We start from the raw sequence: 112,519 nt of genomic DNA, 5'->3' as shown, positions 1-112,519 counted from the left end.
TGCAGAATATCGTGTCGAACTTCGTGTCGGGCCTGATCCTGCTGGTCGAACGACCGTTCAAGGTTGGCGACTGGATCGTTTCGGGTACATCGGAAGGCATCGTCAAGCGCATCTCAGTGCGTGCGACCGAGATCGAGACCTTCCGCAAGCAGTCGATTATCGTGCCAAACTCCGAGCTTATCAACGCATCCCTCGGCAACTGGACGCATCGCAACAGGCTTGGCCGCTCCGAAATCCCTGTATCCGTCAGCTATGATGCCGATCCGCGCAAGGTGATGGATATTTTGCTGGAGCTGGTACGCTCGATCCCGAAGGTGCTTAGGAATCCGGAGCCGCATGTGGAGTTCCTGCGTTTCGGGCCGTCATCGCTCGATTTCGAGATGCGCTTTTATCTGTCCGATCTCTCCGACGGCATGGAGATCCGCAACAATCTGCGCATCGAAATCCTGAAGCGCTTCAACGAGGAGGGGATTTCAATTCCCTATCCGCATCAGGAACTGCATATCGTTCGCGACGGTAGGAGAGGCAGGCAGCTGGATGCTACAGCCGAAGCACTGACGGATTCTGCCGACGGACCGGAGGCCGGGGACGCCATTCAGGAAGGCTCTGCTTCGTCCCGCGAAGATAAAGTGCCGGAGGCAAAGGGGGCGAGCCGGCGTCGCGGCCGGACCGCAGCGGAGTAAGTTGCACGCAGGCAGGCCGCCGCCTGTGTGCTCCGTCTGGAAGACTTAACCCTGACTTCTCGACATGGACAACGTGCTGCCAGCAAGGCCCGCGCCTCGAACGGCGCCGGCCGACCAGCGTAATTTTCTTCATTTCCGGGAAACCAATCGACTTAACAAATACGCAAAAGCTTTGTCTTAAAACAATACAGAGGGGATCATTTTCAAAAACAGGTTTTCATTATGCCATTTCTGGGTATTTCGGGGATGCAATATTCCGGCGCGTCTCTTGCCGGCTCTCGCATTCTTCTTGTCGAGGATTCCAATCTCTTTACATCGATGGTCAGGGCGAAGCTGAAGGGGCTTCTGGACATCGACGTCGAGATTTGCCGCAATTTCGAAGAACTGCAGCTTGCCTACGACAAGTCGTCGGAGCCGATCAAGCTGGCGATCTCGAACATGAACCTGCCGGGCGCCGAGAAGGGAGAGGCCTTGGCTTATCTTCTCGATCTCAGCATTCCAACGATCGCCTTCACGGGCACTTTTCTCGAAGGCACACGCGACGAGCTGATCGCCAAGGATGTGGTGGATTATATTCTCAAGGATAATATCTTTGCGGTGGATATGCTGGCGGAATCGATCTGCCGTTTTCTGACGAACCATCGTCACCACGTTCTCATCGTCGACGACAGCGCAACGGCCCGCGCTTTGCTGTCCAGCCGGCTTAAACGCTACAATTTCCGCGTCAGCGTTGCGGAGAATGGTGCAAAAGCGCTCGAAATCCTGAAGGCCAGCTCGGATATCGGCCTTATGGTCACGGACTACAATATGCCCGACATGGACGGATTCGAGCTGACGCGGCGCATCCGCGCCACCACCGGCTCTCATGAGCTGCGCATTATCGGCGTTTCGTCATCCAGCAACCGGCTGCTTTCTGCCCGTTTCCTCAAAGCGGGCGGCAATGATTTCATCCTGCGGCCATTCATTGACGAGGAATTCTACTGCCGCGTGAATCAGAATCTCGACACGCTGTTGCAGATTCAGTCGGCGCAGCCGCCTGCGAAGGAGGTACAGGCCCGATAAAATCGGCTTGAGCAATCCAGAAAAAGTGAGGAAAAATCACTTTTATGTAAATCTCCGCAATCGGCGGTTCCAATTTTTTCACGAATCCTGTCCAGGATACGGGACAAGACGGTTTGGCAGACCTGCAATTGACTGAATATTCATACACCTGAGGGTGTGGGAGGAATTGACGGGAAATGGTACTGCATGCGGGAAACCTCAGCGGCGGCCTCGGTCACCGCGACGGCAGCCAGAAAATACTTCTGGTTGAGGATTCGCGCATGTTTTCGGCGGTACTATCGCATCGGTTCGAAACCGAACTCGGTCTTGCGGTAACCCATTGCTCTTCATTGAAAGTGCTGAACGAGGTGTTGGCAGAGGCGGATCGCAGCTTCACGATGGCGGTGATCGACCTTAACCTCCCCGACGCTGCCCATGGAGAAGCCCTGGATGTCGCCGTCGCCCATGACATTCCCACCATCGTTTTTACGGCATCTTTCGACTTAGCGACGCGCAATCGCATCATGGAGCGCAATGTCGTCGACTATGTGCTCAAGGATGGCGAGTTCGCCCTCGACAATCTTGTCTCCTCCGTCCGCCGCGCCATTGCCAATCGGTCTGTCCGGGTGATGGTCGTCGATGATGTGCCTTCGGCGCGGAAAATGCTGACGGACTTGCTGCACGCCCAGCAATTCAAGGTCGCTGAAGCCGGCACGGGTGTCGAGGCCTTGGCAATGCTCGAAACATTCGACGACATCGAAATCGTCGTCACCGACTATAATATGCCTGACATGAACGGGCATGAACTGACCCGCCGCATCCGCCACCGCTATGGTTCGGATCGGATGCGGATCATCGGCATTTCGTCTTCGAACGATCGTTTGCTGTCTGCGACATTCCTGAAGGCGGGCGCCAGCGATTTCATCTATCGGCCCTTCGTTCAGGAAGAGCTGCAATGCCGCATCGCATTGAATGTGGAGACGCTGTCGCAGCTGAAGCAATTGCGGGCGGCGGCGGCGAGCGACTATCTGACCGGGCTCTATAACAGGCGCTATTTCTATGATCATGGCCCGCGCCTGGTCAATGAATGCCTGCGTCGCCAGCGTCCGAGCTCCGTTGCCATTCTCGACATCGATCACTTCAAGCATCTGAACGACACTTATGGGCACGAGATCGGAGACCAAGTGCTGAAGGCCGTTGCCGGCAGGCTTCACACGCTTCTGGAAGGCACGAATAATCTGCTCTCCCGCCTTGGGGGCGAAGAGTTTGCCATTCTTTTTGCGGAAATGAATTCGCGTGCGGCAACCGAGCTGTGCGACGAAGTCCGACTTAGCCTTGCGAGTCTGAAGGTTCATGCCGACGACGAAGAGCTTTCGGTGACTGTTTCCATCGGGGTTGCGGAAATTGCCGGCTACGAGGCCTTCGACAACTATCTCAATGCTGCCGACCAGTTTCTCTATATGGCGAAGCACAGTGGCCGAAACCAGGTCTATTCCGATTTCAAGATGGCTCAACAGGCGGCCCAGTAAGCCGCCTGCAATAATCCGATTGCCTTGATTTCCATCGCTCTCAGACGACAATGCCGGTGCGGTTGGTCGACATGGTCAGCTTGCGTTCTGCGCGTTCCTGCTGCGGCGAGCGATTATAGAGTTCGCGATAACACTTGGAGAAGTGCGAGGCCGATACGAAGCCGCATGCGACCGCCACTTCAACGACCGGCATCGAGGACTGCACCAGTAGATGCCGGGCGCGATCCAGGCGGATTTCAAGATAGTAACGGGCCGGCGAGCGGCCCATTTCCTGCCGGAACAAGCGCTCGATCTGCCGACGCGACAGGCCGGCATCGTCAGCGATTTCCAACAGCGACAGCGGTTCGGCAAGGTTGCTTTCCATCAGCTCGATGATCGATAGGACCTTGGAGTTCTGCACGCCGAGACGCGCGCGCAGCGGCAGGCGCTGGCGGTCATGCGGGCTGCGGACACGATCGGTCAGCTGCTGCTCGCAGACGCGGTTGACGAGGTTTTCGCCAAAGTCCTGACCGATGAGATTGAGCATCATGTCAAGCGAGGCGGTGCCGCCGGCGCATGTATAGAGGTTGCTGTCGACCTCATAGAGATCGGCATAGACTTCCGCCTGCGGGAAGGTTTCCGAAAAGCCCGGCAGGTTCTCCCAGTGGATCGCACAGCGCTTGCCATTAAGCAATCCTGCTTGGGCAAGCACATGCGCGCCCGTACAGAGGCTGCCGACGGCGACGCCGCGATTGTATGTCTCGCGCAGCCAGGCATTGACCGACTTGTTGTGGAATTCTTCGACATAGATGCCGGAACAGACCAGCACCATGTTCGGGCGGTTCTCGCCGCCGAGATAACGGCGCTCGTCGGTAAGGGAGGAATTGACCTCCAGCCCGATGCCGCTGGAGGAATAGACTTTCTGACCGTCCGTCGAGGCGAGCCGCCATGTGTAGGCGGGGTAGCCGAGCATGCGATTGGCAATCCGCAGCGTCTCGATCGCGGCGGAAAACGGCAGCATAGTGAAATGCGGAACAAGGAAGAAAACCAGGGAGCGCGTCTTGATCGGGGTCTTGCTCATGTCGTGAAAATCCATGTTCCAGGGCCGTTACGTATTCCTTGCGTCAAATACGTCGGCCCGATGGTCTATAAGCGACATTGGCATGGATAATCGCGGCCGCAAAGGGATATTTGCGTCTACTTTGAAAAATATGGCTATGAAGGAGAGAAACAAAGGGGAGGCGAGCAATATGCTCAAGCGACGAAATATATTTGTGGGTAATTCTCAGGATTAAAATGCGCTTCGCATCCTGATGCGTAAATGTTCAAAAGGCGACGCTCGCTTGGGTTGAACGCCGCCTTCAGCCGTTATGCTTGCTGATTATCATCGGGTAGCTTTCGGCTTCTTGATTTCGTTTGCGGCCGGCCAGCCCAGATCCTTGCGCATGTCATCGGACAGAGATTCGAGCTCACGAAGGGAGCGCCACTGCTGCCAGCGATTAGCGAGGCGAGAAAAGAAGGGCATGTAACTTCCGCCTGACGGAAACGGGTTCCGCGTGCCGGTCTGTCTATAGCTGATGGTCGTCATTTTCAGGGTCCTTTCAGTGTCAACCGCTCAAAATGTCACGGGTTTAATATGGGCCTGCCAGATCCATCAATCAAACGAATAGATCTTATAGCTGCCATTAGTATTATTGAACGAACGCAATTTGCCGGGTTTCCGCTCCAGCGCCGACAATGTGCGATCCGGCGGGAGGCCGCGTGCATTGACGTCATCGATCAGATGAGCGGGAAAGCGGGTGGCAATCTCGTCGAGGGTGTGCTGTGCCATCCGCTGAATCTTGCGGAGGCGTAAAAGAGAGAAAAGCCGTGAGGCTTCGTCTGATACCATGCCAGCCATGATTTTACTCCTTTGAGGCTGTCTGAATTTCCATTACGTCTAATATGGTGCTTCGTTGACATTCAGACAAATGAAATGATATGGTGCTTAGGATCAGAAAAATTGAAAGGTAACCGATATGACCGTACCGTTCCGCCGGCCCATACCGTTGCTTGACAATGAAGTTCTGCGTACCTTTGTCGCGATTGCCGAAACGGGGAATTTTTCGACCGCGGCCGATGCTGTTTTTCGCACGCCATCCGCCGTTTCGATGCAGATCAAGAAGCTGGAGGAGCAGCTCGGCGTCACGCTGTTCCTGCGCGACGCGCGCTCGGTGAGCCTGACGCAGCATGGGGAGATGCTGCTTTCCTATGCGCGCAATATTCTGGCGCTCTCCAATGAGGCGGTGTCGCGCTTCATCATGCCAGAACTCAGCGGGGTGGTACGGCTTGGCGCGCCTGACGATATAGGCGAGCGCCTGCTGCCGACCATCCTGAAGAGTTTTTCGGAAACTTATCCAGGCATCATGGTCGATGTCGTCGTCGATATGAGCATCCAGCTCAAGAAGCGCATCGAGGAACAGCGGCTGGACCTCGCGCTGATCAATTGCGCGACGCGTCCTTTCCCGACCGAGGGTGAGGTCATCTACACGGAGCGTCTCGTCTGGGCCGGCGCCAAGTGCGGTACCGCCTATCGCCGCGATCCGCTGCCGATCTCGATCTGGGAAGAGGGCTGCATCTGGCGGTCGGAAGCGATGTCGCAGCTGGAGCGGCAGAAGCGTGCTTATCGCGTTTCCTATCTCAGCGCGCATACGATGGCGCAGCGCGCCGCGATCGTCTCCGATCTTGCCGTCGCGCCATTCCCGCGCTCCTACATCACCGATGATATGGAAATCCTCGGGCCGAACGAGGGGCTACCGGAACTGACGTCCTTCGACATTCGTCTGCTGACGGCATCGCAGATGACCGGACCGATGAAAGCGGTGGCAGACAGCATTCGCCAGGCCTTCGTCGAGATCGGGCGCAAAATGGCCGCGTGAATCGCGGCCAACCATCTCCTGGACAAATTGCCTTCTTACTCGCGGCTGCGGCGACGCCTGCGGCCGCCGCCGTCTCCGCCATCGTCGGAGATCTGCTTACGCTCCGGCAATGTCACGACCTTGGACAGTTCCGGGAAGCTGTCGACCTTGTTCGGCAAGGCCATGGCGTAGACGAAATGCTCTTGAAACTTCGATTCAAGCGCCGTCTCTATCTTCTCGATTTTCCTGACGGTTTCCTCGATCTCGCGGCGATGGCCGCGGTTGAGCAGCGCCATGCGCGCGCCGGTGCCGGCGGCATTGCCGACGGCCTTGACCTTGTCGAGTTCGCAGTCGGGAATGAGCCCCAGCACCATCGCATATTTGGGATCGATGAAAGTGCCGAAGGCGCCGGCGAGGCCGATGCGGTCGACATGATCGATGCCCTGCTTGTCCATCAGCAGCTTGACTCCGGCATAGAGTGCGGCCTTGGCAAGCTGGATGGCGCGAATATCGTTCTGGGTGACCGTGATACGCGGTTCGCCGTCTCGCAGCAGATAGGAATAGGTTCGGCCATTCTGAAGGATGCGCGGCGAGCGTGCAGCCATCGAGCCATCGACGACGCCATCTTCCGAGATGATGCCGGTCAGGAACATTTCGGCGACGACCTCGATGATGGCCGAGCCGCAGATGCCGGTGACACCGACCTTGGCTGCGGCTTCCTCGAAGCCCGGCTCGTCCGACCTCTGTTCGATGCCGATGACGCGGTAGCGTGGCTCCAGCGTGACAGGATCAATCCGCACGCGTTCGATCGCGCCGGGGGCGGCACGCTGACCGCTGGAAATCTCAGCACCTTCGAAGGCGGGGCCGGTCGGCGAGGAAGCGGCGACGACGCGATGGCGGTTGCCGAGTACGATTTCCGCATTGGTGCCGATATCGACCAGCAGCATCATCTCATCCTGGCGATGCGGCCCTTCGGCAAGTGTCGCAGCAGCCGCATCGGCGCCGACATGACCGGCGATGCAGGGCAGCATATAGATGCGGGTGCCTGTGTTCATCGGCAGGCCGATTTCAGCCGATTTCAGATGCACCGCCCCTGATACGGCGAGCGCGAAGGGGGCGCCGCCGAGTTCGGTCGGGTCGATGCCGAGGAAGAGGTGGTGCATGATCGGATTGCCGACGAAGACGGCGTTCAGAATATCCTGGCGCGACACGCCGCCATCGGCGCAAACCTTGTCGATCAAGCCGTTCAAGGCTTCGCGGACGGCGTTGGTCATCGCCGCGCGGCCGTCCGGGTTCATCATCACATAGGAAACACGGCTCATCAGATCCTCGCCGAAGCGGATCTGCGGGTTGGAGGCGCCGGCCGAAGCAACCGTTCTGCCCGACAGCAGCGACGATAGATGCATGGCAATCGTCGTCGAACCGATATCGCAGGCAATGCCGTAAGCTTCGTTCTTCAAGCCGGGGTAGAGCGCGATGAGGCGAGGGCGCTCGCTGTCCTGATCACGATGGATGGCGGCCGTCACCTTCCATTCGCCTTTGCGCAGGATCGACTGCACCTGCGGGATGAGGTGGAAATCCACCTCGAGATTGTCGTATTTCCAGTCGGCTGCGATTGCCGCCTTCAGGCGATCCAAATCGCCAAGCGGCTTGTGCATGTCGGGCTCCTCGACCTCGACGTAGCACATGTGCACAGCCGGATCGCGGGCAATCACGCGCTCGTCGGCTGCCTTGCGCACGACTTGTGCGTTGATGACCGTATCCTGCGGTACGTCGATGACGAGATCGCCCTGGATCAAGGCGGAGCAAGAGAGCCGGCGGCCTTCAGGCAGGTCGCGCACCTCGGCATAGCGCTTTTCCTTCGGCCCGATCGGTGAAAGATGATCATTGGCCGAGACGATCTTGTGCTTGGCGAAATTGCCTTCCTGCACCGACACCTGGCAACGCCCGCAGGTCGCGCGGCCGCCACAGACGCTTTCGACATAGACACCGAGCTGGCGAGCGGCCTCTAGCACAGGTGTTCCCACGGGAAAGTGGCCGCGCTTGCCGGACGGCATGAAAAGGACGAGAGGTTTGGCGCTGTCGCTGGCTTCGGCCACGGATCAGCCTTTCTATTTGCTAAGGCGGCGCACGTTCGAGCGAACACGCCTGCTATAGGGTTTTATCGCGGCGTGAGCGACCGCATCGGCCATGTTGCGCTGGCTTGCCGCGCCTGCGGCCGTCAGAGCCGCGAGACCCTGTTGCACCATTGCTGTGTTGACGGCAACGGCGCTTTCCGCCGCAGCCATCATCTTTTCGGAAACCATCCGGTTCATTTCGGCGGCATTCACATTGCCGGTCAGCGCGTCCATCCACATCTGCTGCAGTCTGATCGCGATCACGACAGGTGCCTGTAGCCAGAGCGTGGCAAGATCATTGGAAAGGCCGCGACCGGATGACATCTTATTCCCTCGCTGCTCCTGCACCGGCGCGCGCTGCACGACCGCCGCGGCGTCCGCCGCCGGCGGCAGGTGCCGCTGTTGCTGCGGCGGCTGCGACGCCGCCTTCGGCAGGCTTATAATCACGATAGGTCATGATCCAGTTGGTGCAATTGGCGTCCGTGCCGTTCAGCACGTTGGCGGCGCGTACGGCTTCCATCTCCTGCGGACGGCAAGGGTTCATGATTGCCGAGGTCATGCCCGCGCCGATGACCATCGGGATGAAACCGGCATTGATGCCGTGGCGATGCGGCAGGCCGAACGAAATGTTGGAAAGCCCGCAGGTGGTGTTGACCTTCAGTTCGTTGCGCAGGCGATGCAGCAGCGCGAAGACCTGACGGCCGGCGTCACCGAGCGCCCCGATCGGCATGACGAGCGGATCGACGACGATATCATGCGGCTTGATGCCGTGATCCATGGCGCGCTCGACGATCTTCTTGGCGACGGCGAAGCGTACATCCGGATCCATGGAAATGCCTGTCTCATCGTTCGAGATGGCGACGACGGGCACGTCGTATTTCTTGACCAGCGGCAGGATGGCTTCGAGCTTTTCCTCTTCGCCCGTCACCGAGTTGACCAGCGGCCGGCCCTTGGCAACCTTGAGTGCGGCTTCGATCGCTGCCGTGACCGAGCTGTCGATCGAAAGGGGTACGTCGACCAGACCCTGCACGATCTCCAGCGTCTGCACCAGGAGACCCGGTTCGGTCTCGTTCGGGTTGACCGACGTGACGCCCGCATTGACGTCGAGCATGGTGGCGCCGGCGGCGACCTGCTCCAGAGCGTCCTTGATGACAGTGTCGAAATTGCCTTCGATCATCTCGGCAGCGAGCTTCTTGCGCCCCGTCGGGTTGATGCGCTCGCCGATCACGCAGAAAGGCTGGTCGAAGCCTATGATGATCTCGCGGGTGGCGGAGGCAACGATGGTACGCGTCATGTCGGATCCTCTGGTCAGTTGGCCCGATAGCTGGTCTATCGTGCGGTGATCTGGGTTACAAGCCGGCCGGTTCCTCTTCTGGCCCGCCTCTATCTATCGAACTCAATGCGTCTGTGGCGGCGTATGGTGGGCTGCAATTTCCGCCATCGCCTGCTGGTTTTCTTCCCGGCCTTCGCTGATCTGGTGCAGGCGCTCGGCAACGAGGGCGTCGCTGCGGCTTGCCTCGCGCTTCCACGGCTGACGGCCCTTCAGAACGCCTGAATCATGCACCATTTCGGCGACATATTCTTCCTGGCGGTAGGCCATGACGTGGATGCCGGAAACGCCCTCGATCTCCTTCACCTCGTTGATGATGTCGATGCAGAGCTGCTTGCCTTCCTTTTTCTGATCCTGCGCACCTTCAATGCGTTTGATGATTTCATCGGGAATGTGGACACCCGGTACGTTGGAGCGCATCCAGCGCGCCGTCTTTGCCGAGGCAAGCGGACCGACGCCGACGAGAATGAAGCACTTTTCGGTGAGGCCGAGGTCGCGCACCTTCTTCATGTATTCGCGGAACATCGGCACGTCGTAGCAATACTGGCTCTGGACGAACTGCGCCCCGGCCTCGATCTTCTTCGCCAGCCGGTAGGGCCGGAAATCGTAAGGCGGTGCGAAGGGATTGATGGCGGCGCCCAGAAAGACCTTCGGCGGCGAGGTCAGCTTGCGGCCGGAGAGGAATTTCGCGTTGTCGCGCATGATGCGCACGGTTTCGAGCAGCGACATGCAATCGAGATCAAAGACCGGCTTGGCGCCCGGCTGGTCGCCCGCCTGCACGCCGTCACCGGTCAGGCACATGATGTTGCAAACGCCCATGGCGGCAGCGCCCAGCACGTCGCCCTGGATGGCGATGCGGTTCTTGTCGCGGCAGGCGATCTGCATGATGGGCGCATAGCCCATGCGTGTCAGAAGCGCGCAGATGCCAACTGAAGACATATGGCAGTTCGCACCTGAGGCATCGACGGCATTGATACCATCGACCCAGCCCTCGAAGATGGCTGCGCGTTCATAAACGTCTTCGGCATTGGCGCTGTCGGGCGGATTCAATTCGGCTGTCACGGCGAACTCGCCGCGGCGAAGCACGCGTTCCAGCCGCCCGAGCGAAGAGTGGCCGGGCAGGGGATCGAGCGGCAGATGGACGCCAAGCGGGTTTTCATCGATATGCGACATCGCTCAGGCTTCCTTTTTCGCCGTTTCACGGGCTGCCGCGGCCTCAGCCGTGACGCGAAGCCACGAAGATGTTTCGCGCAGCGACTGGTTCACGGGCTTCTGCACGTTGAGGATCGCGTCGCCGTGCGTCATGTTCCTCGAGCCGTTCCAGGCCTGCACCCAGACGCAGGGCATGTCGGGCTCCACTTCGCAATTGCCGTTGGCGCGCACGCCGCCACAGGGGCCATTGCGCAGCTGCTTGGGACAGTTCATCGGACAGGACATGCCTGTCGATGATAGCGCGCATTGGCCGCACATGCGGCAATCGAACAGGAAGCCCTTCACATTGCGTTCGATGAAGGTGATCGGGCGCTCCACGCGGTCATAGCCGAATGCCTTCCACAGCGGATGAAGCAGGAGGAAGGCGTCGGCGAAGCGACGATAGAACCATTCCAAGAAACGTGAGTGACGCACCGCCCAGAGACGGACCGTGTATTTGCGCCGGGCGCGGCGGTTGGGCGAAACTCCCGCAGGCGTATAGGCACCGCTGGCCGCTTTTGCGCCCGCGGCGGCATTGCCGGGCTTCTGAACGGCGTCAGCCATTATCGCGGCCTCCGGATTTTACCAGAGCCACCAGCCGCTCGCGATCATAAGCTGCCTCAAGCTCGCTCGCCGCCTTGTCCGCCTCGGCTTCGAGTTCGTCGGATACCGGCACGGGATCCGCCTTACGCCATTCGGCGAGATAGTCGTCGGTTTCGGCTGCACCCGTGCGCATGGCGCACATGTCTATTGCTTCGGTAAAGCGCAACGAAAGCTCGCGTTTTGCCGTCTGCCTGCCCTTTTTGATGATCACCTGGGCCGGAATGTCCCGCCAGTAGACGACAATGCGATCTGCCATGCACAAATCTCCTCTTCACGCCAGAATGCACGCCGGCCGACCTCGGGACTGCGCTCGCCACGACGCGGCACATGCCGAAAAGCGACGCGACATGAAAACCTCGTCTGGAAGTATCGCCAAGGCGCTTTATCCTTTGAAACGGCCGGGTTCGAACTGTGATTGAATGTTTTTCCGTCGTCCAGCATGTCGGCCCAGGCAAAGAGGAGGAAGACAGAAAAGCGACGTAGGTGTCGTAATCAGACGGTCAGTAATTCGCGGGCAAGATCGCCGTACCCGGTGTAGCGATATTCGTAGTCCAGCCCGAGATAGGCGGCGGCTTCCTTCGCCTTTGCCTGCAGTGCGGGATCCTCTTCCTGCGAGAGATAGACCACCTTGCGGTAGTTGCCGAAATACATATCGCGCAATTCGGGATGACGGTCCAAACCCAGCGGGACGATGACGAAGGCTTCGAACTGGCGGGCCAGGAAGTCGGTGAGGAAGAACGAGGTGATATCATCGTCACGCGCCGCGAAGGCCTCGTTGCCGGTAAAGAAGGAATAACAATGCGGTCCGGACAGGCGCTCTATTCCCTCGCGCTCGCAAATCCTGTCGATATCGCCGCCGGTGCCGCAATCGGCATAGCCGATGAAGATCTTTTCGAAGCCGCCAGAGCGGGCATCGGCAATCGCTTCTTCCAGGGCAGGTGCGATCTTCTGCGGATAGGAGTGATAGATTGCGGGAAGACAGTGGAGATCGATGTGATCGAGCCCGTTTATTCGGGTAAGCGCCAGTATTTCGCGCGCGATTGCGCCGCACGCGATCACATGAACCTTTTGCTTTGTTATACGTTTATCGCCCGGAGGGTTCTTCTCCGCATTTTTTTGATCGATATCCACTCAGAGGGGGTTCCCAATCATGACTGCATCGACACTCACGAAAATTGCAGCGGCCTGCGCCGTTCTCATGGTACTTGCTTCCTGCGCCAATACCATACGCGGCGTGGGCAGAGATACTGCAAACGCGGTCCACGCGACGGAGGACGCTGGTCATACCGTCAAGAAGGCTGCTCAGTAACTCATTTGGGATGCCCGCGGGCCGGCGACAACCTTTTCGTCGCCGGCTCGGAGAAATAAAGGCTCAGGCGCCGGCAGCCAGGCTGTTGTGCTTGCGCTTCATGAATTCCTTAGCGGTTTCGACCGCCACGGCGGCGTCGCGGCAATAGGCATCGGCGCCTACGGCCTTGCCGAATTCCTCATTCAGCGGCGCACCGCCAACCAGCACGACGTAGTCATCGCGCAGGCCCTTTTCCTTCAGAGTATCGATGACAACCTTCATGTAGGGCATTGTCGTGGTCAGCAGGGCCGACATGCCGAGAATGTCGGGCTGTTCGCGCTCGATGGCGTCGAGATAGTTTTCGACCGGGTTGTTGATACCGAGGTCGATGACGTCGAAGCCTGCGCCTTCCATCATCATGCCGACAAGGTTCTTGCCGATGTCGTGAATGTCGCCTTTGACGGTGCCGATCACCATTTTGCCGAGCTTCGGCGCGCCGGTCTGCGCCAGAAGCGGACGCAGGATAAACATGCCGGCCTTCATCGCATTGGCGGACAGCAGAACTTCCGGAACGAAGAGAATGCCGTCGCGGAAGTCGATGCCGACGATGCGCATGCCTTCGACAAGTGCCTGGGTCAGAATATCATAAGGCGCCCAGCCACGCTCGAGGAGGATATTGGTGGCTTCCTCGATTTCTTCCTTCAAGCCGTCATACAGGTCGTCATGCATCTGCTGCACGAGCTCTTCGTCAGAAAGTTCCGAGAGAATGATTTCGTCGTCAGACATGCGCTCCATCCCGTTTTCGTGCAATGCATCAGAGACTTGTATAAAACACTGCCGCCATTACGGATAGACCGGAAGGCCGCCAAAACTCTTTTTGAATGCGACGTCGCACGGAACAATCGCGACGGACGAAGAACAGTTGATATTAGCAGCCCATGTCTGTCCTATGCTAATTGCTGGCGCATTAAGGAACGTCCGCTTGGCGGAATCGGGTAGCATGGGGCCTGATAGACGCATTCATGCGCAGGAGTGAGGAAACATCATGGACGATATGATTGAGCAATCGGCTGCAGGCAATGATGGCGGTGGACGGCGTTCGCGCAGCGAGGGCCGGGGCGCGGCAGCGCGGCGCGCTTCGCGCAGCGGCGGCGGGCCGGGTCCTTCGCTCCCCTATATCACCCGTAAGATCGGCGTCTACGAAGTGCTTGACGAAGAGGGCCTGCAGCTCATCGAACGTAACGCCGACACGGTTCTGGAAGAAATCGGCATCGAATTTCGCGATGACGCGGAAGCGCTGGCGCTCTGGAAGGAGGCCGGTGCCGACGTGCGCGGGCAGCGTGTGCATTTTCCGAAGGGCCTTTGCCGCGAGCTTTTGAAGACCGCGCCGAAGGAATTTACCTGGCATGCGCGCAACAGCGCCCGCAACGCCCATGTCGGTGGCAAGGCGACGATTTTCGCGCCGGTCTATGGCCCGCCCTTCGTCCGCGATCTCGAGGGCAACCGCCGCTATGCGACGATCGAGGATTTCCGCAATTTCGTGAAGCTCGCCTATATGGCGCCGTCGATGCATTCGTCAGGCGGCACGGTCTGCGAGCCTGTCGATATCCCGGTCAACAAGCGCCATCTGGATATGGTCTACAGCCATATCAAATATTCCGACAAGCCGTTCATGGGATCGGTGACCGCACCGGAGCGTGCTGAAGATACGATCGCCATGGCGAAGATCGTATTCGGAGACGATTTTGTTGAAAACAATTGCGTGACGCTGAACCTCATCAATGCCAACTCGCCGATGGTGTTCGACGAGACCATGCTCGGCGCTCTGAAAGTCTATGCGCGGCACAACCAGGCTTCGGTCGTTTCGCCCTTCATTCTCTCGGGCGCAATGAGCCCTGTCACTGTTGCAGGCACGCTGACGCAGATTCTCGCCGAAGTGCTGGCCGGAGCGTCCTTCACGCAGCTGATCCGCAAGGGTTCGCCGGTGCTTTACGGCACCTTTGCCGCCTCGATCTCGATGCAGTCGGGTGCGCCGACCTTCGGCACGCCGGAGCCGTCGCTCGTGTCCTACGGCGCGGCACAGCTTGCCCGACGTCTCGGTCTGCCGTTCCGCACCGGCGGTTCGCTCTGCGGATCGAAGGTGCCGGATGCACAGGCGGCGCATGAATCCGCGAACACACTGAACATGACGCTGCTGGCTGGCACGAATTTCGTGCTGCATGCGGCCGGCTGGCTCGAAGGCGGTCTCGTTTCCTCCTACGAGAAGTTCATGATCGACCAGGATCAGCTCGGCATGATGCAGAAGATGGCCGAGGGCGTCGATCTGTCGGAGAATGGCCAGGCGCTCGATGCTATTCGCGAAGTCGGCCCAGGAAGCCATTATCTCGGCTGTGCCCATACGCAGGCCAACTTCCAGTCCGCCTTTTATCGCTCGGCGCTCGCAGACAACAATTCCTTCGAGCAGTGGGAGATCGAGGGCCAGAAGCGCATCGAGCAGCGCGCCAATGCCCTTTGCCGCTCCTGGCTCGATCACTACGAAGCGCCGCCGCTCGATCCGGCCATCGACGAGGCCCTGCTCGCCTATATCCAGAAGCGCAAGGATTCCATGCCCGACGCCTTCACCTGAAGAGAGCCCGAGGCCGCCAGGGAGCAAGGCGGTGCGACGCGCGTTGCCGACCTCATCCAGAAGGAAGTCTGGCGGCCGCACTATGAATATAAGGGGCCACGGTGAGCCGCGGCCCTCTCATGCTCGAACAGCTCCGTGCGGCGCTCGGCGTCGACGGAGTTTTCGTTCGAGGTATAGCGTCCTTCGGCGACGGCGAGGGGCCGCTATTGGCCGATGGCACGGCGGCGCGAAGCGTGATCCTACTTGGCAATATCGGCGGCTCGATCTGGACACCGTTCTCGCAGTGGCGGCACTTGCCTGAGAACGCTGGGCGGTCCGACCCGCTCGACGACTGGTCGAAGACAGTCATCCGACCAGTCGCAAGCAGCTTAGGGGCTACGGCCTATTTTCCTTCAGATCCGCCTTGGCAGCCGTTTCAGCGATGGGCCATGCAGGCCGAAGGCTTGAAAGCATCGCCGCTCGGTATTCTGATCCATCCTGTTTATGGCGTGTGGCACGGCTATCGTGGCGCATTGGGATTTGCAGATGCCATTGAAAATGACTTCACACCGGCATTTCCTCAGCATCCATGCGATGTATGCGTCGACAAGCCCTGTATCACTGCCTGCCCGGTAGCGGCCGTAACGACAGCGGGCTTTGATGTTCCAAGCTGTCGCTCGCATTTGCGCACGCCGGAAGGGCGGGCCGACTGCATGGTTGGCGGTTGTCTCGCACGCAATGCCTGCCCGATCGGGGCCGGCTATCGTTATCCCGCCGAACAGCTTGCATTCCATATGGCGGCACTCCAGCTTTAGTTCCCGCGTACTCCTTGTTTCGCCGCATTGCGATGCGTTCTAGCGCTTGTGCTATTGATGCGGAGCTATGCGCTTGATTCGATTGATGCTCATCCTTGCCGTTCTTGCCTTTGCCGCGACCGCCTCGGCCGGTGAGGCCTGCCGCAAGGTTCAGCATCTCGGCGACGGCTACACAGTTTGCACCTTCGATCCCGCCCATTACGACGTCCAGATTTTCCAGAATGATCACAACGGTAAGCCTTACGGCTCGTTCCGGGCGCTGGAAATGGATCTGCGTCAAGAGCACGTCTATGTGCGCTTTGCAATGAACGGCGGCATGTATCTCGACGATCAATCTCCTGTCGGTCTCTTCATCGAAAACGGACGCGAGGTGAAGGCGATCAACACCAACAAGGGCTGGGGCAATTTCCATCTCTTGCCGAACGGGGTTTTCTATGTCGATAGAGGCAGGGCCGGGATCGTGGAAAGCAAGGCCTTCGCTGCTTCCGGCGCCAGGCCATTCTATGCGACACAGTCCGGGCCGATGCTTGTCATCGATGGAAAGCTGCATCCGTCGTTTCTGGCCGATAGCACCAGCCTCAAGACCAGAAACGGTGTCGGAGTCACTATCGACGGGCTCGTCGTGTTCGCGATTTCAGACGGCCCTGTGCGCTTCCACGATTTTGCGACACTGTTTCGCGACGATCTGAACTGTCCGAATGCATTATTTCTCGACGGCAGCATTTCCAGCGTCGACATACCGGAATGGCAAAGGCGCGACAGCCTGTTTCCGCTCGGGCCGATCATCGCGGTGACGGAGATGCTGCCGGGCTAGGGCAGCTCCATATATAGACAAGAACGCCTTCACGAAGCTCTTCACCTGCTCTCGGTCTCGCAAGGTTTGAGCAAGGCCCATCGCGCAGTTTTCAGGCGAGGGGTTCCAGCGAGTCTTCGAGAAGGATCAACATGCACGCGCAAGCGGAGAAACAGACTGTCGCATCGCATGGCGCGGAACACGCCCTGCCAGCCTTTCCTTTCGGTTGGGAGCATCACAAGGATCGGCACTGCATTTGGATCGTCAGCCCAGAGGGCTACGTTCACAGCCGCGCTTTCGAGGATGTTGCCCTCGGTCTGCACTACGCCTTTGCCGAACTCGGCGGCAGTGCGCCTCTGGTAACCAATCCGCGAGATTGGAACGGACGGGTGCCGATCGTTTACGGCGCAAATTTGCTGCCGTCGGTCGCAGCGCAATGGCTGCCACCCGAGAGCATCATCGTGAATATGGAGCAGGTCTCGGCTGAAAGCAGCTGGATCAATCATCGATATCTCGGACTGCTCAAGAAATTCGCCGTGCTCGATTACAGCGAGCGCAATCGCCAGGGACTGGCCAGGTTCGGCGTTCCCGCCGAAATTCTCGATGTGGGATACAACAGGCACCTGACGCGTGTGCCCCAGGCGCCGGTGAAGGATATCGACGTTCTCTTTTACGGCTCGGTCAACGAGCGCCGCAAGAATGTGCTGGTGGCGCTGCAAACAAACGGGCTGAACCTCGTTCACCTGTTCGGTGTCTACGGCACCGAGCGCGACGCCTACATTGGGCGCTCTAAAATCGTCCTCAACGTGCATCATTTCGACGCCGCGATCTTCGAGATTTGCCGTGTTTCCTTCCTGCTTGCCAATGGCGCTTGCGTCGTCAGCGAGGGCAATATCCATGACCCGGAAGTGGCCGCTTTTGCTGAGGGAATGGCGTTTTGCAATTATGATCGGCTTGTCGAAACCTGCATCGAGCTCGTTCGCGACGATGAGAGACGGTCGGCAATTGCGAGTCGCGGCTTCAGCCTCATGTGCGAGCGCCAGCAGGCGACTATTCTTTCCGCTTTGATGGCGAGGCGCGGCTAGGTTTTTTAGAGCATTTTGGCGGCGAACCGGGCGCCTGTGGCGGGTGGATCGGCAAACGACATGTGAAGGTGGACTGCGACTATGACTGGAAATGAAACGATCTACATCCTCTGCCCACCGAATCATATGACGGGAGGCCCGGAAGCCCTTCACCAACTTTGCGCAAGGCTGACCAAAATCGGGCGCAGTGCCAGGATGGTCTATACCAATGGTTCCGATCACTCCCTGATGCCGTCCCCTGAGGGGGAAACCACGATGGTATTTCGGGAATACGAGAATGCCGTTCATCCGCAATATCGGGCCTACGCGACCGAAAGCTCGGACTATATCATCGACAACGAAAACGCGATCGTGGTGTTTCCGGAGATATGGCCGCATCTGATTCCACTCTTCAAGAAGGCGACTAAAGCCTATTGGTGGCTCAGTTTCGATTACGGCATGCGGCATCTGATGCCGCTGGGCGGCGTACCGTTCCTTCTGGAGAACGACTGCAAGATGCTGTCGCAATCCTCCTATGCCACGGCACAGCTCAGTATTTTGGGCTTCAGCGATGTCTTGCGGATCTCGGATTTTACGACACTGGCAAACAACGTGGCGCCACAGCCGATTCAGCAGCGGCGCGATCTGGTTCTGTTCAACAACAAGGCCGAGGCTTTCGGGCGCCAACTGGCGACCATGTCTCCGCAATATGAATTCAAGATCCTGAGCGGCATGTCGCCGACGGAAGTCCATCAAAACATGGCGCAGGCCAAGGTTTACGTCGACTTCGGTCCGCATGCCGGCAAGGACCGCATGCCGCGCGAAGCGGCGCTGCTCGGATGCTGTGTGATCACCGGTCGGAACGGCTCGGCCAACAATTTCGAGGATTTGCCCATTCCGGCCAAATACAAGTTTGGCAATCATCCCCAACGAACGCACGAGATTTCAAGAGCGATCGATGACGTGATCCAGAATTTCCCGGAGAGGTTCGAGGATTTCGGCATCTATCGGCGCTCTATTGCCGTCGAAGAGACAAAGTTCGAATTGGAGGTCTTCAGTGTATTCGGGCAGGTCTGATCGAAAGTTGGCGGCAAGAAGGTTGGTCTCGCGATCATGATCAATTTCGCCGATGTTGACTTGCTTGTGGTTGGCGCCGGTTTCTATGGCGCGACGATCGCGGAGCGAGTGGCCAACGAGCTGCAGAAGAATGTGCTTCTGATCGACCGCCGGAGCCATATCGGCGGCAACGCCTATAGCGAGTTCGACAGCGAGACCGGCATCGAGGTTCACCGCTACGGCGCGCATCTCTTTCACACGCCCAACGAACTGATCTGGGCCTACCTTAACAGGTTTACGGCGTTCACCGACTACAAGCATCGTGTCTATTCGACCTATCGCGATCAGGTCTATTCGATGCCGATCAACCTCGGCACGATCTCACAATTCTTCAACCGGCGCCTTTCGCCCGACCAGGCGAGGGCGCTGATTGCCGATCAGGCCGCAGAAATGGCCGGGCGTCATCCGGCCAACCTCGAAGAGAAGGCGATTTCGCTGATTGGCCGGCCCTTGTATGAGGCCTTCATCCGCGGCTATACGGCCAAGCAGTGGCAAACGGATCCGCGTGATCTGCCCGAACACATCATTACGCGCCTGCCGGTCCGCTACACCTTCGACAATCGCTATTTCAACGACAAGTATGAGGGCCTGCCGGTCGACGGGTATACGGCGATTTTCGAGAGGATGCTGAAGCATCCGAAGATCCGTATTGCCCTGGGCGTTGATTTCTTCTCGCTGAAATCAACGCTGCCGGCCGGGCTTCCGATCGTCTATACCGGCCCGATCGACCGCTATTTCGATTATTCCGAAGGCGAGTTGGGCTGGCGCACCATCGACTTTGAGAAGGAGACGCTGAACACCGGCGACTTCCAGGGGATGGCGGTCATGAATTATGCCGATAAAACAATCCCCTATACGCGTATCCTCGAGTTTCGGCATTTCAATCCCGAGCGAAGCTACCAGACCGAAAAGACGGTCGTTGTGCGGGAATATTCACGATCGGCGAAGCGCGTCGATGAACCCTATTATCCAATCGACACGCGTCAGGACAAGGAGATCTTCCTGCGCTATCGCGAGCGGGCCGAGGCGGAGGCGAATGTTCATTTCGGCGGCCGGCTCGGCACCTACCGATATCTCGACATGCACCAAGCCATCGGCGCTGCCTTGAAGGCCTTCGATAGCCGGATTGTTCCGCATTTCACCGAGGGCCGCGCTATCGGCGGTGAAAGATAGGCGATCGCCTGTTATGCGCCGATATTCGGCGCGTAACTGTCGGCAGTGCCGAACAAAGCTCAAGGCGAAAATACCCGATTCGCAAGGGGAAGCTCGGTTGTCGGGCTTTCCTTAGATTGCTTAGGAGCGTCTGCGACGCTCACGCGCCGGAGCGGCGCCGCCTTCGTTGGCCGTCTTGTTGCGCATGGGGCCAATCCGCTCGATGATCGTCTCCAGCGTTGGGCGAGCGCCAGGCACGTAGCTGTCCAGCGCCTCCCGCATGGCGGCAAGGTGGTCGCAGGAGGTGCCGCAGCAGCCGCCGATGATCTTGGCTCCGGCATCGCGGGCAAGGCGTGCATAGTCGGCCATCAGCGGCGGTGTGCCGGAATAATGGATCTCTGCGCCACGGTATTCGGGGATGCCGCAATTACCCTTGACGATAACGATGGCGGCCGGGTCTGCCTCGGTCATGTCGAGGAGGCTGGACAGGATATCCGATGCGCCGACGCCGCAATTGGCGCCGACCGCAAGCGGCCCTGCACCGATATCGGTGGCGACGGCATGAATATCCTTCGGGTGTAGGCCCATCATCGTCTTGCCGGCCGTGTCGAACGAGCCGGTATATGTATAGGGCAAGCCGACCTTGGCAGCGGCTTCGGCAGCAGCGCGGATCTCGTCCGGCGAAGACATGGTTTCGATCCAGGCAACATCGGCACCGCCGGCCTGAAGGCCTTCCATCTGCTCGACGAAGGCTGCGACGGCGTCTTCATAGGTCAAGGCGCCGAGCGGCATCAGCAACTCGCCCGTCGGCCCTACCGAGCCGCCGACGATGACCTTGCGGCTGGCCTTGTCGGCAACGGCACGGGCGATCTCGGCTGCCGTCTTGTTGAGGCTGTGCACGCGATCCTGAGCATGATGAAGCTTGAGGCGATGGCGCGTGCCGCCGAAAGTGTTCGTGAGGATGATGTCGGCGCCGGCATCGACGAAATCCTGATGCAGCTTCGTGATCCGGTCGGGATGCTGTTCGTTCCAGAGCTCGGGCGCTTCGCCGGCCTCCAGGCCCATGGCAAAGAGGTTCGTGCCGGTTGCGCCGTCGGCAAGCAGTACGCCTTTTTCGGCAAGCAGATCGGTCAAGGGATTGGTGGCGACGGTCATAGTGTGTCCTCGGATGCGGCGGCTCTAAAGAGTGTCAAATGCAGATATAAACATTTCTTTATGTGAACACAACGACAAGATGGCTGCCCCAATATGTTGACGCGGCAACAAGACAGAAAAAGCGCCCCGGTAAGGGCGCTTTGTCACGTGAGATAAAAGTCTCGCCGTCAGGCTGCTGCCATTTCTGCCGTGTCGTGTGTCGTGGGCGTGACCATGGCGGCGATGATGCCTTGCAGATCGATCGTGCCGATAGGCTTGCCGCTCGCATCCGTGACGACGGCTCCTGTCTGGCCCGCCTCGGTGATCTGCTTGGCGGCGACTTCCAGCGTCATGTCGCCAGGCACGCGCGCGCCGCCCGGCTCGCCGGCAAGCGGCTTCATGATCGTCTGGGCCTGGATGACGCGGCCGCGGTTCACTTCTTTCACGAAGGCCGTGATATAGTCGTCGGCAGGTTGCAGCACGATCTCCTGACCGGTTCCTTGCTGAACAACCTTACCGTCGCGGAGGATCGCGATCTTGTCGCCAAGGCGCAGCGCCTCGTCGAGATCGTGGGTGATGAAAACGACAGTCTTCTTCAACTCCTTCTGCAGATCGAGCAGGACGGTCTGCATATCCACACGGATCAGCGGATCGAGCGCCGAATAGGCCTCGTCCATCAGCAGGATGTCGGCATCGTTCGTCAGCGCCCGGGCAAGGCCGACGCGCTGCTGCATGCCGCCGGAAAGCTGGTTCGGATAGTGCCTCTCAAAGCCCTTCAGCCCGACGCGCTCGATCCAGTACTGGCCCTTCTTTTCGCTTTCGGAGCGCGGTACGCCCTGAATGTCCAAGCCGTAGATCGTGTTCTCGATCACGGTGCGGTGCGGCAGAAGCGCGAATTTCTGGAACACCATTGCCGTCTTGTGGCGGCGGAATTCGCGCAGGTCGTTTTCGTTCATCTTGCAGACGTCAACGCCGTCATAGAGCACTTCGCCGACCGTCGGCTCGATCAGGCGGTTGATATGGCGGATCAGCGTCGATTTGCCGGAGCCGGAGAGGCCCATGACGACGGTGATCGCGCCGGCCGGCATGTCGATATTGATGTCCTGCAGACCGAGTACATGACCATGCGTTTCATTGAGCTCGGCTTTGCCCAAACCGTTCTTCACCTGATCCACATAGTCGCGTCCGCGCGGGCCGAAGATCTTGTAGAGGCTCTTTATCTGGATCGCGTGACTAGCCATGGATGACCTCCGAGTGCTTCTGGAGCCGTCTGCCATAGGCCTGGCTCGTACGGTCGAAAATGATGGCGATGGCGACCAGCGCGAAGCCGTTGAGGAAACCGACGGTGAAAAACTGGTTGTTGATCGCCTGCAGCGTATTTCGGCCCAGCCCGCCGACGCCGACCATCGAGGCGACGACGACCATGGCGAGCGACATCATGATGGTCTGGTTGATGCCGGCCATGATGGTGGGCAGTGCGAGCGGGATCTGCACGTTGAACAGCTTCTGGCGATGCGACGACCCGAAAGCGTCGGCGGCTTCCAGCACTTCCTTGTCCACGAGGCGGATGCCGAGATTGGTCAGGCGGATCATCGGTGGGACGGCATAGATGACGACGGCGATAAGACCGGGCACCTTACCGATGCCGAAGATGACGACGACCGGGATCAGATAAACGAAGCTCGGCATGGTCTGCATGACATCGAGGATCGGATTGACGATCGACTGCAGCCGGTCTGAGCGCGCCATCAATATGCCGATCGGCAGGCCGATGACGATGGCGATCAGCGTACAGACCGTTACCATCGCGAGCGTGATCATCGTGTCGGTCCAGAGGCCGCAGACGCCGATGAGGATCATGGAGATCGCGGTGCCGGCAACAATTTTCAGATTGCGGCTTGCTGCATAGACGACGAGCATCATCACGATGAGCACGATGAACCAGGGCGTATTGGTAAATGCCCATTCAAGATAGTTCAGAAACCATTGCAGCGGCTGCACGATGGCATCGATGAGAGTGCCGTAGGCGCGTACGGACGCCCTGAAGCCGTCGTCGATATTCTTGCGTGCGAGGCGTATGAGCGATTCATCTATTGCCGGAAAGTTGCAGAGCACATTCGGCAGGATCGTACACTGAATAGCCATGTATTTCCCCTTCTTGGTCCGGTTTTGTCCCGCTCCGCCCGTGTGGCCTTCACGTGTGGATGGCTTGCAGCGCTGCGACCGGTTCTTCAGGCTGCCCTTGCATTCTTACTATATTCGCCACCATCAATCTGCACTCGTTGCGACCTTGCGCCTTGCCGCACTGTCGGTATGAGCGTCGTTTGGGTTGTTCTGCGCGAATATGAAATCGGCGGCAGGCACGAGACCGCCGCCGATTCAGCAACATGGATCAGAGCGAAGCCTTGATCTTGGTGGCGACGTCCGGAGCGACCCACTTGGTCCACATATCGGGGTAGGTCTTGAGGAAGTACTTGGCGCCGTCCTCGTTCGTACCCTGATTGTCGGTCATCCAGGCGAGAACCTTGCCGACCGTGGCGTTATCCCACTTGCGGGTCTTCATGTAGTCCATGGCGACGCCGGCCTTTGCGGCAAAGTCCTTGGTCACGACGGTATAGACGTCCGAAACCGGATAGGAGTTCACCTTCGGATTGGCGCAATCCTGCTGCGACGTGCAGGCATCCCAATCCTTCTTGTCATGCGGCACGTTGAAGCTCAGGCGAACCATCTCGTACTTGCCGAGGATGGCTGTCGGAGCCCAATAGTAGCCGAGCCAGCCGGTCTTCTTTTCGAAGGCATTGGCGATCGAACCGTCGAGACCTGCGGCGGAGCCGGTATCGACAAGGGTGAAGCCGAGCTTGTCGGCGCCAAGAGCCTTGTAGAGGTTGGTCGTGGAGATCTGGCAGTTCCAACCTGCCGGGCAGTCATAGACGGCACCCTTGGACGGATCTTCGGGGGCAGGGAAAAGTTCGGGATGCTTGAGGGCGTCCTGAACGGTCTTGATGTCCGGATGGGCGTCGGCGAGGAACTTCGGAATCCACCAGCCTTCGACGCCGCCGTCGCTTAGAAGCGGTGCGGCCACGATCAGACGGCCCTCGGATACGGCCTTGTCGAGCGCGGTGCGCACAGCGTTGACCCAAAGTTCTGGTGCGACGTCAGGCTGACCTTTTTCGTTCATGGAGGCAAAGGTCGGCTGTGTATCGCCGGTTACCAGGGTGACATTGCAGCCGTAACCGTTCTGCAGGATGATCTTGTCAACCTGCGCGGCAACGCCTGCGGATGCCCAGTTCATTTCAGCAATGGATACACTGCCGCAATCCGCCGCGTGCGCCGAGCCAGCCAAAGCATAGGCGCCGAATGCGAAGATGGCTGAAGCGAGAAGCTTCTTCATTGATATCGTCTCCCAATTTTTCGTTACGTTGCGGAAATCGACCCTAATGTGTTCGATTTCTGTCGATCCCCTGTCAGCGCGGTCCAATTGCAACCGTTCATACGCCGCTGACGACGCCCGTACGGTCCCCTTTGCTGCCGTCGTGCATTTGGTCTTTTTGCGACCGCTGAACTTTATCGCGGCTGGGCATTCTTTGCATCGACATCAGGCAGCGTAAGGATTTGGATGAAGAAATCAACAGCCAGTCGGCCGATGGACGTTATCGTGTCTCTTGGAGAAGCTTAATTAAGCGCCTGAATTAGCCTATTTTCTGCCATTCGTGGCTGTAAAACGTCCATCACATGGCTTCCTCAAAGCTTTGCCGCCCAAGCGGATTTGAATGGTGCTCAAATATCGTGTCCCTGAAAGACGTTTTATATCTTATTTGCGTCGTTTGCGATTTCTCAACGCAAGGCGGAAAATTTTCAAAAAATTTTCAGATTCACTCTAATTTAAGCACTTAATAACCCTCCAGTAACGATGTCGGTTTAACAATCGATGCGTGGCGGGGGACAACCGCTGCTTCCCTGGATCAGGTATAGCGTACCGGGGAATGCGAACCTTGCGGTGTATGTGCAGGGAAGCCGGCGTTTTTGGCAAACCGCGTCGATCTCCGGATCGCGCGGTTTTCGCGCTTTAAGAGTGCCGTTTTGGCACGACTTGCCATCCGACGGAAGCGGTGTCGTTAAAGTCCGATCTTGGTAGTGATAAAAAAATATAGCCGCCAATGCTGTCGCATGGCGGCTTCTGATGTTTCGGCTTGGCGGCTTGACGCGCTATCAGCCGACATTATAGGTGCGGATGAAGCCCACCGTGCCGAAGCGCGTATCGAGCTGCTGCAGCCGGCTCTCGGGGCGGTGAGCCGGAAGCTTGCCGTTCCAGGCGATCTGGATGGAATTCTGTCTGTTGAAGATGAAAAGCATTGGGGTATCCTCCGACCCGGACCGGCCGGTTTTGTTGTTTGTTTTCACGATGCAGATAATCCTCCTTCGCGTAACTCACAATGGATGAAATCGTCATCCAATGTCGCAAACAGAGCATGTCGGGCGGTGATGCATTTTTGTATCGTGTCGGTGGGCTCGGAGGGGCGGAGATCGCGGCAAAATCAAGGCAAAATCCAGCGTTTTCAGTGGCTGTAGCATATCAAGGTGGTGAGGAATGACGAGAGCGATCATGCTGCAGGGAACCGGATCCGATGTCGGAAAAACGGTATTGGTCGCGGGCTTGTGCCGGCTGTTCGCAAACCGGGGCGTCAGAGTGCGCCCGTTCAAGCCACAGAACATGTCGAACAATGCCGCCGTTGCCGAGGATGGCGGCGAAATCGGACGCGCCCAGTGGCTGCAGTCGCTGGCGTCACGCGTTCCCTCATCGGTTCATATGAATCCGGTGCTGTTGAAGCCGCAATCGGAAACCGGCAGCCAGATCATCGTGCAGGGCAAGGTCTGGGGACAGGCCAAGGGCAGGGACTATCAGGCGCTCAAGCCGCAATTGCTCGGCGCGGTGCTCGAAAGCTTCGCCACGATAAGAGCGGGGACCGATCTCGTCATCGTCGAGGGGGCGGGTTCGCCCGCCGAAATCAATCTGCGGCGCGGCGACATCGCCAATATGGGTTTTGCGACACGCGCCAATGTCCCCGTCGTGCTTGTCGGCGACATAGACCGCGGCGGCGTGATCGCGTCGCTGGTCGGCACATACCATATCTTGCCGGAGGAAGATCGGCGGATGATCCGCGGTTATCTGATCAACAAGTTCCGTGGCGATGTCTCCCTCTTCGGTGAGGGTATCGAGGCAATTGGCAGCTTCACGGGGTGGCACTGCCATGGTGTCGTCCCCTGGCTGAGGGCGGCGTCGCGCCTGCCGGCGGAGGATTCGGTCGTATTGGAGCGACTTGCGCGAGGTTCCTCTGGCGCGCTCAAGGTCGCCGTACCCGTGCTGTCGCGCATCGCCAATTTCGACGATCTCGATCCGCTGCGGGCCGAACCGGATGTCGATTTGGTGTTTGTCCGCGCTGGAGAGCGCTTGCCTGCCGATGCCGTGCTCGTGGTGCTGCCGGGTTCGAAGTCTACGATCGGTGATCTCCTTGATCTGCGCGAGCAGGGATGGGACCGCGATATAGCCGCGCATGTGCGCCGTGGCGGCCGCGTCATCGGCATTTGCGGTGGCTTCCAGATGCTCGGTCATACCGTTCACGATCCGCTGGGAATTGAGGGATCGGTGACCGAGACGCCCGGATTGGGCCTGCTGGATATCGAGACGGAGATGGCGCCGGAAAAGACCGTGCGCAACAGCACTGCCGTCTCCAGAGAGTATGATGTGCCGTTATCGGGTTATGAAATCCACCTCGGCGTGACGCAGGGCCGGGACTGCGAGCGGCCATCGGCGATGATCGACGGGCGGCCTGATGGAGCCGTATCGCCGGATGGTCGCGTCATGGGCACATACCTGCATGGCCTTTTCAGCAGCGACGCTTATCGGGCAAAACTGCTGGCAAGCTTCGGCCTCTCCGGCGAGCGCATGAACTATCGCGCCAGCGTCGACGCGGCGCTGGACGAAGTTGCGGCAGAGCTGGAAAGCGTACTCGATCCCGCCTGGCTCGACAGCCTGGTCGCCTAAAGCTCGCCGGAGACTTCCCGGCGGCGGCGGTCGAGTTCTTCGCTGTAGCGACGCAGCGTATAGCTCTCCGTCAACAGGCCGATGACCTTGCGTTCGATCAGGTCGTTGACCACGACGAGCGCTTCGCTCTTCGTCTGCTCGAACATGGCGGCTGCCTGCTTGGCATTCATTTGCGGCTGCAGGAACTCGTTGCGCAGCCGGATGAAATCGGAAAGGCCGTGCTCTTCGTCGTCCTTTTCGATAGGGCTCGCATAGACATCGGGTACGACGACCATTCCAGAATATTTCTCGTTCTTGTCGATCAGAATGACGCGCTGCGCAGAGCCGATCGGGAAATTCCTGCGGAATTCCTCGATGCTCATGTCGATGCTCGCCGTATGAACATCGGGGCGCATCATGCGGGCGACGGTCAGATTGCGGATCCAGCCGACATCGTGAGCGCTGCGGATACTCTCGCCGCGCAAGTGGAAGCGCCATGTGGCGAAGGAGTAGCCGAAGGTCGTGCGCACCACCAGCGAGGAGGTGATGACCGCCGCCAGAACCAGAGCAGTGATCGGGAAATCTCCGGTGATTTCGAGCGCCAGGAAGGTCATCGTCAGCGGCCCGCCAATGATCGCGACGGCAAGCGAGCTCATGCCGACGACTGCGTAGACGGCCGGCGTCAGCGTGGCGTGATCGAAATAGGGTGCGCAATAAGCGAAGATCTTGCCGAGCAGCGCGCCCATGAACAGGGAGGCAAAGAAGAGTCCGCCTCTGAAGCCGGAGCCGATCGAAACTGCTGATGCCAGGGATTTCAGGATGAAGACGCCGATAAGTGCGCTCAGCGTCACATCGGTCGAAAGATTGAGATGCAGGGCGCCATGGCCGGCAGACAGAACCTGTGGTGAGATCAGCGCCAATGTTCCCACCACCAAGCCGCCAAGCGCAGGGCGGAAGGGCGGCGCGATCGAGCTTTTGCGTGCCAGCTCCTCGACCCATGCGACGCCCTGCATGATCAGGATGCCGATACCGGCGCAGAAGGCACCCAGCAGGATGGCAGGAAGATAATCAGCCGGAACGATCGCCCCGAAATGATCGATATCGATGGCGAAGTCGTCGCCGGCGAGCAGTCTTGCGATCATGGTCGATATCAGCGCCGAGACGACGACGGGTGTCAGGGTCACGATCGAATAGCTGCCGATGATCAGCTCGAAGGCGTAAAAGGCGCCGGTGAGCGGAGCATTGAATGCTGCGGCGATGGCGCCGGCCGCGCCGCAGCCGACGAGCATGCGCAGGTCCGCGCGACGCATCTGCATCTTGTAGCCGAACTTGGAGGCAATGCCCGCGGCGAGCTGCGTGTAACCTGCTTCAAGCCCGACAGAGGCGCCGAATCCATTGGAAATCAGGTTTTGCACGGCCACGATGATGCTGTCGGTCAGCGACATGCGGCCGCCATGCAGTGCATTGGCTTCGATCGGGTCGACCATCGGCTTTTTGCGTGTGCGGGATAATATATAGAGCAGTATGCCGAGAATGATGCCGCCCGCGATCGGTGCGATGAACAATACGGATTTGTCCTGAATTGCCATCGCCGCTGAACTCAAGCGTTCGTAGTCGGTTATGCCGTAGATGACGCTGTGAAACTTGCGCGAGATATAGCTCATCGCCGTTACGGCACAGCCGGATACTATTCCCACCAGCGCTCCGGCGAAGACAAGTCCCAATTCGCCACGGCGCAGCAATGCCCTGAATCGACCGAGATCGAACAGAGCCGAGAAGACGCCGAGGCGTCGCGGTTGGAATTTCTGCAACATGGGAAACGGACGATACGTTTTACTCGAATGCGAGAGCCTACCCTCTATAACCTCCTAACATCAAAGAAATACGGCAAAAAAGCCGTTGGCTTTATGGGAATTTTCAGCCGATTTCGTAATCAGGATGGCGCAGGTCGCATCCATGCCCTTGATTGACTTGAGGTAAGTGAAAGCCTAATCATTGCCGGTATAACGAATGGTTCCTGAGCGGCGATCTGCCGCATGGGATGAAAAGGGAATGTGGAGGGACGGACCCAATCCGGGCGTTCTCATCACAGCCGACCCCGCGACTGTAGAGCGGTCAGGGTCTTTCGTTCGGTTTGAAACCTATTCCATCGATGGTTCGCATGGGGCGAACGGGGCGGGACAGGCTCAAGTCGAAAAAGCCACTGGCGTGGCATCATGATCAACCGGGGCTGGACGCCTCTTATTCTACGAATCGTCCGCCTTTTCATGATGCATTGCCGGGAAGGCGAGAAAGATCCGCTGGCGCACGATCGGGGGCGACCGGTTTCGGTCCGCCCCCGTCGCGGCGCCTTATCCGCGAGCCAGGAGACCTGCCATGCGTGCCGGGCACAGAGCCTGTTCTGGGACGTCAGTTCCGCTGCCAGCACGGAGGTTGTCATGGCGCAAGACGAGTTTTTGGCGTGTAGGCGCCCGTTTTCCGGTTCCAGCGATGTGCTGCCGACCCTCGCTTCCGCCTGGGAGCGGGCATAGCGTATGTCGTCTTCGACTTCCCGAGCAGTCTTCGTCCTTGGGGGCGCGCGTTCCGGCAAATCCAGGTTTGCCGAATCCCTGGTCTCGGACACGGGTCTTGAACGTCACTATGTGGCGACAGGGCAGGCATGGGACGACGAGATGCGCGAGCGCATCGCGAAGCATCGTGCCGACCGCGGCGATCTATGGCAAACGCATGAGGAGCCGATCGATCTTGTCGGGCAGCTTGCCGCCGTCGACGCCGAGGGGCGGGCAGTGCTTGTCGACTGCCTGACGCTATGGGTCACCAATCTGATGATGGCCGAGCGTGACATGGCGGCGGAATTTGCCGCCCTGACCGCCTTTCTGCCGACCGCACGATCAAGGCTTGTTCTCGTCTCCAACGAGGTAGGCTTGGGAATCGTGCCGGAGAATCGCATGGCGCGCGAATTTCGCGATCATGCCGGCCGCCTGCACCAGATGGTCGGGGCGGCGAGTGCCGAAGTTTATTTTATCGCAGCGGGCCTACCGCTGAAAATGAAGGGTTGATGCATATGAACCAGGAAAAGATTCCCGCTACCGTCATCACCGGCTTCCTGGGAGCCGGAAAGACGACGATGATCCGCAACCTCCTGCAGAATGCCGGCGGCAAGAAGATCGCTTTGATCATCAACGAATTCGGCGATCTCGGCGTCGATGGCGACGTGCTCAAGGGCTGCGGCGCGGAGAACTGCACCGAAGACGACATCATCGAGCTGACCAATGGCTGCATCTGCTGCACCGTGGCCGACGATTTCATTCCGACCATGACGAAGCTTCTGGAGCGCGATGCGCGCCCGGATCACATCGTCATCGAGACCTCGGGCCTTGCGCTGCCGCAGCCGCTGGTCGCTGCCTTCAACTGGCCCGATATCCGCACCCATGTCACCGTCGATGGCGTCATCACCGTCGTCGATAGTGCCGCCGTTGCCGCCGGCCGTTTTGCCGACGATCATGACGCTGTCGAAGCCGCCCGCGTCGAGGACGACTCGCTCGATCATGAAAGCCCGATCGAAGAACTGTTCGAGGACCAGCTGACCTGCGCCGATCTGATCGTGCTCAACAAGACCGATCTGATCGATGTCGACGGTCTCGGCCGCGTCCGCGCCGAGGTTGCCTCGCGCACGGCACGCAAGCCGACGATTATCGAAGCGAAGAACGGCGATGTGCCGGCCGCCATCCTGCTCGGCCTCGGCATCGGCACGGAAGACGATATCGTCAACCGCAAATCCCATCATGAACTGGAGCATGAAGACGGCACGCCGCACGATCACGACGAGTTCGACAGCTTCGTTGTCGAGCTTGGCCCGATTGCCGACCCGGCGGCCTTCGTCGATGCGCTGAAGGGCGTGATTGCCGAGCATGACGTGCTGCGCCTGAAAGGCTTCGTCGATGTCCCCGGCAAGCCCATGCGCCTGCAGCTTCAGGCTGTTGGCAGCCGCATCGACACCTATTTCGATCGCGCCTGGACGCCGGGTGAAGCCCGCGCGACCCGGCTTGTCGTGATCGGCCTGCACGAGATGGATGAGACGATCGTGCGCAAAGCGATCGAAGCGCTGGTTTGATCGATGCTGTGTCTTTGTCCAGAAACACCCCCCTCTGTCCCTTGCGGGACATCTCCCCCACTAGGGGGGAGATTGGGAGCTCGCGACTACGTTTTTGCGAAACGGCTGACTACCGAGGTTTTAGTGGCTTCGGATGGTCGTTGGGGTGAGGCATGGCACCAAACAATCTCCCCCTTTGTGGGGGAGATGTCACGAAGTGACAGAGGGGGGTATGCCACCGCATACTCTGACGCCTGATGCACCTTCTCCTGGCTCAAAAGGGAACGATCAACGACGGCGAGGAGGCGATCGATCTCGGGCAGTCGCCCGGTGATATCCTCTTTCTGTCGGCTGCCGATACCGAGCTTGCGGCGATTGCCGCAGCGCATGGTGAGGGCGGCCGTTCCCTTCGGCTTGCGAGCCTGATGAGCCTCAAGCATCCGATGTCCGTCGATACCTATGTCGACAGGACAGCGCGGCATGCGAAGCTCATCATCGTGCGAGCGCTGGGAGGGGCGAGTTACTTCCATTATGCTCTGGAAGCGCTGCATGCCTGCGCGGCGCGCCAGGGTGCCTTGATTGCGGTGCTGCCGGGGGATTCGAAGCCGGATCCCGGGCTGACGCCATTCTCCAACGTCGCGCTCGATGATCTCAACGCGCTCTGGTCCTATCTGATCGAGGGTGGGGAGGCGAATTCGCGAGCGTTTCTCGCCTATGCCGAGGCGATGCTCTCGGGCGCCGAGAAGCCGATGCCTGCTGTACCCTTGATGAAGGCTGGCATCTGGTGGCCGGGCAAGGGCGTGATCGGCGTCGAGGAGTGGCGGAGACTTTCCAATTCCGGGATGGTGGTCCCGGAGGGCCTCGAATCCCCGACGGTTGCCATTTCTTTCTACCGCGCGCTGGTTCAGAGCGGTGAAACCAGACCCGTCGAAGCCATGATAGAGGCGCTCATCGCCGAGGGGCTGCGGCCGTTGCCGGTCTTTGCCTATAGTCTCAAGGATGCCGTGTCGGTCGGCATTCTCGACAGTGTCTTTACCGAGTTGAAGCCGAGCGTGGTCATCAACGCGACAGGCTTTGCCGTGTCGGCGCCGGGCGCGGATCGTCAGGCAACGGTGCTGGAAACGGGTGATGCCGTGGTTCTGCAGGCCATCTTCTCGGCGTCATCGAAGGAGGCGTGGGAGGTATCTTCGCAGGGGCTTTCGGCCCGCGATCTCGGCATGAATGTGGCTTTGCCCGAGGTCGATGGGCGTGTTCTTGCGCGCGCTGTGTCCTTCAAGGCTGCGGCCCGCTATGACGAGCGGGTCGAGGCCAATATCGTCGCCAGCGAACCGCTTGAGGATCGCATGCTCTATACGGCGCGCCTCGCCGCCAATTGGGCGCGGCTGCGCAATACTCCGCCCGGCGATCGCCGCGTCGCGCTGGTCATGGCAAACTATCCCAATCGCGATGGGCGGCTCGGCAATGGCGTCGGGCTCGATACGCCGGCCGGCACGATCGAGGTTCTGAACGCGATGCAGGCGGCAGGCTACGGCGTTGCCGATCTGCCTGCCGATGGCGATGCACTGATGCGGCATCTGGCGGAAGGCCCGACAAATTCGGGGCGCGATGGCCGCGTCGTCCGCGAGAGGCTTTCCTTCAGCGACTACAAGGATTTCTTCTCGTCACTTCCCAAACAGATTCAGGATGAAATCACGGTGCGTTGGGGGAAGCCTGAGGCCGATCCTTACGCGCTCGATAACGGTTTTGCCTTGCCGTTCGCCCGCTTCGGCGACGTGCTTGTCGGCATCCAGCCGGCGCGCGGCTACAACATCGATCCGAAGGAGAGTTACCACTCTCCCGATCTCGTGCCGCCACACGGCTATCTCGCCTTCTATGCCTTCCTTCGCCGTTCCTTCGATGCGCATGCGGTCATCCACATGGGCAAGCATGGCAATCTAGAATGGCTACCGGGCAAGGCGCTGGCACTGTCGGAAAGCTGCTATCCGGAAGCGATCCTCGGGCCGCTGCCGAATCTCTATCCTTTCATCGTCAACGATCCCGGCGAGGGCACGCAGGCAAAGCGCCGCACGAGCGCCGTCATCATCGATCACCTGACGCCGCCGCTGACACGCGCCGAAAGCTATGGCCCGCTAAAGGATCTGGAAGCGCTGGTCGACGAATATTACGAGGCCTCGGGCGGTGATCCGCGCCGCATCCGTCTGCTGCGCAAGCAGATCCTCGATCTCGTCGCCGATATCGGGCTGGATCAGGATGCCGGCATCGCCAAGGGCGAGGGCGAAGACGAGGCATTGCGCAAGCTTGATGCCTATCTTTGCGACCTCAAGGAGATGCAGATCCGCGATGGCCTGCACATCTTCGGCGTTTCGCCTTCCGGGCGGCTGTTGACGGATCTGACGGTGGCGCTGGCAAGGGTGCCGCGCGGGCTGGGCGAGGACGGCGATCAGAGCCTGCAGCGGGCGATTGCAAGAGATGCGTTCGTGGACGTGGAGAGTGCTACACCCCCCTCTGTCGCTCCCGCGACATCTCCCCCACAAGGGGGGAGATTGGTTGCTCGCGGCGCTTCTCTTCATCAAACCGAGATCGAGGCCGCAGATACTGTCGATGGAGAGGCAGGAACGTCGGGCAGCATACTCGCACCAATCTCCCTCCTTGTGGGGGAGATGTCAGCGAAGCTGACAGAGGGGGGTAACTCTCCGAGCAAACCATTCGACCCGCTTGACTGCGATATGGCCGCCGAATGGACAGGCCCGCGCACTACAATCCTCCAAGATATCTCCGACGCCTCCTGGCGCACCCACGGCGATACCGTCGAGCGGATCGAACTGCTGGCCGCAAAACTCGTGAATGGCGAAATAGCCTGCCCCGAGACCTGGCCAAACACGCGTCTGGTTCTCGACGAAATCGCCGCAAAGCTACAGCCGTCCATCCTCGCCTGCGGCGATGCGGAAATCGCAGCCCTGCTCAAAGGCCTGGACGGCCGCTTCGTTCCGCCTGGTCCTTCCGGTGCACCGACAAGAGGCAGGCCCGATGTGCTGCCAACAGGGCGGAATTTCTATTCGGTCGATAGTCGCGCCGTCCCGACGCCGGCGGCCTATGAGCTTGGCAGGAAATCGGCCGAGTTGCTGATCCGCCGTTACGTTCAGGACCATGGCGAATGGCCCGTTTCCTTCGGCCTGACGGCCTGGGGCACTTCGAACATGCGCACGGGCGGTGACGATATCGCGCAGGCGCTGGCGCTGATCGGCGTCAAGCCTGTCTGGGACATGACGTCTCGCCGCGTCACCGGCTACGAGATCATTCCGCCGGCCATGCTCCGGCGGCCGCGTGTCGATGTCACGCTGCGCATCTCCGGCTTCTTCCGCGATGCCTTTCCCGAGCAGATCGCCTTATTCGACAAGGCAATCCGTGCCGTCGGCATGCTCGATGAAGATGCTGCGGACAATCCCATTGCGGCGCGCATGCGCGGCGAGATCGCGCGGCTCGAAGCCGCCGGCCTCGACGCTGCCTCTGCCAGCCGCAGGGCTGGTTATCGCGTCTTCGGTTCCAAGCCGGGGGCTTATGGCGCCGGTCTGCAGGCACTCATCGACGAGAAGGGATGGGAGCGCCGCGCGGATCTGGCTGAAGCCTACCTTGTCTGGGGCAGCTATGCCTATGGCGCCGGCGAGGAAGGCAGAGCCGAGCGCGGCGTCTTCGAGGAGCGGTTGCGTTCGATCCAGGCGGTGGTGCAGAACCAGGACAATCGCGAGCACGATTTGCTCGACAGCGACGATTATTATCAGTTCGAGGGCGGCATGGCGGCAGCGGCCGAGCAGCTCGGCGGTGCGCGTCCCTCGATCTATCACAACGACCACTCTAGGCCGGAAAAGCCTGTGATCCGCTCGCTGGAAGAGGAGATCGGCCGTGTGGTGCGCGGTCGCGTCGTCAATCCCAAGTGGATCGAGGGCATCATGCGGCACGGCTATAAGGGCGCCTTCGAGATCGCGGCAACTGTGGATTATCTCTTTGCCTTTGCCGCGACGACGGGTGCTGTGCGCAATCATCATTTCGAGGCTGTCTATCAGGCTTTCGTCATCGATCAGAGCGTGCGCGATTTCATGGCGGAGAAGAACCCGGCAGCACTTCGGGAGATGCGGGAACGTCTGCTGGAGGCGATCGATCGCCAGCTCTGGACGCCGAGAAGCAATTCGGCGCGGTTCGATCTGGAAAGCCTTGATAAGGGCAAGGACGCGGCGGAATGAGTGTGATCGACGAGCTTCTGGTTGGTTTTCGAGATTACCTGCTGTCGCGCAGCGATCCGATGCTGCGGCATTTCATCGAAGGCTTTGACTGGCCGGCGCAGCAGCGCTCGCTTGCGACGCACGACTTGCCCGTCGTCCATTATCTTCGAAAGCATGCTCAGTTGGGCGAGGGTGCAGAAGGCGTGCTGTTCGACAGGCTCTTTCAAGCTGCGAACGAACTGCATTGGGCTCAGACCTATAGCATTGCCGATTTCGGCAGCGATTTCCTGCAGCGATATGGCTGGGTCGAGCTGTTCGGCACGCGCGGCCATTTTGCGAGCGAGGAGATGGCCGGCGGCTTCCTGTTGCTCGGTCCCGGCGTGCATTATCCGGATCATCATCACGAGGCTGAGGAGATCTATATCCCGCTGACCGACGGCTCGCTGTGGAGCAAGGATGCCCAGCCATTCCTGCCGCGCTGGTCGGGCGAGATCATCCATCACCCCTCGAATATCCGCCACGCCATGCGCACGGAAGACCAGCCACTCGTCGCGCTCTATCTTTGGCGCGGTGGCCCGCTGGCACAGAAATCGATCATATCAGGGAGAATGCAATGAGCGACGAATTGGCCGAAACCGGCGCGGACGCCCCGAAGAACGACGATGCCCGTCACGCCGACAAGATGGCCAAGAAGAAGGCTGCCCGCGACAAGATCATGGCGACCAAAAACGATGAGAAAGGTCTGATCATTGTCCATACCGGCAAGGGCAAGGGAAAGTCCTCGTCCGCTTTTGGCATGATCTTCCGTCACATCGCTCATGGGAAGCCGAGCGCCGTCGTGCAGTTCATCAAGGGCGCCATGTGGACCGGCGAGCGCGATCTGATCGAGAAGCATTTCTCCGATCTATGCCAGTTCCATACGATGGGTGAGGGCTTCACATGGGAGACTCAGGACCGAGCCCGAGACGTGGCGGCGGCGTCCGCTGCCTGGGAAAAGGCCAAGGAGCTGATCCGCGACGAGCGTAATTCGATGGTGCTGCTTGACGAGATCAACATTGCGCTTCGTTACGACTATCTCGACATCAACGACGTGATCGAATTCCTCAGGAACGAGAAGCCCTACATGACGCATGTGGTCTTGACGGGCCGTAACGCCAAGGAAGAACTGATCGAGATTGCCGACCTCGTCACCGAGATGGAATTGATCAAGCATCCTTTCCGCTCCGGCATCAAGGGCCAGCCGGGCGTCGAGTTCTAACCGTTTGCCGGGCCTCAGCCGCCCGGCAGCATCGTCCTCAGAGTTTCCGCCGTCTGCGGATTCGCGGGAAAGAAGGATTCGATGGCGAGTTCCGACAGCGTGACATCGACAGGCGTTCCGAAGACCGTCGTAGTGGACAGAAACGATAGATGTCCCGCTTCGGTGACAAGCTCCAGAGGTACGGCGATGCCGGCGAAATCCCGTTCCGGAGCCATCGATTTCGATGTCGCCGGCGCAGGATAGGTGGACAGTTCCGCAAGCAGTTTTATGAGGATTGGATCGCCAGTTGCCGATATCTGCTGGCGTAGGCGTTCCAGTAGATGCGCCCGCCATTCATGGAGATTGGCGATCCGAGGCGCCAAGCCGTGGGGGTGCAGGCTGAGCCGCAGGACGTTGATTGGCCCTTCGGTCAGCGAGGCATCGGTCACCCCCGCGAGAAGCGGAGCGACGGCGGCATTTGCGGCGATGAGCGTCCAATGCCGGTCGACGGCCAGGGCCGGGAAGGGCTCGTGTCCTTTCAGCAGCATATCGATCGCGCGCCGTGCCGGAGCAAGCGCCGGATCGTCCAGTTTGCGCTCTGGAAAGACCGGGGCAAAGCCGGCCGCCAGGAGCATCGGATTGCGTTCGCGCAATGGCACGTCGAGCCGTTCGGCGAGATGCATCAGCATCTCGCGGCTTGGAAGTGCCCGCCCGCTCTCGATGAAGCTCAGATGTCGCTGCGATATATCGGCTTCAAGGGCGAATTCGAGCTGGCTCAGGCGGCGGCGTTGCCGCCATTCGCGCAGATGGTCGCCGAGAGAGCGGGCCGGGTTCATCATGCGGCAGCCGGCAGCTGGTCGATGAAGCCGTGAACGGACTTCAGGCGTTCACCTTCGAGGATGGCGAAATCTGTGCCCTTGACGAGCGGCTCGGCGTCGGCCGGACCGAAGCCCCAGGAGAAGCGGAGATTGTTGCCGTGGCGCTCGCCCTCGGTGATGAGCGTGAAGCGGAAGCCGGGGAAGCGTTCGTGTGCCGCGGTGACGAGTGCGTGGATCTGCTCGCGATTATCGGCGCGCATCATCGGGTCGACATAGCTGCAGTCTTCCGTCCAAGCCTCGGCGATGAGCGCACGGCGACGTTCGGTGTCGGCCTCGTTCCAGATGGCGATATAGCGGTCAGCAATGATGTTTGCGTCAGTCATCGGTCAACTCCTTTGGATCGCCTGAACCGTTCAGGCAGGGCGATCATCGGCGCGGACCGAAGTACTATCAATTACGTCAGAGGTAATCAAAGACCCGTTCTAGAGGCCGAGCCAGATCCTGACGGGATGGGTGGGGTCTGCCAGCAGTTTGGTCGCGAAGGCGATGCAGACGATGACGAGCAGCGGTTTGATCAGCTTGGCGCCGATGCGCATGGCAAGCCGCGAACCGAGCTGCGCGCCGAGGAATTGGCCGAACCCCATCGTCAGCCCGACTTTCCAAAGGATGGCGCCGGAGAAGATGAAGACGATCAGGCCGCCGAGATTCGATCCGAAATTGAGCAGCTTCGTATGCGCCGTCGCCTTCAAGAGGCCGAAGCCGGCGAGGGTCACGAAGGCGAGCATCAGGAACGAGCCGGTTCCGGGGCCGAAGGCGCCGTCATAGAAGCCGATCAGCGGCACGAACGTCACGCCGAAAAGTCCGGCACTCATGCGCCGATGCTTTTCGACATCGCCGAGATTGGGTTTCAGGGCGAAATAGAGCGCGATTGCGATCAGCAGGAAGGGCAGGATGATGCGCAGGACCTGGCTTGGCATGACGGTCGCCAGCAACGCACCGAGCATGCCGCCGATGACTGCCATCAACGCCATGGGAAGCTGCTCGCGAAGCTGCACGTGTCCTTGCCGGGCATAGGCGATCGTTGCCGAAGCCGCGCCGCAGATGGATTGCACCTTGTTCGTGCCAAGGGTCTGCAGCGGTGGAATGCCTGCTAGCAGCATGGCAGGGACGGTAATCAGCCCACCGCCGCCCGCAATGGAATCGACGAAACCGGCGAAGAACGCAGCGGCAAAGAGCAAAATCAGCAGTTGAAATGTAATATCTGGCAAGGTGGGAACTCGGAGGCGGGAAATCAGCGGCCTTCTGGCACTTCGCCCGCCGCAAGGCAATTGCTATCAGGACACACCAGGCGAAATTGACGTGTCGAAAGGTGCCCGCTACAGCTGTCATATCGGTCGATGCTGCTGGGAGCGAATATGACGACATATGCCAATTCCACCCGCCGCTATCTTCTGGGCCTTGGCTGCGAGCGCGGCACGGACTGGAATGAAGTGCGGATGCTTGCGGAAAGAGCATTCCAGGAGGTCGGGATCGGGAGTGATCAGGTTCTGGCCGTTGTATCGATCGACACGCGCATGGACGAACCGGCCATTCTCGAGACCGCCACGCATTTTCGTCTCCCGGCCCGCTTCTTCAAGGCGGCTGCACTGGAGCGGGAGACACCCAGACTGAAGAATCCCTCCGAGATTGTTTTCGCGCATGTCGGTTGTCACGGCGTCGCAGAAGCGGCGGCGCTGGCGGCCGCCGGCCCGGACTCCGAGCTCGTGCTTCCCAAGATCAAGTCCGGCTTTGCTACGGCGGCGATCGCCAGGATTGCCTGAGCAGCGAATTCGCAACGCAAGTCTCGCAAATGATCCGCAGGAGATCCTGACGGCATTTCACCGCCGCCTGTTCTCGTGTATGCCGGTAGGTCAAGCGCTGATCCCAAGCGAAGTAAATTTCCGAAAGATCAAGCTTATTCAGTATGTTGGTAAGGAAAAAGCATGCATAAGGTCATTTATGATACCGATCCTGGCGTCGATGACGCCATGGCGCTTCTCTTTTTGCATCGTCACCCGGGTATCGACCTTCTTGGCGTGACGACGGTTTTCGGCAATGCCTCCGTGGACACGACGACGCGTAACGCGCTGTTCCTGAAACGCGAGTGGAATATTCCGTGCCCGGTCGCGCGCGGCGCCAGCGTTACCTTCGATCCGTCGCGGCACGAGCGCCCCTGGCCGACGATGGTTCACGGCCATAACGGTCTCGGCGACATCGACGTGCCTGAGGCGATCGACCTGCCGACCGATCCGCGGCCCGCCTATCAGTTCATTATCGACACGGTTCGCGCCCATCCCGGCGAGGTGACCCTGGTCGCCGTCGGCCGCATGACCAATCTGGCTCTGGCGCTGAAGCACGATCCGGAAATCGCCAAGCTCGTAAAGGATGTCGTCATCATGGGCGGCAATTTCTACGTACCGGGCAATGTTTCTCCAGTCGCGGAAGCCAATATTCACGGCGATCCGGAAGCTGCCGATTTCGTCATGACGGCAGCCTGGAAGGTGGTCGTAGTCGGTCTCGACGTGACGTCGGTGACGACCATGGGCCGCAGCTACCTCGCTGATATGGCGAAAGCGGGCGGTCCCTCGGTGCAGCTCCTGGCCGACCTGTCGCAGTCCTATATCGATTTCTACCATCATGCGGTCGAAGACGGCATGATGGTCCACGATAGCTGCGCCTGCGTCTATGTCGTGGCGCCCGAGTTGTTCGATACGATCGAAGGATCGATCCGCGTCGTCTGTGGCGGCATTGCCGATGGTCAGACGGTTATCAAGCCGGCCGGTCGGCACTTTCCGCCGGGCGACTGGGACAATCTGCCGAGCCAGATCGCTTGCATCGGCATTCGCTCGCAGCAGGTTCTCGACCTGATCCGCGACGTGATTCTGGGCAAGGTGAAGCACTAAGTTCGGTGAAGGGGGGCGACAGTGCCCCCTTCACAATTCGCTGAAGACCATTTTCCAGCTCTATCAAGAGCCTACTTGAGTGTCCGGAAATATCGAGTCCGGAGCGTCATGCGATCGGCAAACCTGTTTTTCGTTTCCTGTCGTGGTTGGAAAAGCCCATAGCGTGCTGCCGCTCATGCCGATCGGGTATGTGACGTAATGTTTGCAGTGGGAGCGATGTCGAATCGAGATCGCCTTATCCCGTTCTCAACATTGCAATTTCGCCCGTCCGGGCATAGGACACATGGGATGAACGATACCGCTTTTTCCACTCTGCCGGCCCTGGAGCCGGGGTCGGTCTGGCTCGTTGGCGCCGGGCCGGGCGATCCGGGGCTTTTGACCCTGCTGGCCGCCAAGGGGTTGGCCGAGGCAGATGTCATCGTGCATGATGCTCTTGTCAATGAAGATTGCCTGAAGCTCGCCCGCCCGGGCGCCATGCTGGAATATGCCGGCAAGCGCGGCGGCAAGCCATCGGCCAAGCAGCGGGACATTTCCCTGCGGCTGGTGGAACTGGCGCGGACCGGCAAGCGCGTTCTGCGCCTCAAGGGCGGTGACCCTTTCGTCTTCGGGCGTGGTGGTGAGGAGGCTCTGATGCTCGTTCAGCACGGCATTCCCTTCCGCATCGTGCCCGGCATTACCGCCGGGATCGGCGGCTTGGCCTATGCCGGCATTCCGGTTACCCATCGCGACGTCAATCACGCCGTCACCTTCCTGACCGGCCATGATTCGTCCGGTGTCGTACCGGACGCCATCGATTGGGAGGCGATCGGCAAGGGATCGCCCGTCATCGTCATGTATATGGCGATGAAGCACATCGCGCAGATCAGCGCCAATCTCATTGCCGCCGGCCGTTCGGCGGACGAACCTGTTGCCTTCGTCTGCAATGCGGCGACGCCCTCCCAGCAAGTTCTGGAGACGACGCTTGGGCGTGCGCCTGCCGATGTCGAAGCCTCCGGTCTCGAGCCGCCGGCCATCGTCGTCGTTGGCGAGGTGGTGAAACTGCGGCCGTCGCTCGACTGGCTGGGCGCGCTTTCCGGTCGCGCGCTGGTATCGCCGGCCGAAAGGCAGGGCGAGAGCGGACGCAAGGTGCCGGCATGAGCGGACTTCTGATCGCGGCACCCTCATCAGGCTCCGGCAAGACCACCTTCACACTTGGTTTGCTGCGGGCATTGAGAAACAGGGGTGTTGCGGTCGCGCCCGGCAAGGCCGGACCCGATTACATTGATCCCGCATTTCATACGGCGGCGGTCGGATCGCCCTGCCTCAATTTCGATCCCTGGGCGATGCGCGCCGAACTGATTTCAGCGAATGCCGCGCTTCATCGCGCCGGCGGACGGATGCTTGTCATCGAGGGGATGATGGGCCTGTTCGACGGCGCCGCCGATGGCACGGGCACGCCGGCCGCTCTGGCCGCCTTGCTCGGCCTATCCGTCGTGCTTGTCATCGATTGCTCCCGAATGTCGCAGTCGGTTGCGGCTGTCGTCAGCGGCTTTGCCAATTTTCGCGCCGATATCCGCGTTGCGGGTGTCGTGCTCAATCGCGTTGCCAGTGACAGGCATGAGAAGATGTTGCGTCAGGCGCTGAATGCGGTGCGTATGCCCGTCGTTGCGGTTATCCGCAGCGATGCCAGCCTGGCATTGCCGGAACGGCATCTCGGTCTGGTGCAGGCTGGAGAGCATGGGGCGCTCGAGCAATTTATCGAGGCTGCGGCAGAGATCGTCTCGAAGGCCTGCGATTTCGATCTGCTCTTGCGGGCGGCACAGCAGCATCTCGTTCGCACCTCCGCAGCCAATATCACGCGGCTCATGCCGTTCGGCCAGCGCATTGCGGTGGCAAGAGATATCGCATTCGCCTTCTGCTATGAGCATATGCTGCTCGGCTGGAGGCGGCGCGGTGCGGAAATATCCTTCTTTTCACCGCTCGCGGATGAAGCTCCTTCGGCCGATGCGGATGCGATCTATCTGCCGGGCGGCTATCCGGAATTGCACGCTGGAAAGCTCGCCGCCGCTCAGCATTTCCGGGATGGCGTGAAGGCGGCGGCCTCGCGTGGGGTGCGCATATATGGCGAATGCGGCGGGTACATGGTGCTCGGCGAGGGTCTTGTGGATGCGGCGGGCGTGCGCCACGAAATGCTGGGCCTCTTGCCCGTCGTTACCAGTTACGAGAAACGACAGCGGCATCTCGGCTATCGACGCGTGGTGCCTCTTGCCGGCTCCTTCTTCGAAAAGCCGATGACGGCGCATGAGTTTCATTATTCGACCATCGTATCGGAAGGCGAGGCGGACCGTCTGTTTGCCGTCAGGGATGCGCTCGATACCGATCTCGGCACAGCCGGTCTGCAACACGGCAATGTCGCCGGCTCCTACATGCATCTGATCGATCTAGCCGGTGAAGCCGCATGACCACCAGGATCGTCCACGGCGGCGGCATTACCGCGGCGGCGCGTCAATATGGCGGGCGCCCGGAGGAATGGCTGGATCTGTCGACCGGCATCAATCCCAATCCGGTGACACTGCCGGAAATCCCCGTTGCGGCTTGGCACAGGTTGCCTGACCAGCATTTGCAGGAGCGGGCGCGGGAAGCGGCGAGGAGCTATTACCGCAGCGGCGATATTCTGCCGCTGCCGGTTCCAGGCACGCAGTCCGTCATTCAATTGCTTCCAAAGCTCGTAACGGGCGGCAGGGTTGCAATCTTCTCGCCGACCTATGGCGAATATGCGCGCGCTTTTACGCTCGCCGGCCTGCAGGTTCGCCAGGTTTCGACGATTGCCGAACTCACGGCCGATGACAGGCTGGTCGTTGCCGTCAATCCCAATAATCCTGATGGGCGGGTGCTGCCCATCGAGCAGTTGCGGGAACTGCATGACAGGCAGCGCGAGCAGGGCGGCCTCCTTCTGGTCGACGAGGCGTTCGGCGATGTCGAACCGGCGGCAAGCATGGCGCCTTTGGCCGCCTCTATGCCGAATCTCATTATCTTCCGCTCCTTCGGAAAGTTTTTCGGCTTGGCCGGTCTGCGTCTTGGCTTCGTGATTGCCGAGGCTTCGATCATGACAAGATTCGAGGATTGGCTCGGGCCATGGGCGGTTTCCGGGCCGGCCCTTTCGATCGCTGCCTCCCTGATGGAAAGCGATACAGGCGCCATCCGTAACCGCATTCTTCAAAGGCATTCGGCGCTGGAAGCGGTTCTACGACGTTCCAAGCTGCATGTAGCGGGAGGCACTGCTCTTTTTGCACTGGTTGCAGACGACCGCGCCGAAGGCATATATACGCATCTCTGCCGTCATCACATTCTCGTCCGCAAGTTCGATTACGCCCGCAATTGGCTGCGCTTCGGACTAGCTCCTGATGAGGCGGCAGATAAGAGACTCGCCGGGGTATTAGAGGATTATTCGACATGACCGCCGACGAACATTTGCTCATTCTGGTCCTTGCCTTGCTGCTTGACCGCTTCGTCGGCGATCCCGACTGGCTTTGGCAGCGCTTTCCGCATCCCGTCGTACTGTTCGGCAAGGCGATTTCAGCTTTCGATCAACGGTTCAATGCAAAGCATCTGCCGGGCGTTCTTCGCCGCCGTAATGGGCTGATGTCGATCGTCGCGCTGCTGATGGGCGCTGCCATCGCTGGCTGGGCTATTCATGGATTTCTCGCCTTTTTCGGCTGGCTCGGCATATTGATAGAGGCGGGATTGGTGGCGGTTTTCATGGCGCAGAAGAGCCTTGCCGATCACGTCGGCGAGGTGTCTCGGGCATTGCGCTCCGATGGTCTGGAAGGCGGCCGTCTTGCTGTGTCGCGCATCGTCGGCCGCGATCCCGAGACGCTGGATGAGCCGGGTATCTGCCGTGCGGCCATCGAAAGCCTCGCCGAGAATTTTTCCGACGGCGTCGTCGCGCCGGCCCTGTGGTACGGCGTTTTCGGCCTGCCGGGCCTGTTTTTCTACAAGATGCTCAACACCGCGGATTCGATGATCGGCCACAAGTCTGAGACCTATGTCGATTTCGGCCGCGCCGCTGCGCGCCTGGACGATATCGCCAACTGGCCGGCTGCACGGCTCTCCATTCTGCTGATTGCCGCCGGAGCCTTGGCTAAGCGGGGAATCTCCGCGCTTGGAAATGCGATCCGCATCGCCGTGCGCGACGGCGGGCTGCATCGCTCACCCAACTCAGGCAGGCCAGAGGCGGCAATGGCCGGTGCCCTCGACATCCAGCTTGCCGGCCCGCGAATCTATGGCGGCGAGCTCGTGCGCGAGCCAATGATCAACGGTGCCGGCCGGGATACGGCGACCGTGAGTGACGTCGAAGCGGGTATTTCCATCTTTTATTCCGCGTGCTCGATGCTGACGCTTCTCGCTTTCCTTGGCTTCCTGCTGCTCTTGTGAGCGTCCCTAAATTAAGCAATCGCTCACTATATGTATTAATTTGGTATAATTGGCATAGCGATAGACTCTTCCATCGTCTGAATTGCTTCGAAAGGAAGCAAACGGTCGGAGGGGCAAGATGAAGCATATCGCTTTGGCAGTAACGGCATGTCTATTTATGCAATTCAGCAGCGTTTCGGCTCGCGCCGGAACTGTTGTTGCAGTGGTCGATCTTCGATCGCAAACTATGACCGTTTCCGAGGATGGAGCTCTGAAGTATCGCTGGCGAGTATCGACGGCCCGCAAAGGTTATGTGACGCCGATCGGCTCCTACACGGCCAAATGGCTGTCCAGGGATCATCGCTCGAAGAAATATGACGATGCGCCGATGCCGTACGCCGTATTTTTCAACGGCGGCTATGCCATTCACGGCACCTATGAGGTGCGGCACCTCGGCCGGCCGGCGTCGCATGGCTGCGTTCGGCTCGATACCCGCAATGCCGCCACCTTCTTTGCCATGGCGGCTGACGCGGGGCTTCACAATACGCGCATCGTGATCAGCGAATGATCTCTGGCGAATAGACATGCTTCGTCGTTGCGGTTCGGCCGCAATGCTGCCATATCCCGCGTCCACGTCGCGCGCGATTTCACAGGTATGACGCGACGGTCATTTTGCTGTTTGCGCAACAGTGGCTTGCCAAATTGCCGGGGTTTCTGGTGGAAACCATTGGCTTTTGGAACGGATTTCCCTATGAGGGGGATTGAATTATTATTTCAAGAGGTATGGGCAGTGACTGCTACATTTGACAAAGTTGCCGACATTATCGCTGAAACCAGCGAAATCGACCGTGACACCATCACCCCGGATAGCCACACGATCGACGACCTCGGCATCGACAGCCTGGACTTCCTGGATATCGTTTTCGCGATCGACAAGGAATTCGGCATCAAGATCCCGCTCGAAAAGTGGACGCAGGAAGTCAACGAAGGCAAGGTCTCGACCGAAGAGTACTTCGTGCTGAAGAATCTCTGCGCCAAGATCGATGAGCTGCGCGCCGCCAAGGGCTGAGCGACATCCTTGTATTTTTTTGACGCCCTGCCGCTCACGATATGGCGGCCGGGCGGTTTTATTCTTAAATAGCGTATCCCGCCCGGCACGTTCCTTGTTGCCGAGTTGGATCGGAGGCATTGATGCTGCTGGAATATTTCCAGATGATCGACAGGGTCGAATCTGTCGATCTGTCCAAGGGCCGGTTGAAGGCTCATTCCGTCGTTCCGGCCAAAAGCCCTGTTTTCGAAGGCCATTTCCCGGGCATGCCACTGGTTCCCGGCGTTCTCCTTATCGAAACGATGGCGCAGGCTTCAGGCATGCTCGTGCTTGCGGCGACAAAATTTGCCTATATGCCATTCCTGATGTCGGTCGATGGCGCCAAGATGCGGACCTTCGTGGAGCCGGAAGCCGAACTCGATATCGAAGCCGATCTGGAGCACGAGGGCTCGGGCTTCGTTGTCACAAAAGCGCGCATCACCATTGCCGGAAAGAAGGTTTGCGATGCGCAGTTGAAGCTGCGGACCATGCCGTTTAATGAGGTGCCGCTCGGCGATATCGTGCGCAAGCGGGCAGGCGAGGTCGGACTTCTCGACGCCATCGCCGCCAACGGTTGATGCTGCCGGCTTGTTCGGCGCCGCATTCGAAGAGGATTGATGAATGAGCAAGGCTCAGAATGATGTGGTCATAACGGGTATCGGCATCGTTACCTGCCAGGGCGTTGGTAAGGACGCGCATGTCGCCCTGCTGAAGGCGGACAAAGCGCCGGCGACCATCGTCGAAACCGAGAAGTTCAAGCCCTATCCCGTGCATCCCCTGCCTGAGATCGATTGGTCGCAGCAGATTCCAAAGCGTGGCGATCAACGGCAGATGGAAAACTGGCAGCGCATCGGCGTCTTCACCGCCGGTCTGGCGCTCGACGATGCCGGTTTCAAGGACGATCTGGAAGCCTGCGGCACCATGGACATGATCGTCGCGGCCGGGGGTGGCGAGCGCGATACCAATGTCGATACGCTGATCGTCAACGAAGGCTTGAAGCGCAACGACCGCGAATTGTTGCTGAATGAGAAGCTGACGACCGAATTGCGTCCGACGCTGTTCCTCGCGCAGCTTTCGAACCTGCTCGCCGGCAATATCTCGATCGTGCACAAGGTCACGGGTTCGTCGCGAACCTTCATGGGTGAAGAGGCCTCCGGTATTTCGGCCGTCGAGACCGCGTTCCACCGCATCAAGTCCGGCGAATCGAGCCATGCTCTCGTTGGCGGCGCATTTTCCGCCGAGCGCCTCGACATGATCCTGCTGATCGAATCCATCAATGCGCATGCTATCGGTAACTGGCATCCTGTCTGGTCGCGCAAGCCGGAAGATGGCGGCGGCATGATCATGGGCTCGCTGAGCGCCTTCCTCGTTCTTGAATCGCGTGCGCACGCCGAAGCTCGCGGCGCGCATATCTATGCGACGATCGATGCGGTTGAGGGCGATCGCGGCCGGCGTGACGAAGGCAAGCTCGAAGCGCGGCTGGAGCGCATGCTCGCACCCGCAAAGCAAGTGTTCGGCGATGCGACGGTCGTCTTCTCCGGTACGACAGCAATTCCCGATCTCGCCAAGCGCGAAAAAGCCGTGATCGAAGCACAGCTTCCGGAGGCCGCCATCCGTGCCTATTCCGGCGTTTCCGGGCATGGGCTGGAAGGCCAGTTTCCGCTCGGCCTCGCCTTTGCGGCACTGGCCGTCGCCAATAAAGCCAAGGTACCGCCCTTCGATGCCGCGAATGAAAAGCCGATGGCGACGGGCGCACGCAATGCCGTGGTAACAACCGTCGGCCATGCGCGCGGCGAAGGTATCGCCGTACTGTCAGCCGAAGCGTGAGGAACAGGACATGACCGCTTACAAGGATCATCTCGGACGTCCGATCGTCGCCGTCACCGGCATGGGGATCATCACGTCGCTGGGGCAGGGGCTACAGGATAACTGGAATGCTCTTTCTTCGGGCACGTCGGGCATTCACGGCATCACGCGCTTCCCGACGGACGGACTTTCGACGCGGATCGCCGGGACGGTGGATTTCATCGATATCCCCGTTCCAAACGCTGTCGAGCGCTCCTATGCTTTTGCCCGTGAAACAACCATCGAAGCTTTGGCACAGGCGGGAATTTCCGGCGATTTCGACGCGCCACTCTTCCTGGCTGCGCCGCCGATCGAACCCGAATGGAGCGCCCGCTTCGAGCTGGCTGACCGCTCACCTCCGGCAGATCACGAGGGCGATGCATATGAGCGCTTCCTTGCTGCCATGCGCCAGCGCCCCGATCCCGCCTTCCACGAAGCCGCTCTTTTCGGCGCCATTTCCGAGCGCCTTGCCGACCGTTTTGGCACCCGCGGCCTGCCGGTAACCCTGTCGACGGCGTGTGCGTCAGGCGTGACAGCAATCCAGCTGGGCATTGAGTCGATCCGTCAGGGCCGCACCGCGCGGGCACTGACGGTTGCGACCGACGGATCCCTGAGCGCGGAGGCGTTGATCCGCTTCTCGCTGCTCTCGGCGCTGTCGACGCAGAACGATCCGCCGACGAAGGCATCCAAGCCATTCAGCAAGGATCGCGACGGCTTCGTCATTGCCGAAGGAGCGGCGACGCTGGTGCTGGAATCGCTGGAAGCGGCAGTTGCCCGCGGCGCCAAGATCCTCGGCATCATGAAGGGCGCCGGCGACAAGGCGGACTCCTTCCATCGCACACGCTCTTCGCCTGACGGCGGTCCGGCGATCGCGACGATCCGCGCAGCACTTGCCGATGCTGGCATGGATGAGAGCGATATCGGCTATATCAACGCTCACGGCACCTCGACGCCGGAAAACGACAAGATGGAATATGGCGCGATGTCGGCCGTTTTCGGTGAGCGGCTTCCGACCATTCCGGTCTCGTCGAACAAGTCGATGATCGGCCACACGCTGACGGCGGCCGGCGCGGTCGAGGCGGTATTCTCGCTGCAGACGATGCTGACCGGCACGTTGCCGCCGACCATCAACTACAATAATCCGGACCCGTCCATTATTCTCGACGTGGTGCCGAACAAGAAGCGTGAAAAGCAGGTGAATGCCGTCCTTTCGAACTCTTTCGGGTTCGGCGGTCAGAACGCCAGCCTTGTCATGGCGCTTGAACCGGCTTAAGCGGACATCTGAAAAACAAGATACAACTGCGCCCGAGAGGCGAGGGACTTTGCCATGCGTGCTTTGCAACTGATCGACGACCGCAAACTTGAGATCACCGATCTGCCGGAGCCGGAGGCGCCGGCTGCGGGTGAGGTGACCTTGCGCGTCAAGGCCGTCGCTCTCAATCATATCGACGTCTGGGGCTGGCGCGGTATGGCTTTTGCCAAGCGCAAGATGCCGCTGGTCATCGGCGCGGAAGCTGCCGGTGTCGTCGAAGCGATCGGGCCGGGCGTTGCCAATGTTCTGCCGGGTCAGCTGGTGTCGATCTACGGCGCGCGCACCTGCGGTCTCTGCCGCGATTGCCGCGAGGGACGCGACAATCTGTGCGAACATGTCGGCGGCGTGCACGGCTTCCATCTCGATGGCTTCGCGCAGGAGAAGGTCAATTTGCCGGCTCGCCTGCTGGTTCCGGCACCTCCCGGCGTCGATGCGGTCGGTGCAGCGCTTGCTCCGGTGACTTTCGGCACCGTTGAGCACATGCTGTTTGACAATGCCAAGCTCGAACCGGGCGAAACGATCCTCGTTCATGCCGGCGGCTCGGGTATCGGAACGGCCGCCATCCAACTTGCCAAGAAGATCGGCTGCACGGTCATCACCACGGTCGGCTCCGACGACAAAATCGAGAAAGCCAAGGCCTTGGGCGCCGATCACGTCATCAACTACCGTACCGACCGCTTCGAGGGCGTCGTGCGCAAGCTGACGAAGAAGAAGGGCGTCGACGTGGTTTTCGAGCATGTCGGCAAGGATACCTGGGCCGGCTCCATGCTCTGCATGAAGCGCGGCGGTCGTCTCGTCACCTGCGGTTCGACATCGGGCGTTTCGACCGAAATGAACCTGATGATGCTGTTCCAGCAGCAGCTGAAGCTTCTCGGATCTTTCGGCTGCCGCATGGAGAACATGGCCAACGCGATGCAGAAGATGGCGCGGGGCCTCGTTCACCCAGTGATCGATACCGAAGTCAGCTTCAATGACATCGACCGAGCGCTGGAGCGGATGGAATCGCGCCAGATCTTCGGCAAGATCATCCTGAAGATGGACTGAGCCGCGTGAAGCTTTTCATCACCCGGATTGTCCTTGCGCTCAGAAATTTCCAGCAGTGGCTGGTGGCGCAGGTCATCTTCGGCTTCCTGAATTTCCTGAAACTGTTTCCGGCGGATGCGGGTATCAACTTTGCCGATCGCCTGACCCGCAAGATCGGTCCGCGTATGCGCCGGCATCAGTTGATGCTGACCAATCTGCGCAATGCCTTTCCGGAAAAGGCCGAGGCGGAGATTGAAGAGATCGCACGTGCGAGCTGGGGCAATATGGGGCGCCTGGCAGCGGAATATGTCTTTCTCGACCGGCTTTTCGACTTCGATCCCTTTAGCGACAAGCCTGGCCGCATCGAAGTTTCCGGCATTCCGATCTTTCTCGATCTCCGGGAAAATCCACGCCCGTTCATCGTCTTTACCGGGCATACCGGCAATTTCGAGCTGTTGCCGGTCGCCGGCGCCGCCTTTGGTCTGAAGGTGACTGTGCTCTTTCGCCCGCCGAACAATCCCTATGTCGCTCAGAAGGTTTTCGACTTTCGTGCCAAGCGTATGGGTAATCTCGTGCCATCACACGCTGGCTCGTCGTTCGCGCTTGCCAGAGAGCTTGAGGCCGGTCGTGGCGTCGGCGTGCTGGTCGATCAGAAATTCCGTAAGGGTTTGAAGACGTTGTTCTTCGGTCGCGACGTAAAGACCAACCCGCTGCTGCCGAAGCTCGTGCGTCAGTTCAATTGCGAAGTCTATCCGGCCCGTTGCATCCGTTTGCCCGGCAATCGCTACCGGCTGGAGATCGAACCGAAGCTAGAGATGCCTCGCAACGAGGCCGGCGGCCTCGATCTGACTGCAACGGCACAGCTGCTGAACGACAAGGTCGAAAGCTGGGTGAGGGAAAATCCCGAGCAATGGCTCTGGTATCATGATCGCTGGAATATCAAGAAGAGCGTTTTCTAGGCTCATTTTTGCATGGGCTAGCGGCAGTTCCGCCCGCATGGCCGCTTCGGTCTTCGTCCAGTCATTGTACTTATAAGCCTTGTTTTTCATAAAGTTCTCCTTAGGCGAGAACTTCTGCTCATCCCGATTGAAAGTGGGGATAAGTCATGTTAATTCACAATAATAGAAAGTTTGGTGAGAATGCGGACATCAAGCTGAATATCCTTGGGCATGGCAGCGCCGGGAATCGAGGCCCCTGCGTCCTGTTGTGGTCAGGGACAGGAGGGCAATTTTGCTGGCACTCTTTCATGCCTTCTCCATGAAATGTAGTCAGATTCAGCGTGCGATAAAACTTGGCGACGACGAGCTTGTGGCATCGCTCGATCGTGAATTGGAGCCCCTTATCGCAGCTATCCTGGCCTATAAGGCCGTGAGTCTGCTTGAAATTTACATGCAGCTCCAGTTCATGAACAATCTCATCCGCGAAGAAGCGGATGATCGCTCGCGGGTCCTGCGCAATTCTGCGTCGCTTTCGGCACTGATCGATCGTTATTTCGGCGGTGCGAGCGAAGCAGCGGGCGAAGTTTTCCGGGTCTTTTCGAGCGAGAAAATCGACCGGGACGATACGCTCGGCTTTGAGGAAGGCAGCGTCCTGAATGACGTCATTCTGGACAGCTTGCCCAATCGTGTCGCGGTCGTCACACGAGATTATCGCTATCTTTACAGCAACGCCGCCAATTCGGAATTTCTGAAATCGAAGCCGATGGAGCTTGTGGGGCGTCACATCTCGGAATTCATCGGCTCGGAAGATTTCGAAATCAGTCTGAAGGCGAAGCTCGATGCCTGCTTTGCCGGGGAAAAGGTGGAGTGTCTTTATCCCTCCTATCGGCAGATCGAACCCGGCAAGGTGTTTCGCTGCACCGTCACCCCGTTGCGTGCCAAAGATGAAGTGATCGGCGCATTGCTGGTCATGCATGAGATCATCGCCGTTCCCGCGGGTATGTTGGTGGCCTGAACTTGCCGTTCAGGCACCAAACAGCAATTTTCCAATTACGTCCGTGATCAGGCGACGGTCCTCTTCGCCTGGTTTTATGCTGGCCTGATCCGTTTCGTTCGTACCGGAGCTCGATCTATCATCGGTCTGCTCGTCATCGGTGCCGCATTCGAAACAATGGCATTGGAATCTGATTGGTCTCGTCTTCTTCATGCTGCGGTCATGTTCCAACTGGCAAAGGGATCAGGCGGATTCCGCCAGCGTTCGGGCGTGAAGCCATCCGCTTCAATCAGGCAGGCGTTCAGTTCGGCCGTGAGATGCTTTTCGTTCATCGGATCGGCGCCGATGAACACCAGCTCTTGGCGGCGATCTCCCCATATCGGATCGAAATAGGGCGCCAGCGCACGCTTGAAGCTCGGATCATGCGGCCACTGGTCTTGCGGCACGGCTGCCCACCAGAGGCCCATCTTGCTCGTGCGGACGAGCGCGCCGGCCTGGCTCATCTCGCCGACATAATAGGGCCTGGTCGCAAGCCAGAAGAAGCCCTTGGCGCGAATGACACCCGGCCATGACCGATTGAGAAAGGCCTGGAATTTAAGAGGATCGAACGGTTTCTTCGCGCGATAGACGAAGGAACGGATGCCATATTCCTCCGTTTCCGGAACATGATCCTTGAAGCCATGCAGCTCCTTATACCAGAGTGGATGGGTTTCGGCTCGATCGATGTCGAAGCGTCCCGTGCCGAGAACCTCCGATGGTTCCACCACACCGAAATCGGCTTCGATCAGACTTGCATCGGGATTGAGGCCGACGATGATCTTGCGGGCGGCGTCGCGTTGCTCTGCCGTTGCCGTTCCGACTTTGTTGAGAATGACGACATCGGCAAATTCGATCTGCTCGACCAGGAGGTCGACGATGGTCCGGTTGTCGCCGTCGCCGGCGGTCTCGCCACGATCGGCAAGGAAATCCGTCGATCCATAGTCGGAGAGAAGATTGGCAGCGTCGACGACGGTCACCATCGTATCGAGCCTGGCAACGTCGGAAAGACTGCGGCCGTCTTCGTCGCGAAACTCGAAGGTGGTAGCAACGGGCAGGGGTTCGGCAACGCCTGTGGATTCGATCAGCAGATAATCGAAGCGGCCCTGCTCGGCGAGCTGACGGACTTCCTTGAGAAGATCGTCGCGCAGCGTGCAACAGATGCAGCCATTGGTCATCTCCACGAGCTGTTCCTCCGTGCGGGAGAGATTGGCGCCGCCGTCGCGCACCAGCGCCGCATCGATATTCACCTCGCTCATGTCGTTGACGATGACGGCAACGCGCAAGCCCTCGCGGTTGTTGAGGATATGGTTGAGCAAGGTCGTCTTGCCGGCGCCGAGAAAACCGGAGAGGACGGTGACTGGGAGCTTCTTGTTCATGACAACTTCCTTTGTAATGTAATATCATTACATATATTGTGATAAAAAAAGCGAGCAACATGCCCGCTTCCTTCGGCGATGTTCAGCCTTGCGCTGAAAGGCAGGCTTTGAGGGAACTCGCGATGCCGCGCATCAGGTCGAAATAGAGATCCGGCCCCTGCGGCAGCGTTGCAGCTTCCGGATCGAGGGTTCCCGATTTTGCGGGGGTGCCTTCCAGCACCACGTTGACCAGCTTCGGTTCGAATTGTGGCTCGGCGAAGACGCAGGTCGCGCCGAGATCGGCGACCTTGCTGTGGATCTCGGCGACGCGCTGCGCGCCCGGAATGGTTTCCGGGCTGACCGTGATGGAGCCTGAGACGCGCACGCCATAACGGTGCTCGAAATACTGGTAGGCATCGTGAAAGACGATGAAGGGCTTGTCCTTTACCGGGGCGAGCGTCGAGGCGATTTCCATATCGAGAGCGTCGAGTTTGTCGTTCAGAGCCTTCTGGTTCGCTTGATAGGTCAGGGCGTTGACGGGGTCCGCCGCGACCAGGGAAGTTGTGATCTCGGAGACCATCGCCTTGGCATTATGCGGATCGAGCCAGAGGTGAGTGTCGAACTCGCCATGATCATGGTCGTGTCCATGGGCGTGATCGTCGCTGGCCTCATGCTCGTCGCCATCGTCATGCGGTTCGAAGGCGCCGCCTTCGCGGAACTTGAGTTTGGTAATGCCGGGCGCATCGTCGAGCTCGACGACGGTGGCGTTGGTACCGAGTGCGGCAAGTGGCTTTTGCAGAAAGGCTTCCATACCCGACCCAACCCAGAAGACCAATTTTGCCTCCTGAAGGCTGCGCGCATTCGAGGGCTTCAGCGCGTAGGTATGCGGCGATGCAGCGCCATCGACGATCAGATCCGGCGTGCCGACGCCCTGCATGACGGCTGCGACCAGCGAGTGGATCGGCTTGATGGAAACGACGACTTTCGGCGCATCGGCTGCAGTTGCGGCCGTACCGACGAGCAGGCCGGAAAGGAGAAGGGAGGCGGCGATGGGAAGAAGAGTTTTTGCTGCGTTCATGCCAGAAATGCCCTTGAATGGGTCTGTTATGTTATTACATCAATTGCGTTATGCTATAACGTGTGCGATAGCATGGCGCAATAGTGCAATTGGAAATTTCATGCTTTCTTCCATCGACAGCAAGAGCCGTCCGCTCGTGTCGCTCCATGATGTCGGCGTTCGTCGCGGCGGCCGCTGGCTGGTGCGTGGGGTCGATTTTTCCGTCAGCCGGGGCGAGATCGTTACCCTGATCGGCCCGAACGGTTCCGGCAAGTCGACCAGCGCCAAGACGGCAATCGGCGTCTTGAAGCCGGACGAAGGGCGCGTGGAGCGCATTGCCAATCTGAAGGTCGGCTATGTCCCGCAGAAGCTCGCGATCGATTGGACCTTGCCGCTCAGCGTGCGGCGGTTGATGACGCTGACGGGACCTTTGCCGGAGCGTGAGCTGATCGCGGCGCTGGAAGCCGTCGGCATCGCGCATCTTGCCAAGGCCGAGGTGCAGCATCTTTCCGGCGGTGAATTCCAGCGGGCACTGTTGGCGCGCGCCATCGCCCGCAAGCCCGATCTGCTTGTGCTGGACGAGCCCGTGCAGGGCGTGGATTTCAACGGTGAGATCGCGCTTTACGATCTCATCAAGTCCATCCGCAATTCACAGGGTTGCGGTATCCTGCTGATTTCACACGATCTGCACGTCGTCATGGCGGCGACGGATACCGTGGTTTGCCTGAACGGCCATGTCTGCTGCCGCGGCACGCCGCAGACCGTCAGCCAGAGCCCCGAATATGTGAAGCTGTTTGGCACGCGGGCGGCGCAATCCCTGGCGATCTACAGTCATCATCACGACCACACGCATCTGCCTGATGGCCGCGTACAACATGCTGACGGCTCGATAACAGATCATTGCCATGCCGACGACGGCCACCACCATCATGAACATGACGATCATGGTCACCATCATGGCCATGATCACGATCATGACCACAGCAAGGGAGAACGCCATGTTTGACGATTTCTTCCTGCGCGCCGTCGTGGCCGGCGTCGGGCTGGCGCTGACGACCGGGCCGCTCGGCTGCTTCATCATCTGGCGACGTATGGCCTATTTCGGCGATACGATCTCACATTCGGCGCTGCTCGGCGTGGCGCTCTCGCTGCTCTTCCAGCTCAATCTGACACTCTCCGTCTTCGCGGTTGCAGCTCTCGTGTCGATCCTGCTGCTCTTCCTGCAGCGGCGGCAGGCGCTTTCGGCGGATGCGCTGCTCGGCATTCTCTCGCATGCGACGCTGGCGATTGGTCTGGTCATCGTCGCCTTCATGAGCTGGGTGCGGATCGATCTCATTGCTTTCCTCTTCGGCGACATTCTGGCTGTCACCCAGTCGGACATTGCGGTGATATGGGGCGGCGGCATTTTCGTCCTGGCGGCAATCGCCTGGCTTTGGCGGCCGCTTTTGGCTTCGACCATCAATCCCGAGCTTGCCGAGGCGGAAGGATTGCGGCCGGAGCGCGCAAGGCTGTTCTTCATGCTGCTGATGGCCGTGGTGATCGCGATTGCCATGAAAATCGTCGGTATCCTGCTTATCACCGCGCTTCTGATCATCCCCGCGGCCACGGCACGCCGCTTTGCCGCCACGCCGGAAACGATGGCGATCTTTGCTTCGCTGCTCGGCGCTATCGCCGTTGTCGGCGGGCTATTCGGGTCGCTGCGCTACGACACACCGTCAGGCCCGTCGATCGTGGTGGCGGCGCTCGTTCTATTTATCATCAGTCTGCTGCCCCTTGTTCGCAGGAGCGGCACGCCAGCGGCGCAACAGAGAGGACAGTCGTCATGACCACTCCGATGCTCACCAAGAACCAGTCTCTCGTTTTCGATATCCTGACCAAAGCGGAAGCGCCGCTCAGCGCCTATACCATTCTCGACAAGCTACGCGATCAGGGCTTTCGCGCGCCGCTGCAGGTCTATCGCGCGCTGGACAAGCTTCTGGAATATGGCGTGGTGCATCGGCTCGAAAGCATCAATTCCTTCGTCGCCTGCGCCCATCCGCATGAGGATTGCCATAGCCATGGCCTCGTCGCCTTCGCCATCTGCGAAAGCTGCGGCCAAGTGATCGAGTTTCACGATCACGAGGTGGATCATCGGCTGATGGATTGGCTGAAATCGCAGAAGTTCAAGGCGGAAAAGTCGACCATCGAAATTCGCGGTCATTGCGCCAATTGCGCGGCTTGATCTGCAAATCGCCGTTTATTTCATACTCGGCAAGTAGCTATTAGAAATTTCTAATCTAATCTCTTCAGATCGCGAGCGAAGCGCTGCCAGTTGGCGACATAGTTGCGGGCGGAGCGGCGCAGGCCTTCGATCGCGGCTTCATCCAGCGTGCGGATCGCTCTTGCCGGTGCGCCGACGATCAGCGAGCCATCCGGAAATTCCTTGCCTTCCGTGACAAGCGCATTGGCGCCGACGAGGCAATTGTTGCCGATCTTCGCGCCGTTCAGGATCGTTGCGCCCATGCCGATCAAGGAGTTGTTGCCGATGGTGCAGCCGTGAATGATGGCATGATGGCCGATGGTGCAGCCTTCGCCGATGGTGGTCGGGTAGGCCGGATCGGTATGGACCATCGTGCCTTCCTGGATATTCGTGTCCTTGCCAACGACGATTGGCTCGTTGTCGCCACGTAGCACCGCGCCGAACCAGATGCCGACATCTTCGCCGATTTCGACCTTGCCGATGACGCTGGCATCCGGCGCGATCCAATAGCGGTCCGGCTCGGGTGTTTTCGGCGTCGAGCCGGCAAGGGCGTAGAGCGGCATGGTCGATCCTCCTCGGTCAGACGACGTTCAGTACCAGGTTTGCAACGCCATCGACGGCGCAGCTGATCCGGTCGCCCCGCGCAACGGGGCCGACGCCGGCGGGCGTGCCGGTCATGATGATATCGCCGGGGGCCAGCGTGAAGAGCTTGGAAAGCTCGGCGATGATCTCAGGCACCTTCCAGATCATCTGCGAGAGATCGCCTCTCTGGGTGGCCTCGCCGTTGCGCATCAGCCAGATGCCGCCCTTGTCGGGATGGCCGACGTGGGTGGCGGGTATGAGCGCGGAGATGGGTGCCGAATGATCGAAGGCCTTGCCTATTTCCCAGGGGCGGCCGAGCTTCTTGGCCTCGCCCTGCAGGTCACGACGGGTAAAATCAATGCCGACGCCATAGCCGTAGACGGAATCCAGTGCCTGTTCGACCGGGATGTTTGTGCCGCCGCTACGCAACGCTACGACAAGCTCCACTTCGTGATGCACGTCAGATGAAAGGGCGGGATAGGGAAAGTCGCGGGAGACCAGCAGATTGTCGGGATTCTTCTGGAAAAAGAATGGCGGTTCGCGGGTAGGGTCATGACCCATCTCGATGGCGTGGTCGGCATAGTTGCGGCCGACGCAATAGACACGACGTACAGGGAAAAACTCGGTCTCACCTTCGATCGGCAGAAGGACAGGGGCGGGCGGCGGAATGACTGTCGTTAGTGGGGCGTTCATATGCGCTTTCGAAACTTTCATCTTTTTCAGAGGCCTGTTGCCCTCCGACTCCGTTCGGGCAAACTAGCATCATTGTGACTGCCACGAAAACTGGCCTTTTTGAGGGATTTGGTGTAGAGCGCGGATCAGAAAGGTTTCCCATGTATAGCGACGCGCTGAAAACTGGCCGCAAGATCTTTGCGGTTGCCCCCATGATCGACTGGACGGATCGGCCTGAAATCTAGGCTCTTGATAGGGTGTGTCGTACTAGGCGTCGTACCTGATTCAGATCAGGGATACGCAGAGAACATCGGAGCTATTGCTTCCAACACCAGACCATTCGTTGACAAATTTGTGAGTTTACAACAATCCTTATTCGTTGTCGCAGGCGCCATGCGATATGATATGTGTACTGTCAAATCGTGTAAACGCGGAGGGAAAACTTGTCAAGCGAAAAAATGAATACGTCTGAGGCGGCGCGGTATATTCGCAAGTCTGCTTCTTGGCTGAATAAGACGCGGCTGACCGGTACTGGACCTGTCTATCTGAAGGTCGGCGGTTCAGTCCTTTATCTGAAATCCGATCTTGAGAAGTGGCTCTCAGGGATGCGGCGCACCGCTGTGTACGATTTCGCCAACGACAATGCCAGGGCACGGGCCGTAGTCTGAACTCCTGAATTCCGGACTTTCGTCTGCATTCTGCAGAAAAATAACCAAATCGCAAATTGTTGTAGCCCGGCCCAGCGCCGGCGAGAGGAGATCTGTGATCAAGAATTTAGCGTCGATCGATTGGGACGAGTTCGATTATGAAAATGAAACATTCAGGTCCATCAATACTCATCTGACCGTGCATGCCGCGCAGAGCGCGCCGCGCCACAAGTATTGGAAAATGCCTGGCTGGATCGGCAGTGGTGACCTGACAGCCATCTTCGGTCCAAGCGAGGCTGGCAAGTCCGTGTTCTCGGTTGACCTTGCCTGCCGTCTTGCTGCCGGATGGGATTTCGGAGGTGGCAAAGACGGACCACAACACAACGTTCTGTACATTGCAGCCGAGCGTGGCGATCAGATCAAGCGCCGCATCGATGCCTTTGTGAAGCACCACGGGGGCTACCCCTTCAACAACTTGCAAATTTACGACGGCCCTATCGACCTTTGCGAGGAGAATTTCCTACGCGCGGTGATACGAGTTGCATCCTACCACTTCCCTGATGAGTACGGCGCAGAAATCGTGATCGTCGACACACTCGCTGCGGCCATGAGCGCCTCGGACAGCAACCCAGATGCGATGCATCGGGCAGTAAACAGCCTCACGGATGCCGTTCGCCATGGCAACCCCGAGGGACCGTGCTCGGTCGTGGTGGTGCATCACTCGCCCCTTAGCGGCGAGGCGCGCATGCGCGGCGCCGGCCAACTGCAGGGCGCTGCTGATATGACGATCCATGTCACTCGCAAACGTGACGTCTCGGTTGCGAAGGTAGCCAAGAACAACGAAAGCCCCGATCGACCGACGCGTACTTATCGAATGGAGACAGTCAGTCTGGGTCGAGATCGTCCGGAAGATCCCGAAACGACGGCGCCTGTCCTAGTAGAAGAAGCTGCCGTGACAAGTGTCACAGATGAGCGTGACATGTCACGCGCCAGAAGCCACACGAAGGCTATGGAAACGCTGCGTCAGGCGATTGCCGCGAACGACAACAGGCCTATCACAGAGGGTCAGTGGCGATCTGCGGTTTATGAGGCCGCTGGCGGGATATCTGAGTCTGGAAAACGGAAGCGATTTGAGAGGGACAGGAGGACCTTAGGGGCCAGTGTCTCCGTCGTCGATGGACTGTTTAGCGTGACAGAACGCGACGTAGCGTGACTTTTTTCACGCTTGAAAATCTTGTCACAACACGGGCGTCAACGTGACAAACCAGCGTGACAATACCTACCCCTATAAGGGGGTAGGTTGTCTCGCACTGTCACGGTGTCACGCCCCGCAGTGATGGCCCACTAGATCTTGGAGATTAAATGATCAGAGCCAGAGTTCAAAATATTGGTGGGCCGTTCCCCGGTGTCGGCGCCGCCCCCGAAATGAGACGCGACAAGGTGCTGCCTGCCGATGGTAGAGCAGCGTTCGAGAAGCTGAACGACGCAGTATCGACCAGCGGTGTCCTAATAAATTTTGGATCATTCGTACCTGCGAACGACAATCGTGATCAAAAGGCGGACGCGGCTTGAAACATCGCGACTTTTCCGAACTGGCCACGCTGTTGGCTGAGCGCATCGCAACACCGACTAAGGCTGTAAAGCCGACCATCATCAAGGTCCGTCAGCCCGCAAACGACAACAAGCCGGTGCCGGATGTTCTCGCCTGGCCCGCACTCGAGCGTATCGCTTATCGCGGAGACAAGGTGCGTCTTTTCGCTCTCCGTCATTGGCGTGACCTTTGCTTCCCGCGCCAAATGGAAGTCCTTGCTGACGAGGAGCAATACGACCCAGAAGCTACTATCGAGACACGTCCATCAGAAGCCGAGCTGTTGGACGCGGTCGGCTGGAAAGTGGTAGGGAAGGAGCGGTGGAACCACACTGGAGAAGTTGTTAACGTGTATGCTAGGTCCCTAGAAGATCGGCCCGCATACACCACAAAAGTCGTTGCCAGGAAGTCAGGCGGTCTGCACCGCGCGCTTGATGCGCGTATCGGTGAGCTAATATTCACTGATGGCAAACTGACGCAGTGGGGTGTGACAGCCAAGGGGCGAGCATTGCGGCCCGATGAGCGCAGACGAGGCGAGAAGGGCGGCTCAAGGGCAGGGCGCACGGACGACGAAGTTTGGTCATACCTCAAGCTGAAGGGGGCTGCCTCCCCGCTTCGCGCTGAGCCCTATCTTAAGCCCCTTTCGTCCGAGCCGACGAGCCGCGAGTGCTACACGCCATCACCTGCCGCTCACAAGGGACGCAAATTACTTGAAGAGCTTGGTATCGATGGCTCCGTCGGTTTCGATAAGTTGCCTTTCAAAGCAACGCGTTGCCCTGATGCAATTGCGGCGAATGCGCTTTGGTTAGGGGGCGTTAAGCAGCCAAAGCCTACCGCATCAGAGCCAGCGGGAAAGGAGCCAGAGTTTGTTAGGCACATTGAGGCCTCGCATTATGTCGACCATCTTCGGCTCAAATTGGGAGACCACGCAAAAGTGCTGGATCTGGCAATCAGCGACGGCACGGCAGCAGAGATTGGAGCGGCGATGGGTCTTGCTCCTGCCTATGCGGCAAAAAGAGGCGCAGCCCTGATCGACCAGGCGATCGATAAGCTGATCGAGGTCGACGAGACGGCACGGGCTGATTTCGAAAAAATTCCGGAAAAAATTGCGGCGTAGTGTCCACTCAACGGCATGATCAAACCGTATATTTATGAAGGGTCATGAACCCGACAGCCGCCTTGTGCGGCTGTTTTGATTTGAGGCGCTGAATTCGAGCGGACGCTCTGAGCTCGCGGCGATGCCGGGCCAGCCTCATTCTCTATCACCTGGCGCTTTCTCCTCGGCGACGGGCGATCCATGCGGCTGCTCCACTGCAATGCGGTGTCGAGCGGCCGCTTTCGGTTTTCTGGGTGTGGCGCAGACTGGTAGCGCACGTGATTTGGGATCACGGGGTCGCAGGTTCGAACCATGCCACCTAGACCAATATTGCGGGATAGAGCAGCATGGTAGCTCGCTTGGCTCATAACCAAGAGGTCGTTGGTTCAAATCCAGCTCCCGCAACCAAATCCGACGCGCGCTCTGAAGATGCAGCGCTATATCGTCGCCTCTACAAGACCTCACGCTGGCGTGCATTGCGCGACTATCAACTGTCTGCACAGCCGCTATGCCAGTGGTGCCTTGAGCGCGAAGAGATCACGGCAGCTACCGAAGTGCATCACGCCATGCCGCACCGTGGCGACGAGCTGCTGTTCTGGAACGGTCCATTCGTCTCCACATGCAAGCCGTGCCACGCATCGCGTGGTCAGCTGGAGGACAATGGCAAGGTCGTGGTGCGATATGGTGCTGATGGGTGGCCGATCTAGTTCACGTCAAACGCGAAAATATTTCGATAAAGTCATGATTTTATTCAATATTTCTCTTGACAGAAATCGACAAATGCGGTATTGTGACGGTTTTGGCCGGGAGGGGTGGGTCAAATCTTCGGCGCCTCGCGCACAGGGGACCGGCGGACCCCATCTGTACACATCGCCACAATTCAAATGTTGAGGTTGCATCATGCCGAGGCCACGCACGCCGCGGTCGAAAGCTGCTGTCACCGGCGCCGACAAAAAGAACAAAGGCCGCTTTGAGGCTCGCAACGAGCCATTAGTTAGTGATGATCTTGGTGATCCGCCAGACTGGATTGTCGATGGCGAAACCAACAAGGCAAGGGAAGCTTGGCAGACGCTGCGCAAGGAAATCCCTTGGCTCAATTCAAGCCATCGAATCCTGGTGGCCACGGCAAGCAATATCTTGGGGCGCATGATCGCCGGTCAGGACTGCGGTGTGCAAGCAATGAATCTGCTTAGGCAGTGCCTTGGCCAGATGGGTGCGACGCCTGCCGACGCCAGCAAGGCCGGAGCTAAACCAGATGGCGAAAGCAAAGATCCGGCAGACGAGTTCTTCGACGAGTAGAAAGAGCCAACCAGCCGCAATTCCTGCGCACTTCAATCCAAAGTATCCGACCGGCCCCGTTGATGAATATGCCGAGAAGGTCATCAATGGAGATATAGTAGCTGGGCCGCATGTTCGCAACGCCTGCCGCAGGCACAAAGACGATCGACTGAACGGCCCGAGCCGCGGCATCCACTGGGACCCGGAGGCAGCCGATAGGGTTCTGCGCTTTTTCCCGGCAGTGCTGCGCCTGAATGGCGGCCAGTTCGAAGGTCGGCCGTTTCACCCACACATCTCCCAACAGTTCAAGATTGGCTCCATTTTCGGATGGAAGCGTGTCGAATCTGACGGCGCAATCCTGCGACGCTTTCGACGCGCCTATGTCGAGGAAGGCAAGGGCAACGGGAAGTCTCCGCTAGCCGCAGGCATTGGGCATTATTGCCTGACGTCTGATGGGGAGGCGGCCGCCGAGATTTACGCGGCTGCGGCAAACAAGGATCAGGCATTCGTCCTATTTCGTGACGCCGTTGCGATGTACGAGCAGTCGCCGGCGTTGAAGTCGAAGCTGACCCCATCGGGCGGCAATCCTGTTTGGAACCTGTCTTACCTCAAGCGGCGCTCGTTTTTTCGTCCGATCTCGCGTGAGGGTGCACATAGTGGGCCGCGCCCGTATATCGCGCTCTGCGACGAAATTCACGAGCATCCAGATGGCAAGGTCATCGAGATGCTCGAGCGCGGATTTAAGTTCCGCCGCCAGCCGCTGCTTTTCATGATTACGAACAGCGGCAGCGATCGAAATTCGATCTGCTGGGACGAACACCAGCATGCCGTGAAGGTAGCCGCAGGCACGCAGACGCCGGATGACGACTTCACTTATGTCGGCGAAGTCATCGACGACACGACGTTTTCGTATGTCTGCGCGCTCGACAAAGACGATGATCCTTTCACAGACCCGACCTGCTGGCAAAAGGCAAATCCGCTTTTCGGCATTACGCTGAAGCATGACTATCTGGCCGGCGTCGTCAATCAAGCAAAGGACATTCCGTCCAAGCGCAACGGCATTCTTCGTCTGCATTTTTGCGTGTGGACAGAGGCGGATACCGCTTGGATACCGCGGCCGCTACTCGAAAAAGTGATGGTCGATTTCGACCCATATGTTGAGCACAAGGATAAAAAGATCGCCGCAGCCGGCCTCGATTTGTCCGGAGCCAAGGATTTGACTGCCGCTGCTTTTGCGGTCGAGACCGGAACGAAGCGCATCAAGCGCGAGGACGGCACGGAAGCGGATTTGCCCACCTACGATCTTTGGATCGAGGCATGGACACCGCGCGACACGATGGACGAGCGTTCGAAGCAAGACCATGTGCCTTATCGTCTGTGGCTTGAGCAGGGATATATCAACGCGCCGGAAGGCGCGCGCATACGTTACGATCATGTCGCAGCGCTGTTCGCGCGCCTGAACGCTGAGCACGGCATTGCTGTGCTGGCGTATGATAAATACGCGTTCGACAAATTCGAGCAAGAGCTCGATGAATACGGCGTCGAGATCAAGACGGTTGCGCACCCGCAGGGCGGCAAGAAGCGTGCAAAGCCGGACGAAGAGAAGGTGCAGGCGGCGAAAGACGCCGGCCTAGACACTCCGCTCGGACTATGGATGCCGGGCAGTGTTGCTGCGCTGGAGACGCTTATTCTTGAGGAACGAGTGCGGTTACGCAGGTCGCCCGTCCTTCTCGGTGCTTTGATGGGCGTGGCTATCGAGACCGATCCGCTCATGGGAAATCAGTGGTTTTCGAAAAAGAAATCTACGGTTCGCATCGACCCGGCCGTTGCTTCGGCGATGGCGATTGGCGCTGCGGTCGACGGATTTGTTGAGATCAAGACCGTGACGTCACCATGGGAAGATCCTGAATTTCAGCTGGCAACGCTATAACTGCGGCAAGGTTATTTGATGTTTGGACTTACAACGAAGCGGGCTGCCGAAAGGCAGGCTGCGCAGGCTGTTGCTGAAACGCGCGCCAGCCTTGAAAATCCAAGCGTGCCGCTGTCTGATGTCGGTGCGTGGCGGTCAATGTTTGAGACCTGGAATGCCGCAAGCGGCGTTCCGGTCACAGTAGAAACTGCGCTCGGCGTGCCCGCTGTGTGGTGCGCGGTCAATTTTTTGTCGGGCACGCTGGCATCTCTTCCACTGGAGTTGTTCGTCAAGAGCGCCTCTGGCCGCGAGTCTGTCGAAGGAAATCCGCTTTACGCGATCCTTCAGGATGCGATCAATCCTGAGTGGACATCGTTCGCCTGGCGCAAATACTCGATGGTCAATATTCTGACCTTGGGACGGGCATTCACGTTCATCGAGCGCAACAAGGCCGGCCGAGTCACCAACCTATGGCCGCTCAATCCGCTACTAACGACGATTGAGCTGCGCCAAGGCCGAAAATTGTACATCTACGAGGACACCCGCAAAAGGATTGAGTATCAGGCGTCGGAGATCATTGATGTCCCGTTCATGCTCGATGCTGACGGCATCAGTCACGTGGCGCCAATCCAGCGCCTGGCAAAGGCTGTCGGGTTGGCAATCGCGCTCGAATCCTACGCCGAGAAGTTCTTCCTGAATGGCGGTGTGCCACCGCTGGCGCTTTATGGCCCCGTAGGGTCGCCTGCAGCAGCATCAAGGGCGGCAACAGACGTCACCAAGGCGATCCGAGACGCGAATGCGGAGCGCCGAAACGTTCTCATCATGCCATCAGGGCATGAGCTGAAGCCTGTCGGTATTGATCCTGACAAATCCCAGATGGAGGCGGCACGCCGCTTCCAGATCGAGGAAATCGCCAGGATTTTCGATCTGCCGCCAGTATTTTTGCAGGACCTGACGCACGGCACGTTCTCCAACACTGAACAGCAGGACCTTCACTTTGTGAAGCACACCCTCATGCAGTGGCTCACAGCATGGGAGCAGGAACTAAACCTCAAGCTGTTCACGGCACGGAATACGAAAAACTTCGTTGCCTTCAATCAGGACGGCCTTCTCCGCGGCGATTTTACTACGCGCATGAACGGTTACGCCACCGCGATCCAGAATGCCATCAACACGCCTGACGAAGTGCGATCGATGGAAAACTGGCCAACGCACGGCGGCGACGCAGCAAAGCTTCATATCCAGGGAGCGACGGTGCCGCTTGGTTCACAGAACATGGGCCACAATGGCGGCCCCCCGTTGGACGATCAGCCAGCCGCAAACGACAACAAGCAGACCGACGAGGCGAAGGCCGCATGACCAAAATTGAGAAGCGCAGCCATATCGCTGCCGTGGAAACACGTGCCGACGACGGCAAACGTACGCTTGTGGGTTATGCCGCCGTATTTGAGCGGCTGGCGGACATCGGCGGATGGTTTCAGGAGCAGATTGCGCCCGGCGCATTTACCGATGCCATCAAGGGTGACGTTCGCGCGCTCGTCGACCATGACTCCGGTCGCGTGATTGGCCGAACGAAGTCAGGCACGCTGCGCCTGCAGGAGGATGGTAAGGGGCTGCGGGTCGAGATAGATGTTCCGGACACAACTGACGGCAATGACCTTTGGGTACTCGTCGAGCGCGGCGATATCAGCGGTATGTCGTTTGGTTTCTGCGTCACGAAAGAGACGTGGGACGAAACGGGTGACGTGCCGACGCGTACAATCCAGGCTCTCGAGCTAATCGAAGTTTCGGCGGTAGCCTTTCCAGCCTACGATGACACCACCATTGGTGTTCGATCGCTTGAGGAGTGGCGCTCTGCCCATAAGGCGAAGCCAGAACCAATTCCAGATCCGGCGGCAGCGCCGGTAACCAGGGCCGCAGCTACCAAGACGCGACTCAAAATGGACCTTGACCTAAAGGTCCGCAGCACGCGCTGACCGGCGCTGCCACCCACCAAAACACCACCACAGCACGAGCCTCGCTATTGCGGGGCTCTTTGTATTGGAGACTTCATTTGTCCAAAATTTCTGAACTGCGCGAAAAGCAGCTCAAGCTCGTTGCTGATGCCCGCGCACTGCGTGATGAAATCACCGATGACACCGCAGAAGCACGCGTTGCTGAAATCGACGCCGCCCATGACAAGGCCATGGCCGAATATGACCGCATCGGCGAGCGTATCGCACGCGAGGAAGCCCTTGAGGCCCGCCAGGCTGAGCTCGACGCCGTAGAAGACGCTCGACGCCCTCATGGTGAGGATCGTTCCCGTAAGCCAGGCAAGGTTGACGGAACCGCAGAAGAGCGACAGGTGGAAGCATTCCGCACGTATCTTCGCCGCGGTCTCGAAGGCCTGTCTCAGGAGCAGCGCCAGATCGTGCGCGAACTTCGTGCCGGCCCGCAGGCGACGTCTCCTGGCGCCGATGGCGGCTACCTCGTGCCGCAGGGCTTCATGGCCGAGCTCGTCAAGTCGCTCAAGGCTTGGGGCCCGATGCTTGATCCTGGCGTCACGCGGTTCCTGAATACCGCGGCCGGCAATACGATTCCGTGGCCGACGATGGACGACACGTCCAACACCGGCGCGCTGATTGCCGAGAATGCTCAGGTGTCTCTCGCTGAAATGGCATTCGGCACGAAGATGCTTGAGGCATACAAGTATACATCGGGTGTCGTTCTGGTTTCCAGCGAGCTACTGCAGGATTCGGCCCTTGATGTCGAAGCAATCGTTCGCGATGCGATGGCAGAGCGTATCGGTCGTATCGCTAACCTGCACCTGACTACTGGCGATGGTTCGTCCAAGCCGCACGGCATTGTCGCCGCGGCAGGTGCCGGCGCTACCGCTGCCAGCGCAACTGCGATCTCGTTCGATGACATCATCGAGCTCTATCATAGCGTCGACCCGGCATATCGTGCAGATCCTTCCTGCCGCTTCATGTTCAATGACGGCACGCTGAAGGCCCTCCGCAAGCTCAAGGACGGTGAAGGCGAATACATCTGGCAGCCGGCGAACGTTTCCTTGGGCCAGCCGGATACGATCCTGAATCAGCCGTATTCGATCAATCAGGCCATGGCCTCGATCGCAACCGGCAACAAGACTGTCGCTTTCGGCGCCTTCAACCGGTACGTCGTCCGCCGCGTCAATGAGTTTGCGATCCGTCGCCTCGTTGAGCGCTATGCCGACTACGATCAGACCGGTTTTATCGGTTTCACGCGCTTTGATGGCGAGCTGCTCGACGCTGCGGCCGTCAAGGTTCTCACCCAGGCATAATTGAATTGGGCGGCTTCGGCCGCCCTCTTACTTCGGGAGGCGCCTATGCGCATTCGCCTATTGCGGGCGCTGTCTGGCGTCATGAAGCATTACAAAGCTGGCCGTGAGGTTGATTGGGAAGATGCAGACGCATTGCGTTTGATCTCGTGCGGCGCCGCCGAGCGTATTGAGGATGCCACACCGGCGCCCGTTCGCCGCGGCAAAAAGGCGGTCGCATGACGGACTGGTCTAGGCTAACTCGACTCGAGGCGCCGGAAGTGGCGCCGCTCGATCTCGCTGCTGCGAAACAACATCTTCGGATTTATCACGAAGACGAAGATCAGCATATTCAGTTGCTGCTGGATGCTGTCATCGCTTTCGTCGAGGGACCTGATGGCATTGGGCTAGCTCTGACGCCTCAAAAGTGGCGTCTGTCGCTCGATAGCTTCTACTCTCGCAATTTGATCAACGGTTTCAGTCCTGCCTACGGATATGGCGCGGCCTACCTCGATGTTGGCGCGATCTACAGCGCGATTTCGATTCCGCTTGGTCCTACCACGTCCGTCGAGCAGGTGCTCTATACCGATGATGCTGGCGCAACGCATGTTGTGCCGCAGTCAGATTACATCGTCGATGTGGAATCTTCGCCAGCGCGAATTTCACCGGTCTATGGTGGCATGTGGCCAATCACCATCAACTATCCGGGCGCGGTGAAAGTCGATTTCACCGTTGGCTTTGCCGAAACGCCAGCAGATATTAAGGCGGCATTGCTCTTGCTGCTAGGCCATTGGTTCGAAAATCGCGAGACGGTAGTCGCCGGCGAGCGTGCGGCGGCCATCGAAGTTCCATTCACCGTTGACGCCATTCTCAACAAATACCGCGTCGGTAGATTTGCCTGACGCCAGGAGGCTAACATGCCAGTCGGCAATTATTCTGCCAATGTTCATTTCAACGGGCCGGATGAGCTCGTTATCGATGTAGGCGGCAAGCTTACGATCGTCACCGGTGCCCAGGTCACCGGTCTAGATTCGGTCGTTACTGCTGCCATCAAGAATAAAGCGCAGATCGCGGCTCTCACGCCGTCGTCCACTGCCGCAGACATCGTCGCAGCTCTTAAGGCCTAATCGATATGGCAGATCTTACGATTACCCCTGCAAATGTGGTCGCAGGCACCAATGCGGTGCGCGATATCGGCACGGCTGGCGAGACAATCGCGGCCGGCAAGGTCATCTATCTCGACACTGCTACAAATAAGTGGAAGCTGTCTGACAACAACGCCACTGGTACGCGCTCGGTTCATGGTATCGCGCTCAATGGCGCGTCACTCAATCAGCCAGTATCGATTGCCAAACCTGGCAGTGATGTCACGATCGGCGCTACACTTGTGCCCGGTCAGGACTATTGGCTGAGCGCGACGCCAGGCGGAATTTGTCCACGCGCCGATCTCAATACCGGAATGGACCCTATCCTGATCGGAATTGCCAAGAGCACAACCGTTCTTGCGATTGACGTGCAGGATTCGGGCGTCACGCTCTAAGATGTGGGTGCGCTTCAAAGAGCGCTTCTCCTGGCATGCCACGCCGGCCGTAACTATCGTTTTCAAGCCGGATGGCGGCCCGTTTAAGGATGGTCGCTATCAGGTGACCCGCGCCTGCGCGACGGCAGCCGGCGACAAGGCAGAGCGTTCCTCTAGGTCGAGTGAACCGCAGGAGGGTGACGATGGCAACCAAACCCGGCTCGGGATTGCTTCGGGAGAAGCTGAACTTTCAGCGTCGTGATACGATTGATGACGGCTATGGCAACGAGCAGTCCGGTGACTTCAATACGGTTTTCGCCGCCGCTGCCGAACTTGTACCGCTGAAGGGCAGTGAGCCTGTGCTTGCTGCCAGACTAACGGGTGTGCAGCCGTTCATCATCCGCATTCGCAGCTGCGTTGCCGCTCGCGAAATAGACACGTCCTGGCGGATCGTTGATGCGCGCAATCCGACGCGGATATTCAACATCACAGCTTCTGTCGATCCGAACAACAAAAATGCTTGGATCGAAATCATGGCAATGCAAGGAGTAGCCACGTGAGTTCTATCACGATGAATGGTGGCGTGCGCCAGTGGGTCAATGTCTGCGTGTTTGTCGGATGGCTGATCTATTATACCATACCGCTGCAGTCGTGGCGGGACCGCTTTGCTAATCGGCTCGCTCGCAACGTCTCAAAATATGGGACGTGGATGAGATAATGGCACTCAAGGTTCGTGTGCAGGGACGCGCACAGTTGACCAGAGATTTGCAGGCCATTGTGCCCAACGCGCTGAAATACGCAGCCGAAGCCAATCTGCAGATCGTCGAACAAGTGGCGGAAAAAATCAGTGCGGTTGCGCCTCGGGGGGCAACGCTGGAATACGCCGAAAGTATTGAGGGTGACTTCCTCAAGAACAAGCCTGATGCGAAAAGTTTCAGCGACAATCCCACGAAAGACCCTGATGCGGCCGGCTTGTTTGCGCCATTCATTTGGCGATGGCTCGAATTCGGCACGGCGCCGCACAATACCGCACCTGGCGGCGGCACAGTAAAGGGTCGATCTGATCATGCCCAAGGCAATGGTCATTTGCATCCCGGCACCGCGGCACAGCCGCATATCTGGCCGACATGGCGCGCGTTTCAGGCGACAGCAAACAGAATAAAGCGCAACGCCATCAACAAGGCATTCCGCCAAGCCTTCAAATAGGTGATCTATGGCCAGTGCCGATTTGGAATTGCAGGGCGCGATTGTTTCGCGCCTGAAGGCTGACGCTCCGCTCAAGGCGTTGCTATCTGGCCGTATTTACGATCAGCCTCCAACGCCTGTCACATATCCTTATTTCACCATAGGCGAGGCGCAGATTTTGCGCGACGACGTGACATGCCTGGAAGGCAGCCAGATTTTTCTAACCATGCATGCATGGTCGCGGAAGGCTGGATTTCCGGAGGTGAAAGGCATTGCTGATGCGGTTGTCGAAAGCCTTCATCTTGCGTCGCTTACACTTGCCACCAATCGTCTGATTTCGATCATGCACCGACAGACGCGAACGTTTCGTGATCCGGACGGCCTCACCAGCCATGCGGTCATTGAGTTCGTGACTCACACCGAAAAGCCGCTCGCATAGCGCCGGCCACCTCACCAACCACCACATTACCGGAGACCTGATATGGCAGATGGCCAGCAGCTAGGCCGCCTGTTGCTGATTAAGATCGGCGACGGCGCAGATCCTGAAGTATTTTCCAATCTCTGCGGTCTGAAGACCCGCAGCTTCAACATGTCGGCCACAGAAGTGGACACGACTATTCCGGATTGCACGAATCCTGGCAATCCTGTCCAGAAGACGAGCAGGCCGGGTATTTCGAGCCGCACTTTTACCGGTTCTGGCAATTTCGTGTCGAGCGCCGCCATGAAGGCATTCATGGGCCATGTTCGCGGCAGTTCTGCGTTCAATGCCCAGGTCATCGTACCTGGCGACGGCACTTACGAGGGCGAGTGGTTCGTTACTGACTTCTCCTTCAACGGCGATGTCGAGCCGAACCTTGAATTCAGCGCCACCTTTACGGCCGGCGATGTCCTGACCTTTACGCCGGAGGCATAATTCATGGCCAAAGAGGAGAAAAAGATCGCGGCTGGCGCCAAGGCAGCTGCCAAGCCGTTCCCGCTGCAGGTGAATGAGGCGAGGGGTGAAGCGCCTCTCTGGATCGGTGATGTCCCGCTCGTGCTGGCGGCCGAGATGGGCCGCCTTGCGGCGGTTTCCAGCCGTTTGCAGTGCAAGTCGCTCAATGATCTGTTCTTGCGCCTATCTGGTGTAGAAGCCGCTGCCACCTGGGCCGGCATTGAGCTCCTGACAGTCAAGGGTGATGTCATCAAGGCGCTTGAAGCACTGAAATTTCAGCATTTCTCTGCATGCGCCGTGGCGTTCTCCACCATCCTGGCTCACCATTTCGATGGTGATGAGGGAAACGCAGAAGCCGTCGACGAGGCGGCCTAGAAGATAAACGCGACGCCGACGAGGCGTTTCCATGGCGTCAATGGATGAGGATGGGCATTGGTGGTCTTGGCTGGCGTCCCGCCGATTTTTGGGGCGCCACCATGACGGAATTCTTCGAGGCCATCAACGGATACAACGAAGCGCAGGGCGGTGAATCAGAAGCAGCCGCTCCAACTCAGAACGAGATGGACTCGCTGCTGGCGAAGTACGGCTAGCGAAACCGCATATTCCAGCCCGCCTCCGTGCGGGCTTTTCCTTTTCTAGGACGTGCTGCATATGGCTGACAACGACAACAATCTAGTCTTTACCGTCAGCTCTGATATGAGCGCGGCGACGCGCGGGGTGAACAAATTCACCGCTGACATCGGCGCTGCCACAGACAAAGTATCAAAGAAGTTTGAGGCGCTTGGGCGTTCGATCGACAATGGCGTTTCCAGTTCCATGCAGCAGCGCATCAATTCCATGGTTGGAATTGGCACGAAGGCGGCAAACGACTGGACCGGTGCACTTGCTGATCAGGGCAAGGAGCTAGATCGACTTCGGGCGAAGTACAGCCCTCTTTTTTCGACTGTGAAGCGATATCAGGCCGCACAGTCCGAAATTCGCACGCTTTACCGCAGCGGAAAAATAAGCGTTGACGAATATACAGCGGCGTTGAGCCGTGAGCGACAAGCCTCACTGGCAAGTATTGCCGCCATCAAGGGCAGAGGCAAAGCCCAAAATGACAACAACATAGGTGGCGGAAGCACATATATTTTCCGGAATATAGCGCAGCAGGTTAACCAGATCGGTCAGCAAGGCGCCGCAACAGGCAATTATCTTCAGGCGCTCGCGATTCAGCTGCCGGACATTTTGGGGGCATTCGGCAGCCTGCCGTTGGTTTTGGCTGGTGGTGCAGCCGCAGTTGCTGGTTCGTTTCTTAGTATGGCGCTGGAAACGAAAAAGCTTGATGACATCCTTTCGGATCACGAGAAGATCATCAATCGCGTTGTAAGCGCCTACGGCGGACTCGCAGAGCAAGCCGCCAAGTCGCCGTCAGACAGCAAAAAGCTGATAGATGCGCTCGGCACCAAAAACCAGACTGCCCTTCGTCTTTCCGCTGCTTCCGAGGCAAACTCATTTTTCCAAAATCCCGCCGTTGGCAGGCTTGTTTCCGGTGGTAGATTTGGTGAGCGTGGCCAGGGCTACTATGCGATAAATCCACAGTTCCAGAAGGACTTGGCGAAACTTCGCGCCGAATATAAAGCCGGAAAGCCCGACTTTGACGCATTCTATGAGTCAATATCGAGGAAGGTGGAACTAGACCCATCACTCTCGGCCGCCGCGGTCAAGGTAATCGCTGAAAGCGAAAAATTCAAAGAAGCAACCGATGCGATGAAGCAATATCAGCGCATCCGCGATGCGCTGTTCAACGACCGAGGACAGAACGGCCGGCTGCTTTCGCAAGGTACGACCAACGCTGCTGATATGGGCAATTATGCTCTGTATCAGTCGCAGCAAGCCATCGCCATGCGACGATCAGCGCAGGCTTTCTACGCAAGGCTGGCAAGCGAAGGCGCCATTACGACGCAGCAGCGCGTCGCTGCCGCCAGAGGCGAGGCGGCCGCACAGTACAATCAGGACGAAAGCCCGCAGCAGCGATCGCAGCGCATCGATCAGGCTGGCATGGCGGCTTACATCGCCGCCAACCGAGAAATTGCGACAGCGGCCAGAGAGCGCAAGCTTTCGCTAGATGCTGCAATTCTAAGCCAGCAGCAAGATATTGATCTGGTTGGAAAGGTCGGCGCCTCAGCTGAGGCGCTTCGGCGCGAATATCAGCTCACCGCGGATCTTCGGTCGGAAGCCGCGAAGCGCGGCATTACCGACGAGAAGGAATTTCTCAAGGTCTATGCCGATCAGATCGCGCTCATCAAGCAAAACGCTGCGGAATACGGTCGGCTTGCAGAAGCCCGCGCCAGGGCACAGCTCGGTAGCGATCTATCTTTCCAGCGTGATCAGCTTGGACGGACGCCGGAGCAACGCAGCATAGCAGAGCAGCTAAAAGCCGCCGGCCTGCCGATTGATTTGACGTCGAAATCAGCGAAGGAAATCGCCGATACGAATCGTGCTCTTGCTGCTGAACGCATGCGTTTCGCGCAAGAAAGTGTTGACGCACAGGTCAGCGGAATCAACGCTCGCTCACCGGCACAACGCATCGCAGCGGCCCGCGCCGCCGCAGAGGCGCAGCACAATCAGGGTGAAACTGATCCTGAACGGGCGCAGCGCATCAACAATGCCGAATTGCTTGCTCGTGTTCAGATCGCCAAGGAATTGGCTGACGCGGATCGCGAACGCTCTCTGACACTCAGGAAACTGATTGAGGATCAGCAGCAAGATATTGCGATGATCGGTAAAACCGGTGGCGCGGCCGCCGCTGCGTCTCAGCAATATCAAATGATGTCCGCGTTGCGTGTCGAGGCTGTGAAACAGGGCATCACGAGCGAAGAAGAGTTCCAAAAGACGTTTGGCAAACAGATCGAGCTGATCAAAAATGCCACGACCAGTTACGGTCAGCTCGTCGATGCTCGGGCGAAGGCACAGCTCACGTTCGATCTAGCGCAGCGGGATCGCACGGCGGTTCTTTCGTCTCGTGATCAACAGATAGTCGAGATGCAGCGGCAGTATGGTATACCGGAAGATCCGAACAGCGATACCGGGCGCCAGATCGGCAAAAGCATTGATGCGCAGTCGAACCGCGACGCAGTCACCGGATTTCTTACGGAATTCAAGGACGGTCTTGTCAAGAACAGTGAGAGCATCGGTGAGGCTTTCGGCAATGCGCTAAAAAGCGCATTGATGAAGCAGGCTGACAAACTCTGGGAAAATCTCTTCAATCAGATCGCCGGGGCGCTTTTCCCTGGGGCTGGCAATCAGGGGACGACTGGCGGCATTGCTAGTGCAGGCATTGGTCTCGCTGGGAAAGTATTCGGTGGTGCCAATAACACCGGTACAACAAATCCGGTCATGGCCGGAAACATGTCCGCATTTGCTGGCGCGATTAAGTCGATCGAAAGTGGCGGCAATTACGGCGCATTGGGACCGCTCACCAAAAGTGGTGATCGTGCCTACGGTGCCTACCAGGTCATGGGCGCCAATATCCCTTCATGGACCAAAAGCGCGACTGGAGTTTCCATGTCGCCCGAGGCGTTCCTTGGCAGCAAGGATGCACAGGACGCTGTTTTCAACAAGTATTTCGGCTCCTCACTATCGAAATACGGAAACCCGCAAGACGCGGCCAGCGTCTGGTTCAGCGGTAGGCCTTTGGCAAAAGCTGGACTTGCCAGTGATGGGTTCAACACGACGCCAGAATACGTCACCAAGTTCAATAACGCTCTTGGCGATGCATCAAAAAATGTTGGGACCTTTGGATCTGGACTCGGCCAAATCGGCCAGCAACTCGCCGGTGTTGGCGGCGGTGGTTTATTTCCAGCTGCACCCGCAGCTTCTGGCGGCGGTGGGATATTTGGGTGGATCGGCAGCATTTTTGGTGGCGGCAAGGGCACGCAATGGAACCTCGCTGCTGCTGGGAAGCTAAAGCCGGGCCTATTCGCAGATGGCGGCTATACCGGCCCTGGTGGCAAGAACACGCCTGCGGGAATTGTTCACGCCGGTGAATATGTCGTGCCTAAGCATATTGTCGATAAGATCGGCGTACCTGCGCTTAGCACGATGATGAAGGGCTACGCCGAAGGCGGCCTCGTTACACCAGCCTTGGTATCTGCTCCCAGAGCTCCGGCTTTGTCAGCAAGACGCGGCACGGCCGCAAACAACAATACACCTGGCGTTCTTCAAGTCCATATCAGCGGCGCAAGCGGCGACGATCATGTCCGCACGCTTGTGAAGCAAGGCGTTGGCGAGGGGCTTTCTCAGTACAACACCCAACAGCGCCGTGGCGGCTTCGGCCGACTGCAGAACCAGTACGCAAACCAGAAGGCATGATGGATGGGAAGTCTTATCAACCAGCCCACATTGGCGCTGGATTTTTTGGCGTGCCCGAAAGCCATCTATGACGTGGTCGGCGCCGGTATCGACGGTGGCCGCAATAGCGTCGGTGAAAGCCAGAACATAGAAATGAGCGGAGGCGGCATCGTGACCGCCTCGCTCGAAGACTGCAAGATCGTCAGCCGGGAGCAGCTGCGCTATATCAACAAGCTGGGCGCGCGCCTAAATGGCGGTTTTCGCTACATTGTGGTGCCGATCCCAACTGACTGGTTTGGGCCATTCCCAACCGTTGGCAATTTGCCGACGCCAATCATGCGCGGCATTCCTCATTCTGATGGCTCGCTCTTCGCTGACGGCTCTGGCTATAGCCAGGCGACTGTTTGGGGCAAGTTTCTCGCCGATGCTGCACTGAATGCAGGGCAGGTTACCGTTCGCGTTTATGGTGCGACGCGCGATATCGATGGCGACTGGTTTTCAGTCCAACACGCCGCCAAAGGCTGGCGCGCCTATCGAGATTGGGAAACTTCGAAGATCGGAAGCGGAACGGAAACAGTCAGCGGCGCCAACGTCTCCTACAATGACTATCAATTGTCGATTCAGCCGCCTCTACGTCAGGCGGTGCCCGCCGGCACTCGCATGGAGTACGCCAGGCCGCGCTTCGTTGCGAAGTTCAAGATGGACTTCACTCTGCCTCTCACCATAGAGGCGTTCTTCGTGACCGAACAGACGATCCAATTTTCTGAGGCGTTCTAGCGCCTTTTCAACTCATTCATTCGCAAAGGCTCGCTCACGCGGGCCTTTTCAGTTTCTGGAGGCTCGATGGCCTGGATACCGGACTCTGTCATCGCGGCCATGCGAGGCAGCTATCAGCTAGGCATCTTCCTTCGTGTCGATACAGATCCCGCACTGCACATCTGGTTTGGCGTCAACGATATGCCTGCCAGAATGGACAGCATAGATCCGGATGGCACCGTCTACATGGGCGGTGGCCGCTTGATCGGTATTCCATCGCTCGAGGTTCTTGTGAACGGCACGGCCGACAGTGTGGATTTCACGCTGAGCGGCATTGATCCGGCGACAGCAACCAAGGCGATCGACAGCTTGCCGCCAGTGCGCGGCGCTGCCGTGCAAATCGGCATAATGACGCTCGATGATTACTACCAGCCGATGGGGCCGATCGTGCCGATATGGCGTGGCACGGCATCGCACGTCAGTGAGGCAAGTGAGGCTGTCGGCAGCGAGGATCAACCGTCGCTAACGCTAAGTCTTTCCGCTGTCACCGGCAGTGTGACGCGCTCGCGCGCCGTTCATTCACTTTGGTCTGACGCACAGCAGAAAGCGATCTCGCCGACTGACGACTTCTGCAAGCAGGTCCAGCGCCTTAGCCGCGGCATCGCGCCCGTTTGGCCGAACTACTGAGGCATCCATGAAATTGCGAGATTGGCTTGAGTTGCCGCACCGATTCAGGTGGGGCGGCCAAAGCGGCGACGACTGCCTAATGTTTTGCGCTTCGTGGGTCTGGCATGTAACCGGCCGAGATCCTGTCGAGAAGTTCCGCGGAACATACTCAACAGAAGACGAGGCGCGAGAAATCGTGTTGGCCCACGGCGGCATGATCGCGCTCGTTGATGCGGTTGCGACCCGCGCCGGACTGAACCGCACGGACAAGCCGCAGAGCGGCGACATCGGTATCATTCGTGCGCCTTCGTGGCTCGGAGGCAATCTCACCGAGATTGGAGCAATCAAATTCGGTCCTGTTTGGGCCTGCCTTGGTCCTGCCGGCGTAGTCGGCAAACCGGCCGAGTGCCTGGCTGCGTGGGCGGTGCCGCAATGAGCATGCACCACCAGCGCATGCTTGTGCGATACGGACTATCGAGCTCTACATCGCTTTACAGTCAGGTCGTCTTCGACCCGATCTTCACTCCTCTTTTCACGGCGATCCTCGGTACTGGCGGGTTTGCCATTGGTGCGACCACCATAACATATGCTTCGATTGCCTCTGCAGTTGCCGTCACGGCGCTAACAGTCGGCATTCAGGCGCTGATGGCGCCGAAGCCTCCAGACCCGGAGAGCGGCCGCGTCCCGAAGGTCCAGAGCACGCCTTTTCGCATCTGGTCGATCGGTCGCAATCGTCTCGCTGGCGCGTACATGCTTTGGGAGGCGAGCGGCGACTATCTCTACGCCGTGCAGGCGCTTGTTGGCCATCGCGTCAAGTCGATCAATCGCTATTGGCTGCATGATGACGAAGTCTTTCTCGACGCCAACGGGTACACAACGAATGACGACAACGGCCGGTACGGCAACAACGTTCGCCTGCTGACGCGTGTCGGCCTTCCGAGCGAGACAGCCTATGTGCCGCTCGTTGCGAAGCTAGCATCGGCAGGAGTTTGGACAAACAACCATCGCGGAGATCAGCAGGCATCCATCGCGATGATTGCCGAGTCTACCGCGGCAAAAAACCAAAATAAGCGCTTTCCATATGGTGCTCCGCAGGTATCTGCGGAGGTCGATGGCGCCCTTTGCTGGGATTTTCGCGATCCGGCGCAAAGCCCGACAGACCCCACCACTTGGACATGGACGCGCAATCCAGTCATTCAGCTTTGCTGGCACGAATGCTTCAATGAGTTCGGCAATCGCCGCGACTATCGATCGGCGATCCTTCCGGTCCTGGACATTTGGATGGAAGAGGCAGACATCTGCGACGAGGACATTCCTCGCGCCGCCGGTGGCACTGAAAAGCGATATGAGTGCTCTGGCTGGGACACCACGGAAAACGGTCCAAAGGTCGGCACGAACGCCATTCTAGCGGCTTGCGACGGCTGGATGTGCGAGCGGGGCGACGGTGCCTTGTTACTCACCGTTGGTAAGTTTCGCGAGAGCCGCGTCGAGACGCTCACTGACGCTGATCTGGTCGGGCATCAGATTCAATATGACGTGCTCTTCGAGGAGGAGTGCAACCGACTAGTCCCGAAATTCACCTACCCTGATACCGGCTATTCATCCTGCGATACCGATTTCTTCGAAGACACAGCAGCGCAGCTAACCGCCGGTCGTGTTTTGTCACAGGACGGTGACTATCGTTATTGCCAGCAATGGCGGCAGGCGAGGCGCCTTGGCATTCGCGACTGGCGACGGTTGCAGCAGAAGGTCAAGGGCACCGTCGATGTTCGCTTTTCCGGGCTCAACGCGATCTATAGCCGCTGGGTAAGGCTGGCAACTCCAATTCGCCTACCGCGGCTTGATGGGAAGGTTATCGAAAATCGCCGTTCAACACTCGCGATCACACGCGGCGGTTTCACGATGGAGATTATTCAGCATCCCGACAACATAGACGACTGGAACTCAGCGACAGACGAGGGGCAGCAGCCGCCGGTTCCCAATACGCTCGGCACGGCTGAGATCCCGCCTGGCATCATTAACACGGTAGAGGCAAAGGCAAACGGCGGCTCGGTCTATCTTCGGGTGCTGATCGTTGATCCAGAATCGGAAAGCCTTACGCCGGTCGTCTTCTATCGCTTGCGTGATACCGGCGGCGGATCTCCTGGCGCGTGGATCGAACAACAGTTCCCTGATGTGACGCCATCTGGCGGCTTTATCGAGCTCAACACGGGCGCCGTTCCTGTGGATGTCGATCTAGATGTGCAGGTAGGATACATTGGGTCCAACGGCTCATATGGCCCGCGGTCACCGACCGAAGAAGTGCATACCACAGCAGATCCAACGCCGCCGGGCCCCGTTATTGGAGCCACGGCAACCGGTGCAGTCGGGCAAGCAACATTCAATTGGACGGCGCCGAACAGCTCAAATTATGCTGGCGCGCGCCTCTATTGGAACACATCCAATAATTTCGCCACGGCAACGATTGTTAGCCCTCCCGAATATGGGGCTCCAAGCACTCCCGATAGCCGTATCGTGACTGGCATCAGTGCCGGTACGCGCTACGGATGGGTAGTTTCTATAAATCGATCCGGCATTGAGGGCACCTCAGTGCCCACTGGCGCCTTCACGGTCAGCTAACGCCCGCGTCAAGCGGGCTTTTTCTTAGGAAATTCAATGACGTTCTCCCCAAACGCCGAAACGGTCTATGCTGATGGTCCCTACACAGATCCATATGACCCGTCGAAGCCTGAAATTCGCGCGCTGCTGACGCAGTATGAAAACGCTATCGAAGCATATTCGTCGGGCGCAGGGTCAATTGCCAAGGATACACGTGCAAATCTTTATGCCGACGTCGCGCACGACTCAGACGTTACTGCCTGGGTCTATGCCGACGCAAACACTGCGAACAACGGTGTTTATCGGAAGATCGGCGCGTCTGGATCTGGATCGTGGTCTCTCATTCTACCGCTTCCGTACTCGTTCATCATAGCTACTGATTACGGTGCGGGCACCGCAAACGCTATAAAGGCGTCAACGACGGTACCAGTCTCGGAATCGGCTCTCATATGGTTTCAGATTTTCCGCACGAACGACGCGTCGCCGGTCACTATCTCGTTCAACGGCGGCGCACCTCTCACGATCAAGACCAACGCCGGCAATGATCCAGCGGCCGGTGGTCTAGCCCAGGGCATGATCCTTTTCGGCGTAAAAAGCGGCGCGACTTTCCGGCTTCTGAACGATCAAGTTTCTGCTGCGATCGTTGCAGCAGCTGAAGCGGCCCAGATGGCAGCTGAAGCTGCTCGCGATGCTGCTCTTAGTGCGGTCCCGAATGTCTTTGCTCTCACCCGCACGGCGCTAAAGGCCCTCAACACGGCGACAATCACCAGCGCCTTCCTTAAAGAAGCCGGTCGAGAAGGTCAGTTTGTTTGGCGATCTGGCGACTATAGCGCGAAGATCTCCGCGGATTCCGCCGAGGGCCTATTTATCAAAGCCAACGCGATTGCTTCCACCGCTGGCGCGTGGGTACGGGTCTATGACGGCGATGTCCAGGCAACATGGTTCGGCGCCAAAGCCGATGATGCGACCGATAATGCGTCGATACTAAATGTTGCCATTGCTTCCTGCATGGCGCTCGGCTTACGCGTCCTCAAGCTGCCGCCCGGCGTTCTGCGGTTCGGGTCGGCCATCAATTTCTCCAGCAGCTATTTTGCCATTCGGGGTGCAGGCATAGGCGCAACGACCCTACGCAGGACATTTGCGGACGGCACAGCGATCTATTGCGCTGTTGCGGCTCCAAACGCCATTCAGAGCATAGCGCTGTCAGATTTTTCAATGGATACGACGGTGCGCGTTACCAATGGCTCTATGATCTATGTGGAATCGGGCGTTGGGGTCTGGATCGATAACTTGAACATCGCCGGCGGCTTCTGGCAGATCGGCCTCGGCGGATGCTTTGATGTCCATCTGACAAATATCAGTGGCGTATTCGGCGAGACGAATGATACCGGGGAGGTCGGCCTTGTCGTCACCACTCGGAACGCATCGTATGGCGGCAATCATGGTGGAAACATCTTCGTTGATGGCTGCAGCTTCCGAACGGCATTCGGAAATGGCGGTGGCGGCGCCGGCGGCAGATACGGCATTGAGGTTGTCGCCGTCGATGGTCTGTTCGTTTCGAACTCGTATTTCGGCTATTTCAAGGTCTCGGCGGCGTACGTCTTTAACACGCTGGCGGGCGTATACGTTGCCGGAATCAAATTCAGCAACTGCTGGTTCGATTGCTACGAAGGTAATGGCGTTACTCTCGACGGCGGGGTTAGTTCGAATTTTTCCGATATTGAATTCGTTGGGTGTTCATTCCTTGGCGGGGCGAATGCCCAGTACAACTTCCGCAGCGCGGGAAATCCTTCCTCGGTACGATTGCAAGGGTGCCATTTCGCAGCTGTCAATGGCGACAATATTCGCATCGACACCACAGGACTTGGGTTCTGTGTCACGGGAAATACTCTTTTTGCCGCGGATATGGACAATACTTCCGGTGGCGACGGGATCGTCATCAACTCGGGGTCCGACTTCACCATCTGTGACAACGTGATAAATGGCAACAACACATCAGACAATGGTATTCGACTGCTGACCGGCACCCGCGCGGTTGTATCGAACAATAGAATTCGCAATTGTATCAATGGGATATCAATCGCCGCGGCGTTTAACTATTACTCGGTGATCGGGAATATTACAGTAGACAACTCCGGAACAGGAATCGCTGATTTGGGTGGCCCTAACAAGGCCGTTGCGAATAACGTCTAGCGTCGCAAACCGACGAGCCGTTAGCCGAAATGCAACTTATGTTTGATTAAGTCTGCCCTCGACAAAATGCGAGGGCAGCTGGTGAGAATTAGATCAGTAAAATTTAACAACCACCCTGTTCTAGGGGACCTCAACCTCGATTTTACCGATCCGGTATCACGTCAGGCCGCTGATAATGTGATAATTGCCGGAGAAAACGGCTGCGGCAAGACTGCCATTCTTCATTCGATATTGATGTTGATAAGCGGCGGGTCCGAGCGTAGCCAGGATCTAAATTACGAGGCGAGTTTGGAGCTCACCGGCGAAGATCGAAGAAGATTTGCCGATTATTTCGACGCACCAAACTTCAATCAAAAGGTAGTGACCGTGCGGTCCCCCGCATCTTGGTCTCCTGGCCAGGGAACGGTCGAGTTTGCTGCCGATACCGGCGAAACGATATCGCGAAAATTCCCCGATGGTAACGCACAAGCGCGAGGTAACTTGCATCCCTTTAGGGCGTTCTTTGATGAAGTCGGGATAGGGCAGGGGAATGTAGCCGTGTCGCAGGTTAGCGTTACAGAGTTAGACTCGAGGCCAATTCAGAGGAGCGGAGTGGCAGCGCTTGCGCAACAAATAGGCCAATTGCTGGTTGATGTAAGGCACGCCGATAATGAAGATGCGGCCGTCTGGGCCGAGAACAATCCAGATCAGCCTGTCCCACTTCACGTTCGCCGAAGGAGAATATCGCGCTTCGATGACGCTCTGAGCCAGATGCTATCTCATGTGCGTTTTCATTCTATCGAGCGCGTTATGGTCGACAATATCGTCCCCAGGTTTTACATCAAATTCAAAAAAAACGGCAAACTTATCGAGCTAAACGAGCTGAGCGCTGGTGAGAAACAAATCATACTGAGGAGCAGCTTCCTTCTTCAACATCAAGGCTCCTTGAGTGGCGCTATTGTGTTGGTCGATGAACCGGAACTGGGCTTGCACCCAAACTGGCAAGCACGAATTCTCGGCTTTTATCGAAAGCTGATTCCCGACGAAAAGCGTGAGACCACGCAATTTATTGTTGCGACGCATTCGCCGTTTGTCGTCCACGATGCCAAGGCTACGAAGGTGATCATTCTTCAGCGCAGTTTGGATACTGGGGCACTATCGGTGCTGGAAGAACCTTCATATCCCAGCACCGGGCAGGAACGCGTAGTTTCAGCATTTGATGTATCTCACATACTGCAAGCTTCGCAGAAAGATATCATTGTGCTTGTGGAGGGTGAGACTGATAAGCGAATCTTGGACATTGCTTGGCAAAAGATTCATCCGGGGCAGGTTTGCCCGTACGATTTTCGTAATGCGCTCAATTTTCACAACATAAGATCGTCGCTCAGCGAAAAAGAAACGTTCAAAAAAGATCCGTCAAAGAAGATCGTCGGGATATTTGATTTTGATAGTGCCTACGATGCCTGGAATGGCCTCTGGGATAAAAATACAGTCATTCAGGCTCAGGAAGCGGCTGGCCTTGTGAAAAAGCACCTGCAGTTCGCTGGTTGGGCAATATTGCTTCCAATTCCATCATTTCGAGAAACGCAAGCTGGTCAAAAATACGGCGGCAAGTCTGCGCTTTCTATTGAATTGCTTTTCCGCGAAGCCGAAGAATACCCGCACCTCACCACGATGAAAGAGGTTCTCGGTGGCGCGATGGTGCCTATGGTCAATGATGGCAAGAAAGTCGAATTCAGTAAACATGTTGCGAGCCTGCCACCGGAGAGCTTCGAGGCGTTTATCCCGTTATTTGATCGCCTAAAAGAGGTGCTGGATCACCAGATATAGCGGCATCAAGTCGTATGGCATAAGGCAACGAGGAGGCCCGTCACAGCGGGCCTCTTATTTTTTCAAGGACATCTCATGAAACCGAAACTCGTACCCAAGCCGGGGCGGGCGCTTTGGCGTGCCTATTCGATGTGGCCGGTCTACGTCGCCGGCGCCCTTGGCATCGTTCCATACATCGTACCATATCTCGACGGTGCCATTCCGCGATGGCTGTCGATCGCCATTCTCTTGCTCTCGCCTTTGGGGCGCATCATCGATCAAGGAGGCATTGATGCCGATTAACAGGGTTGTCGCGACGAAACGCGGCAAGGCTGCAATTGCCGCTGCAATCATTGCGGCTGCAGCTGCTGGCTGGCAGTCTCAGAAGGATACGACGCCCGAGGTTCTGCCTCCTGCGGTTATTTTGGCGACCGACGAGCTGATATTGCCTTGGGAAGGTATGGTGCTGTCCGCGCACTGGGATCGCTTCGCCAAGATCTACGATATCTGCGCCGGCATCACCACTATCAACGGCAAGCCCGTGATTGCCGATATGCGGTTCACGAAGGCTGAATGCATGCAGATGACGCGTGAGCAGATCTTCCATGACTACTATCTTCCGCTGGTCAAACAGATTCCTGGCTTCGCCAATTTCCCCGTAGGCGTTCAGGCGGCAATGATTTCAGGCGCCTATAACTTCGGCGTCGGCTCAGTCAAGAGTGGAAAAGGCATGGCCGGGTCTACAGCGGCCCGGTGGCATATGGCGGGTCAGTATCGCAAGGGCTGCGAGGCCCAGACGGCATTCAATAAGGCTGGTGGCGTTATTGTTGACGGACTGGTTAAGCGCCGCGAGATGGGCGACGCCCAGCGGGCCGGCGAGGCAGAGGTTTGTGTATCGGGGCTGCCGGCATGATGGCTTTCCTGAGCACAAGCCTTGGCCGTTGTGTCGCTGGCACGCTGGCTGCCGTCTTGGTCGTTATAGGCGTTTACGCCGTCGCCGATCACCGCGGCTATCAGCGAGCCGAAACGGCCTATACCGCTAAGATCGAGCAGATGAAGGCTGATGCGGCCACGGCGCGCGCCAATGAGATCGAGCGCCAGAATGCAGCCAATAACGCCGCAAAACAAGCCGAAGCTCAGCGCATCGCTCAGATGCAGGCCGACGCCGACGCACTTCAAACCCAAATAGAGGAGCTCCAGCGTGAAGCTCATCAAGATCCTGACGCTGGCAAGCCTGCTCTTGGCGCTTCCAGCGTGCGCCGCATCAACAAGATACGTTAGCCAGCCTCCGGCGCCGCAATTGGCGAAGCCAGACTCTGCACTGACAAAGGACTGCGACGCGCCAGTCAACATTGGCGAAAAGGCGCTGACTCAGGAGCAGACAGAAAACCTATGGATACCGGATCGCAAGGCGCTGATCGAGTGTCGGCGCCGACACGCTGCGCTGCGTGATTTCTATGCTGACCGCGACAGCAGACTGGAAGGCAAGAAGTGACAGCAGAGTGGCTTGCCTACGTTGGTCCGATTGTCGCCCTGTTGGGCCTTGTTCTGACGATATGGTGGAAGGTCGAAAGCAAGATTGAGGCCGCGAAAAAGAAGGCTGAAGGTGTCGAACGCGAACTCGCCGCTCACAAGCTTCACACCGCAGAAACCTACATCACCAAGCAGGGCCTCCGCGAGACCACTGAGCAAATCATGGGCGCGATCAGCGGCGTGAAGACCGCCGTCGAGAATATGACCTTGCGCGTCGATCGCATCGTAGAAAATCAAAACAAGGCGCCGCGCACGACGCGCGCCGGATAGGACGGCTCGTGCCTGATAGACCACGTTACGATACCTACCTGACGAAGGGCGACTGCTTCGATCTTTCCTTGATCTATAAGGCCAACGGCTCAGTTGTCGACCTCACCGGATACGCAGCCCAGATGGCCATTGCCTGGTCATACGAACGCGGCCCGGCGAAGGTAATTACGAATGGCTCGCTGATCCTAAGTGGGACAATAGTTATTGCTGATGGGAAAATATCATTCCACGCGACCTCGGCTCAAACTGCCGCATTCCCAAAGATTTCGAGTGCTGAATACCAAGTGAGAATCACAGATCCTGGTGGGTGTATTACCACAATTCTTCACGGCAATCTAAGTATCTTCAGAAGTGACTTCGAGGTAGCATAATGTCTGACGTCGATGTCACTATTGTCGCCAAAGAGCGCATCGTTGTAGTTGAGGCTGTTGAAAACCTCATCGAGGTCGCGCTGCCTGGCCCGCAAGGCCCGGCTGGTCCTCAAGGTGATCCAGGGCCGCCCGGACCAAGCGGAGCATCCTCTTGGTCTGATATTACCAATAAACCATCCACGCTTGCCGGCTATGGCATTACGGACGCCGCAACGGCAGCGCAGGGCGCCAAAGCCGACAGCGCCTTGCAGTCTGGTGCATCAAGCGACCTGATAGCAGAAGGCGGAAGCCATCTGTTTTTTAGTGCGTCACGCGTTCTCAGTGCTGTATTGGCTGGCCTATCTACTGCCACGAATGCCGCTATAACCGCGTCAGATACCGTTTTGTCTGCGTTCGGAAAATTGCAGGCCCAGATAAATGGGCTTGCGTCAAGCAAGCTCGACACGACGGCAACCGCTGCGGCAGCAACGAAGCTGGTGACGGCAAGAACAATCAATGGCGTTTCGTTCGACGGCACCGCAAACATTACCGTTGCGGACGGCACCAAAGAGCCTGCGATCGCGGCTGGAACAACGGCTCAATATTGGCGTGGTGATAAATCATGGCAGGACTTGGCGACTTCTGTGCGAGCGACCGTTCTGACCGGATTGTCTACGGCGACTGGTACGGCTATCGCCGCAACCGATAGCGTGCTCTCCGCGCTTGGAAAGCTGCAAGCTCAAGTGTCCTCGTTGTCGACAAGTAAGCTTGATGTTTCTGCAACTGCGGCCGCCGCCACGAAGTTAGCTACTGCCAGAACTATCAATGGTATAGCCTTCGACGGCACCGCTAACATCACCGTCTCCGACAGTTCGAAGGAACCTTCCATCTCAAGTGGCACGACCGCACAATTTTGGCGCGGTGACAAAACTTGGCAGGATTTCGCTACCGTCACTCGAGCAGTTGCGTTGACGGGGTTAAGCACGGCCACGAATGCTGCCATCGCTGCCACCGATTCAATTCTAGTAGGATTCGGCAAGCTCCAGGCTCAGATAAATGGCTTGGCGCCGACGAACTCTCCTGCATTAACTGGCACGCCTACCGCCCCGACGCCCGCATCTACCGACAGCGGGACGACTATCGCGACCACAGCGTTCGTCAAAAGTATGTATCCATCAGCTGCTGTCGTGCCGGCGAGTGGGTTCACCTTGGGTGCATTACCGGATGCGGGTCGAGCAAAAAAGACAGGCCCGATTGTTCATCTGGATGGTTGGTTGTTAAAGACCGGCGGCGGCGCCATGGCTGCAAATACGAAAATTGGCAATGTTCCTACAGGATATGCCCCACTTGGCGATCTTCTGTGCACCTTGTTGGTTAGCGATGGCGCCGGAAGCTATCAACTGATCGCCGCTGGCGTAACTCCAGCCACGGACTCGGACCCTGGAAAGATCTTCACGACGCAGGCCGCGACGGTGTCATCGGTTATTAGCCTGCAAAATATAAACTACGACACAAATTTCACCTGATGCTGGAGGAGCGGCCATCAATTTCGCTGTATCAGGGGGGGCGATCGATTGGCTTTTCTGGCCGCTGCGAAATCCGTATTCGTCATCACCAGCATTCCATCTTCGACTGGCTGACGGGACATTTGCAAGCTTGTCGGGATTCGCGTTCTTACCTGATTAAGCCCAAGGCCCCCTATCCTAGAATGGATAGGGGGCCTTTTGTTTTCTTACCGTTGCAGATCAACGCCCGAGCCATAACTCCGTTAGACACTTCATCCAATTCAACGGACTAAGAAAGGCAGCTAGCTCACATGATCCGCAGAGTACAATGTATTATCCGCGATCTTTGCTGATTTAAAGCGTAGTCTTCGCGTAGAGCAACCATCGCAATTCCCGCAATGATATACGCCTCCCCAATAACACGACCACGTAAATATATCCTTGTCGAATTTGTTTACAGTTTTTAGAGCGTCGGCATTATTTTTCTTGATCAGAGGGATCTCTATACTGAATTTCTTGTTGCCTGTATTGAATTTTATCACCTCTTCGCACGCTTTTATTCCCTCCACGAGGTTTGGTACTCGATTTATATCGTCCCCCGTGACTGCATAATATAGCTGCTTAGCTCCAATATTCGCGGCGAACATTCCGCTCTCCACGACCATTTTCATTGAATCCCAACAGTTGTGAGTATCGGGGTTTACGTCGTTCGGAGGCCCTTCAGTAAAGAGAATATGCGGAGGATCAACGACCGGTGAGTACAATCGGGCCGTCCCCCGCAAATCTGCGACATCAATTGGCACATGGTATTTTATCGATAACTTGTTTACGGCCGCCAGTTGTCTCATGGCACATCGTTGGCCGGCATCGATAAAGATGCCTCTGAATTTCGTGCCACCATTGAGTAAGTTGAGAGCAACTGCCGTAGAATCTATTCCACCAGAAAGTGCTATTACAGAGAATTCGACGCTATCCATTTCAATATCCTCCCAAATATTGGCAGGTCATCATAACGAAAGTTATTAAAACGGCAAGTTGAGTGAAGAATTTTACTTTTCGCCCTTAAGTCTATGATTAACGTCAACTATTCTTAAGAATAGCAATTCACGACCCAGGCAATAATGCCGATTTCGTTGACTCGGTTCGGGGCGAAGATCTTAAAAAGGAGATCGACAAAGAGCGGTGTCTGACTCTTTTCGATTCTGGTTGGCATCCGGCATTTTTTTGCTTCTATTCGAGGTCTACTTCTGTCAAAGTTTTATGTCTTTCCATACGGGTTTGCGGATGATCCTGATCTCGGTAAGCCGGCGCACGTTCATGCCGACACGGTCAGCCGCCGGCGGCCTAACAAGGTCGGCAGTTAAGTAGTCTTTCCTCTTGCACTTCTCGCATCGGAACTGCCTTGCGATCTGCCGAACCGAAATGTTCCCGCATAACTGCAGGATATCAACGGGCTCATAGAACCGCTTAACCTGGCAAAATGCACACTCAATTTTGACGAAGTGGGAGCCATCCGCGTAATTGCGTAGCGTTGGCGCCGAAAGCACGTCCATTCGGCTCGGGGCCTTCTCGGGCATCTGTCATGCTTGCGCTTGGAAATATTGCACCCAGGCGGGATGAGTTTCTATCCCGTCGACAATGAGCCCGATTGTCGTCTCAAGTTTTTCGCCGATATCGTACCAGTTTGGCCCGAGATTGAGTTCAGTTCGATCGATCGGAATGCTGATGAGCGTGCAGATCTTGCCGGCTTTTTCATCCAGCGCAAACTGCAGGTCCGCAAAATATCCAGATGGGAGAGCAGTGTTGACGTTCACCCGCTTGAAAAGCAGATCAGATCGCTCTTCAAGCGCTTTGGCAAGCTGATACTCAATTTTCTCTGCCGGCAGATCGAACGGTCCTTCCCACCAAAAGGTATATGGCGGCAGATCGTCATCTTCCTCGTGATCATAGTCGTAGGCGCCGATTTGCTCGAGCGTGCAGCGGGCATCCTTGATGATGGCGAGAAATGCCTCTGACTTTCCAATGCCGCCGTCGTGCCGGCGCTCATCAAAAACATCCTGGCTGACAAATGCGACGAGCTTCTTAAACACGTCCGCGTCGTGGCGCGTGATTGTGTGATGGTTCGGTTGCATGGCGCACGTCTCCGTTCCGCCGAGGTGGCGGTTCCTTTCAGCAAATTTTGTGTAAACCCAGGCCCTCAGCCTCGTTTGTTCTCAAAATGTTCTCATTTTAGAGAAGAGTCAAGTCTGGCCAAACTCGCTAGAAAGAGCCCTTGCTAGTGCAACTGAGGGTGTGCGAGAAAAAGCTGACAATTGCGCGGCGGGGCAATGAATGGATGGAGAAACAAAAGCGAGAGTGGTTCGATGGCCCACCAGGCTCGCAGGCATCTTTGTACTGATCTGGATGTTCCTCAGCCTTGTGTCTGTGTTTTCACGATTTTTTGGATATGGCTATCTGCCGTCAACAAGCTTTCTGAACGAAACGACCTCGTTGCGCATAACTCTCGGCTTGATAGGGGCGGTATTTGTTACAATTACTTCCATCAAGGGAATCGATATTGAGAAGGGCGAATTGAGAAAGATTCTGGCCGTCCTACTATCCCCATTCCTAGGATATTTTTTTGGAAGCGCGCCAGCCACAGTTGGTGTACCGATGCTGGTGGCGGCGATTGCGGGACATCATGTCGAGCTCATCTATCAGGTGTCGAAAGCGGACGGATCGCCGGATAAAGGCTGCCGATCGCCGATCGACATAGAAGATTTGCCGTTTGCGTTTAACAGGCTTTGCAATGTTCCAGGCGATCTAAAAATAGGTCTCGGACGGGGCACACGGATAGTGGTAGAGGGCCGAGGTACAAGCCTTGGCGTTTATGCGACGGCATTCCATCGAGTGAAGCCATGAAACTTCTTGTAGCCCTGATTACAATTCTCTTTGTCACCAATCCAGCGCTATCGTCCCAAGCCGTCACGGCACAGATCTCCGTCTGCTTCACGCCGGGCGAACAGTGCGAGGGCAAGATCATCGACGCGATCGACCGAGCCCGATCATCCATCCGCGTTCAGGCTTACGGCTTCACATCGCTCCCGATCATCCACGCGTTGCAGCGAGCCGCGGGCAGGGGCGTCGAAGTCCTCGCGATCCTCGACAAGACGAATGAGCGGAAATATTCGGCTGCTACATTGCTCGAGGCAGCCGGCGTTCCGGTATGGATCGACTTCGAGCCGGTGATCGCGCATAACAAGATTATCGTGATCGACGGTCATCTCACCATCGGCGGCTCATACAATTACACTGCCGCAGCGCAGAAGCGGAATGCGGAAAACGTGACCTTCACAGAGAGCCAGGCGATCGCGCGTCAGTTCACAGCAAATTGGGATAGTCGGCTGAAAGTGTCGAGGGCATTTGAGGGTGCAGCGAACTAGGACGTTTTTGGCTAAGGCTGGGTGGACGTCCTATAGCGTGATGCCGGTCCGCTCTTCGAATTGCTTTTTAATGAAGCCCTTTGCGATGTCGACCAAGAGATCAACAGTGAATCCTTTTGCCGCAAGAGCTCCTTCCTTCGTTTGTTTCCAGATTTCTTCGTCTCGCACGCTGTCTAGAAAATCGTGACCATCCCAAGTAATTTTTTTATAACCAACGCGGTGTCCGCCATCCTGAGCATCGACGAAACCAGCATCGATTAGCAGCGCAAAATGGCCGATTATCTGCTCTGCCGAATATCCATCTATTCGAAGCTCCTTTTCGTTCCCATACATATCCGAAAATGCGCCTGGCCGTATTTCGATTGCTTCAAGCTTGAGGAGCAGGGCACGTATCAAATCCATATCGCGTTTCATTGCTTAACCCTTGGGTGTGGGAGGAAATTTGCCAGGACCCATTACTGGTTTCCCCGTCAACGGCGAATACTTCGGCTGGCGAACCGGCTTTGCCGATGTGGTACCTTGCGAAGGCACCGGCACTCGGCGCCAACCATTCATCGTCATGCACTGTTGGACGAATTGATCAGCTCGAATGGCGTTCCCGATCGCGTTACCCAATTGCGCGCCCGCTACGTAGCTAGTGCTGCCCCAAGCAACCACGCCCTGCTGGGTGCTTGATGACAGCATTTGACACTGTGCCTGAGTCATTTCCATGTTCGGTGGATTGGGAATGATCGGTTCATATGTATAATTTGTTGCGCACGATGAAAGGCCAGCGGCCGTGGCCGCTGCCAGCATATATTTGAATCTCATAATGTTTTTCCCTCAATGCCCGTTGCGAATAATGCACGCAGAGCTAGAATGGTCAACATTCGGATTCGCGTTTGGACGAGAAATGGCGTGATCAACAGATAGTTGACGTTTCACCAATCTGTTGACAATCGTTACGCCTGTTACGGTTTGTCGTTGCTCAAAAAGTAAACTTGTTACACAGTCTTTATGACCGTCAGCGAGACCAGCATTCGCGCTGATCTCGCCGGGGGTCGCCACCTAGCGCGGGAGAGTGCGGTTTGCCGGCAAGCTATCGCCGCATTCCCCGCTGCAAGGACCTATAGGAGAGCAGACTTCCCCATCAGATCGCAAGAGATACAGGTCCACTCCCACACAAAAGTGTGTTTTTTGGCGACAATGCTCCACAAGTTTTTTTAAGTGGGCTCCCATCCAGGTCGCGCAACCCGCTAAAAGCGCCTAGCAACGCCAGCTTCTAAGGGTTCTCTCGCATCCATTTTTCGTACGGATCTTCGTTATCATTCACGCCGAGGCCCCTGATCTCGTCGAGCTTTGCGTCTATCGCGCGCCTGTCTCACTTTCGAGTGCCGGGAATGCAGGGCGGCATTTTGTGTGTCGCAACCCACATCGAAAATGTTGATTCAGCGATGCCGCAATATGCCGCCGCTTCTTTTCGGCCGATCAGGCGAGGGGAGTTATCGCCTGTCATTTCTTTTCCTTGTCTTGGCATCGGCTAGTCTGGTGGCGTGCTGGGCTGAAAAATTGCCGTCCCCTGCCGTCGCCCTTTCTACCGCGAGTTCCTGCGCACGCTTGCGTGTACCGTAGCGGACAGTCTTTGGCGCCTCATCATGCGAGTCGCGCCTAGTGTGTCGTTTTATAAAATTCTCGACTTCTTCTGCCGTGAAGGTCAACCGCTTTCTCTCGGTGCCGCGGCCGGCGTGTACATAGGCGAGCTCGCCGAACCGGACGAGATCACTCACGGTAGAAACGGACACTCCCAAGGCATCCGCTACATCCCTCAAGGACATCAGCCGCGTGACCGGAAGAGCCTCAGCGCCGGCCATAAAGGCGAGTTGGACATCCTCTCGCTGCCACCCTTTATCGGGGTCGATGGGCTGAACGGTGCGGATATAATCCAGGGCGGATTTTTGAATGAGGGGACGAAAGCTCATGGTTGGGCCTTTCTGCGGCTGTGCGGCGATTTCTTCCAGTCTCCTAGCCTTTCCTCTCCATCTGGCGCGGCAGCAACAAAGCCGGCCGTGATTCCGAAGTATCTCTCATGGAACTTCCGGATCAATGGCACGGGGCGGCCATCATGGAGTGGATCAATTCTTGGAAAGCCCTTGCGCTCGAGCTGCGGGATAACAGCCTTGACGAACATTGAGGCTCTCTCCTTTCCAACGATGGCAATGACAATTTGCTGGTCGGTGGCGAACAGGGGAAGCTTGTCCAGAGGGTCGGTCATGTCCGCGCCATCCAGCCCTTTTTCTTGGCCAAACTTTCTAGCCGGCGACGTTCCTTTCGCTCAGATGTCCAATACTCATAGTCCCGGCGAGAGTGGTCCAAAGGCTCATCATCCTTCCACTTCGCGACCGCCGCTTTCGTCGCCTCGCGCAGCTCCTTATTTTTGGCATTGGTCGCTTCCCACCTCTTTCGCCCAGGACCTTTCTTCTTTTTCGTGAGTTTCTGCAGGCTCTCATAAAGCCTGAAATCAGAAATGTACGCTTTGACCGGCGTGGGTTTTGGCGACTTCGCTGGCTCGCGTAGGACTTCCCATAACCCAAGTAAGTCGGCCTCCGAAAATAGGTAGTCGCGGCCGCGGCGGGAGCAAAGTCCATATTGCCTGCCAAGTTTGATCACGCCTCGATTGGTCAGGCGTAGTCGAGCGGCCGCTTCGTCGGCGGTGTATATAGTGTCCAGCGGGATGGTCGGCTGCAAGAGCGCACACCTCCATAAAAGAATAACGATTGCTCGCCGGCACAAATGCCGGAAAGCTATTCATCGTCTCCTTGATGTGGTGGCGTAGGCGTGAGCCTGATGCGGATTGGTAGGCCGCAGGTGGACGCTATTGTGCGAAGATCGAGCGGTCAAGGCACTCACGTGCCAATCTTTTCAGCTATTGTTATCGTCGGAGCTTTTGACGGAGATGGACAGATCAATCAATTGAACCTTTCCACCGGCGCGGGGCCAAAACGTATGGACGGGGTTCACATCGATTTTAAGGCCCAGTGCTGCGGCTTCCAATATTCGGTCGTTTAACTGGCACATGCCGTCAATAAGCGTCTGGGCCATCGCCCTTTGTTCTTCCGACATCAAAGATTGCTGATGTTTCCATTCACTGAGTGACATCCGCGCGCCTGCCATCGCGTTTCCTTTCCTCTTCAGCCGCCAGCGCCGGGCGGCGCGTCGTTCTCCAGATTTTCCCGATATTGAACGACCTCGCTTTCGTCGACGTCGATGGTGGCGTCATCAGCGTTGCGTAATGAGACGCCGGGACCGGACGCAACGCCGCCAGCCTCCAGGAACGTCACGCCGGCCGATTCAAGGGCGGTGCGAACCGCTGCAACATTGTTCCGCATCCCGGCTGCCGCTCCGGCGCTCGCTTCCATACGCTTTAGCGTCGGCACGGAGATGTTCGCGGCGAGCGCAAGCGTCGCCTGTGACATCCCTATTAGAGCGCGAGCGGCCGAAATTTGCCTGCCAGAGAGCATGAAAATGATCCTTTAGTATCAAAGATATCCAAAGGTGTTGACTAACGCACCACCTTGAGCTAAAGGTATCACATAGATACCAAAGTGACAACGAGGAGCGACACCGTGGATACGCATACGCATACAGAAAGAACCCTATTGCCGCGCGGTCTCATCGGCAGACAAACGAATGTGTTTCATTTGAGACTTACCCAGATCGTCGACTTTTACGGCGATGTAGCAATTATTATCGGCCGCTCAAAGACGGCGGCCGGACGTGAAATTTACGAAATCCTGACGACACACTCTGATCGAGCTATAAGGCGCGTTCCCGGGAACGCACTAATGCCGTCCTCGGCGCCAATCGATCATCCAATTCATGAAATTTACTTTGACCATTTTCAGCTCGATCGCGCGATCTTGAGCCGCTTTGAATCTCAACCCACGCGCGGGAAATCGCGACGCGTGGACCGCAGCGGCGGCGGCTATCACAGCGGCAATCGCCCGCATCCTTAGCGCCTTGCCATGCGCGCCGTCCCGTCGCTATCGCCGCATTTCGGCGGCGGGCCACCAATTACCACCGCCACCACAAAGCGCGCCGCCGGTCTCACCAGCCGGCGGCTATTTTCGTCGATATATGTTACCGTTCCACAATGAAGACTGTTTTGAAGCGACACTATTTGCTCACGCTCTTCGCAAAGCAGGATGGAAAATGCTGCTACTGCGATCGGCATGTGATCCTTTCCTATCGCTGGCGTGACCAGCAGAGGGCCGATGCTGCAACAATCGAGCACATGCATCGCAGGGCAGACGGTGGATCTAACCACCCCGACAACCTTGCAATGGCATGCAAGGAGTGCAATGACAGCCGGGGCGAGGTTGACTGGTTGACCTACCGCTCCTTCAAGCGGGGCGAGATCAACGAGTTCGCAAGATGTTTCGCGCGGCCGGCGTCTGGTGCAACCAGCCAGCCATGTCACCACCATCGAGAATCATTGGACGCCGCGTCGCGCCCGAGAACGTAGCCGATCGCAAAGGCGATGGTGCCAATCGTTAGGACAACCCCTGCAGCCGTGCGCGGATGCTCAGCGGCGCCCGCGGCAACTGCGGCGCTCTCCCGCACAACAGCATCCTTGGCATCCTTTGCGGCCTTCCGCGCGCCAGTTGGCTGCTCTGCAGGTGTCCCCGTAAATCCTGCGCTAAGTTCGTCGGTCATGATGCTCCTCCTTCTCACTGGAGGAAAACAACCGCGGGCGAGGCAAGTTCCAATGTAGCAGTTTGCACCCAGCGCAGCGCGCGCAGCAGCGAACTCGAGGTATCGAAATCAGCTCCGGTGGGTGGATTTCGTGGCCCAACGGAGGCCCGTGCGCATTGCGCCCGCTGAGCGCGGGCTCAGCTTTCTTTCCCTCCGGGGCGGGGGTATGAGAAGTAAACGCGCGGTGCCATTCGGGCGGGGGAACCATGAAAATCATCATGATATCGGTTGGCTGGCTGTTAACGATCGTCAGCATAGCCATGGCTGACAACCAATATGACGAGATGAGCGCATTCGCGGCCGCTGCGCAGGCTCATTGGGCGCAGCTATCATTTTGGACTACCTGCATCTCGCTTCTAGTCAGTATCGGCGCTCTAATAGGTCTGTTCATGAGTTTGCGGCAAACCAGGCTTGCACTAGAGCAGGCCCGGGACCTCGGCCGAGCACAGGCGAGGGCCTACGTCGAAGCGACCGACGTGGGGTTTAGCGACGAGGACGGTCACATAGTTGTCAAATTCAAAAACTCAGGGGAAACTCCGAGCCCATATGTGGGCATGGGTCTCGTCGTTGTATTGACGAATGAGGTCAAGATGCATCACGTGCTTCGCCTCAGGTCGGAAACGCCGCCGGAAAAGACATGGGCAGCCCTCGGCGCAGGTGACACATCATCAGGCAAGTTGACACCCAAAACGGGTTTCAGTGACGTGCAGATATGGCTCCAAGAGCAACCCTTGCCAACAGACGCCAGGCTTCTAGTGTACGGCACGATCGTCTACAGCGACGTATTCGGTGAGTACTTCAAGACAGAGTTTTCCTTTTTCACTCACCCAAAGCTCCCACTCGGCGAGTTCCTGCGGCCGCATGGCTTAATGCCGGCTTACAGGCCTCTCACTTCAGAGGAATACGATCGGTGGTTTAAAATGGACGTTTGATCGGGTGCTCTTGAGGTGGGCGCGAGCGCGCCTCATCTTCGGGAGCCCTTTATTCTTCGTTGCGATGCTCGATCGCACTGAAAATTCCGGCCGCCATCCAGGTCAACGACCTCGCGGCGACCAATGCTATCCAGGCGCCCACAAGGATAGCGGCTATCCAGTTGACGATGGGTATTCGAACGACATTATAGGCCGCGATACCGCCATAGACGGCGCTGAGCAGCCCACCTATGCCGATCGTGAGGTAAGCCGCCCCGCCAAGTACCGTTCCAACTAGCCATGCAGGATAGTCAATTAAGTACTCAAATACCATTGGTCCTAGCATCGCGCGTTTCCATGATTTTTCTTCGCCCGAGCCTGACATCGCTGCATTAACACACCAACTTGCGTCTGAACTCCGCCACCGTGCTGACCTTCATAGGCAACGGGAACATCCTTCTCGTCGTTGGTGCGCTGCCGACGCCAAGACGCCCAGCGACAACCATCACAGGTCTTAAGGTCAAGCTTTGCGTACGCCAGCTGCAATTTGCTTAGCCTTTACGGCAGCTATTTTAGCAGGCCTCACAAACAGCCGATCAAGAAGATCAATGGTGAGATCTTCAAGAGCTTCCGCCTCTTCGCGGGTATATGGGTCCGTGTCATGTACAGCATCGTTTCCATCAAGTGCTGCTACATCCGCAAGCTCTACTATATCTGCCTCAAGAATCTTCATCTCGCCAAGCGACTTTATTCTCGCTCGGAGAGCGTCAGCTGGCTTTTTGTCAGCCAGCCTTTCATCATGTGCGTAAATGTGTTTCGTTGCGACGTCCAAGGTCTTGCGATACATCGCACCAGCAGCCTCATACCACATCATTTGGCGGCATTCGTTTGCTTCACAGAAAAGTCCGGACACCCGAGCGGGAATGTGCTCGCTTAGGGTCATCCTTGTGGTAGCGATACGGACTGGATCGTGGTCTAGGTTAGAGCTGGGGAGTTGCTCAATATTTCCATGAGTCAGCTTTGCCGCCGCTGTATCATCGTTCGGAGCATCCCACACGTAGACCGATAACTGCCCGCAGTCTGCGCAGGCGCCGCAGATCTCCCTGGAATACGGATGGTTGCTGTCAACTCCGAAGCTTTCACCCACGATATGGTGGGTGACAGATCCGGTTCCGCACCTCACGCAGTCTCTAACAAAAAAAGCCATAGCCATCTCCATGGTGCTATAGCTGGTATTAGCTTTCAGAATTATCGCGTTCAAGTGGTGGCAACGCCGGCTTCACTTCAACGGCGCTGGAAGATAGCCAGCATACGACGTGAAGATGCTGCGGCCGAACGCGCGAGGTATCGGCATTATCGTCACCAAAGATCCCGGCTATCTCTGCGAGTGCGACCTCCGCGTCGGGCGCGAGGGGAGGGACTTAAAAGATGAGAGGCGGTTATGTTTGTGAGAGCGGCGCAGCAGAGGGCGGCTGAAAGGCCGCCATTTGTTAAAGGCTAGCACCGGCAGGAACCGCATACCAGATCGTTATCACGCCCCAGGCGAATAGACCCAACGACAAGATCGCGAAGAGAATCGCGATATAATTCAGCACCTGGCCAGCAATCCACAAGCCGTTTCGATACGGTTTAGCGTGGCGTATTCCCGACGCGTATTTCTGATTGGTGAGATAGGCCGCGAATGTCGTCAAAACTGCCATTCCGGCGCCGAGAGCGAAAAACGCCAGAGAATGCACAGCGCTATTAAGAAAAGCCGCTCGAGCCTGTGACAGTCCCTGTGCGTTGAAGACGTTAGCAATGAAACCAAGAAGAGCTATGCAAGCGCCTCCGTTCAGAAGAAGGAGTGCCTTGATTGCATCGTTGCTCGCTTGAATAGACGCAGTCTCAAGGTCGGCAGCGCGCTTTGCGTCGAATTCATGCATTGAAATCTCACCCATTTTCCCTGCAAACTTTCCTTGATTCGCATAACCAAAACACAAATCTAATTTCGCGCACAGGTTTGGACGACTAGGCTTTCAACCATCCGTGCACGTGCGTGCAGGGACAGATGCACAGCGCTGCCCGGTCAAACGGAGAACAGAGTGGGCGAAGCTCGACAAAAAAGCAAAAGCTTCAAATCAATCCTCGCGTCAGCGAGCCGTTGTATCTACTGCTCGAATAAGCCCTCAGCCATCGAGCATATGCCCCCAATCTGCCTATTCGAGGGGCGCAATCGGCCAAGCGGATTGGAGTTTCCAAGTTGCGAAGAGTGCAACAACGGAACGAAGGCGGCAGATATCGTGGCGACGTTCTTTTCGCGCATCAATCGTTTCGACGATGACTCTAGCTTTTGGAGGACCGGGGCTGGAAAGACTATCATAGCGACCATAGACAGAGATGCGCCGGGTCTTCGTGAAGAAGTAATGGATTTCTCGAAGGGCGAACGCACCTTTGCGCGTACGACCGGCGGGGTGTTGGTTCCCGTGGTAGTGATCCAGCCTCGAAGTGTTCTGCTGCAAGTGCATCTCAACGTCTTCAGTGCCAAAATGGGGATGGCGCTATACGCGGAACTCGTTGGAACACCCATGCCGTTGGAAGGAATCGTTCAATTCGGCTGGTTCTTAAATACGGGATTAAGCGACGCCCAAGCAGAAGCTATGCTATCCATCCTGCCCATAAGCGGTGAACTAAAACAGGGGAAATTTTCGAGTAGGAGCCAATTTGCTTATCGCTACAACACCGATCGTCGATCGATCGTTGCGGCTCTAGTAGGCTTGAATAGCAACCTTCACATTTTCATCATCGCATGCGGAGCGCCAGAGAAATTTCATATGCCAATGGCATGGCCGCACGATCCGATGGCAAGCGGGCGTTTGAGGCCAGGCGAGCTCATCTCGCATTTGAAGTCGGTTCAGCCGAAAAGAAGAGTGAAAATAATCCAGCCTCTTCAAAACTGACGCCGCCTTTCGAAGTGGGCTGGCCGTCGTCCAGTCTGCGCCGCAGTGAAGGCCACGGACTATAAGGCATCGCCAAAGGCCAAGAACTGGGTATGGCAGACGGTTGCATACGCTGTGGGCCTGGACATCGAGGACGAGGCTTCACGCAAGCGGGCGCCAGCATTGCCAAGGCGTTGCTGAAGGAGGGCGTGCTCGTCGAGCGCAGAGATCCTGTCAGGAGAGAGATGACAGTGTTTGTTCGTGCAGCGTGATTGATGGGCGGCAGAAATGCCGCCTTTTTATTCCTTGATCACTTCGCCCCACTTATCGTCATCGTTCTCTTCCACAACGATGTTAATTCCACAGCGCGTATCATCGTAGTAGGTGAACAGCCTGGATTTTACGCGACCTGAATAGCGCGGCGAATCGCGGTCTTTAAGCGGTTCGATGTGCACATAGTCGCCAACTGCCGGCAGCATACCCAACCCATCCGTCTCAAAATCTGATGAACTTGGGTTATCAATTGGTCGACCTCTAGATTTGTCGAATTGCTGAAACGACACATAGTATTTCATCAAAATCTTCCTTCATTGATGGCATGATGTAAGATGGCAATTGGCTAAGTTTATTGCAACCAAAATTGCACATTAATTTCGCGTTAAAGTTTGCCCGGATGCACGATTAATTATCCGTGCATTATCCGTGCATTATCCGTGCACATGCGTGCGGTGACACCTGCACAGCGCTGGCTAGCGACGAGGCCAAGCAGCCTTTACTTGCACACTACATCAAGCCATTTCCACCCGGCGTACTTGTCGCCTACCTCCTTGATGTCGGTATATCTCTTTAGCGAATTCCAAGTGCGATGGCCGGAGACGCTGGCTGCGAGAGGAATGGTTCGGCCCATCTCAAACAACCGTGAAATGCCCTCATGGCGGAGTGAGTGAAAAACCAAGCGGTTTTCATCTGGCGTCTCTTCTTTATTGATGCCGAGGAATGTGCAGGCACGAGTGAACGCAGCGCTAATCGTGTCGGCATTATATGGAAAGATCTCCTTGCTCGTTTTCGGCATGGATTTGACGACAGCCATGGCTTCCGGCACCAATTCGCACCAGACGTTATTTCCCTTTTTCTGGCCTGGATGCTTTAGGTCGCGAACGAGTACACGGCTATGTGCCTCATCGAGATCATCCCAAGCGATGCGGGTGATCTCTTCTTGGCGCCGGGTAGAGAAAATTGCGAAAGCAATTATCTTGCACATCGGCGCGGAATCCGGAGAGCGGATTTGGCGATCCGCAAAGTGCTGCATCAATCGATCAAGCTCATCTAGGGTAGGGCGGCGCAGGCGCTCTTCCGACTTGGAGATTTTCTCCAATCGCGTCAGCGTACGCTGCGCAGTCTGCATCTCGGCGTAGTCGAGATCGATGTCCCATGCGGCCTTGGCATCCCGAAATACGGCGGCCAGGTGCGAAATGTAGTTGCCTACCGTCTGCGGCTTTCGGCCGCCGGCGAGCAGTTCGTCTGCGAAGCCAACGATATCGTTGCTGCGAATGGTTCGGCTGGCCTTCAAAGTTATAGGGTAAGTTTTGATGCTTCTTAACACTTGCTCCTTTGTTCGACCGATCGTTCGCTTTGCCGCGACGTACTTGTCTATTGCGTCTGCGAGCGTCGCATCTTCCTTGGAAAGCTGCTCAATTGCGCCCGGCCTATCGAGTTCGGTTTCGCGATAACGGATCCACGCTCTCGCTTCCCGCTCTTTGTCAAAGGTCTTCGCCTCGCGCCAAACGATGGCGCCACCTTTTTTTCGGAGTATTTGCGCGGTATACCCGATTGAGCCATCTTTGCGTTTGCGAGCGTTTATCGTTCCCATCAGTACAACATTCCTGCGCTTAAGTGCTACATTGTTGTACCGCAGGCTGAAAAACGGTGCAACAGCAAGAAAAAGTCTGACATAAAATGACAAACGACAGCGGTGTCAACCGGTTGAATTTATACGAAAAAGGCAGGAAAACTGGCCGCAAGATCTTTGCGGTTGCTCCTATGATCGACTGGACGGATCGCCATTGCAGATACCTGCATCGGCAGATCAGCCGGCATGCCTTGCTCTATACCGAGATGGTGGTGGCCGATGCGATCATTCACGGGCCGCGCGACCGACTGCTGGGGCATGATGTCAGCGAGCATCCCGTCGCACTGCAGCTGGGCGGCTCCGACCCGGCCAAGCTTGCCGAGGCGCTGCGGATCGCCGAAGCCTATAATTATGACGAAATCAACCTCAACGTCGGCTGTCCCTCGGATCGGGTACAGTCAGGCACCTTCGGCGCTTGCCTGATGCTGACGCCGGAGACGGTCGCATCGTGCGTTGCCGCCATGAAGGCCGTATCGAAGGCGCCTATCACCGTGAAATGTCGGATCGGCGTCGATGAGCAGGAGCCGGAAGAGGCCTTGCCGGAGCTGATGACGCGCGTGCTCGATGCCGGCGCCGATGCGATCTGGATCCATGCCCGCAAGGCGTGGCTAAAGGGCCTATCGCCGAAGGAAAACCGCGAAATACCGCCGCTGGACTACGATATCGTCTACCGCATGAAGCAGCGTTGGCCCGATGTGTTCATCGGCATCAATGGCGGCATCCAGACGCTGGATCAAGCCGAGGCGCATTTGGCTCACGTTGACGGTGTCATGCTCGGCCGCGCCGCCTACCAGAATGCTGCGATCCTTGCCGATGTCGACCATCGCTTCTTTGGCGAAGCGGCTGCCGAGGCCGACTGGAACGGACTGCGCGACCGGATGATGGATTATGTGGAGCGCCACATCGCCAGTGGTGGCCGCCTGCAGCATGTCGCGCGGCACATGGTCGGCCTCTTCACCGGCTTGCCCGGCTCGCGCCGCTATCGCCAGATCCTCTCCACCGATGCCAACAAGCCGGGGGCTGGGCCGGAGGTGATTGCGGCCGCTTTTGCGGCAGTGGATTTCAGCGCGGATTCCGAGCGGGTCAGCGCTTGAGGGGCTATCTCGCCCGCCAGGGGCGAGATGGGACCCGAACCTGCTGCAAACCTCATCCTCACAAACGAAAAACGGCGCGGTTTGCACCGCGCCGTCCGAAACCTTATTCAGGCAGTCACCCGGGGCTTAGTTAGCCTGGATGTTGACAGCCTTCGGGCCCTTGCCCATGCGATCCGGCTCGGTGTCGAAGGTGACCTGCTGGCCTTCGCGCAGCGACTGGATGCCGGAAGCCTGAAGAGCGGAGATGTGGACGAAAACGTCCTTTGCGCCGCCGTCAGGAGTGATGAAACCAAAACCCTTGTCCTGGTTGAAGAATTTTACGGTGCCCTTGGTGGCCATGGGGGATAGTCCTTTACCCATCAGTCTTAGTTTATCCGGATGAACCCGGACGGCTTTGCTTCCGCAACATGCGAAAGCCAGTCGAGAAGTTCACGTACGGGGAAAGAACGTCTGCGCGGGTCAAAAGACCCAACCGCTGCCTGCCGCAAGCGGATCACCAAATCAGTCCAGTCACCGGCATGCAAATGCCCGAGCATGCATATGGGTGACAGGGTTTGTGGAAAAAGGCAAGGGGCAATATCGGGGCAGGGTGGGAAACGGGTAGGATAGGGTGGGGAATTTCAAGGGGTTGAGAAAGCTGGCGCCCGCGCGACCAGCGAAGTTATCATTGCGAATGTATATAATGAGCTTGCTGCCCAACAAGAGCGCACCGGCGATGATCCAAAGCACGAGAATCCGTCATGCGGCTGCAACAAACGTTGCTATCTTACGTCAGCACAATTTTTAACACGGGATTCGAGAGGCTGCGTGGTTCAATTGAGTGATGACTATATGATGGGTCTCGCGCTTGATGAAGCCAGGATTGCGCTGGATGATGGCGTGTTTCCCGTTGGAGCAGTTCTATGTACGGGAGATCAGGTTTTGGGACGCTCCCACAAAACTATGGTTTCGAATCATTTGAACCATGCGGAAATGAATCTCTTTCATCAGGTGTTTAGCGGAGATTACGCGTTCTCGCGAAACAATGGGCTGACGCTTTATACGACACTTGAGCCTTGCATCATGTGTTTCGGTACGATGATGCATTTGCCGATAACGCGGCTTGTTTTCGCTATGACCGATGCATATGGCGGATGTGCCCACGTCAGATTGGAAAATTCTCCTCCCAGACACTTTTCGAGAGCGGTAGAGATTGTTGGAGGCGTTCGTCGCCGGGAGGCTTCCAAGCTCTTTGCAGAGTTTCTCGACACGACCACGGAGGAATTCTGGCTCACGGGCGGGGCTCCGCATTTTCAGGCCGCCGTGAGGGCCGAGCTTGATGAAGATGTACTGTAACACCGATAGTTCGGACCTTTGCTTAATAAACTCCCGGCCTAGCTCTCCGCCAGTGTAAACACCGAACAAGGCTCGGCAATCCCGCGCAGCTCATAGTCCCCTAAAGGCACCAGCGTCCTCGTCGTTTCCGCCGCAAGCGCACCCGAGATCAGCACGTTGTGTCCCAGCGGCTTGCAGAGGCCCTCCAGCCGGCTGACGAGGTTGACGGCGGGGCCGATGGCGGTGAAGTCCAGGCGGTCGGCGGCGCCGATGTTGCCCCAGAGCATGTCGCCGAAATGCAGCGCGACGCCAAAGGGGAGCTGCGGCAGGCCTTGGCTTGCGCGTGTCGCGTCGAGATGCGCCATGCCGGCTCGGATGGCGGTCGCGGCGCGCAAGGCCGCCTCGCAGGCTTCCTTCGGCGTCCCGCTCATGGGAAAGATTGCCAGCACGCCATCGCCCATGAATTTCAGGACTTCGCCGCCGAAGGCATGCACGGCGCCCGCGACGCGATCGAACCAGGCATCGAGTGCAGCGATCACGACGCTTGGTTCCGTCGCTTCGGAAAGAGCTGTGAAATCCCGCAGATCGGCGCAGAGCAGGGCTGCGCGGATGGTTTCGCCGCTGTTGCGGCTGAGCGCGCCTGCCTGCACGCGCGCCGCGCTTCTGCGGCCGAGATAGGCTTCGAGCAGGGTGGATAGGGTGGCGCGAGCGGCCAATCCCGCCAAAGGGGCTGCGGCAAATCGGGCGATCTCGCGCAGGTTTTCCGCTTCAAAGGAGGTGAAGGGCCGAGTGCCGGCCCAGGCAAGCACGGAATTGCCGGGCGCAATTCCGATCGTTTCCTCGCATATCGGGCCGAGATCGCCGAGCCAATCGCGGCCGGCCTGTCCGAGCGCCGTGCCGGCGAAGCCGAGAGCTTCGGTCACTGCGCCGGTTTCGGCGCGCCAGAGCCACGTATGCTGCGTGATGATCGGATGCGGCGCCGCAAGCGTCAGCGCGCTGCCGGCGAGCGGGAGGCCGGCGGCCAGCAGATGTCCGCCCAGATCGGCCAGGAAGCGTTCGGGGCTGGGCGAGGTGCCGGCTTCGTCGACCAGCCAGGCGAGGGGGGCGGGCAAATCCATGCGGCGATCATGCCATGGCGCTTGCCGGCTGTCATCCGTGCCGATGTGACCATGCCGACGGCATTTGAAAGCAAAATGACACAGGCAACTACTGTCGCCAGTCGGTGATATCGCGGCCATCGAGCATCTGGCCCGATGGCACCGCGCTCAAAATTCCGTCAGCTTCTGCCGTCGTGGCCACGCATGGGGTCCGGACCGGGATCGCGCCCGGCGGCCACTGCTGCCATGCGGTCGAGATAATGCGCCCAGCCTTTTGCATGCGCTTCACATTGTTCGACCGTCGGCAGGCCGGTATGGGTGAGGCGCACCAGCGTCCCGTCGGGTTGCTCTATCAGGTCGATCTCCACAAGGCTCGATCCGGGAGGCACTTCCTCGCTGCCTTCCCAGCCGAAGCTATAGGCGAGGCGATGAACCGGCACGACCTCGCGGAAAGTGCCGCGCGCGGCACGGGCGCCAGTGACGTTGACGAGATAGATGCCGCCAGGCTCCGGCTCCGTCCGGGCTTCCGTGCCCATCCAGCGCAGGATCTTATCTGGATCGGTCAGCAGTGCGAATATCGCGGCAGGCGGCGCCGAGACATGGGTCTCGCGACGGACGATCAAAGGCTCGGACATCGGTCTTTCTCCCCAGCTTGCTATCGCTTCCCACCGGCCCGGCACGCGCTCAAGCGCCTTCCGTCTCCCCGTGGGCCTCCTCATATGATGCCATGTAGCGGTTGCGGCGTCGTCAGCAAGGCATTGCTCCACGCTCGCAGGCCTCAACCTTCATAAAACCGGCAGCACCGGGCGGCAGATATCCGACAATCGCGGTCGCCTTATCGCCCGGGCCGTCCCGTCTTGCCCTTTGTTCGCCCCTTGCGCTGCTTCTCGTCCACCGGGTCCTCATAGGAGCCGACGCCCGGCTTTGCCCGGGTGATCGGCTTGTCCGGCACCTTGCCTGTGACAGGCTTTTCGGTGCGGCCGACAGTCATCTCGTCCAGTGTATTCTTGCGGAAGAGCGGCGTGCCGGCATCGCTGCCCGGCCCCATTTCGTCGAGGCTTGGCTTGGCGAAGTAGCTCTTCGAGGTTGCGTTTTCATCCTGGGATGCGCCACCCGAAGTGCTCGCCTTCGAAGACGAGGAGCGGCCACCCTTGCCGCTTTCGAGGCTCTTCGCTTCCTCGCGGGCGAGCGGATCGTCCATGGCGGCGAGTTCGACGGCCTTGAGGCGCTTGATCTCGTCGCGCAGTCGTGCCGCCTTTTCGAAGTCCAGGTCGGCGGCGGCATCGCGCATGGATTTTTCCAGCGCGTTGAGATGAGCCTGCAGATTGTTGCCGACGAGATGGCCGCCATCGGCGAAGCCCTTGCCGGAGACGCCACCGATATCGGCGCGGACATGGTCCTTCTCGTAGACGCTGTCGAGGATGTCGGAAATTTTCGCCTTGACCGATTCCGGCGTGATGCCGTGTTCCTCGTTGTAGGCCATCTGCTTTTCGCGGCGGCGGCTGGTCTCGTCCATCGCCCGCTGCATCGAGCCGGTAATGGTATCGGCATAAAGGATGACCTTGCCGTCGACGTTACGCGCGGCACGGCCGATCGTCTGGATCAGCGACGTTTCCGAGCGCAGGAAGCCTTCCTTGTCGGCATCGAGGATGGCGACGAAGCCGCATTCCGGAATGTCGAGACCCTCGCGCAGCAGGTTGATGCCGACGAGTACGTCGAAAGCGCCCAAGCGAAGATCGCGAATGATCTCGATGCGTTCCAGCGTGTCGATGTCGGAGTGCATGTAGCGCACGCGCACGCCCTGTTCATGCAGATATTCCGTCAGGTCCTCGGCCATGCGCTTGGTGAGCACCGTGCAGAGCGTGCGATAGCCCTTGGCGGCGGTTTCGCGGATCTCGCCGAGCACGTCATCGACCTGCGTGCGGGCAGAACGCACTTCGACCGGCGGGTCGATGAGGCCGGTCGGGCGAATGACCTGTTCGGCGAAGACACCGCCGGATTGCTCCATTTCCCAACTGCCCGGCGTTGCCGAAACCGCGATCGTATCGGGGCGCATGGCGTCCCATTCCTCGAAGCGCAGGGGCCGGTTGTCCATACAGGAGGGCAGGCGGAAGCCGTATTCGGCAAGCGTCGCCTTGCGCCGGAAGTCGCCTCGGTACATGCCGCCGATCTGGCTGACCGAGACGTGGCTTTCGTCGATAAACAGCAGGGCATTGTCAGGAATATATTCGAACAAAGTTGGCGGCGGCTCGCCGGGATTTCGGCCGGTCAGATAGCGCGAATAGTTCTCGATGCCGGCGCATGAGCCGGTGGCTTCGAGCATCTCGATATCGTAGCGCGTGCGTTGTTCCAGGCGCTGCGCCTCGAGCAGGCGTCCGGCCTTTTCCAGTTCGGCCAGCCGGATTTTCAGCTCTTCCTTGATCGCCTTGATGGCGCCGTTCAGCGTCGGGCGCGGCGTAACATAGTGCGAATTGGCGTAGATCTTCACCGATTTCAGGTCGCCGGTCTTCTGGCCGGTCAGCGGATCGAATTCGGTGATGGCGTCGATCTCATCGCCGAACATGGAGATGCGCCACGCGGCATCCTCCAAGTGGGCCGGGAAGATTTCGATCGTATCGCCGCGAACGCGGAAGGAGCCGCGGATGAAATCCATATCGCGGCGCTTGTATTGCTGCGCCACAAGGTCTGCGAGAAGCTGACGCTGGTCCAACCGGTCGCCGACATTCATCTGGAACGTCATCGCCGTATAGGTTTCGACCGAGCCGATACCGTAGATGCAGGAGACCGAGGCGACGATGATGCAATCGTCTCGCTCCAGCAGCGAGCGCGTCGCCGAGTGGCGCATGCGGTCGATCTGCTCGTTGATCGAACTTTCCTTCTCGATGAAGGTGTCCGAACGCGGCACATAGGCTTCCGGCTGATAATAGTCGTAGTAGGAGACGAAGTACTCGACCGCGTTGTCCGGGAAGAAATTCTTGAACTCGGAATAGAGCTGTGCCGCCAGCGTCTTGTTCGGCGCCAGGATGACGGCAGGGCGTTGCGTCGCTTCGATGACCTTGGCCATGGTGAAGGTCTTGCCGGAGCCGGTGACGCCAAGCAGAACCTGACTGCGCTCGCCATTCTCCAATCCCTCGACGAGGTCGCGGATCGCCGTTGGCTGGTCGCCTGCGGGCTGATACTCCGAATCCATGCGGATCCGGATGCCGCCTTCGGATTTCGCCGGCCGGGCAGGGCGGTGCGGCGTCCAGAGCTTGCCGTCCTTGAAGAGAGGATTACCGCTTTCGATTAGCTTCGATAGCGCCTCGACGGTGGCCGTAACGCCTTCGCGCGAAATCTTGTCGGCGTCCTCAAGCGCAATGTCGAGACCGGCCACCGGATTGAGACCGGCAGCGGCACGCGTCTTCGGATCGGTCGATCCACCCATCGATGTGCCACGCCCTGATTTGGATGCAGCTATCTCCACCTTCTTGCGGTGCTTGCCGGCCTTCGAAGCGATCTCGCGCTGGGTTTCGACGCCGGATGCTTCCGCATCGGCTTCGAGCTGCTTCACCCAATCGGCAACGCTGCCGCTGAGCGGCGCACCTTCAAACGGTGCCTGCGGCGCCTCTTCGAAACCGGTCGGGGCAGGGGATTTTTTCGATGATTTGGCCATGGGGCGAATATGGCGACAGATCGCGCAGATGTGAAGGGGGAAAGGGTACAAAAGGGAAACAAAGTGGCGGATTTTTCCATTCGCCGGAGATGCCAAATATGTTACAACCCACGGGCGGCCAGTGCGTCATCGCTGATCCAAAGTCCGCATAGCGCGATCCTCGCAGGCGCCAAGGGAGGAACCAGCCGCAACGTCGACATGCCCGGCCAATGCCGGGTTCCCCCAGCTTCGACGGCATCCGGTATTGCCCGCCTCGCCGCCGCCATCCGGTCGGAGGATCATGATGACCGCATTGGATAGCTTACGTTCCCTGTCCCCCCAGCAGCGAAACACCGTGATCGCAGCCTATCTGGGCTGGACATTGGACGCTTTCGATTTCTTCATTTTGGTTTTCGTTCTCAAGCATATAGCCGAAGAATTTCACACGGATGTTCCGGCGGTTGCCGTGGCGATCTTTCTTACCCTCGCCATGCGGCCGCTCGGCGCACTGATCTTCGGGCTTGCGGCGGATCGGTTCGGGCGGCGCACCACCCTGATGGTCGACGTGCTGCTTTATTCCGTCTTCGAATTCCTGACCGGCTTTTCGACCGGCTTGACGATGTTTCTCGTCCTGCGTGCGCTTTTCGGCGTCGCCATGGGCGGTGAGTGGGGCGTGGGCGCGTCGCTCGTCATGGAGACGATACCGGAGGACTCCCGTGGTCTAGTGTCGGGTATCCTGCAGGCCGGGTATCCTTCGGGCTATCTGATCGCCTCGATCGTCTTCTTCCTGCTGTTTCCGATCATTGGCTGGCGCGGCATGTTCTTCGTCGGCGCGGTGCCGGCGCTGCTGGTGCTCTATATCAGGCGTAATGTGGAGGAATCTCCGGCCTTCCTTCAGCGGCAGGCCAAGCCGCAACGGCCGTTTCTCACCGTGCTGCGCGAGAATATCCCGCTCTTCCTCTGGGCGGTGCTTTTGATGACCGCGTTCAATTTCTTCAGTCACGGCACCCAGGATCTTTATCCGACCTTCCTCGAAAGCCAGCGGCAATATGATTCCTATACGGTCGGCGCCATCGCCATCGTCTATAATATCGGTGCGATTGTTGGCGGCCTGACCTTCGGCTCTTTGTCGCAGCGCTGGGGCAGGCGGCGGACGATCGTCATCGCGGCGCTGCTGGCCATACCCGTCGCTCCGCTCTGGGTCTGGGGCCACGGGCCAGTCATGCTCGCGATCGGCGCTTTCCTGATGCAGCTGTTCGTGCAGGGCGCCTGGGGCATCGTTCCCGTGCATCTCAACGAGTTGTCGCCGGATGAGGTGCGCGGCACCTTCCCCGGATTTGCCTATCAGCTCGGCAATCTGCTGGCTTCGGGCAATGCCTCGATCCAGGCGGGATTGGCCAAGCAATGGGGCGGCGACTATGCGCTGGCGCTGTTGATCGTCGCCTGCATCGTGGCCGTCGTCGTGGCGTTGTTTGCCGGCTTTGGCTTCGAGAAGAAGGGTGTTCGGTTCGGCGGCAAAGACGCAGGGCAAGCCGATAGTGTCATGCAAACCTGAACCGGTTGTCGTCATTCCATCTCAAGGGCCGGCGATCCTTACCGGCCCTTCTTCACTTTCCGCAGATTTCCGAGATCTTGGCCTGGGCAAAGCCGCGGGCAAGTTCCTGCAGGCCTCCGACCGAGGATATCAGCTCCCCGATCGGGCCATTGATGCCGAGATGCAGGTCGGTGATGTGGCATGCGCCGACATCGACGGTCATGGAGGCATCGAGCTCTCCTTTGATCGTCGTCTTCAGTACGCCATGCGATTTGCAGGCCATCTCTGCGTGGGCATTGATCTGGACGCCACCGTTCGGACCGTCGCAGACATCGAGCGATTTCACCTCGAACTTGTCCTTATGATCGACGCCGGGCAGTTTCTTGCAGGGATCGGCCTCATTCACGGACTTCTCGATCTCGGGGCCAAATTTGCTCTGCAGCAGCGACCAGCAAGAACCGGGCGCAGCTTGTGCCGGCATAGCCGCCATCGGAAGCGGAGAGAGCGGCAGCACGATCGCCACCGTCAGCGAAGCCATGCGAAGCGGCAGAAGCGAGACGAGGAACATGGGATATTTCAGGTTCACGACAATCTATCCTCTTAAAAGAAGAAGCAGCAAATCAGGCGTGGCACGCCAACAGTCTTCCATCTCTTCCTTCACCAAGGCAATCCCCGGCTTACTGCTTTACGGGTATCGGCATATTTTCGGCAATTCACTGAGAGCGGTGGCAGATGGCCGGCTAGTCGCGTGGCACCGGTCGGCTTACTCCTCATATCGGAATGGGCTGTCCGCCGGAGCGGTCTTCCTGTTGTGGGTCCTCGCCGCCGTCATAGCCGAGGTGCTTCGCCTTGCGGAACCATTCTGCCGCCTTGCCCGCGTCCGCAGTGACGCCATCGCCGTCGCGGTACATCATGGCGAGATTGTAGGCCGCGCCGGCATAGCGATGTTCCGCCGCCCTTTCGAACCAGTAGACGGCTCGATGGCCGTTCTTGGCGACGCCTTCGCCATCGCGGAACATGACGCCGAGATTGTATTCGGCCTCGACATCGTTCTGCGATGCAGCCTTCAGGAACCATGCGATCGCCTCGGCCTGATCCTGCTTGATCCCGTCGCCATCAGCATACATGGCTCCGATATTGAACTGCGCGCTGGCATCGCCTTGGTCGGCCGCCTTCTTGAACCAGGAAAAGGCGGCAGCGCTGTCCTTGGCGACGCCTTCGCCGTCGCGATACATAATGCCGAGATTGTATTGCGCCTCGACTTTTCCCTGTTCGGCGGCCTTGCTGTACCAGGCAAACGCCTGCAGCTTGTCCTGTGCTACGCCTTGGCCCGTGTCGTAGACGACGCCGAGATTATATTGGGCATTGAGGTATCCTTGTGCCGCAGACTTCTTGTACCAGGCAATGGCCTGGCCCTTGTCGGCGGCAACGCCTTCGCCCTGATCGTACATGGTGCCGACATTGAATTGCGCTTCGGCATTGCCCTGATCGGCGGCCTTCTTGTACCATCCGAGGGCGAGCGTCAGGTTCTTTTCGACGCCATTGCCCTCCTCATACATTTGTCCGAGTTTCAGCTGTGCGGCGGCATTGCCCTTGTTCGCCAGGGGGCGCCAGTAATCCAGGCCCGATTTGATATCGCCGCGATCGTAGCCGTTTCGTCCGACATCGGCTTGTGCGGCTCCCATGGACGCCAGTGCGAAGAGCAAAGCTGCTGCCGCCTTCTTCCAGTTCACAATCTACCCCTCAGTCGAAATCCGTTGAATTAATATGCTGAGCGCTTCGCAACCGCTAGGGCACGAGCACCATCAGCAAATGAAATAAGAGCCAGCCCGTGCTGACACCCGTGCCTTTTTTGCTGGCGGCCCCTTGTCCCAGCGGTCCGAGATCCTTGATCGGGCCCTCGCCATTGGCTTCCATATAGCTGAGTCCGTGCTGCGCTTCCGGCAATCCTTTGGCCGCTGCCTTGTTGAACCAGTCGGCAGCGGTCTTGGAGTCCTTTGGCACGCCATAGCCGTTATAATACAGATATCCAAGACCGTATTCCGCCCGAGCATCGCCCTGATCGGCTGCTTTGCGAAGCAGAGCGGCCGTTTGGCCATAGTCCTTGGGAACACCCGCGCCCTGATAATAAAGGTAGGCGAGGGCATATTCGCCCTGTGAATTGTTCTGCTCGGCCGCCTTGCGGTACCAGCTGGCGGCGGCCGATTTGTCAGCCGTCGTCCCCTGACCGTTTTCATACATGTAGCCGAGTGCGTATTGCGCATCGGCGTGACCCTGGCTTGCCGCCTTCTGGTACCAGTCAAAGGCTTCGCCATAGTCCCTGCCAACGCCGCGGCCGC

General features: G+C 58.1%; 118 protein-coding genes, 2 tRNA genes, 2 pseudogenes and 1 riboswitch (2 of these 123 running past the window's edge). Of the genes and pseudogenes, 76 read left to right on the top strand and 46 right to left on the bottom strand.

Annotation, left to right across the window (positions count from 1 at the left end):
* The 3 genes from AC13RE_RS03450 to AC13RE_RS03440 form a co-directional block, all read left to right on the top strand.
* Nucleotides 1–683, top strand: the 3' portion of a protein-coding gene (locus tag AC13RE_RS03450; RefSeq protein WP_488561960.1) for a mechanosensitive ion channel family protein. The gene continues 1,933 nt to the left of window position 1, outside the view; only the last 683 of its 2,616 coding nucleotides appear in the window; its start codon lies beyond the left edge, outside the window; it ends in the stop codon at nt 681–683.
* Nucleotides 684–905: 222 nt separating this feature from the next.
* Nucleotides 906–1,745: a response regulator gene (locus tag AC13RE_RS03445; protein ID WP_488561959.1), complete on the top strand. Its 840-nt coding sequence runs from the start codon at nt 906–908 to the stop codon at nt 1,743–1,745.
* A gap of 176 nt (nt 1,746–1,921) precedes the next feature.
* Nucleotides 1,922–3,253, top strand: coding sequence for a diguanylate cyclase (locus tag AC13RE_RS03440; protein ID WP_488561958.1), 1,332 nt, complete (start codon nt 1,922–1,924; stop codon nt 3,251–3,253).
* A 40-nt stretch (nt 3,254–3,293) separates the two neighbouring features.
* Here AC13RE_RS03440 and AC13RE_RS03435 read toward each other — a convergent pair whose 3' ends face one another.
* From AC13RE_RS03435 to AC13RE_RS03425, 3 genes are all read right to left on the bottom strand, one after another.
* On the bottom strand, nt 3,294–4,313 hold the full coding sequence (locus AC13RE_RS03435; protein WP_348627044.1) for a GlxA family transcriptional regulator: 1,020 nt from the start codon (nt 4,311–4,313) through the stop codon (nt 3,294–3,296).
* A 303-nt stretch (nt 4,314–4,616) separates the two neighbouring features.
* Entirely contained in the window at nt 4,617–4,820 is a 204-nt protein-coding gene (locus AC13RE_RS03430) for a YjiS-like domain-containing protein (RefSeq protein ID WP_112334601.1), read from the bottom strand.
* 66 nt (nt 4,821–4,886) lie between these two features.
* On the bottom strand, nt 4,887–5,132 hold the full coding sequence (locus AC13RE_RS03425) for a hypothetical protein (RefSeq protein WP_015340230.1): 246 nt from the start codon (nt 5,130–5,132) through the stop codon (nt 4,887–4,889).
* 118 nt (nt 5,133–5,250) lie between these two features.
* On the opposite strand from AC13RE_RS03425, the gene AC13RE_RS03420 reads away from it, so the two are divergent.
* On the top strand, nt 5,251–6,150 hold the full coding sequence (locus AC13RE_RS03420; protein WP_132716903.1) for a LysR family transcriptional regulator: 900 nt from the start codon (nt 5,251–5,253) through the stop codon (nt 6,148–6,150).
* 35 nt (nt 6,151–6,185) lie between these two features.
* Here the strand turns inward: AC13RE_RS03420 and AC13RE_RS03415 are convergent, their stop codons facing one another.
* The 7 genes from AC13RE_RS03415 to AC13RE_RS03385 form a co-directional block, all read right to left on the bottom strand.
* Nucleotides 6,186–8,186, bottom strand: a complete 2,001-nt coding sequence (locus tag AC13RE_RS03415) for an ASKHA domain-containing protein (RefSeq protein ID WP_488562534.1) — start codon at nt 8,184–8,186, stop codon at nt 6,186–6,188.
* A gap of 54 nt (nt 8,187–8,240) precedes the next feature.
* Nucleotides 8,241–8,570, bottom strand: coding sequence for a hypothetical protein (locus AC13RE_RS03410; protein ID WP_488561957.1), 330 nt, complete (start codon nt 8,568–8,570; stop codon nt 8,241–8,243).
* 1 nt (nt 8,571) lies between these two features.
* Complete coding sequence (locus AC13RE_RS03405; protein WP_015340226.1) at nt 8,572–9,540, bottom strand: methyltetrahydrofolate cobalamin methyltransferase; 969 nt, start codon at nt 9,538–9,540, stop codon at nt 8,572–8,574.
* A 102-nt stretch (nt 9,541–9,642) separates the two neighbouring features.
* Nucleotides 9,643–10,749, bottom strand: coding sequence for a methylenetetrahydrofolate reductase (locus AC13RE_RS03400; RefSeq protein WP_015340225.1), 1,107 nt, complete (start codon nt 10,747–10,749; stop codon nt 9,643–9,645).
* Between the two features lie 3 nt (nt 10,750–10,752).
* Nucleotides 10,753–11,331: a methylenetetrahydrofolate reductase C-terminal domain-containing protein gene (locus AC13RE_RS03395; protein ID WP_112334604.1), complete on the bottom strand. Its 579-nt coding sequence runs from the start codon at nt 11,329–11,331 to the stop codon at nt 10,753–10,755.
* A complete protein-coding gene (locus AC13RE_RS03390; protein ID WP_132716901.1) occupies nt 11,324–11,626 on the bottom strand; it encodes a virulence factor in 303 nt (100 codons plus the stop codon). Before AC13RE_RS03390 ends, AC13RE_RS03395 begins: the two co-directional genes overlap by 8 nt.
* A gap of 236 nt (nt 11,627–11,862) precedes the next feature.
* Nucleotides 11,863–12,501, bottom strand: a complete 639-nt coding sequence (locus AC13RE_RS03385; RefSeq protein ID WP_488561956.1) for a DUF1638 domain-containing protein — start codon at nt 12,499–12,501, stop codon at nt 11,863–11,865.
* 19 nt (nt 12,502–12,520) lie between these two features.
* Here AC13RE_RS03385 and AC13RE_RS03380 point away from each other — a divergent pair, with 19 nt between their 5' ends.
* The gene (locus AC13RE_RS03380; RefSeq protein WP_112334606.1) at nt 12,521–12,679 is read left to right on the top strand and encodes an entericidin domain-containing protein; all 159 of its coding nucleotides are present in this window, start codon (nt 12,521–12,523) and stop codon (nt 12,677–12,679) included.
* Between the two features lie 63 nt (nt 12,680–12,742).
* On the opposite strand, the gene AC13RE_RS03375 is transcribed toward AC13RE_RS03380, so the two are convergent.
* Nucleotides 12,743–13,444: a corrinoid protein gene (locus tag AC13RE_RS03375; RefSeq protein ID WP_112334822.1), complete on the bottom strand. Its 702-nt coding sequence runs from the start codon at nt 13,442–13,444 to the stop codon at nt 12,743–12,745.
* 259 nt (nt 13,445–13,703) lie between these two features.
* On the opposite strand from AC13RE_RS03375, the gene AC13RE_RS03370 reads away from it, so the two are divergent.
* From AC13RE_RS03370 to glf, 6 genes are all read left to right on the top strand, one after another.
* Entirely contained in the window at nt 13,704–15,284 is a 1,581-nt protein-coding gene (locus AC13RE_RS03370; RefSeq protein ID WP_488561955.1) for a trimethylamine methyltransferase family protein, read from the top strand.
* Nucleotides 15,285–15,403: 119 nt separating this feature from the next.
* Nucleotides 15,404–16,078: a ferredoxin gene (locus AC13RE_RS03365; protein ID WP_488562533.1), complete on the top strand. Its 675-nt coding sequence runs from the start codon at nt 15,404–15,406 to the stop codon at nt 16,076–16,078.
* A 67-nt stretch (nt 16,079–16,145) separates the two neighbouring features.
* Nucleotides 16,146–16,892: a phosphodiester glycosidase family protein gene (locus AC13RE_RS03360; protein ID WP_488561954.1), complete on the top strand. Its 747-nt coding sequence runs from the start codon at nt 16,146–16,148 to the stop codon at nt 16,890–16,892.
* Between the two features lie 131 nt (nt 16,893–17,023).
* On the top strand, nt 17,024–17,956 hold the full coding sequence (locus AC13RE_RS03355) for a CgeB family protein (RefSeq protein ID WP_488561953.1): 933 nt from the start codon (nt 17,024–17,026) through the stop codon (nt 17,954–17,956).
* 255 nt (nt 17,957–18,211) lie between these two features.
* Entirely contained in the window at nt 18,212–19,012 is an 801-nt protein-coding gene (locus AC13RE_RS03350; protein ID WP_132716896.1) for a hypothetical protein, read from the top strand.
* 36 nt (nt 19,013–19,048) lie between these two features.
* The gene (gene glf, locus AC13RE_RS03345; protein ID WP_488561952.1) at nt 19,049–20,224 is read left to right on the top strand and encodes a UDP-galactopyranose mutase; all 1,176 of its coding nucleotides are present in this window, start codon (nt 19,049–19,051) and stop codon (nt 20,222–20,224) included.
* Nucleotides 20,225–20,344: 120 nt separating this feature from the next.
* On the opposite strand, the gene bmt is transcribed toward glf, so the two are convergent.
* From bmt to AC13RE_RS03320, 5 genes are all read right to left on the bottom strand, one after another.
* A complete protein-coding gene (gene bmt / locus AC13RE_RS03340; RefSeq protein WP_488561951.1) occupies nt 20,345–21,358 on the bottom strand; it encodes a betaine--homocysteine S-methyltransferase in 1,014 nt (337 codons plus the stop codon).
* A gap of 167 nt (nt 21,359–21,525) precedes the next feature.
* The gene (locus AC13RE_RS03335; protein WP_488561950.1) at nt 21,526–22,578 is read right to left on the bottom strand and encodes a quaternary amine ABC transporter ATP-binding protein; all 1,053 of its coding nucleotides are present in this window, start codon (nt 22,576–22,578) and stop codon (nt 21,526–21,528) included.
* The gene (locus tag AC13RE_RS03330) at nt 22,571–23,482 is read right to left on the bottom strand and encodes an ABC transporter permease (RefSeq protein ID WP_112334613.1); all 912 of its coding nucleotides are present in this window, start codon (nt 23,480–23,482) and stop codon (nt 22,571–22,573) included. Before AC13RE_RS03330 ends, AC13RE_RS03335 begins: the two co-directional genes overlap by 8 nt.
* A 247-nt stretch (nt 23,483–23,729) precedes the next feature.
* The gene (locus tag AC13RE_RS03325) at nt 23,730–24,728 is read right to left on the bottom strand and encodes an ABC transporter substrate-binding protein (RefSeq protein ID WP_132716893.1); all 999 of its coding nucleotides are present in this window, start codon (nt 24,726–24,728) and stop codon (nt 23,730–23,732) included.
* 818 nt (nt 24,729–25,546) lie between these two features.
* Complete coding sequence (locus tag AC13RE_RS03320) at nt 25,547–25,690, bottom strand: hypothetical protein (RefSeq protein WP_015340209.1); 144 nt, start codon at nt 25,688–25,690, stop codon at nt 25,547–25,549.
* Between the two features lie 235 nt (nt 25,691–25,925).
* Between AC13RE_RS03320 and AC13RE_RS03315 the strand changes: the two genes are divergently transcribed.
* Entirely contained in the window at nt 25,926–27,380 is a 1,455-nt protein-coding gene (locus AC13RE_RS03315) for a cobyric acid synthase (RefSeq protein WP_488561949.1), read from the top strand.
* Here AC13RE_RS03315 and AC13RE_RS03310 read toward each other — a convergent pair.
* The gene (locus AC13RE_RS03310; protein WP_488561948.1) at nt 27,377–29,173 is read right to left on the bottom strand and encodes a chloride channel protein; all 1,797 of its coding nucleotides are present in this window, start codon (nt 29,171–29,173) and stop codon (nt 27,377–27,379) included. The two genes, AC13RE_RS03315 and AC13RE_RS03310, sit on opposite strands and share 4 nt — an antisense overlap.
* A 180-nt stretch (nt 29,174–29,353) precedes the next feature.
* A riboswitch (cobalamin riboswitch) is annotated at nt 29,354–29,752 on the top strand.
* Between the two features lie 141 nt (nt 29,753–29,893).
* Between AC13RE_RS03310 and cobU the strand changes: the two genes are divergently transcribed.
* From cobU to cobO, 5 genes are all read left to right on the top strand, one after another.
* Entirely contained in the window at nt 29,894–30,418 is a 525-nt protein-coding gene (gene cobU / locus AC13RE_RS03305; RefSeq protein ID WP_488561947.1) for a bifunctional adenosylcobinamide kinase/adenosylcobinamide-phosphate guanylyltransferase, read from the top strand.
* A 5-nt stretch (nt 30,419–30,423) separates the two neighbouring features.
* Nucleotides 30,424–31,473, top strand: a complete 1,050-nt coding sequence (gene cobW, locus AC13RE_RS03300; protein ID WP_488561946.1) for a cobalamin biosynthesis protein CobW — start codon at nt 30,424–30,426, stop codon at nt 31,471–31,473.
* A 236-nt stretch (nt 31,474–31,709) separates the two neighbouring features.
* Entirely contained in the window at nt 31,710–35,690 is a 3,981-nt protein-coding gene (gene cobN, locus AC13RE_RS03295) for a cobaltochelatase subunit CobN (protein ID WP_488561945.1), read from the top strand.
* Nucleotides 35,687–36,286: a dimethylsulfonioproprionate lyase family protein gene (locus tag AC13RE_RS03290; protein ID WP_132716887.1), complete on the top strand. Its 600-nt coding sequence runs from the start codon at nt 35,687–35,689 to the stop codon at nt 36,284–36,286. Before cobN ends, AC13RE_RS03290 begins: the two co-directional genes overlap by 4 nt.
* Nucleotides 36,283–36,927 (top strand): cob(I)yrinic acid a,c-diamide adenosyltransferase, encoded by a 645-nt coding sequence (gene cobO / locus AC13RE_RS03285; RefSeq protein ID WP_132716886.1) that lies wholly within the window; start codon nt 36,283–36,285, stop codon nt 36,925–36,927. Before AC13RE_RS03290 ends, cobO begins: the two co-directional genes overlap by 4 nt.
* Nucleotides 36,928–36,941: 14 nt before the next feature.
* Here the strand turns inward: cobO and AC13RE_RS03280 are convergent, their stop codons facing one another.
* The 3 genes from AC13RE_RS03280 to AC13RE_RS03270 all read right to left on the bottom strand — a co-directional run bounded on the left by AC13RE_RS03280 (nt 36,942) and on the right by AC13RE_RS03270 (nt 38,992).
* Nucleotides 36,942–37,745 carry a helix-turn-helix transcriptional regulator gene (locus AC13RE_RS03280; protein WP_132716885.1) on the bottom strand — a complete coding sequence of 268 codons (804 nt, stop codon included), beginning with the start codon at nt 37,743–37,745 and terminating at the stop codon, nt 36,942–36,944.
* Nucleotides 37,742–38,107: a nuclear transport factor 2 family protein gene (locus AC13RE_RS03275; RefSeq protein WP_488561944.1), complete on the bottom strand. Its 366-nt coding sequence runs from the start codon at nt 38,105–38,107 to the stop codon at nt 37,742–37,744. Before AC13RE_RS03275 ends, AC13RE_RS03280 begins: the two co-directional genes overlap by 4 nt.
* A gap of 99 nt (nt 38,108–38,206) precedes the next feature.
* Nucleotides 38,207–38,992 carry a TSUP family transporter gene (locus AC13RE_RS03270; protein ID WP_488561943.1) on the bottom strand — a complete coding sequence of 262 codons (786 nt, stop codon included), beginning with the start codon at nt 38,990–38,992 and terminating at the stop codon, nt 38,207–38,209.
* Nucleotides 38,993–39,139: 147 nt separating this feature from the next.
* Between AC13RE_RS03270 and AC13RE_RS03265 the strand changes: the two genes are divergently transcribed.
* From AC13RE_RS03265 to AC13RE_RS03200, 14 genes are all read left to right on the top strand, one after another.
* A complete protein-coding gene (locus tag AC13RE_RS03265; RefSeq protein WP_459456262.1) occupies nt 39,140–39,544 on the top strand; it encodes a cobalamin biosynthesis protein in 405 nt (134 codons plus the stop codon).
* Between the two features lie 162 nt (nt 39,545–39,706).
* On the top strand, nt 39,707–40,666 hold the full coding sequence (locus tag AC13RE_RS03260) for a nucleoside hydrolase (RefSeq protein ID WP_488561942.1): 960 nt from the start codon (nt 39,707–39,709) through the stop codon (nt 40,664–40,666).
* Nucleotides 40,667–40,954: 288 nt separating this feature from the next.
* Nucleotides 40,955–41,803, top strand: coding sequence for a uroporphyrinogen-III C-methyltransferase (gene cobA / locus AC13RE_RS03255; RefSeq protein WP_132716880.1), 849 nt, complete (start codon nt 40,955–40,957; stop codon nt 41,801–41,803).
* Nucleotides 41,800–43,107, top strand: a complete 1,308-nt coding sequence (locus AC13RE_RS03250; RefSeq protein ID WP_488561941.1) for a cobyrinic acid a,c-diamide synthase CobB — start codon at nt 41,800–41,802, stop codon at nt 43,105–43,107. Before cobA ends, AC13RE_RS03250 begins: the two co-directional genes overlap by 4 nt.
* The gene (cobD, locus tag AC13RE_RS03245; protein WP_488561940.1) at nt 43,104–44,102 is read left to right on the top strand and encodes a threonine-phosphate decarboxylase CobD; all 999 of its coding nucleotides are present in this window, start codon (nt 43,104–43,106) and stop codon (nt 44,100–44,102) included. Before AC13RE_RS03250 ends, cobD begins: the two co-directional genes overlap by 4 nt.
* The gene (gene cbiB / locus AC13RE_RS03240; RefSeq protein WP_132716877.1) at nt 44,099–45,079 is read left to right on the top strand and encodes an adenosylcobinamide-phosphate synthase CbiB; all 981 of its coding nucleotides are present in this window, start codon (nt 44,099–44,101) and stop codon (nt 45,077–45,079) included. The genes cobD and cbiB overlap by 4 nt, the downstream gene beginning before the upstream one ends.
* A 118-nt stretch (nt 45,080–45,197) precedes the next feature.
* Entirely contained in the window at nt 45,198–45,626 is a 429-nt protein-coding gene (locus AC13RE_RS03235; protein ID WP_488561939.1) for a L,D-transpeptidase, read from the top strand.
* A 222-nt stretch (nt 45,627–45,848) separates the two neighbouring features.
* Complete coding sequence (locus AC13RE_RS03230; RefSeq protein WP_041677496.1) at nt 45,849–46,127, top strand: acyl carrier protein; 279 nt, start codon at nt 45,849–45,851, stop codon at nt 46,125–46,127.
* Between the two features lie 122 nt (nt 46,128–46,249).
* Nucleotides 46,250–46,723: a 3-hydroxyacyl-ACP dehydratase FabZ family protein gene (locus AC13RE_RS03225; protein WP_488561938.1), complete on the top strand. Its 474-nt coding sequence runs from the start codon at nt 46,250–46,252 to the stop codon at nt 46,721–46,723.
* 43 nt (nt 46,724–46,766) lie between these two features.
* Nucleotides 46,767–47,972, top strand: coding sequence for a beta-ketoacyl-ACP synthase (locus AC13RE_RS03220; RefSeq protein WP_488561937.1), 1,206 nt, complete (start codon nt 46,767–46,769; stop codon nt 47,970–47,972).
* A gap of 10 nt (nt 47,973–47,982) precedes the next feature.
* Nucleotides 47,983–49,263: a beta-ketoacyl-ACP synthase gene (locus tag AC13RE_RS03215; RefSeq protein ID WP_132716873.1), complete on the top strand. Its 1,281-nt coding sequence runs from the start codon at nt 47,983–47,985 to the stop codon at nt 49,261–49,263.
* 54 nt (nt 49,264–49,317) lie between these two features.
* Nucleotides 49,318–50,346 carry a zinc-binding dehydrogenase gene (locus AC13RE_RS03210; RefSeq protein ID WP_488561936.1) on the top strand — a complete coding sequence of 343 codons (1,029 nt, stop codon included), beginning with the start codon at nt 49,318–49,320 and terminating at the stop codon, nt 50,344–50,346.
* 5 nt (nt 50,347–50,351) lie between these two features.
* A complete protein-coding gene (locus AC13RE_RS03205) occupies nt 50,352–51,284 on the top strand; it encodes a lipid A biosynthesis lauroyl acyltransferase (protein ID WP_488561935.1) in 933 nt (310 codons plus the stop codon).
* Between the two features lie 271 nt (nt 51,285–51,555).
* Nucleotides 51,556–52,278, top strand: a complete 723-nt coding sequence (locus tag AC13RE_RS03200) for a PAS domain-containing protein (protein WP_488561934.1) — start codon at nt 51,556–51,558, stop codon at nt 52,276–52,278.
* 188 nt (nt 52,279–52,466) lie between these two features.
* Here AC13RE_RS03200 and AC13RE_RS03195 read toward each other — a convergent pair whose 3' ends face one another.
* Both AC13RE_RS03195 and znuA read right to left on the bottom strand, forming a co-directional pair.
* The gene (locus tag AC13RE_RS03195; protein WP_488561933.1) at nt 52,467–53,672 is read right to left on the bottom strand and encodes a GTP-binding protein; all 1,206 of its coding nucleotides are present in this window, start codon (nt 53,670–53,672) and stop codon (nt 52,467–52,469) included.
* Nucleotides 53,673–53,754: 82 nt separating this feature from the next.
* The gene (znuA, locus tag AC13RE_RS03190) at nt 53,755–54,729 is read right to left on the bottom strand and encodes a zinc ABC transporter substrate-binding protein ZnuA (RefSeq protein ID WP_488483202.1); all 975 of its coding nucleotides are present in this window, start codon (nt 54,727–54,729) and stop codon (nt 53,755–53,757) included.
* Between the two features lie 100 nt (nt 54,730–54,829).
* Between znuA and AC13RE_RS03185 the strand changes: the two genes are divergently transcribed.
* From AC13RE_RS03185 to AC13RE_RS03175, 3 genes are read left to right on the top strand one after another with little or no spacing between them, the layout of a single operon-like run.
* A complete protein-coding gene (locus AC13RE_RS03185; protein WP_488561932.1) occupies nt 54,830–55,714 on the top strand; it encodes an ATP-binding cassette domain-containing protein in 885 nt (294 codons plus the stop codon).
* A complete protein-coding gene (gene znuB / locus AC13RE_RS03180; protein WP_488561931.1) occupies nt 55,707–56,534 on the top strand; it encodes a zinc ABC transporter permease subunit ZnuB in 828 nt (275 codons plus the stop codon). The genes AC13RE_RS03185 and znuB overlap by 8 nt, the downstream gene beginning before the upstream one ends.
* Entirely contained in the window at nt 56,531–56,929 is a 399-nt protein-coding gene (locus AC13RE_RS03175; protein WP_112334637.1) for a Fur family transcriptional regulator, read from the top strand. Before znuB ends, AC13RE_RS03175 begins: the two co-directional genes overlap by 4 nt.
* Nucleotides 56,930–56,979: 50 nt before the next feature.
* Here the strand turns inward: AC13RE_RS03175 and AC13RE_RS03170 are convergent, their stop codons facing one another.
* Entirely contained in the window at nt 56,980–57,510 is a 531-nt protein-coding gene (locus AC13RE_RS03170; protein ID WP_132716868.1) for a gamma carbonic anhydrase family protein, read from the bottom strand.
* A 16-nt stretch (nt 57,511–57,526) separates the two neighbouring features.
* Nucleotides 57,527–58,222 carry a fumarylacetoacetate hydrolase family protein gene (locus AC13RE_RS03165; protein WP_488561930.1) on the bottom strand — a complete coding sequence of 232 codons (696 nt, stop codon included), beginning with the start codon at nt 58,220–58,222 and terminating at the stop codon, nt 57,527–57,529.
* A gap of 422 nt (nt 58,223–58,644) precedes the next feature.
* Between AC13RE_RS03165 and AC13RE_RS03160 the strand changes: the two genes are divergently transcribed.
* The 33 genes and pseudogenes from AC13RE_RS03160 (at nt 58,645) to AC13RE_RS03000 (ending at nt 87,643) form a co-directional block, all read left to right on the top strand.
* Nucleotides 58,645–58,869, top strand: coding sequence for a hypothetical protein (locus tag AC13RE_RS03160; protein WP_488561929.1), 225 nt, complete (start codon nt 58,645–58,647; stop codon nt 58,867–58,869).
* 94 nt (nt 58,870–58,963) lie between these two features.
* Entirely contained in the window at nt 58,964–60,061 is a 1,098-nt protein-coding gene (locus AC13RE_RS03155; RefSeq protein ID WP_488561928.1) for an AAA family ATPase, read from the top strand.
* A 355-nt stretch (nt 60,062–60,416) separates the two neighbouring features.
* Nucleotides 60,417–61,553 carry a hypothetical protein gene (locus AC13RE_RS03150; protein WP_488561927.1) on the top strand — a complete coding sequence of 379 codons (1,137 nt, stop codon included), beginning with the start codon at nt 60,417–60,419 and terminating at the stop codon, nt 61,551–61,553.
* A 229-nt stretch (nt 61,554–61,782) separates the two neighbouring features.
* Nucleotides 61,783–61,859 (top strand) — tRNA-Pro (locus AC13RE_RS03145).
* Nucleotides 61,860–61,863: 4 nt separating this feature from the next.
* Nucleotides 61,864–61,940, top strand: a tRNA-Met gene (locus AC13RE_RS03140).
* Nucleotides 61,941–62,008: 68 nt separating this feature from the next.
* On the top strand, nt 62,009–62,239 hold the full coding sequence (locus tag AC13RE_RS03135; protein ID WP_488561926.1) for an HNH endonuclease: 231 nt from the start codon (nt 62,009–62,011) through the stop codon (nt 62,237–62,239).
* A gap of 193 nt (nt 62,240–62,432) precedes the next feature.
* A complete protein-coding gene (locus tag AC13RE_RS03130; protein ID WP_015339728.1) occupies nt 62,433–62,831 on the top strand; it encodes a hypothetical protein in 399 nt (132 codons plus the stop codon).
* On the top strand, nt 62,788–64,740 hold the full coding sequence (locus tag AC13RE_RS03125) for a terminase large subunit (protein WP_488561925.1): 1,953 nt from the start codon (nt 62,788–62,790) through the stop codon (nt 64,738–64,740). The genes AC13RE_RS03130 and AC13RE_RS03125 overlap by 44 nt, the downstream gene beginning before the upstream one ends.
* Before the next feature lie 18 nt (nt 64,741–64,758).
* Nucleotides 64,759–66,078, top strand: a complete 1,320-nt coding sequence (locus AC13RE_RS03120; protein WP_488561924.1) for a phage portal protein — start codon at nt 64,759–64,761, stop codon at nt 66,076–66,078.
* Nucleotides 66,075–66,695 carry an HK97 family phage prohead protease gene (locus AC13RE_RS03115; RefSeq protein WP_488561923.1) on the top strand — a complete coding sequence of 207 codons (621 nt, stop codon included), beginning with the start codon at nt 66,075–66,077 and terminating at the stop codon, nt 66,693–66,695. The genes AC13RE_RS03120 and AC13RE_RS03115 overlap by 4 nt, the downstream gene beginning before the upstream one ends.
* A gap of 77 nt (nt 66,696–66,772) precedes the next feature.
* Nucleotides 66,773–68,020, top strand: coding sequence for a phage major capsid protein (locus tag AC13RE_RS03110; RefSeq protein WP_488561922.1), 1,248 nt, complete (start codon nt 66,773–66,775; stop codon nt 68,018–68,020).
* 215 nt (nt 68,021–68,235) lie between these two features.
* Nucleotides 68,236–68,898, top strand: a complete 663-nt coding sequence (locus tag AC13RE_RS03105; protein WP_488561921.1) for a head-tail connector protein — start codon at nt 68,236–68,238, stop codon at nt 68,896–68,898.
* Between the two features lie 15 nt (nt 68,899–68,913).
* Entirely contained in the window at nt 68,914–69,123 is a 210-nt protein-coding gene (locus AC13RE_RS03100; protein ID WP_488561920.1) for a hypothetical protein, read from the top strand.
* A 5-nt stretch (nt 69,124–69,128) separates the two neighbouring features.
* Nucleotides 69,129–69,536: a hypothetical protein gene (locus tag AC13RE_RS03095; RefSeq protein ID WP_488561919.1), complete on the top strand. Its 408-nt coding sequence runs from the start codon at nt 69,129–69,131 to the stop codon at nt 69,534–69,536.
* Nucleotides 69,537–69,718: 182 nt separating this feature from the next.
* Nucleotides 69,719–70,075 (top strand): head-tail adaptor protein, encoded by a 357-nt coding sequence (locus AC13RE_RS03090; protein WP_488562532.1) that lies wholly within the window; start codon nt 69,719–69,721, stop codon nt 70,073–70,075.
* A gap of 157 nt (nt 70,076–70,232) precedes the next feature.
* Nucleotides 70,233–70,721, top strand: coding sequence for an HK97 gp10 family phage protein (locus AC13RE_RS03085; RefSeq protein WP_488561918.1), 489 nt, complete (start codon nt 70,233–70,235; stop codon nt 70,719–70,721).
* Nucleotides 70,722–70,728: 7 nt separating this feature from the next.
* Nucleotides 70,729–71,139, top strand: a complete 411-nt coding sequence (locus AC13RE_RS03080) for a DUF3168 domain-containing protein (protein ID WP_488561917.1) — start codon at nt 70,729–70,731, stop codon at nt 71,137–71,139.
* Nucleotides 71,140–71,181: 42 nt separating this feature from the next.
* Entirely contained in the window at nt 71,182–71,613 is a 432-nt protein-coding gene (locus AC13RE_RS03075) for a phage tail tube protein (RefSeq protein WP_488561916.1), read from the top strand.
* A gap of 3 nt (nt 71,614–71,616) precedes the next feature.
* Entirely contained in the window at nt 71,617–72,006 is a 390-nt protein-coding gene (locus AC13RE_RS03070) for a hypothetical protein (RefSeq protein WP_488561915.1), read from the top strand.
* Between the two features lie 38 nt (nt 72,007–72,044).
* Nucleotides 72,045–72,221 (top strand): annotated as a pseudogene (locus AC13RE_RS03065) (phage tail assembly chaperone); the annotation flags it as partial.
* A gap of 61 nt (nt 72,222–72,282) precedes the next feature.
* Nucleotides 72,283–75,984 (top strand): hypothetical protein, encoded by a 3,702-nt coding sequence (locus tag AC13RE_RS03060; protein ID WP_488561914.1) that lies wholly within the window; start codon nt 72,283–72,285, stop codon nt 75,982–75,984.
* Nucleotides 75,985–75,987: 3 nt separating this feature from the next.
* Nucleotides 75,988–76,740 (top strand): hypothetical protein, encoded by a 753-nt coding sequence (locus AC13RE_RS03055; RefSeq protein WP_488561913.1) that lies wholly within the window; start codon nt 75,988–75,990, stop codon nt 76,738–76,740.
* A gap of 66 nt (nt 76,741–76,806) precedes the next feature.
* Nucleotides 76,807–77,406 (top strand): hypothetical protein, encoded by a 600-nt coding sequence (locus tag AC13RE_RS03050; protein WP_488561912.1) that lies wholly within the window; start codon nt 76,807–76,809, stop codon nt 77,404–77,406.
* A gap of 7 nt (nt 77,407–77,413) precedes the next feature.
* Entirely contained in the window at nt 77,414–77,821 is a 408-nt protein-coding gene (locus AC13RE_RS03045; protein WP_488561911.1) for a DUF6950 family protein, read from the top strand.
* Nucleotides 77,818–80,004: a phage tail protein gene (locus tag AC13RE_RS03040; protein ID WP_488561910.1), complete on the top strand. Its 2,187-nt coding sequence runs from the start codon at nt 77,818–77,820 to the stop codon at nt 80,002–80,004. The genes AC13RE_RS03045 and AC13RE_RS03040 overlap by 4 nt, the downstream gene beginning before the upstream one ends.
* A gap of 36 nt (nt 80,005–80,040) precedes the next feature.
* Nucleotides 80,041–82,176 carry a right-handed parallel beta-helix repeat-containing protein gene (locus AC13RE_RS03035; protein WP_488561909.1) on the top strand — a complete coding sequence of 712 codons (2,136 nt, stop codon included), beginning with the start codon at nt 80,041–80,043 and terminating at the stop codon, nt 82,174–82,176.
* 81 nt (nt 82,177–82,257) lie between these two features.
* Nucleotides 82,258–83,985 carry an AAA family ATPase gene (locus AC13RE_RS03030; protein ID WP_488561908.1) on the top strand — a complete coding sequence of 576 codons (1,728 nt, stop codon included), beginning with the start codon at nt 82,258–82,260 and terminating at the stop codon, nt 83,983–83,985.
* Nucleotides 83,986–84,060: 75 nt separating this feature from the next.
* Complete coding sequence (locus AC13RE_RS03025) at nt 84,061–84,267, top strand: DUF7940 domain-containing protein (RefSeq protein ID WP_488561907.1); 207 nt, start codon at nt 84,061–84,063, stop codon at nt 84,265–84,267.
* Nucleotides 84,257–84,877: a lysozyme gene (locus AC13RE_RS03020; RefSeq protein ID WP_488561906.1), complete on the top strand. Its 621-nt coding sequence runs from the start codon at nt 84,257–84,259 to the stop codon at nt 84,875–84,877. Before AC13RE_RS03025 ends, AC13RE_RS03020 begins: the two co-directional genes overlap by 11 nt.
* Nucleotides 84,874–85,245, top strand: coding sequence for a hypothetical protein (locus tag AC13RE_RS03015; protein ID WP_488561905.1), 372 nt, complete (start codon nt 84,874–84,876; stop codon nt 85,243–85,245). The genes AC13RE_RS03020 and AC13RE_RS03015 overlap by 4 nt, the downstream gene beginning before the upstream one ends.
* Nucleotides 85,166–85,459, top strand: coding sequence for a dehydrogenase (locus AC13RE_RS03010; protein ID WP_488561904.1), 294 nt, complete (start codon nt 85,166–85,168; stop codon nt 85,457–85,459). Before AC13RE_RS03015 ends, AC13RE_RS03010 begins: the two co-directional genes overlap by 80 nt.
* On the top strand, nt 85,456–85,767 hold the full coding sequence (locus tag AC13RE_RS03005) for a hypothetical protein (protein ID WP_488561903.1): 312 nt from the start codon (nt 85,456–85,458) through the stop codon (nt 85,765–85,767). The genes AC13RE_RS03010 and AC13RE_RS03005 overlap by 4 nt, the downstream gene beginning before the upstream one ends.
* Nucleotides 85,768–86,137: 370 nt before the next feature.
* Complete coding sequence (locus AC13RE_RS03000; RefSeq protein WP_488561902.1) at nt 86,138–87,643, top strand: hypothetical protein; 1,506 nt, start codon at nt 86,138–86,140, stop codon at nt 87,641–87,643.
* Between the two features lie 281 nt (nt 87,644–87,924).
* Here the strand turns inward: AC13RE_RS03000 and AC13RE_RS02995 are convergent, their stop codons facing one another.
* Both AC13RE_RS02995 and AC13RE_RS02990 read right to left on the bottom strand, forming a co-directional pair.
* Nucleotides 87,925–88,599, bottom strand: a complete 675-nt coding sequence (locus AC13RE_RS02995) for a 7-cyano-7-deazaguanine synthase (protein ID WP_488561901.1) — start codon at nt 88,597–88,599, stop codon at nt 87,925–87,927.
* A 603-nt stretch (nt 88,600–89,202) separates the two neighbouring features.
* A complete protein-coding gene (locus AC13RE_RS02990) occupies nt 89,203–89,754 on the bottom strand; it encodes a hypothetical protein (protein WP_488561900.1) in 552 nt (183 codons plus the stop codon).
* A gap of 199 nt (nt 89,755–89,953) precedes the next feature.
* On the opposite strand from AC13RE_RS02990, the gene AC13RE_RS02985 reads away from it, so the two are divergent.
* Together AC13RE_RS02985 and AC13RE_RS02980 are read left to right on the top strand one after the other, a co-directional pair.
* A complete protein-coding gene (locus AC13RE_RS02985) occupies nt 89,954–90,523 on the top strand; it encodes a hypothetical protein (protein ID WP_488561899.1) in 570 nt (189 codons plus the stop codon).
* On the top strand, nt 90,520–91,044 hold the full coding sequence (locus AC13RE_RS02980) for a phospholipase D family nuclease (RefSeq protein ID WP_488561898.1): 525 nt from the start codon (nt 90,520–90,522) through the stop codon (nt 91,042–91,044). The genes AC13RE_RS02985 and AC13RE_RS02980 overlap by 4 nt, the downstream gene beginning before the upstream one ends.
* Before the next feature lie 30 nt (nt 91,045–91,074).
* Here AC13RE_RS02980 and AC13RE_RS02975 read toward each other — a convergent pair whose 3' ends face one another.
* The 6 genes and pseudogenes from AC13RE_RS02975 to AC13RE_RS02950 all read right to left on the bottom strand — a co-directional run.
* Nucleotides 91,075–91,458, bottom strand: coding sequence for a DUF2513 domain-containing protein (locus tag AC13RE_RS02975; RefSeq protein WP_488561897.1), 384 nt, complete (start codon nt 91,456–91,458; stop codon nt 91,075–91,077).
* 1,067 nt (nt 91,459–92,525) lie between these two features.
* Entirely contained in the window at nt 92,526–93,002 is a 477-nt protein-coding gene (locus AC13RE_RS02970) for a helix-turn-helix domain-containing protein (RefSeq protein WP_488561896.1), read from the bottom strand.
* Nucleotides 92,999–93,295, bottom strand: a complete 297-nt coding sequence (locus AC13RE_RS02965) for a hypothetical protein (protein WP_488561895.1) — start codon at nt 93,293–93,295, stop codon at nt 92,999–93,001. Before AC13RE_RS02965 ends, AC13RE_RS02970 begins: the two co-directional genes overlap by 4 nt.
* Nucleotides 93,292–93,768, bottom strand: coding sequence for a hypothetical protein (locus tag AC13RE_RS02960; protein ID WP_488561894.1), 477 nt, complete (start codon nt 93,766–93,768; stop codon nt 93,292–93,294). Before AC13RE_RS02960 ends, AC13RE_RS02965 begins: the two co-directional genes overlap by 4 nt.
* Nucleotides 93,769–93,942: 174 nt before the next feature.
* Nucleotides 93,943–94,194 (bottom strand): hypothetical protein, encoded by a 252-nt coding sequence (locus tag AC13RE_RS02955; protein WP_488561893.1) that lies wholly within the window; start codon nt 94,192–94,194, stop codon nt 93,943–93,945.
* Between the two features lie 107 nt (nt 94,195–94,301).
* Nucleotides 94,302–94,541 (bottom strand): annotated as a pseudogene (locus AC13RE_RS02950) (helix-turn-helix domain-containing protein); the annotation flags it as partial.
* A gap of 105 nt (nt 94,542–94,646) precedes the next feature.
* On the opposite strand from AC13RE_RS02950, the gene AC13RE_RS02945 reads away from it, so the two are divergent.
* Complete coding sequence (locus tag AC13RE_RS02945) at nt 94,647–95,036, top strand: hypothetical protein (RefSeq protein ID WP_488561892.1); 390 nt, start codon at nt 94,647–94,649, stop codon at nt 95,034–95,036.
* Here the strand turns inward: AC13RE_RS02945 and AC13RE_RS02940 are convergent.
* Nucleotides 95,033–95,254 carry a hypothetical protein gene (locus tag AC13RE_RS02940; protein WP_488562558.1) on the bottom strand — a complete coding sequence of 74 codons (222 nt, stop codon included), beginning with the start codon at nt 95,252–95,254 and terminating at the stop codon, nt 95,033–95,035. The genes AC13RE_RS02945 and AC13RE_RS02940 overlap by 4 nt on opposite strands.
* Here AC13RE_RS02940 and AC13RE_RS02935 point away from each other — a divergent pair.
* Entirely contained in the window at nt 95,174–95,545 is a 372-nt protein-coding gene (locus AC13RE_RS02935) for an HNH endonuclease (protein WP_488561891.1), read from the top strand. The two genes, AC13RE_RS02940 and AC13RE_RS02935, sit on opposite strands and share 81 nt — an antisense overlap.
* Here AC13RE_RS02935 and AC13RE_RS02930 read toward each other — a convergent pair.
* Entirely contained in the window at nt 95,497–95,736 is a 240-nt protein-coding gene (locus AC13RE_RS02930; RefSeq protein WP_488561890.1) for a hypothetical protein, read from the bottom strand. The two genes, AC13RE_RS02935 and AC13RE_RS02930, sit on opposite strands and share 49 nt — an antisense overlap.
* A 245-nt stretch (nt 95,737–95,981) precedes the next feature.
* Here AC13RE_RS02930 and AC13RE_RS02925 point away from each other — a divergent pair, with 245 nt between their 5' ends.
* A complete protein-coding gene (locus AC13RE_RS02925) occupies nt 95,982–96,707 on the top strand; it encodes a hypothetical protein (protein ID WP_488561889.1) in 726 nt (241 codons plus the stop codon).
* 49 nt (nt 96,708–96,756) lie between these two features.
* Here the strand turns inward: AC13RE_RS02925 and AC13RE_RS02920 are convergent, their stop codons facing one another.
* The 3 genes from AC13RE_RS02920 to AC13RE_RS02910 form a co-directional block, all read right to left on the bottom strand.
* Nucleotides 96,757–97,071 (bottom strand): hypothetical protein, encoded by a 315-nt coding sequence (locus AC13RE_RS02920; protein WP_488561888.1) that lies wholly within the window; start codon nt 97,069–97,071, stop codon nt 96,757–96,759.
* A gap of 135 nt (nt 97,072–97,206) precedes the next feature.
* A complete protein-coding gene (locus AC13RE_RS02915; protein WP_488561887.1) occupies nt 97,207–97,893 on the bottom strand; it encodes a DUF4145 domain-containing protein in 687 nt (228 codons plus the stop codon).
* Between the two features lie 283 nt (nt 97,894–98,176).
* Nucleotides 98,177–98,608: a hypothetical protein gene (locus AC13RE_RS02910; protein ID WP_488561886.1), complete on the bottom strand. Its 432-nt coding sequence runs from the start codon at nt 98,606–98,608 to the stop codon at nt 98,177–98,179.
* Between the two features lie 159 nt (nt 98,609–98,767).
* Between AC13RE_RS02910 and AC13RE_RS02905 the strand changes: the two genes are divergently transcribed.
* Complete coding sequence (locus AC13RE_RS02905; protein WP_488561885.1) at nt 98,768–99,622, top strand: hypothetical protein; 855 nt, start codon at nt 98,768–98,770, stop codon at nt 99,620–99,622.
* A 278-nt stretch (nt 99,623–99,900) separates the two neighbouring features.
* Here the strand turns inward: AC13RE_RS02905 and AC13RE_RS02900 are convergent, their stop codons facing one another.
* The gene (locus AC13RE_RS02900) at nt 99,901–100,176 is read right to left on the bottom strand and encodes a hypothetical protein (RefSeq protein WP_488561884.1); all 276 of its coding nucleotides are present in this window, start codon (nt 100,174–100,176) and stop codon (nt 99,901–99,903) included.
* A gap of 197 nt (nt 100,177–100,373) precedes the next feature.
* Nucleotides 100,374–101,471 (bottom strand): site-specific integrase, encoded by a 1,098-nt coding sequence (locus AC13RE_RS02895; RefSeq protein ID WP_488561883.1) that lies wholly within the window; start codon nt 101,469–101,471, stop codon nt 100,374–100,376.
* A gap of 86 nt (nt 101,472–101,557) precedes the next feature.
* Here AC13RE_RS02895 and dusA point away from each other — a divergent pair, with 86 nt between their 5' ends.
* On the top strand, nt 101,558–102,604 hold the full coding sequence (dusA, locus tag AC13RE_RS02890; RefSeq protein WP_488561882.1) for a tRNA dihydrouridine(20/20a) synthase DusA: 1,047 nt from the start codon (nt 101,558–101,560) through the stop codon (nt 102,602–102,604).
* Nucleotides 102,605–102,730: 126 nt separating this feature from the next.
* Here dusA and AC13RE_RS02885 read toward each other — a convergent pair whose 3' ends face one another.
* Nucleotides 102,731–102,943: a cold-shock protein gene (locus AC13RE_RS02885; RefSeq protein ID WP_004109325.1), complete on the bottom strand. Its 213-nt coding sequence runs from the start codon at nt 102,941–102,943 to the stop codon at nt 102,731–102,733.
* Between the two features lie 468 nt (nt 102,944–103,411).
* On the opposite strand from AC13RE_RS02885, the gene AC13RE_RS02880 reads away from it, so the two are divergent.
* Nucleotides 103,412–103,939 carry a nucleoside deaminase gene (locus tag AC13RE_RS02880; RefSeq protein WP_488561881.1) on the top strand — a complete coding sequence of 176 codons (528 nt, stop codon included), beginning with the start codon at nt 103,412–103,414 and terminating at the stop codon, nt 103,937–103,939.
* Between the two features lie 38 nt (nt 103,940–103,977).
* Here AC13RE_RS02880 and AC13RE_RS02875 read toward each other — a convergent pair whose 3' ends face one another.
* The 3 genes from AC13RE_RS02875 to uvrB form a co-directional block, all read right to left on the bottom strand.
* On the bottom strand, nt 103,978–105,036 hold the full coding sequence (locus AC13RE_RS02875) for an adenylate/guanylate cyclase domain-containing protein (RefSeq protein WP_488561880.1): 1,059 nt from the start codon (nt 105,034–105,036) through the stop codon (nt 103,978–103,980).
* A gap of 158 nt (nt 105,037–105,194) precedes the next feature.
* Nucleotides 105,195–105,650 carry an SRPBCC family protein gene (locus tag AC13RE_RS02870; RefSeq protein WP_132716863.1) on the bottom strand — a complete coding sequence of 152 codons (456 nt, stop codon included), beginning with the start codon at nt 105,648–105,650 and terminating at the stop codon, nt 105,195–105,197.
* Nucleotides 105,651–105,850: 200 nt separating this feature from the next.
* On the bottom strand, nt 105,851–108,667 hold the full coding sequence (uvrB, locus tag AC13RE_RS02865; RefSeq protein WP_488561879.1) for an excinuclease ABC subunit UvrB: 2,817 nt from the start codon (nt 108,665–108,667) through the stop codon (nt 105,851–105,853).
* A gap of 283 nt (nt 108,668–108,950) precedes the next feature.
* Here uvrB and AC13RE_RS02860 point away from each other — a divergent pair, with 283 nt between their 5' ends.
* On the top strand, nt 108,951–110,201 hold the full coding sequence (locus AC13RE_RS02860; protein WP_132717690.1) for an MFS transporter: 1,251 nt from the start codon (nt 108,951–108,953) through the stop codon (nt 110,199–110,201).
* Between the two features lie 52 nt (nt 110,202–110,253).
* On the opposite strand, the gene AC13RE_RS02855 is transcribed toward AC13RE_RS02860, so the two are convergent.
* From AC13RE_RS02855 to AC13RE_RS02845, 3 genes are all read right to left on the bottom strand, one after another.
* Nucleotides 110,254–110,766 carry a hypothetical protein gene (locus AC13RE_RS02855; protein ID WP_488561878.1) on the bottom strand — a complete coding sequence of 171 codons (513 nt, stop codon included), beginning with the start codon at nt 110,764–110,766 and terminating at the stop codon, nt 110,254–110,256.
* A 184-nt stretch (nt 110,767–110,950) separates the two neighbouring features.
* Nucleotides 110,951–111,913, bottom strand: coding sequence for an SEL1-like repeat protein (locus AC13RE_RS02850; protein ID WP_488561877.1), 963 nt, complete (start codon nt 111,911–111,913; stop codon nt 110,951–110,953).
* A gap of 55 nt (nt 111,914–111,968) precedes the next feature.
* Nucleotides 111,969–112,519, bottom strand: the 3' end of a protein-coding gene (locus tag AC13RE_RS02845; RefSeq protein WP_488561876.1) for an SEL1-like repeat protein. It continues 1,042 nt past the right edge of the window; 551 of the gene's 1,593 nt are visible here — the last part of the coding sequence; the start codon falls outside the window, past its right edge; the stop codon is at nt 111,969–111,971.

This window comes from Martinezella sp. CNPSo 3959 (genome assembly GCF_057784355.1).
The sequence above is the reverse complement of the archived record's forward strand: the minus strand, read 5'-3'. Positions and strand labels throughout refer to the sequence as shown.

Bases quoted from the DNA above. Each gene is read 5' to 3' on its own strand.
- glf (WP_488561952.1), top strand. From the start codon at position 19,049: ATGATCAATTTCGCCGATGTTGACTTGCTTGTGGTTGGCGCCGGTTTC.
- AC13RE_RS02940 (WP_488562558.1), bottom strand. From the start codon at position 95,254: ATGCCGATCGCAGTAGCAGCATTTTCCATCCTGCTTTGCGAAGAGCGT.
- bmt (WP_488561951.1), bottom strand. From the start codon at position 21,358: ATGACCGTCGCCACCAATCCCTTGACCGATCTGCTTGCCGAAAAAGGC.
- AC13RE_RS03335 (WP_488561950.1), bottom strand. From the start codon at position 22,578: ATGGCTAGTCACGCGATCCAGATAAAGAGCCTCTACAAGATCTTCGGC.
- AC13RE_RS03225 (WP_488561938.1), top strand. From the start codon at position 46,250: ATGCTGCTGGAATATTTCCAGATGATCGACAGGGTCGAATCTGTCGAT.
- AC13RE_RS03280 (WP_132716885.1), bottom strand. From the start codon at position 37,745: ATGATGAACCCGGCCCGCTCTCTCGGCGACCATCTGCGCGAATGGCGG.
- AC13RE_RS03075 (WP_488561916.1), top strand. From the start codon at position 71,182: ATGGCAGATGGCCAGCAGCTAGGCCGCCTGTTGCTGATTAAGATCGGC.
- AC13RE_RS03035 (WP_488561909.1), top strand. From the start codon at position 80,041: ATGACGTTCTCCCCAAACGCCGAAACGGTCTATGCTGATGGTCCCTAC.
- AC13RE_RS03265 (WP_459456262.1), top strand. From the start codon at position 39,140: ATGACGACATATGCCAATTCCACCCGCCGCTATCTTCTGGGCCTTGGC.
- AC13RE_RS03090 (WP_488562532.1), top strand. From the start codon at position 69,719: ATGGCAACCAAACCCGGCTCGGGATTGCTTCGGGAGAAGCTGAACTTT.
- AC13RE_RS02875 (WP_488561880.1), bottom strand. From the start codon at position 105,036: ATGGATTTGCCCGCCCCCCTCGCCTGGCTGGTCGACGAAGCCGGCACC.
- AC13RE_RS03025 (WP_488561907.1), top strand. From the start codon at position 84,061: ATGAAACCGAAACTCGTACCCAAGCCGGGGCGGGCGCTTTGGCGTGCC.
- AC13RE_RS03070 (WP_488561915.1), top strand. From the start codon at position 71,617: ATGGCCAAAGAGGAGAAAAAGATCGCGGCTGGCGCCAAGGCAGCTGCC.
- AC13RE_RS03130 (WP_015339728.1), top strand. From the start codon at position 62,433: ATGCCGAGGCCACGCACGCCGCGGTCGAAAGCTGCTGTCACCGGCGCC.
- AC13RE_RS03290 (WP_132716887.1), top strand. From the start codon at position 35,687: ATGAGTGTGATCGACGAGCTTCTGGTTGGTTTTCGAGATTACCTGCTG.
- AC13RE_RS03085 (WP_488561918.1), top strand. From the start codon at position 70,233: ATGGCACTCAAGGTTCGTGTGCAGGGACGCGCACAGTTGACCAGAGAT.
- AC13RE_RS03125 (WP_488561925.1), top strand. From the start codon at position 62,788: ATGGCGAAAGCAAAGATCCGGCAGACGAGTTCTTCGACGAGTAGAAAG.
- AC13RE_RS02900 (WP_488561884.1), bottom strand. From the start codon at position 100,176: ATGAAATACTATGTGTCGTTTCAGCAATTCGACAAATCTAGAGGTCGA.
- AC13RE_RS02860 (WP_132717690.1), top strand. From the start codon at position 108,951: ATGACCGCATTGGATAGCTTACGTTCCCTGTCCCCCCAGCAGCGAAAC.
- AC13RE_RS03400 (WP_015340225.1), bottom strand. From the start codon at position 10,749: ATGTCGCATATCGATGAAAACCCGCTTGGCGTCCATCTGCCGCTCGAT.
- AC13RE_RS03375 (WP_112334822.1), bottom strand. From the start codon at position 13,444: ATGTCTGACGACGAAATCATTCTCTCGGAACTTTCTGACGAAGAGCTC.
- AC13RE_RS02980 (WP_488561898.1), top strand. From the start codon at position 90,520: ATGAAACTTCTTGTAGCCCTGATTACAATTCTCTTTGTCACCAATCCA.
- AC13RE_RS03410 (WP_488561957.1), bottom strand. From the start codon at position 8,570: ATGTCATCCGGTCGCGGCCTTTCCAATGATCTTGCCACGCTCTGGCTA.
- AC13RE_RS03370 (WP_488561955.1), top strand. From the start codon at position 13,704: ATGGACGATATGATTGAGCAATCGGCTGCAGGCAATGATGGCGGTGGA.
- AC13RE_RS03115 (WP_488561923.1), top strand. From the start codon at position 66,075: ATGACCAAAATTGAGAAGCGCAGCCATATCGCTGCCGTGGAAACACGT.
- AC13RE_RS02975 (WP_488561897.1), bottom strand. From the start codon at position 91,458: ATGAAACGCGATATGGATTTGATACGTGCCCTGCTCCTCAAGCTTGAA.
- AC13RE_RS03215 (WP_132716873.1), top strand. From the start codon at position 47,983: ATGACCGCTTACAAGGATCATCTCGGACGTCCGATCGTCGCCGTCACC.
- AC13RE_RS03365 (WP_488562533.1), top strand. From the start codon at position 15,404: ATGCTCGAACAGCTCCGTGCGGCGCTCGGCGTCGACGGAGTTTTCGTT.
- AC13RE_RS03260 (WP_488561942.1), top strand. From the start codon at position 39,707: ATGCATAAGGTCATTTATGATACCGATCCTGGCGTCGATGACGCCATG.
- AC13RE_RS03050 (WP_488561912.1), top strand. From the start codon at position 76,807: ATGGCCTGGATACCGGACTCTGTCATCGCGGCCATGCGAGGCAGCTAT.
- AC13RE_RS03360 (WP_488561954.1), top strand. From the start codon at position 16,146: ATGCGCTTGATTCGATTGATGCTCATCCTTGCCGTTCTTGCCTTTGCC.
- AC13RE_RS02970 (WP_488561896.1), bottom strand. From the start codon at position 93,002: ATGAGCTTTCGTCCCCTCATTCAAAAATCCGCCCTGGATTATATCCGC.
- AC13RE_RS02935 (WP_488561891.1), top strand. From the start codon at position 95,174: ATGAAGACTGTTTTGAAGCGACACTATTTGCTCACGCTCTTCGCAAAG.
- AC13RE_RS02925 (WP_488561889.1), top strand. From the start codon at position 95,982: ATGAAAATCATCATGATATCGGTTGGCTGGCTGTTAACGATCGTCAGC.
- AC13RE_RS02965 (WP_488561895.1), bottom strand. From the start codon at position 93,295: ATGACCGACCCTCTGGACAAGCTTCCCCTGTTCGCCACCGACCAGCAA.
- AC13RE_RS02915 (WP_488561887.1), bottom strand. From the start codon at position 97,893: ATGGCTTTTTTTGTTAGAGACTGCGTGAGGTGCGGAACCGGATCTGTC.
- cobW (WP_488561946.1), top strand. From the start codon at position 30,424: ATGAACCAGGAAAAGATTCCCGCTACCGTCATCACCGGCTTCCTGGGA.
- AC13RE_RS02910 (WP_488561886.1), bottom strand. From the start codon at position 98,608: ATGCATGAATTCGACGCAAAGCGCGCTGCCGACCTTGAGACTGCGTCT.
- uvrB (WP_488561879.1), bottom strand. From the start codon at position 108,667: ATGGCCAAATCATCGAAAAAATCCCCTGCCCCGACCGGTTTCGAAGAG.
- AC13RE_RS03445 (WP_488561959.1), top strand. From the start codon at position 906: ATGCCATTTCTGGGTATTTCGGGGATGCAATATTCCGGCGCGTCTCTT.
- AC13RE_RS03100 (WP_488561920.1), top strand. From the start codon at position 68,914: ATGCCAGTCGGCAATTATTCTGCCAATGTTCATTTCAACGGGCCGGAT.
- AC13RE_RS03120 (WP_488561924.1), top strand. From the start codon at position 64,759: ATGTTTGGACTTACAACGAAGCGGGCTGCCGAAAGGCAGGCTGCGCAG.
- AC13RE_RS03000 (WP_488561902.1), top strand. From the start codon at position 86,138: ATGTCTGACGTCGATGTCACTATTGTCGCCAAAGAGCGCATCGTTGTA.
- AC13RE_RS03390 (WP_132716901.1), bottom strand. From the start codon at position 11,626: ATGGCAGATCGCATTGTCGTCTACTGGCGGGACATTCCGGCCCAGGTG.
- AC13RE_RS02920 (WP_488561888.1), bottom strand. From the start codon at position 97,071: ATGTCAGGCTCGGGCGAAGAAAAATCATGGAAACGCGCGATGCTAGGA.
- AC13RE_RS03315 (WP_488561949.1), top strand. From the start codon at position 25,926: ATGACGAGAGCGATCATGCTGCAGGGAACCGGATCCGATGTCGGAAAA.
- znuA (WP_488483202.1), bottom strand. From the start codon at position 54,729: ATGAACGCAGCAAAAACTCTTCTTCCCATCGCCGCCTCCCTTCTCCTT.
- AC13RE_RS03045 (WP_488561911.1), top strand. From the start codon at position 77,414: ATGAAATTGCGAGATTGGCTTGAGTTGCCGCACCGATTCAGGTGGGGC.
- AC13RE_RS03095 (WP_488561919.1), top strand. From the start codon at position 69,129: ATGGCAGATCTTACGATTACCCCTGCAAATGTGGTCGCAGGCACCAAT.
- AC13RE_RS03080 (WP_488561917.1), top strand. From the start codon at position 70,729: ATGGCCAGTGCCGATTTGGAATTGCAGGGCGCGATTGTTTCGCGCCTG.
- AC13RE_RS03015 (WP_488561905.1), top strand. From the start codon at position 84,874: ATGATGGCTTTCCTGAGCACAAGCCTTGGCCGTTGTGTCGCTGGCACG.
- AC13RE_RS03320 (WP_015340209.1), bottom strand. From the start codon at position 25,690: ATGCTTTTCATCTTCAACAGACAGAATTCCATCCAGATCGCCTGGAAC.
- AC13RE_RS03405 (WP_015340226.1), bottom strand. From the start codon at position 9,540: ATGACGCGTACCATCGTTGCCTCCGCCACCCGCGAGATCATCATAGGC.
- AC13RE_RS03055 (WP_488561913.1), top strand. From the start codon at position 75,988: ATGGGAAGTCTTATCAACCAGCCCACATTGGCGCTGGATTTTTTGGCG.
- AC13RE_RS03395 (WP_112334604.1), bottom strand. From the start codon at position 11,331: ATGGCTGACGCCGTTCAGAAGCCCGGCAATGCCGCCGCGGGCGCAAAA.
- AC13RE_RS02895 (WP_488561883.1), bottom strand. From the start codon at position 101,471: ATGGGAACGATAAACGCTCGCAAACGCAAAGATGGCTCAATCGGGTAT.
- AC13RE_RS03430 (WP_112334601.1), bottom strand. From the start codon at position 4,820: ATGACGACCATCAGCTATAGACAGACCGGCACGCGGAACCCGTTTCCG.
- AC13RE_RS03020 (WP_488561906.1), top strand. From the start codon at position 84,257: ATGCCGATTAACAGGGTTGTCGCGACGAAACGCGGCAAGGCTGCAATT.
- AC13RE_RS03380 (WP_112334606.1), top strand. From the start codon at position 12,521: ATGACTGCATCGACACTCACGAAAATTGCAGCGGCCTGCGCCGTTCTC.
- AC13RE_RS03250 (WP_488561941.1), top strand. From the start codon at position 41,800: ATGAGCGGACTTCTGATCGCGGCACCCTCATCAGGCTCCGGCAAGACC.
- AC13RE_RS03440 (WP_488561958.1), top strand. From the start codon at position 1,922: ATGGTACTGCATGCGGGAAACCTCAGCGGCGGCCTCGGTCACCGCGAC.
- AC13RE_RS03195 (WP_488561933.1), bottom strand. From the start codon at position 53,672: ATGAACAAGAAGCTCCCAGTCACCGTCCTCTCCGGTTTTCTCGGCGCC.
- znuB (WP_488561931.1), top strand. From the start codon at position 55,707: ATGTTTGACGATTTCTTCCTGCGCGCCGTCGTGGCCGGCGTCGGGCTG.
- AC13RE_RS03350 (WP_132716896.1), top strand. From the start codon at position 18,212: ATGGTATTTCGGGAATACGAGAATGCCGTTCATCCGCAATATCGGGCC.
- cobO (WP_132716886.1), top strand. From the start codon at position 36,283: ATGAGCGACGAATTGGCCGAAACCGGCGCGGACGCCCCGAAGAACGAC.
- AC13RE_RS02955 (WP_488561893.1), bottom strand. From the start codon at position 94,194: ATGGCAGGCGCGCGGATGTCACTCAGTGAATGGAAACATCAGCAATCT.
- AC13RE_RS03355 (WP_488561953.1), top strand. From the start codon at position 17,024: ATGCACGCGCAAGCGGAGAAACAGACTGTCGCATCGCATGGCGCGGAA.
- AC13RE_RS03420 (WP_132716903.1), top strand. From the start codon at position 5,251: ATGACCGTACCGTTCCGCCGGCCCATACCGTTGCTTGACAATGAAGTT.
- AC13RE_RS03060 (WP_488561914.1), top strand. From the start codon at position 72,283: ATGGCTGACAACGACAACAATCTAGTCTTTACCGTCAGCTCTGATATG.
- AC13RE_RS03185 (WP_488561932.1), top strand. From the start codon at position 54,830: ATGCTTTCTTCCATCGACAGCAAGAGCCGTCCGCTCGTGTCGCTCCAT.
- AC13RE_RS02995 (WP_488561901.1), bottom strand. From the start codon at position 88,599: ATGGATAGCGTCGAATTCTCTGTAATAGCACTTTCTGGTGGAATAGAT.
- AC13RE_RS03165 (WP_488561930.1), bottom strand. From the start codon at position 58,222: ATGAACGCCCCACTAACGACAGTCATTCCGCCGCCCGCCCCTGTCCTT.
- AC13RE_RS03275 (WP_488561944.1), bottom strand. From the start codon at position 38,107: ATGACTGACGCAAACATCATTGCTGACCGCTATATCGCCATCTGGAAC.
- AC13RE_RS03325 (WP_132716893.1), bottom strand. From the start codon at position 24,728: ATGAAGAAGCTTCTCGCTTCAGCCATCTTCGCATTCGGCGCCTATGCT.
- cobA (WP_132716880.1), top strand. From the start codon at position 40,955: ATGAACGATACCGCTTTTTCCACTCTGCCGGCCCTGGAGCCGGGGTCG.
- AC13RE_RS03415 (WP_488562534.1), bottom strand. From the start codon at position 8,186: ATGCCGTCCGGCAAGCGCGGCCACTTTCCCGTGGGAACACCTGTGCTA.
- cobU (WP_488561947.1), top strand. From the start codon at position 29,894: ATGTCGTCTTCGACTTCCCGAGCAGTCTTCGTCCTTGGGGGCGCGCGT.
- AC13RE_RS03310 (WP_488561948.1), bottom strand. From the start codon at position 29,173: ATGTTGCAGAAATTCCAACCGCGACGCCTCGGCGTCTTCTCGGCTCTG.
- AC13RE_RS03105 (WP_488561921.1), top strand. From the start codon at position 68,236: ATGACGGACTGGTCTAGGCTAACTCGACTCGAGGCGCCGGAAGTGGCG.
- AC13RE_RS03210 (WP_488561936.1), top strand. From the start codon at position 49,318: ATGCGTGCTTTGCAACTGATCGACGACCGCAAACTTGAGATCACCGAT.
- AC13RE_RS02870 (WP_132716863.1), bottom strand. From the start codon at position 105,650: ATGTCCGAGCCTTTGATCGTCCGTCGCGAGACCCATGTCTCGGCGCCG.
- cbiB (WP_132716877.1), top strand. From the start codon at position 44,099: ATGACCGCCGACGAACATTTGCTCATTCTGGTCCTTGCCTTGCTGCTT.
- AC13RE_RS02985 (WP_488561899.1), top strand. From the start codon at position 89,954: ATGGATGGAGAAACAAAAGCGAGAGTGGTTCGATGGCCCACCAGGCTC.
- AC13RE_RS03425 (WP_015340230.1), bottom strand. From the start codon at position 5,132: ATGGCTGGCATGGTATCAGACGAAGCCTCACGGCTTTTCTCTCTTTTA.
- cobD (WP_488561940.1), top strand. From the start codon at position 43,104: ATGACCACCAGGATCGTCCACGGCGGCGGCATTACCGCGGCGGCGCGT.
- AC13RE_RS03040 (WP_488561910.1), top strand. From the start codon at position 77,818: ATGAGCATGCACCACCAGCGCATGCTTGTGCGATACGGACTATCGAGC.
- AC13RE_RS03170 (WP_132716868.1), bottom strand. From the start codon at position 57,510: ATGCCGCTCTACGCCCTTGCCGGCTCGACGCCGAAAACACCCGAGCCG.
- AC13RE_RS02990 (WP_488561900.1), bottom strand. From the start codon at position 89,754: ATGCAACCGAACCATCACACAATCACGCGCCACGACGCGGACGTGTTT.
- AC13RE_RS03330 (WP_112334613.1), bottom strand. From the start codon at position 23,482: ATGGCTATTCAGTGTACGATCCTGCCGAATGTGCTCTGCAACTTTCCG.
- AC13RE_RS03235 (WP_488561939.1), top strand. From the start codon at position 45,198: ATGAAGCATATCGCTTTGGCAGTAACGGCATGTCTATTTATGCAATTC.
- AC13RE_RS03435 (WP_348627044.1), bottom strand. From the start codon at position 4,313: ATGAGCAAGACCCCGATCAAGACGCGCTCCCTGGTTTTCTTCCTTGTT.
- dusA (WP_488561882.1), top strand. From the start codon at position 101,558: ATGACAAACGACAGCGGTGTCAACCGGTTGAATTTATACGAAAAAGGC.
- AC13RE_RS02885 (WP_004109325.1), bottom strand. From the start codon at position 102,943: ATGGCCACCAAGGGCACCGTAAAATTCTTCAACCAGGACAAGGGTTTT.
- AC13RE_RS02930 (WP_488561890.1), bottom strand. From the start codon at position 95,736: ATGACCGACGAACTTAGCGCAGGATTTACGGGGACACCTGCAGAGCAG.
- cobN (WP_488561945.1), top strand. From the start codon at position 31,710: ATGCACCTTCTCCTGGCTCAAAAGGGAACGATCAACGACGGCGAGGAG.
- AC13RE_RS03220 (WP_488561937.1), top strand. From the start codon at position 46,767: ATGAGCAAGGCTCAGAATGATGTGGTCATAACGGGTATCGGCATCGTT.
- AC13RE_RS03175 (WP_112334637.1), top strand. From the start codon at position 56,531: ATGACCACTCCGATGCTCACCAAGAACCAGTCTCTCGTTTTCGATATC.